At 52.4% G+C, this 115,343-nt stretch carries 109 protein-coding genes, 1 tRNA gene, 1 other RNA gene and 1 pseudogene (2 of these 112 cut by a window edge); 47 read left to right on the forward strand and 65 right to left on the reverse strand.

The annotated features are described in order from the left end of the window. The 9 genes from infB to mtr all read left to right on the forward strand — a co-directional run. Positions 1 to 1,807, forward strand: the 3' portion of a protein-coding gene (infB, locus tag OGY13_RS07120) for a translation initiation factor IF-2 (RefSeq protein WP_003828710.1). 884 nt of this gene lie to the left of the window's left edge; only the last 1,807 of its 2,691 coding nucleotides appear in the window; its start codon lies off the left edge, out of view; its stop codon occupies positions 1,805 to 1,807. Between the two features lie 149 nt (positions 1,808 to 1,956). Continuing rightward, positions 1,957 to 2,361 carry a 30S ribosome-binding factor RbfA gene (gene rbfA / locus OGY13_RS07125; RefSeq protein ID WP_003024988.1) on the forward strand — a complete coding sequence of 135 codons (405 nt, stop codon included), beginning with the start codon at positions 1,957 to 1,959 and terminating at the stop codon, positions 2,359 to 2,361. Beyond that, on the forward strand, positions 2,361 to 3,305 hold the full coding sequence (truB, locus tag OGY13_RS07130) for a tRNA pseudouridine(55) synthase TruB (protein ID WP_003828704.1): 945 nt from the start codon (positions 2,361 to 2,363) through the stop codon (positions 3,303 to 3,305). Before rbfA ends, truB begins: the two co-directional genes overlap by 1 nt. Positions 3,306 to 3,578: 273 nt before the next feature. After that, positions 3,579 to 3,848, forward strand: coding sequence for a 30S ribosomal protein S15 (rpsO, locus tag OGY13_RS07135; RefSeq protein WP_000059465.1), 270 nt, complete (start codon positions 3,579 to 3,581; stop codon positions 3,846 to 3,848). A gap of 246 nt (positions 3,849 to 4,094) precedes the next feature. Continuing rightward, positions 4,095 to 6,227 (forward strand): polyribonucleotide nucleotidyltransferase, encoded by a 2,133-nt coding sequence (gene pnp / locus OGY13_RS07140; RefSeq protein WP_008785911.1) that lies wholly within the window; start codon positions 4,095 to 4,097, stop codon positions 6,225 to 6,227. 109 nt (positions 6,228 to 6,336) lie between these two features. Then, positions 6,337 to 7,221, forward strand: coding sequence for a lipoprotein NlpI (gene nlpI / locus OGY13_RS07145; protein WP_003024982.1), 885 nt, complete (start codon positions 6,337 to 6,339; stop codon positions 7,219 to 7,221). A gap of 106 nt (positions 7,222 to 7,327) precedes the next feature. Next, positions 7,328 to 7,408 (forward strand): protein YrbN, encoded by an 81-nt coding sequence (gene yrbN / locus OGY13_RS07150; RefSeq protein ID WP_010723222.1) that lies wholly within the window; start codon positions 7,328 to 7,330, stop codon positions 7,406 to 7,408. After that, positions 7,401 to 9,329 (forward strand): DEAD/DEAH family ATP-dependent RNA helicase, encoded by a 1,929-nt coding sequence (locus OGY13_RS07155; RefSeq protein WP_003828643.1) that lies wholly within the window; start codon positions 7,401 to 7,403, stop codon positions 9,327 to 9,329. The genes yrbN and OGY13_RS07155 overlap by 8 nt, the downstream gene beginning before the upstream one ends. A gap of 146 nt (positions 9,330 to 9,475) precedes the next feature. After that, positions 9,476 to 10,720 carry a tryptophan permease gene (mtr, locus tag OGY13_RS07160; RefSeq protein WP_003828642.1) on the forward strand — a complete coding sequence of 415 codons (1,245 nt, stop codon included), beginning with the start codon at positions 9,476 to 9,478 and terminating at the stop codon, positions 10,718 to 10,720. A gap of 88 nt (positions 10,721 to 10,808) precedes the next feature. Here the strand turns inward: mtr and OGY13_RS07165 are convergent, their stop codons facing one another. The 3 genes from OGY13_RS07165 to ubiU form a co-directional block, all read right to left on the reverse strand. Then, on the reverse strand, positions 10,809 to 11,816 hold the full coding sequence (locus OGY13_RS07165) for a luciferase-like monooxygenase (RefSeq protein WP_213752427.1): 1,008 nt from the start codon (positions 11,814 to 11,816) through the stop codon (positions 10,809 to 10,811). A gap of 178 nt (positions 11,817 to 11,994) precedes the next feature. After that, positions 11,995 to 12,873 carry a U32 family peptidase gene (locus tag OGY13_RS07170; protein WP_431189211.1) on the reverse strand — a complete coding sequence of 293 codons (879 nt, stop codon included), beginning with the start codon at positions 12,871 to 12,873 and terminating at the stop codon, positions 11,995 to 11,997. A gap of 8 nt (positions 12,874 to 12,881) precedes the next feature. Continuing rightward, on the reverse strand, positions 12,882 to 13,877 hold the full coding sequence (gene ubiU, locus OGY13_RS07175; protein ID WP_286637573.1) for a ubiquinone anaerobic biosynthesis protein UbiU: 996 nt from the start codon (positions 13,875 to 13,877) through the stop codon (positions 12,882 to 12,884). Positions 13,878 to 14,097: 220 nt separating this feature from the next. Here ubiU and ubiT point away from each other — a divergent pair, with 220 nt between their 5' ends. Next, a complete protein-coding gene (gene ubiT, locus OGY13_RS07180; protein WP_003828637.1) occupies positions 14,098 to 14,622 on the forward strand; it encodes a ubiquinone anaerobic biosynthesis accessory factor UbiT in 525 nt (174 codons plus the stop codon). Beyond that, entirely contained in the window at positions 14,616 to 15,119 is a 504-nt protein-coding gene (locus OGY13_RS07185) for a GNAT family N-acetyltransferase (protein ID WP_008785907.1), read from the forward strand. The genes ubiT and OGY13_RS07185 overlap by 7 nt, the downstream gene beginning before the upstream one ends. On the opposite strand, the gene OGY13_RS07190 is transcribed toward OGY13_RS07185, so the two are convergent. Beyond that, positions 15,116 to 15,406, reverse strand: a complete 291-nt coding sequence (locus OGY13_RS07190) for a GIY-YIG nuclease family protein (protein WP_032945094.1) — start codon at positions 15,404 to 15,406, stop codon at positions 15,116 to 15,118. The genes OGY13_RS07185 and OGY13_RS07190 overlap by 4 nt on opposite strands. A gap of 52 nt (positions 15,407 to 15,458) precedes the next feature. Between OGY13_RS07190 and OGY13_RS07195 the strand changes: the two genes are divergently transcribed. Then, positions 15,459 to 15,887 (forward strand): YhbP family protein, encoded by a 429-nt coding sequence (locus OGY13_RS07195; RefSeq protein WP_032945092.1) that lies wholly within the window; start codon positions 15,459 to 15,461, stop codon positions 15,885 to 15,887. A gap of 36 nt (positions 15,888 to 15,923) precedes the next feature. Then, positions 15,924 to 16,559, forward strand: coding sequence for an NAD(P)H-binding protein (locus OGY13_RS07200; RefSeq protein ID WP_204192258.1), 636 nt, complete (start codon positions 15,924 to 15,926; stop codon positions 16,557 to 16,559). Positions 16,560 to 16,643: 84 nt separating this feature from the next. Here OGY13_RS07200 and dolP read toward each other — a convergent pair whose 3' ends face one another. From dolP to OGY13_RS07220, 4 genes are read right to left on the reverse strand one after another with little or no spacing between them, the layout of a single operon-like run. Further along, entirely contained in the window at positions 16,644 to 17,219 is a 576-nt protein-coding gene (dolP, locus tag OGY13_RS07205; RefSeq protein WP_008785904.1) for a division/outer membrane stress-associated lipid-binding lipoprotein, read from the reverse strand. 9 nt (positions 17,220 to 17,228) lie between these two features. Then, positions 17,229 to 17,819, reverse strand: coding sequence for a DnaA initiator-associating protein DiaA (diaA, locus tag OGY13_RS07210; protein ID WP_003024948.1), 591 nt, complete (start codon positions 17,817 to 17,819; stop codon positions 17,229 to 17,231). Between the two features lie 34 nt (positions 17,820 to 17,853). Next, positions 17,854 to 18,249 carry a YraN family protein gene (locus OGY13_RS07215; RefSeq protein WP_003828625.1) on the reverse strand — a complete coding sequence of 132 codons (396 nt, stop codon included), beginning with the start codon at positions 18,247 to 18,249 and terminating at the stop codon, positions 17,854 to 17,856. Beyond that, positions 18,207 to 20,258 (reverse strand): penicillin-binding protein activator, encoded by a 2,052-nt coding sequence (locus OGY13_RS07220; RefSeq protein ID WP_100271868.1) that lies wholly within the window; start codon positions 20,256 to 20,258, stop codon positions 18,207 to 18,209. The genes OGY13_RS07215 and OGY13_RS07220 overlap by 43 nt, the downstream gene beginning before the upstream one ends. Positions 20,259 to 20,321: 63 nt before the next feature. Between OGY13_RS07220 and rsmI the strand changes: the two genes are divergently transcribed. Beyond that, the gene (rsmI, locus tag OGY13_RS07225) at positions 20,322 to 21,185 is read left to right on the forward strand and encodes a 16S rRNA (cytidine(1402)-2'-O)-methyltransferase (protein WP_003024942.1); all 864 of its coding nucleotides are present in this window, start codon (positions 20,322 to 20,324) and stop codon (positions 21,183 to 21,185) included. Between the two features lie 55 nt (positions 21,186 to 21,240). On the opposite strand, the gene kbaY is transcribed toward rsmI, so the two are convergent. From kbaY to kbaZ, 8 genes are all read right to left on the reverse strand, one after another. After that, positions 21,241 to 22,122, reverse strand: a complete 882-nt coding sequence (kbaY, locus tag OGY13_RS07230; protein WP_016151042.1) for a tagatose-bisphosphate aldolase subunit KbaY — start codon at positions 22,120 to 22,122, stop codon at positions 21,241 to 21,243. Between the two features lie 12 nt (positions 22,123 to 22,134). Further along, positions 22,135 to 23,289, reverse strand: a complete 1,155-nt coding sequence (locus tag OGY13_RS07235) for an AgaS family sugar isomerase (protein WP_008785901.1) — start codon at positions 23,287 to 23,289, stop codon at positions 22,135 to 22,137. A 301-nt stretch (positions 23,290 to 23,590) separates the two neighbouring features. Continuing rightward, positions 23,591 to 24,724, reverse strand: a complete 1,134-nt coding sequence (gene nagA / locus OGY13_RS07240) for an N-acetylglucosamine-6-phosphate deacetylase (protein ID WP_213752429.1) — start codon at positions 24,722 to 24,724, stop codon at positions 23,591 to 23,593. Then, positions 24,721 to 25,155 carry a PTS galactosamine/N-acetylgalactosamine transporter subunit IIA gene (agaF, locus tag OGY13_RS07245; RefSeq protein WP_008785899.1) on the reverse strand — a complete coding sequence of 145 codons (435 nt, stop codon included), beginning with the start codon at positions 25,153 to 25,155 and terminating at the stop codon, positions 24,721 to 24,723. Before agaF ends, nagA begins: the two co-directional genes overlap by 4 nt. A gap of 16 nt (positions 25,156 to 25,171) precedes the next feature. Continuing rightward, entirely contained in the window at positions 25,172 to 26,050 is an 879-nt protein-coding gene (agaE, locus tag OGY13_RS07250) for a PTS N-acetylgalactosamine transporter subunit IID (protein ID WP_213752430.1), read from the reverse strand. Then, positions 26,040 to 26,819 (reverse strand): PTS N-acetylgalactosamine transporter subunit IIC, encoded by a 780-nt coding sequence (gene agaW / locus OGY13_RS07255; RefSeq protein WP_213752431.1) that lies wholly within the window; start codon positions 26,817 to 26,819, stop codon positions 26,040 to 26,042. The genes agaE and agaW overlap by 11 nt, the downstream gene beginning before the upstream one ends. A 10-nt stretch (positions 26,820 to 26,829) precedes the next feature. Next, positions 26,830 to 27,303 (reverse strand): PTS N-acetylgalactosamine transporter subunit IIB, encoded by a 474-nt coding sequence (gene agaV, locus OGY13_RS07260; RefSeq protein WP_003024925.1) that lies wholly within the window; start codon positions 27,301 to 27,303, stop codon positions 26,830 to 26,832. 19 nt (positions 27,304 to 27,322) lie between these two features. After that, on the reverse strand, positions 27,323 to 28,618 hold the full coding sequence (gene kbaZ, locus OGY13_RS07265) for a tagatose-bisphosphate aldolase subunit KbaZ (protein WP_020996349.1): 1,296 nt from the start codon (positions 28,616 to 28,618) through the stop codon (positions 27,323 to 27,325). 249 nt (positions 28,619 to 28,867) lie between these two features. Between kbaZ and OGY13_RS07270 the strand changes: the two genes are divergently transcribed. Then, entirely contained in the window at positions 28,868 to 29,674 is an 807-nt protein-coding gene (locus OGY13_RS07270; RefSeq protein ID WP_003024922.1) for a DeoR family transcriptional regulator, read from the forward strand. 323 nt (positions 29,675 to 29,997) lie between these two features. Next, positions 29,998 to 30,768 carry a transcriptional repressor AgaR gene (gene agaR / locus OGY13_RS07275; protein WP_003024920.1) on the forward strand — a complete coding sequence of 257 codons (771 nt, stop codon included), beginning with the start codon at positions 29,998 to 30,000 and terminating at the stop codon, positions 30,766 to 30,768. Positions 30,769 to 30,805: 37 nt separating this feature from the next. Here the strand turns inward: agaR and OGY13_RS07280 are convergent, their stop codons facing one another. The 7 genes from OGY13_RS07280 to garD all read right to left on the reverse strand — a co-directional run bounded on the left by OGY13_RS07280 (position 30,806) and on the right by garD (position 39,199). Next, the gene (locus tag OGY13_RS07280; protein WP_008785896.1) at positions 30,806 to 31,726 is read right to left on the reverse strand and encodes an ROK family protein; all 921 of its coding nucleotides are present in this window, start codon (positions 31,724 to 31,726) and stop codon (positions 30,806 to 30,808) included. A gap of 18 nt (positions 31,727 to 31,744) precedes the next feature. Continuing rightward, a complete protein-coding gene (locus tag OGY13_RS07285; RefSeq protein WP_048236827.1) occupies positions 31,745 to 33,001 on the reverse strand; it encodes a Gfo/Idh/MocA family protein in 1,257 nt (418 codons plus the stop codon). Positions 33,002 to 33,037: 36 nt separating this feature from the next. Beyond that, positions 33,038 to 34,144 carry an ABC transporter ATP-binding protein gene (locus OGY13_RS07290; protein ID WP_060683146.1) on the reverse strand — a complete coding sequence of 369 codons (1,107 nt, stop codon included), beginning with the start codon at positions 34,142 to 34,144 and terminating at the stop codon, positions 33,038 to 33,040. An 11-nt stretch (positions 34,145 to 34,155) separates the two neighbouring features. Further along, positions 34,156 to 34,980 carry a carbohydrate ABC transporter permease gene (locus tag OGY13_RS07295; RefSeq protein ID WP_003024907.1) on the reverse strand — a complete coding sequence of 275 codons (825 nt, stop codon included), beginning with the start codon at positions 34,978 to 34,980 and terminating at the stop codon, positions 34,156 to 34,158. A gap of 9 nt (positions 34,981 to 34,989) precedes the next feature. Beyond that, positions 34,990 to 35,934 carry a carbohydrate ABC transporter permease gene (locus OGY13_RS07300; RefSeq protein WP_048236826.1) on the reverse strand — a complete coding sequence of 315 codons (945 nt, stop codon included), beginning with the start codon at positions 35,932 to 35,934 and terminating at the stop codon, positions 34,990 to 34,992. A gap of 78 nt (positions 35,935 to 36,012) precedes the next feature. Then, the gene (locus OGY13_RS07305) at positions 36,013 to 37,272 is read right to left on the reverse strand and encodes an ABC transporter substrate-binding protein (protein WP_213752432.1); all 1,260 of its coding nucleotides are present in this window, start codon (positions 37,270 to 37,272) and stop codon (positions 36,013 to 36,015) included. A 355-nt stretch (positions 37,273 to 37,627) separates the two neighbouring features. Beyond that, a complete protein-coding gene (garD, locus tag OGY13_RS07310) occupies positions 37,628 to 39,199 on the reverse strand; it encodes a galactarate dehydratase (RefSeq protein ID WP_057067637.1) in 1,572 nt (523 codons plus the stop codon). A 405-nt stretch (positions 39,200 to 39,604) separates the two neighbouring features. Here garD and garP point away from each other — a divergent pair, with 405 nt between their 5' ends. The 14 genes from garP (at position 39,605) to OGY13_RS07380 (ending at position 57,557) form a co-directional block, all read left to right on the forward strand. Further along, positions 39,605 to 40,939 carry a galactarate/glucarate/glycerate transporter GarP gene (gene garP, locus OGY13_RS07315; RefSeq protein ID WP_008785890.1) on the forward strand — a complete coding sequence of 445 codons (1,335 nt, stop codon included), beginning with the start codon at positions 39,605 to 39,607 and terminating at the stop codon, positions 40,937 to 40,939. Between the two features lie 15 nt (positions 40,940 to 40,954). After that, positions 40,955 to 41,725 carry a 2-dehydro-3-deoxyglucarate aldolase gene (gene garL / locus OGY13_RS07320; RefSeq protein ID WP_008785889.1) on the forward strand — a complete coding sequence of 257 codons (771 nt, stop codon included), beginning with the start codon at positions 40,955 to 40,957 and terminating at the stop codon, positions 41,723 to 41,725. Positions 41,726 to 41,755: 30 nt separating this feature from the next. After that, complete coding sequence (gene garR, locus OGY13_RS07325; RefSeq protein ID WP_003828600.1) at positions 41,756 to 42,646, forward strand: 2-hydroxy-3-oxopropionate reductase; 891 nt, start codon at positions 41,756 to 41,758, stop codon at positions 42,644 to 42,646. A gap of 65 nt (positions 42,647 to 42,711) precedes the next feature. Continuing rightward, a complete protein-coding gene (gene garK / locus OGY13_RS07330; protein ID WP_032934186.1) occupies positions 42,712 to 43,857 on the forward strand; it encodes a glycerate 2-kinase in 1,146 nt (381 codons plus the stop codon). A gap of 32 nt (positions 43,858 to 43,889) precedes the next feature. Then, positions 43,890 to 44,266: RNase P RNA component class A (gene rnpB, locus OGY13_RS07335), an RNA gene on the forward strand. 1,075 nt (positions 44,267 to 45,341) lie between these two features. Further along, positions 45,342 to 46,280 carry a transcriptional regulator TdcA gene (gene tdcA, locus OGY13_RS07340; protein WP_003828596.1) on the forward strand — a complete coding sequence of 313 codons (939 nt, stop codon included), beginning with the start codon at positions 45,342 to 45,344 and terminating at the stop codon, positions 46,278 to 46,280. A 98-nt stretch (positions 46,281 to 46,378) separates the two neighbouring features. Further along, on the forward strand, positions 46,379 to 47,368 hold the full coding sequence (tdcB, locus tag OGY13_RS07345; protein WP_003828594.1) for a bifunctional threonine ammonia-lyase/L-serine ammonia-lyase TdcB: 990 nt from the start codon (positions 46,379 to 46,381) through the stop codon (positions 47,366 to 47,368). Positions 47,369 to 47,390: 22 nt separating this feature from the next. Further along, a complete protein-coding gene (gene tdcC, locus OGY13_RS07350; protein ID WP_008785886.1) occupies positions 47,391 to 48,722 on the forward strand; it encodes a threonine/serine transporter TdcC in 1,332 nt (443 codons plus the stop codon). A 31-nt stretch (positions 48,723 to 48,753) separates the two neighbouring features. After that, positions 48,754 to 49,962 carry a propionate kinase gene (gene tdcD, locus OGY13_RS07355; protein ID WP_100271876.1) on the forward strand — a complete coding sequence of 403 codons (1,209 nt, stop codon included), beginning with the start codon at positions 48,754 to 48,756 and terminating at the stop codon, positions 49,960 to 49,962. A 28-nt stretch (positions 49,963 to 49,990) separates the two neighbouring features. Then, positions 49,991 to 52,285: a 2-ketobutyrate formate-lyase/pyruvate formate-lyase gene (tdcE, locus tag OGY13_RS07360; protein WP_003828587.1), complete on the forward strand. Its 2,295-nt coding sequence runs from the start codon at positions 49,991 to 49,993 to the stop codon at positions 52,283 to 52,285. Between the two features lie 13 nt (positions 52,286 to 52,298). Next, on the forward strand, positions 52,299 to 52,694 hold the full coding sequence (locus tag OGY13_RS07365; RefSeq protein WP_003024870.1) for an enamine/imine deaminase: 396 nt from the start codon (positions 52,299 to 52,301) through the stop codon (positions 52,692 to 52,694). 87 nt (positions 52,695 to 52,781) lie between these two features. Further along, a complete protein-coding gene (gene tdcG, locus OGY13_RS07370) occupies positions 52,782 to 54,146 on the forward strand; it encodes an L-serine ammonia-lyase (RefSeq protein WP_008785882.1) in 1,365 nt (454 codons plus the stop codon). Between the two features lie 744 nt (positions 54,147 to 54,890). Continuing rightward, the gene (locus OGY13_RS07375) at positions 54,891 to 56,222 is read left to right on the forward strand and encodes an SLC5/6 family protein (RefSeq protein WP_020996346.1); all 1,332 of its coding nucleotides are present in this window, start codon (positions 54,891 to 54,893) and stop codon (positions 56,220 to 56,222) included. A 24-nt stretch (positions 56,223 to 56,246) separates the two neighbouring features. Next, complete coding sequence (locus OGY13_RS07380) at positions 56,247 to 57,557, forward strand: L-cysteine desulfidase family protein (protein ID WP_213752898.1); 1,311 nt, start codon at positions 56,247 to 56,249, stop codon at positions 57,555 to 57,557. Between the two features lie 54 nt (positions 57,558 to 57,611). On the opposite strand, the gene OGY13_RS07385 is transcribed toward OGY13_RS07380, so the two are convergent. Both OGY13_RS07385 and OGY13_RS07390 read right to left on the reverse strand, forming a co-directional pair. Further along, complete coding sequence (locus OGY13_RS07385; RefSeq protein WP_003828578.1) at positions 57,612 to 57,761, reverse strand: protein YhaL; 150 nt, start codon at positions 57,759 to 57,761, stop codon at positions 57,612 to 57,614. Positions 57,762 to 57,787: 26 nt separating this feature from the next. Next, positions 57,788 to 58,489: a pirin family protein gene (locus tag OGY13_RS07390; RefSeq protein ID WP_057067547.1), complete on the reverse strand. Its 702-nt coding sequence runs from the start codon at positions 58,487 to 58,489 to the stop codon at positions 57,788 to 57,790. A 104-nt stretch (positions 58,490 to 58,593) separates the two neighbouring features. Here OGY13_RS07390 and yhaJ point away from each other — a divergent pair, with 104 nt between their 5' ends. Then, positions 58,594 to 59,490: a DNA-binding transcriptional regulator YhaJ gene (gene yhaJ / locus OGY13_RS07395; protein ID WP_003024855.1), complete on the forward strand. Its 897-nt coding sequence runs from the start codon at positions 58,594 to 58,596 to the stop codon at positions 59,488 to 59,490. 108 nt (positions 59,491 to 59,598) lie between these two features. On the opposite strand, the gene OGY13_RS07400 is transcribed toward yhaJ, so the two are convergent. The 11 genes from OGY13_RS07400 to OGY13_RS07450 form a co-directional block, all read right to left on the reverse strand. Further along, positions 59,599 to 59,964 carry a DUF805 domain-containing protein gene (locus tag OGY13_RS07400; protein ID WP_008785879.1) on the reverse strand — a complete coding sequence of 122 codons (366 nt, stop codon included), beginning with the start codon at positions 59,962 to 59,964 and terminating at the stop codon, positions 59,599 to 59,601. A 125-nt stretch (positions 59,965 to 60,089) separates the two neighbouring features. Next, positions 60,090 to 61,076: a glutathionyl-hydroquinone reductase YqjG gene (gene yqjG / locus OGY13_RS07405; RefSeq protein ID WP_008785878.1), complete on the reverse strand. Its 987-nt coding sequence runs from the start codon at positions 61,074 to 61,076 to the stop codon at positions 60,090 to 60,092. Between the two features lie 72 nt (positions 61,077 to 61,148). After that, positions 61,149 to 61,541 carry a DoxX family protein gene (locus OGY13_RS07410; protein ID WP_003024847.1) on the reverse strand — a complete coding sequence of 131 codons (393 nt, stop codon included), beginning with the start codon at positions 61,539 to 61,541 and terminating at the stop codon, positions 61,149 to 61,151. Between the two features lie 173 nt (positions 61,542 to 61,714). After that, a complete protein-coding gene (locus OGY13_RS07415; protein ID WP_003828569.1) occupies positions 61,715 to 62,014 on the reverse strand; it encodes a YqjK-like family protein in 300 nt (99 codons plus the stop codon). Then, entirely contained in the window at positions 62,014 to 62,409 is a 396-nt protein-coding gene (locus OGY13_RS07420) for a phage holin family protein (RefSeq protein WP_003828567.1), read from the reverse strand. Before OGY13_RS07420 ends, OGY13_RS07415 begins: the two co-directional genes overlap by 1 nt. 2 nt (positions 62,410 to 62,411) lie before the next feature. Next, complete coding sequence (locus tag OGY13_RS07425) at positions 62,412 to 62,717, reverse strand: ElaB/YgaM/YqjD family protein (RefSeq protein ID WP_003024832.1); 306 nt, start codon at positions 62,715 to 62,717, stop codon at positions 62,412 to 62,414. A gap of 33 nt (positions 62,718 to 62,750) precedes the next feature. Next, positions 62,751 to 63,119, reverse strand: coding sequence for a DUF1090 domain-containing protein (locus OGY13_RS07430; RefSeq protein WP_103284684.1), 369 nt, complete (start codon positions 63,117 to 63,119; stop codon positions 62,751 to 62,753). Positions 63,120 to 63,267: 148 nt separating this feature from the next. Then, entirely contained in the window at positions 63,268 to 63,636 is a 369-nt protein-coding gene (gene mzrA, locus OGY13_RS07435) for an EnvZ/OmpR regulon moderator MzrA (protein ID WP_162623447.1), read from the reverse strand. Positions 63,637 to 63,654: 18 nt separating this feature from the next. Then, positions 63,655 to 64,317: a DedA family general envelope maintenance protein YqjA gene (gene yqjA, locus OGY13_RS07440; protein ID WP_003828561.1), complete on the reverse strand. Its 663-nt coding sequence runs from the start codon at positions 64,315 to 64,317 to the stop codon at positions 63,655 to 63,657. A 348-nt stretch (positions 64,318 to 64,665) separates the two neighbouring features. Beyond that, positions 64,666 to 65,442 carry a transcriptional regulator ExuR gene (exuR, locus tag OGY13_RS07445; protein WP_003828559.1) on the reverse strand — a complete coding sequence of 259 codons (777 nt, stop codon included), beginning with the start codon at positions 65,440 to 65,442 and terminating at the stop codon, positions 64,666 to 64,668. Between the two features lie 134 nt (positions 65,443 to 65,576). Next, the gene (locus OGY13_RS07450; protein WP_048215487.1) at positions 65,577 to 66,878 is read right to left on the reverse strand and encodes an MFS transporter; all 1,302 of its coding nucleotides are present in this window, start codon (positions 66,876 to 66,878) and stop codon (positions 65,577 to 65,579) included. A 471-nt stretch (positions 66,879 to 67,349) separates the two neighbouring features. On the opposite strand from OGY13_RS07450, the gene uxaC reads away from it, so the two are divergent. The 3 genes from uxaC to OGY13_RS07465 all read left to right on the forward strand — a co-directional run bounded on the left by uxaC (position 67,350) and on the right by OGY13_RS07465 (position 70,958). Beyond that, on the forward strand, positions 67,350 to 68,762 hold the full coding sequence (uxaC, locus tag OGY13_RS07455) for a glucuronate isomerase (RefSeq protein ID WP_003024811.1): 1,413 nt from the start codon (positions 67,350 to 67,352) through the stop codon (positions 68,760 to 68,762). Positions 68,763 to 68,777: 15 nt separating this feature from the next. After that, positions 68,778 to 70,265, forward strand: coding sequence for a UxaA family hydrolase (locus OGY13_RS07460; protein WP_032945078.1), 1,488 nt, complete (start codon positions 68,778 to 68,780; stop codon positions 70,263 to 70,265). A 138-nt stretch (positions 70,266 to 70,403) separates the two neighbouring features. Then, the gene (locus tag OGY13_RS07465; protein ID WP_060683770.1) at positions 70,404 to 70,958 is read left to right on the forward strand and encodes a YgjV family protein; all 555 of its coding nucleotides are present in this window, start codon (positions 70,404 to 70,406) and stop codon (positions 70,956 to 70,958) included. Positions 70,959 to 70,974: 16 nt separating this feature from the next. Here OGY13_RS07465 and sstT read toward each other — a convergent pair whose 3' ends face one another. The 4 genes from sstT to OGY13_RS07485 form a co-directional block, all read right to left on the reverse strand. Further along, the gene (sstT, locus tag OGY13_RS07470) at positions 70,975 to 72,219 is read right to left on the reverse strand and encodes a serine/threonine transporter SstT (protein WP_032945076.1); all 1,245 of its coding nucleotides are present in this window, start codon (positions 72,217 to 72,219) and stop codon (positions 70,975 to 70,977) included. 242 nt (positions 72,220 to 72,461) lie between these two features. Further along, the gene (locus OGY13_RS07475; RefSeq protein WP_003828551.1) at positions 72,462 to 73,430 is read right to left on the reverse strand and encodes a TerC family protein; all 969 of its coding nucleotides are present in this window, start codon (positions 73,428 to 73,430) and stop codon (positions 72,462 to 72,464) included. Positions 73,431 to 73,701: 271 nt separating this feature from the next. Next, a complete protein-coding gene (locus OGY13_RS07480; protein WP_103014960.1) occupies positions 73,702 to 74,700 on the reverse strand; it encodes a Gfo/Idh/MocA family protein in 999 nt (332 codons plus the stop codon). A 72-nt stretch (positions 74,701 to 74,772) separates the two neighbouring features. Continuing rightward, positions 74,773 to 75,273, reverse strand: coding sequence for a M48 metallopeptidase family protein (locus tag OGY13_RS07485; protein WP_008785867.1), 501 nt, complete (start codon positions 75,271 to 75,273; stop codon positions 74,773 to 74,775). 82 nt (positions 75,274 to 75,355) lie between these two features. Here OGY13_RS07485 and rlmG point away from each other — a divergent pair, with 82 nt between their 5' ends. Then, positions 75,356 to 76,492, forward strand: coding sequence for a 23S rRNA (guanine(1835)-N(2))-methyltransferase RlmG (gene rlmG / locus OGY13_RS07490; protein ID WP_008785866.1), 1,137 nt, complete (start codon positions 75,356 to 75,358; stop codon positions 76,490 to 76,492). A gap of 53 nt (positions 76,493 to 76,545) precedes the next feature. Here rlmG and OGY13_RS07495 read toward each other — a convergent pair whose 3' ends face one another. Together OGY13_RS07495 and ygjG are read right to left on the reverse strand one after the other, a co-directional pair. Beyond that, positions 76,546 to 78,564: an NADPH-dependent 2,4-dienoyl-CoA reductase gene (locus OGY13_RS07495; RefSeq protein ID WP_103284688.1), complete on the reverse strand. Its 2,019-nt coding sequence runs from the start codon at positions 78,562 to 78,564 to the stop codon at positions 76,546 to 76,548. A gap of 202 nt (positions 78,565 to 78,766) precedes the next feature. Then, positions 78,767 to 80,146 (reverse strand): putrescine aminotransferase, encoded by a 1,380-nt coding sequence (gene ygjG / locus OGY13_RS07500; RefSeq protein WP_167371260.1) that lies wholly within the window; start codon positions 80,144 to 80,146, stop codon positions 78,767 to 78,769. A 430-nt stretch (positions 80,147 to 80,576) separates the two neighbouring features. Between ygjG and OGY13_RS07505 the strand changes: the two genes are divergently transcribed. Further along, a complete protein-coding gene (locus tag OGY13_RS07505) occupies positions 80,577 to 82,097 on the forward strand; it encodes a methyl-accepting chemotaxis protein (RefSeq protein ID WP_048236810.1) in 1,521 nt (506 codons plus the stop codon). A gap of 53 nt (positions 82,098 to 82,150) precedes the next feature. Here OGY13_RS07505 and OGY13_RS07510 read toward each other — a convergent pair whose 3' ends face one another. Next, positions 82,151 to 82,834, reverse strand: coding sequence for a PadR family transcriptional regulator (locus OGY13_RS07510; RefSeq protein WP_164091703.1), 684 nt, complete (start codon positions 82,832 to 82,834; stop codon positions 82,151 to 82,153). 235 nt (positions 82,835 to 83,069) lie between these two features. Between OGY13_RS07510 and OGY13_RS07515 the strand changes: the two genes are divergently transcribed. Next, positions 83,070 to 83,843, forward strand: coding sequence for a siderophore-interacting protein (locus OGY13_RS07515; protein ID WP_048236806.1), 774 nt, complete (start codon positions 83,070 to 83,072; stop codon positions 83,841 to 83,843). Here the strand turns inward: OGY13_RS07515 and OGY13_RS07520 are convergent, their stop codons facing one another. Further along, positions 83,844 to 84,692 (reverse strand): helix-turn-helix domain-containing protein, encoded by an 849-nt coding sequence (locus tag OGY13_RS07520; RefSeq protein ID WP_020996343.1) that lies wholly within the window; start codon positions 84,690 to 84,692, stop codon positions 83,844 to 83,846. Positions 84,693 to 84,759: 67 nt separating this feature from the next. On the opposite strand from OGY13_RS07520, the gene cfa reads away from it, so the two are divergent. Beyond that, entirely contained in the window at positions 84,760 to 85,914 is a 1,155-nt protein-coding gene (gene cfa, locus OGY13_RS07525; RefSeq protein ID WP_048215499.1) for a cyclopropane fatty acyl phospholipid synthase, read from the forward strand. Between the two features lie 185 nt (positions 85,915 to 86,099). Here cfa and OGY13_RS07530 read toward each other — a convergent pair whose 3' ends face one another. Next, positions 86,100 to 87,758, reverse strand: coding sequence for a glycerone kinase (locus OGY13_RS07530; protein ID WP_213752899.1), 1,659 nt, complete (start codon positions 87,756 to 87,758; stop codon positions 86,100 to 86,102). A 561-nt stretch (positions 87,759 to 88,319) separates the two neighbouring features. Here OGY13_RS07530 and OGY13_RS07535 point away from each other — a divergent pair. Both OGY13_RS07535 and dhaR read left to right on the forward strand, forming a co-directional pair. Next, positions 88,320 to 89,417, forward strand: coding sequence for a glycerol dehydrogenase (locus OGY13_RS07535; RefSeq protein WP_003024745.1), 1,098 nt, complete (start codon positions 88,320 to 88,322; stop codon positions 89,415 to 89,417). Between the two features lie 91 nt (positions 89,418 to 89,508). Beyond that, entirely contained in the window at positions 89,509 to 91,434 is a 1,926-nt protein-coding gene (dhaR, locus tag OGY13_RS07540; RefSeq protein ID WP_043017717.1) for a dihydroxyacetone kinase operon transcriptional regulator DhaR, read from the forward strand. Here dhaR and OGY13_RS07545 read toward each other — a convergent pair. From OGY13_RS07545 to OGY13_RS07560, 4 genes are read right to left on the reverse strand one after another with little or no spacing between them, the layout of a single operon-like run. Further along, positions 91,412 to 91,942 (reverse strand): cob(I)yrinic acid a,c-diamide adenosyltransferase, encoded by a 531-nt coding sequence (locus tag OGY13_RS07545; RefSeq protein ID WP_213752900.1) that lies wholly within the window; start codon positions 91,940 to 91,942, stop codon positions 91,412 to 91,414. The genes dhaR and OGY13_RS07545 overlap by 23 nt on opposite strands. After that, complete coding sequence (locus tag OGY13_RS07550; protein WP_213752901.1) at positions 91,943 to 92,296, reverse strand: glycerol dehydratase reactivase beta/small subunit family protein; 354 nt, start codon at positions 92,294 to 92,296, stop codon at positions 91,943 to 91,945. A 16-nt stretch (positions 92,297 to 92,312) separates the two neighbouring features. Then, positions 92,313 to 93,476 carry a 1,3-propanediol dehydrogenase gene (gene dhaT, locus OGY13_RS07555; RefSeq protein ID WP_003024734.1) on the reverse strand — a complete coding sequence of 388 codons (1,164 nt, stop codon included), beginning with the start codon at positions 93,474 to 93,476 and terminating at the stop codon, positions 92,313 to 92,315. Positions 93,477 to 93,498: 22 nt separating this feature from the next. Continuing rightward, positions 93,499 to 93,927: a GlcG/HbpS family heme-binding protein gene (locus OGY13_RS07560; RefSeq protein WP_003828504.1), complete on the reverse strand. Its 429-nt coding sequence runs from the start codon at positions 93,925 to 93,927 to the stop codon at positions 93,499 to 93,501. Between the two features lie 392 nt (positions 93,928 to 94,319). On the opposite strand from OGY13_RS07560, the gene OGY13_RS07565 reads away from it, so the two are divergent. The 5 genes from OGY13_RS07565 (at position 94,320) to OGY13_RS07585 (ending at position 99,272) form a co-directional block, all read left to right on the forward strand. After that, positions 94,320 to 95,987 (forward strand): propanediol/glycerol family dehydratase large subunit, encoded by a 1,668-nt coding sequence (locus OGY13_RS07565; RefSeq protein WP_048215504.1) that lies wholly within the window; start codon positions 94,320 to 94,322, stop codon positions 95,985 to 95,987. Between the two features lie 11 nt (positions 95,988 to 95,998). Then, complete coding sequence (locus OGY13_RS07570; RefSeq protein WP_008785852.1) at positions 95,999 to 96,583, forward strand: propanediol/glycerol family dehydratase medium subunit; 585 nt, start codon at positions 95,999 to 96,001, stop codon at positions 96,581 to 96,583. Between the two features lie 2 nt (positions 96,584 to 96,585). Then, on the forward strand, positions 96,586 to 97,014 hold the full coding sequence (locus tag OGY13_RS07575) for a diol dehydratase small subunit (RefSeq protein ID WP_213752902.1): 429 nt from the start codon (positions 96,586 to 96,588) through the stop codon (positions 97,012 to 97,014). Between the two features lie 10 nt (positions 97,015 to 97,024). After that, complete coding sequence (locus OGY13_RS07580; protein WP_213752903.1) at positions 97,025 to 98,839, forward strand: diol dehydratase reactivase subunit alpha; 1,815 nt, start codon at positions 97,025 to 97,027, stop codon at positions 98,837 to 98,839. 109 nt (positions 98,840 to 98,948) lie between these two features. After that, on the forward strand, positions 98,949 to 99,272 hold the full coding sequence (locus OGY13_RS07585) for a DUF1889 family protein (RefSeq protein WP_001573898.1): 324 nt from the start codon (positions 98,949 to 98,951) through the stop codon (positions 99,270 to 99,272). Positions 99,273 to 99,546: 274 nt separating this feature from the next. Here the strand turns inward: OGY13_RS07585 and OGY13_RS07590 are convergent, their stop codons facing one another. The 4 genes and pseudogenes from OGY13_RS07590 to OGY13_RS07605 all read right to left on the reverse strand — a co-directional run bounded on the left by OGY13_RS07590 (position 99,547) and on the right by OGY13_RS07605 (position 102,390). Next, on the reverse strand, positions 99,547 to 101,289 hold the full coding sequence (locus OGY13_RS07590; protein WP_213752904.1) for an ATP-dependent nuclease: 1,743 nt from the start codon (positions 101,287 to 101,289) through the stop codon (positions 99,547 to 99,549). A 1-nt stretch (position 101,290) separates the two neighbouring features. Then, positions 101,291 to 101,613: pseudogene (locus OGY13_RS07595) on the reverse strand (tyrosine-type recombinase/integrase); the annotation flags it as partial. A 348-nt stretch (positions 101,614 to 101,961) separates the two neighbouring features. Continuing rightward, complete coding sequence (locus OGY13_RS07600) at positions 101,962 to 102,144, reverse strand: hypothetical protein (protein ID WP_213752905.1); 183 nt, start codon at positions 102,142 to 102,144, stop codon at positions 101,962 to 101,964. Between the two features lie 170 nt (positions 102,145 to 102,314). Then, positions 102,315 to 102,390: transfer RNA gene (locus OGY13_RS07605), tRNA-Ile, on the reverse strand. Positions 102,391 to 102,515: 125 nt separating this feature from the next. Between OGY13_RS07605 and mug the strand changes: the two genes are divergently transcribed. Further along, positions 102,516 to 103,022 (forward strand): G/U mismatch-specific DNA glycosylase, encoded by a 507-nt coding sequence (mug, locus tag OGY13_RS07610; protein ID WP_008785849.1) that lies wholly within the window; start codon positions 102,516 to 102,518, stop codon positions 103,020 to 103,022. 45 nt (positions 103,023 to 103,067) lie between these two features. Here mug and rpoD read toward each other — a convergent pair whose 3' ends face one another. The 3 genes from rpoD to rpsU form a co-directional block, all read right to left on the reverse strand. Then, complete coding sequence (gene rpoD, locus OGY13_RS07615) at positions 103,068 to 104,915, reverse strand: RNA polymerase sigma factor RpoD (protein ID WP_003024699.1); 1,848 nt, start codon at positions 104,913 to 104,915, stop codon at positions 103,068 to 103,070. Between the two features lie 164 nt (positions 104,916 to 105,079). Continuing rightward, a complete protein-coding gene (gene dnaG / locus OGY13_RS07620; protein WP_003828467.1) occupies positions 105,080 to 106,825 on the reverse strand; it encodes a DNA primase in 1,746 nt (581 codons plus the stop codon). A 237-nt stretch (positions 106,826 to 107,062) separates the two neighbouring features. Then, on the reverse strand, positions 107,063 to 107,278 hold the full coding sequence (gene rpsU / locus OGY13_RS07625) for a 30S ribosomal protein S21 (RefSeq protein ID WP_001144069.1): 216 nt from the start codon (positions 107,276 to 107,278) through the stop codon (positions 107,063 to 107,065). Between the two features lie 236 nt (positions 107,279 to 107,514). Between rpsU and tsaD the strand changes: the two genes are divergently transcribed. Beyond that, positions 107,515 to 108,528, forward strand: coding sequence for a tRNA (adenosine(37)-N6)-threonylcarbamoyltransferase complex transferase subunit TsaD (gene tsaD / locus OGY13_RS07630; RefSeq protein ID WP_003024694.1), 1,014 nt, complete (start codon positions 107,515 to 107,517; stop codon positions 108,526 to 108,528). A gap of 87 nt (positions 108,529 to 108,615) precedes the next feature. Here the strand turns inward: tsaD and ureG are convergent, their stop codons facing one another. The 9 genes from ureG to ttdB all read right to left on the reverse strand — a co-directional run. Next, positions 108,616 to 109,233, reverse strand: a complete 618-nt coding sequence (ureG, locus tag OGY13_RS07635) for an urease accessory protein UreG (RefSeq protein ID WP_003828463.1) — start codon at positions 109,231 to 109,233, stop codon at positions 108,616 to 108,618. Between the two features lie 9 nt (positions 109,234 to 109,242). Next, positions 109,243 to 109,914, reverse strand: a complete 672-nt coding sequence (locus OGY13_RS07640; protein WP_286637575.1) for an urease accessory protein UreF — start codon at positions 109,912 to 109,914, stop codon at positions 109,243 to 109,245. Next, positions 109,914 to 110,372, reverse strand: coding sequence for an urease accessory protein UreE (gene ureE / locus OGY13_RS07645; protein ID WP_020996339.1), 459 nt, complete (start codon positions 110,370 to 110,372; stop codon positions 109,914 to 109,916). Before ureE ends, OGY13_RS07640 begins: the two co-directional genes overlap by 1 nt. A 9-nt stretch (positions 110,373 to 110,381) precedes the next feature. Next, positions 110,382 to 112,085 (reverse strand): urease subunit alpha, encoded by a 1,704-nt coding sequence (ureC, locus tag OGY13_RS07650; RefSeq protein WP_213752724.1) that lies wholly within the window; start codon positions 112,083 to 112,085, stop codon positions 110,382 to 110,384. Next, entirely contained in the window at positions 112,078 to 112,398 is a 321-nt protein-coding gene (locus OGY13_RS07655; protein WP_213752723.1) for an urease subunit beta, read from the reverse strand. Before OGY13_RS07655 ends, ureC begins: the two co-directional genes overlap by 8 nt. 9 nt (positions 112,399 to 112,407) lie before the next feature. Then, entirely contained in the window at positions 112,408 to 112,710 is a 303-nt protein-coding gene (locus OGY13_RS07660; protein WP_003024678.1) for an urease subunit gamma, read from the reverse strand. Positions 112,711 to 112,720: 10 nt separating this feature from the next. Next, positions 112,721 to 113,545: an urease accessory protein UreD gene (locus OGY13_RS07665; RefSeq protein WP_213752727.1), complete on the reverse strand. Its 825-nt coding sequence runs from the start codon at positions 113,543 to 113,545 to the stop codon at positions 112,721 to 112,723. A 123-nt stretch (positions 113,546 to 113,668) separates the two neighbouring features. Next, complete coding sequence (locus OGY13_RS07670) at positions 113,669 to 115,132, reverse strand: anion permease (protein ID WP_213752722.1); 1,464 nt, start codon at positions 115,130 to 115,132, stop codon at positions 113,669 to 113,671. A 48-nt stretch (positions 115,133 to 115,180) separates the two neighbouring features. Then, positions 115,181 to 115,343, reverse strand: the end of a protein-coding gene (ttdB, locus tag OGY13_RS07675; RefSeq protein ID WP_213752721.1) for a L(+)-tartrate dehydratase subunit beta. The gene runs 443 nt beyond the window's last position; 163 of the gene's 606 nt are visible here — the last part of the coding sequence; the start codon falls outside the window, past its right edge; it ends in the stop codon at positions 115,181 to 115,183.

The following is a 115,343-nucleotide window of genomic DNA, read 5'->3' on the forward strand; positions in this document are numbered from 1 at the left end:
GCGTAAAGGTTCCGCTCTGCAGCAGGGCTTCCAGAAGCCAGCTCAGGCCGTTAACCGTGACGTTGTGATCGGCGAAACCATCACCGTTGGCGATCTGGCGAACAAGATGGCGGTCAAAGGCTCTCAGGTCATCAAAGCAATGATGAAACTGGGCGCAATGGCGACCATCAACCAGGTCATCGACCAGGAAACCGCACAGCTGGTTGCCGAAGAGATGGGCCACAAAGTTATCCTGCGTCGTGAAAACGAGCTGGAAGAAGCAGTAATGAGCGACCGTGACACCGGCGCTGCGGCTGAACCGCGCGCACCGGTAGTGACCATCATGGGTCACGTTGACCACGGTAAAACGTCTCTGCTGGACTACATTCGTTCAACGAAAGTGGCCTCTGGCGAAGCGGGCGGCATTACTCAGCACATCGGTGCGTACCACGTTGAAACTGACAACGGTATGATCACCTTCCTGGACACCCCGGGTCACGCCGCGTTTACCTCCATGCGTGCTCGTGGTGCTCAGGCAACGGATATCGTTGTTCTGGTTGTTGCAGCAGACGACGGCGTGATGCCGCAGACTATCGAAGCTATCCAGCACGCGAAAGCGGCAGGTGTGCCGGTAGTTGTTGCAGTCAACAAAATCGATAAACCGGAAGCGGATCCAGATCGCGTTAAAAACGAACTGTCCCAGTACGGCATCATGCCGGAAGAGTGGGGCGGCGAGAGCCAGTTCGTTCACGTTTCTGCGAAAGCGGGTACCGGTATCGACGAACTGCTGGATGCTATCCTGCTGCAAGCCGAAGTACTGGAACTGAAAGCTGTGCGTAAAGGTATGGCGAGCGGTGCGGTTATCGAATCCTTCCTGGATAAAGGTCGTGGCCCGGTTGCTACCGTCCTGGTTCGCGAAGGTACCCTGAACAAGGGCGATATCGTTCTGTGTGGTTTCGAATACGGCCGCGTTCGTGCGATGCGTAACGAACTGGGTCAGGAAGTACTGGAAGCAGGTCCGTCCATTCCGGTGGAAATCCTCGGTCTGTCCGGTGTTCCGGCTGCGGGTGACGAAGTTACTGTTGTTCGTGACGAGAAGAAAGCGCGTGAAGTTGCACTGTACCGTCAGGGCAAATTCCGTGAAGTTAAACTGGCTCGTCAGCAGAAATCTAAACTTGAGAACATGTTCGCCAACATGACCGAAGGCGAAGTTCACGAAGTGAACATCGTGCTGAAGGCTGACGTACAGGGTTCTGTAGAAGCGATTTCCGACTCTTTACTGAAACTGTCTACCGACGAAGTAAAAGTGAAGATCATCGGTTCTGGCGTAGGTGGTATCACCGAAACCGACGCGACCCTGGCTGCGGCATCCAACGCGATTCTGGTTGGCTTCAACGTACGTGCTGATGCCTCTGCACGTAAAGTTATCGAATCAGAAAGCCTGGATCTGCGTTACTACTCCGTCATCTATCATCTGATCGACGAAGTGAAAGCAGCGATGAGCGGCATGCTGTCTCCGGAACTGAAACAGCAGATCATTGGTCTGGCTGAAGTTCGTGATGTGTTCAAATCACCGAAATTCGGCGCTATCGCAGGCTGTATGGTTACCGAAGGCACGATTAAACGTCACAACCCAATCCGCGTACTGCGCGACAACGTGGTTATCTATGAAGGCGAGCTGGAATCCCTGCGCCGCTTCAAAGATGACGTCAACGAAGTCCGTAACGGTATGGAATGTGGTATCGGCGTTAAGAACTACAACGACGTTCGCGTTGGCGATATGATCGAAGTGTTCGAGATCATCGAGATCAAACGTACAATTGCTTAAGGTTGTTCGGGTGTAGGCCGGATAAGGCGTTTACGCCGACATCCGGCAATGTAATGCCTGATGGCGCTACGCTTATCAGGCCTACAGCCTAATCACCGAATTATTTTCAAAAGGGGCTGAATGCCCCTTTTTTGTCTGGAGAATTTATTATGGCGAAAGAATTTGGTCGCCCGCAGCGTGTCGCGCAGGAGATGCAGAAAGAAATCGCACTCATCCTGCAACGCGAAATCAAAGACCCGCGTGTTGGCATGATGACCACCGTATCGGGTGTTGAGATGTCCCGTGATCTGGCATATGCCAAAGTATTCGTGACTTTCCTCAACGATCAGGACGAAGCTGCCGTGAAAAACGGCATTAAGGCACTGCAGGAAGCCTCTGGTTTTATCCGCTCTCTGCTGGGTAAAGCAATGCGTCTGCGTATCGTGCCTGAGCTGACCTTCTTCTACGACAACTCGTTGGTTGAAGGGATGCGCATGTCCAACCTGGTGACCAGCGTGGTGAAACATGACGATGAGCGTCGTGTGAACCCAGCGGACGACAGCAAGGAGGACTGATGAGTCGTCCTCGTCGTCGTGGTCGCGATATTCACGGTGTCCTGCTGCTGGATAAGCCGCAGGGCATGTCCAGCAATGACGTGCTGCAAAAAGTAAAGCGCATCTACAATGCCAACCGCGCGGGACATACCGGCGCGTTGGATCCGCTGGCGACAGGCATGCTGCCTATCTGCCTTGGTGAAGCGACAAAGTTTTCACAGTATTTGCTGGATTCTGACAAACGCTATCGCGTGGTTGCCCGTCTGGGCCAGCGTACTGACACTTCCGATGCCGATGGGCAGATCGTGCAGGAGCGTCCGGTAACCTTCACCGCAGAACAACTGGCGAGCGCGCTGGAGACTTTCCGCGGCGATATCGAGCAGATTCCGTCGATGTATTCGGCGCTGAAGTATCAGGGTAAGAAGCTGTACGAATATGCGCGTCAGGGCATTGAAGTGCCGCGTGAAGCGCGCCCGATTACCGTCTATGAGCTGCTGTTTATTCGCCATGAAGGTAACGAACTGGAACTGGAAGTTCACTGTTCCAAAGGCACCTATATTCGCACCATTGTTGACGATCTCGGTGAGAAGTTGGGCTGCGGCGCGCACGTCACGTATCTGCGTCGTTTGACGGTCAGCAAGTATCCGGTGGATCGTATGGTCACGCTGGAACACCTGCGTGAGCTGGTCGAACAGGCAGAACAGCAGAACATTCCGGCGGCTCAGTTGCTTGATCCTTTGCTGATGCCAATGGACAGTCCGGCATCGGACTATCCTGTTGTTAATTTGCCTTTAACATCGTCGGTTTACTTTAAAAATGGTAATCCGGTACGGACGACAGGCGCCCCGCTGGAAGGGCTGGTACGCGTGACGGAAGGCGATGACGGCAAGTTTATTGGCATGGGGGAGATGGACGATGAAGGTCGTGTCGCCCCCCGCCGCCTGGTGGTTGAGTATCCTGCATAGCGCTCTCTGTCTTGCGATAAAAGGGCGCTGCGAGTAGAATACTGCCGCTTAACGTCGCGTGAATTGTTTAACAATCTGCGTGGCGTATACACAAAATCATTCGAGCTGCATCAAGGCGGCAAGTCTGAGGATCCTCAGGAGCTTACTTAGGTAAGTGACTGAGGTGAGCGGACGCAGCCAACGCAGAGTCAGTTTGAAGGATAAAGTGTATACACTGGGATAGCTGAATTAGAGATCGGCATCCTTTCATTCTTATCACTTTGGAGTTTTAAAATGTCTCTAAGTACTGAAGCTACCGCTAAAATCGTTTCTGAGTTTGGTCGTGATGCAAACGACACCGGTTCTACCGATGTTCAGGTTGCTCTGTTGACTGCACAGATTAACCACCTGCAGGGCCACTTTGCAGAGCACAAAAAAGATCACCACAGCCGTCGTGGTCTGCTGCGCATGGTTTCTCAGCGTCGTAAACTGCTCGACTACCTGAAACGTAAAGATGTTGCACGCTACACCGCGCTGATCGAGCGTCTGGGCCTGCGTCGCTAATTCTTTCGAGTTTCAGAAAGAGGGGGCCTTCATGGCCCCTTTTTTCCAGCAGATGGCAGCAATTCGCTGGAAACTAATGTATTGTTGCTATGAATGATCTTCCGTTGCAGAGGTTCGCGCGGCTAATGAGAGGCTTTACTCATGCTTATGGGTTAGGGTTGTCATTAGTCGCGAGGATGCGCAGAAGATCGGGTATTAACGATGGCGCAAAAATGTGCCGTCAAAAAATAGAGAAAGGATATTATTTTGCTTAATCCGATCGTTCGTAAATTCCAGTACGGTCAGCATACCGTTACGCTGGAAACCGGCATGATGGCGCGTCAGGCGACTGCCGCTGTTATGGTTAGCATGGATGACACCGCGGTATTCGTTACCGTTGTTGGTCAGAAAAAAGCGAAACCAGGCCAGGACTTTTTCCCGCTGACCGTTAACTATCAGGAGCGTACCTACGCTGCTGGCCGTATCCCGGGTAGCTTCTTCCGTCGTGAAGGCCGTCCGAGCGAAGGCGAAACCCTGATCGCGCGTCTGATTGACCGCCCGGTTCGCCCGCTGTTCCCGGAAGGCTTCGTTAACGAAGTTCAGGTTATCGCGACCGTTGTTTCCGTTAACCCGCAGGTTAACCCGGACATCGTGGCAATGATTGGTGCATCTGCTGCGCTGACTCTGTCTGGTATCCCATTCAACGGCCCGATCGGTGCTGCACGTGTTGGTTACATCAATGACCAGTACGTACTGAACCCGACTCAGGACGAACTGAAAGAAAGCAAGCTGGACCTGGTTGTTGCAGGTACTGAAGCAGCCGTACTGATGGTTGAATCCGAAGCTGAACTGCTGAGCGAAGATCAGATGCTGGGCGCTGTTGTGTTCGGTCACGAACAGCAGCAGGTTGTGATTCAGGCGATCAACGAGCTGGCGAAAGAAGCTGGCAAACCGCGTTGGGACTGGCAGCCAGAAGCCGTCAACGAAGCGCTGAACGCACGCGTTGCCGCACTGGCAGAAGCTCGCCTGAGCGATGCTTACCGTATCACCGACAAACAAGAGCGTTATGCTCAGGTTGACGTGATCAAATCTGAAACCATCGCGACTCTGGTGGCTGAAGACGAAACCCTGGACGCTAACGAACTGGGTGAAATCCTGCACGCTATCGAGAAAAACGTTGTTCGTAGCCGCGTACTGGCAGGCGAGCCGCGCATCGATGGCCGTGAAAAAGACATGATCCGTGGCCTGGACGTGCGTACTGGCGTTCTGCCTCGTACCCACGGTTCCGCACTGTTCACCCGTGGCGAAACTCAGGCGCTGGTTACTGCGACCCTGGGCACCACTCGTGATGCGCAGAACCTCGACGAACTGATGGGCGAGCGTACTGACAACTTCCTGTTCCACTACAACTTCCCTCCGTACTGCGTAGGTGAAACCGGTATGGTCGGTTCTCCGAAGCGTCGTGAGATTGGTCACGGCCGTCTGGCGAAGCGTGGCGTACTGGCAGTAATGCCGGAACTGGATAAATTCCCGTACACCGTGCGTGTGGTTTCTGAAATCACCGAATCTAACGGTTCTTCTTCCATGGCTTCCGTATGTGGTGCTTCCCTGGCGCTGATGGACGCAGGCGTACCGATCAAAGCAGCCGTTGCGGGTATCGCGATGGGTCTGGTGAAAGAAGGCGACAACTTTGTTGTTCTGTCTGACATTCTGGGCGACGAAGACCACCTGGGCGATATGGACTTCAAAGTGGCGGGTTCCCGCGACGGTATCTCTGCACTGCAGATGGATATCAAAATTGAAGGTATCACCAAAGAAATCATGCAGGTTGCTCTGAACCAGGCTAAAGGTGCGCGTCTGCACATCCTGGGTGTGATGGAACAAGCGATCAACGCTCCGCGTGGCGATATTTCTCAGTTCGCTCCGCGTATCCACACTATCAAGATCAGCCCGGACAAGATCAAAGACGTTATCGGTAAAGGCGGTTCTGTTATCCGTGCTCTGACCGAAGAAACCGGCACCACCATTGAAATCGAAGATGATGGCACCGTGAAGATTGCTGCGACCGACGGTGAGAAAGCGAAATATGCTATCCGTCGTATCGAAGAGATCACCGCAGAGATCGAAGTAGGCCGTATCTACAATGGTAAAGTGACCCGTATCGTTGACTTTGGCGCATTCGTTGCCATCGGTGGCGGTAAAGAAGGTCTGGTACACATCTCTCAGATCGCTGATAAGCGCGTTGAGAAAGTGACCGACTACCTGCAGATGGGCCAGGAAGTACCGGTCAAAGTTCTGGAAGTTGATCGCCAGGGCCGTGTACGTCTGAGCATTAAAGAAGCAACTGAGCAGTCTCAGCCTGCAGGCGAACCGGAAGCTCCGGCAAGCCAGGGCGAGTAAGGTTGCCATTGCCCTCCGTGAAAGCGGAGGGCCTTTAACCCGGCAGGATGCCTTGTTAGCAACCGGGGAACCTGGACGTTCATTCAATCGTTGTCTTCGGGAGTGGGAAATGAAGCCTTTTTTGCGCTGGTGTTTCGTTGCGACAGCACTCACGCTGGCTGGATGCAGTAATTCCGCCTGGCGAAAGAGTGAAGTCCTCGCAGTACCATTGCAACCGACTTTGCAGCAGGAAGTGATTCTGGCACGTATGGAACAAATTCTTGCCAGTCGGGCTTTAACCGATGACGAACGCGCACAGCTTTTATATGAGCGCGGAGTGTTGTATGATAGTCTCGGTCTGAGGGCATTGGCGCGAAATGATTTTTCACAAGCGCTGGCAATCCGACCAGATATGCCTGAAGTATTCAATTACTTAGGTATATATTTAACGCAGGCAGGCAATTTTGATGCTGCCTATGAAGCGTTTGATTCTGTACTTGAGCTTGATCCAACTTACAACTACGCGCACTTAAATCGCGGTATCGCATTGTATTACGGCGGTCGCGACAAGTTAGCGCAAGATGATCTGCTAGCGTTTTATCAAGACGATCCCAATGATCCTTTCCGTAGTCTGTGGCTTTATCTTGCCGAGCAGAAGCTCGATGAGAAGCAGGCTAAAGAAGCGTTGAAGCAACGCTTTGAGAAATCGGATAAAGAGCAATGGGGATGGAACATTGTCGAGTTCTACCTGGGCAACATTAGCGAAGCAACGCTGATGGAACGCCTGAAGGCGGACGCAACGGATAACACCTCGCTCGCTGAGCATCTCAGTGAAACCAACTTCTATTTAGGTAAGTACTACCTAAGTCTGGGGGATTTGGACAACGCTACGGCATTGTTCAAACTGGCGGTGGCTAACAACGTTCATAACTTTGTTGAGCACCGATACGCATTGTTGGAATTATCGCTCCTGGGCCAGGACCAAGATGACCTGGCAGAATCGGACCAGCAATAGCTGACGTACACATCAGCCCGTAATCTTTTTTGATTGCCATCACCTTCACGGGTGAGGGCGTTGTTGTTCGTTAATACACCTACTTTGAGCCGGTTCACACTTTTCAATGAAAATTGCAGATCAATTTCATGATGAGTTATGTAGACTGGCCGCCATTAATTTTGAGGCACACGTACTACATGGCTGAATTCGAAACCACTTTTGCAGATCTGGGCCTGAAGGCTCCTATCCTTGAAGCCCTTAACGATCTGGGTTACGAAAAACCATCTCCAATCCAGGCAGAGTGCATTCCGCATCTGCTGGGCGGCCGCGATGTTCTGGGTATGGCCCAGACAGGTAGCGGCAAAACTGCAGCGTTCTCTTTACCGCTGCTCAACAATCTTGATCCTGAGCTGAAGGCACCTCAGATTCTGGTGCTGGCACCGACCCGCGAACTGGCGGTTCAGGTAGCAGAAGCCATGACGGATTTCTCTAAACACATGCGCGGCGTGAACGTGGTTGCCCTGTACGGCGGCCAGCGTTATGACGTGCAATTACGTGCCCTGCGTCAGGGGCCACAGATCGTCGTCGGTACGCCGGGTCGTCTGCTGGATCACCTGAAGCGCGGTACTCTGGACCTCTCCAAACTAAGCGGTCTGGTACTGGACGAAGCTGACGAAATGCTGCGTATGGGCTTCATCGAAGACGTTGAAACCATCATGGCGCAGATCCCGGAAGGTCATCAGACCGCTCTGTTCTCTGCAACCATGCCGGAAGCGATTCGTCGTATTACCCGCCGCTTTATGAAAGAGCCGCAGGAAGTACGTATTCAGTCCAGCGTTACTACCCGTCCTGACATCAGCCAGAGCTACTGGACTGTGTGGGGCATGCGTAAAAATGAAGCGCTGGTGCGTTTCCTGGAAGCAGAAGACTTTGATGCGGCGATTATCTTCGTACGTACCAAAAATGCGACCCTGGAAGTAGCAGAAGCGCTGGAGCGTAGCGGTTATAGCAGCGCTGCACTGAACGGTGACATGAACCAGTCCCTGCGTGAGCAGACTCTCGAGCGTCTGAAAGATGGCCGCCTGGATATTCTGATTGCAACCGACGTTGCGGCCCGTGGCCTGGACGTTGAGCGTATCAGCCTGGTTGTTAACTACGACATCCCGATGGATTCCGAGTCTTACGTTCACCGTATCGGCCGTACCGGTCGTGCGGGTCGTGCGGGTCGTGCGCTGCTGTTCGTTGAGAACCGCGAGCGTCGTCTGCTGCGTAACATCGAACGCACCATGAAGCTGACTATTCCGGAAGTAGAACTGCCGAACGCAGATCTGCTGGGCAAACGCCGTCTGGAAAAATTCGCTGCTAAAGTTCAGCAGCAGCTGGAAAGCAGCGATCTGGATCAGTACCGTGCTCTGCTGGCGAAAATGCAGCCGGAAGAAGAGCTGGATATCGAAACGCTGGCAGCTGCACTGCTGAAAATGGCTCAGGGCGAACGTCCTCTGATCCTGCCGCCAGATGCGCCGATGCGTCCGAAACGCGAATTCCGCGACCGTGATGACCGTGGTCCGCGCGACCGCAACGATCGTGGCCCTCGTGACCGTAATGACCGTGGTGGTGAAGACCGTCCGCGTCGTGAACGTCGTGATGTTGGTGACATGCAGCTGTACCGCATTGAAGTGGGCCGTGATGACGGTGTTGAAGTTCGTCATATCGTTGGTGCGATTGCTAACGAAGGTGATATCAGCAGCCGTTACATCGGTAACATCAAGCTGTTTGCTTCCCACTCCACCATCGAACTGCCGAAAGGTATGCCGGGCGACGTGCTGCAGCACTTTACCCGTACTCGCATCCTGAACAAGCCGATGAACATGCAGCTGGTTGGCGATGCGGTTCCGCACACCGGTGGTGAGCGTCGTGGCGGTGGTCGTTTCAGCGGTGAGCGTCGTGAAGGTGGTCGCGGTGAAGGTCGTAACTTTAGCGGTGAACGTCGTGAAGGCGGTCGTGGCGATGGTCGTCGTTTCAGCGGCGAACGTCGTGAAGGCAACCGTGGTCCGCGTCGTGACGATTCTTCTGCTCCGCGTCGTGATGACTCTGCTGGTCGTCGTCGTTTCGGCGGTGATGCATAAGCTTTTTAGCTTTATAGCTGTAAAGTAAAATATACGGCCCCGATCTCAACAATCGGGGCTTTTTTTATTTCAATTGTACTCGTGTACTGGTACAGTGCGGCACATTGAGATGTAGTCACAATATAAATGACTGGAGAGATGGCTAAATGGCAACACTAACCACCACCCAAACGTCACCTTCGCTGCTCGGCGGCGTGGTGATCATCGGCGGCACCATTATTGGCGCGGGGATGTTTTCTCTGCCAGTGGTAATGTCCGGGGCGTGGTTCTTCTGGTCAATGGCAGCGCTGATCTTCACCTGGTTCTGCATGCTGCACTCCGGGCTGATGATCCTTGAAGCTAACCTCAATTACCGCATTGGCTCCAGTTTCGACACTATCACGAAAGATCTGCTGGGCAAAGGCTGGAACGTGGTGAACGGCATCTCGATTGCATTCGTTCTCTATATTCTAACCTACGCGTATATCTCAGCGAGCGGTTCGATCCTGCACCACACCTTCTCCGAGATGTCGTTGAACGTTCCGGCGCGTGCGGCAGGTCTTGGCTTTGCGTTGCTGGTGGCGTTTGTGGTGTGGTTAAGTACCAAAGCGGTGAGCCGCATGACGGCGATTGTGCTGGGCGCAAAGGTGATTACCTTTTTCCTGACCTTCGGCAGCTTATTGGGACACGTTCAGCCCACAACGTTGTTTAACGTGGCGGAAAGCAATGCTTCGTATACGCCGTACCTGCTGATGACGCTGCCGTTCTGTCTGGCCTCATTCGGCTATCACGGCAACGTCCCGAGCCTGATGAAGTACTACGGCAAAGATCCGAAGACCATCGTTAAGTGTCTGGTGTACGGCACGCTGCTGGCGCTGGTGCTGTATACCGTGTGGTTGCTGGGGACGATGGGTAACATTCCGCGTCCGGAGTTTATCGGTATTGCGCAGCAGGGCGGTAACATTGATGTGCTGGTACAGGCGCTGAGCGGTGTACTAAACAGCCGCAGTCTGGATCTGCTGCTGGTGGTGTTCTCCAACTTTGCGGTGGCGAGTTCATTCCTCGGCGTTACGCTCGGTCTGTTTGACTATCTGGCGGATCTGTTTGGCTTTGATGACTCGGCAATGGGACGTTTCAAAACGGCATTGCTGACGTTTGTCCCACCAATTATCGGTGGCTTGCTGTGGCCGAACGGTTTCCTGTACGCCATTGGCTATGCAGGACTCGCGGCAACCATCTGGGCCGCCATTGTTCCGGCGCTGCTGGCACGTAAATCCCGCGAGCGTTTCGGTAGCCCGAAATTCCGTGTCTGGGGCGGTAAGCCGATGATTGCGCTGATCCTGGTATTCGGTATCGGCAACGCGGTTATCCATATTCTCTCGAGCGTGAATCTGTTGCCTGTATACCAGTAAAACAATTGCCCGGTGGCGCTACGCTTACCGGGCCTACAGAGATTGAGTAGGCCGGATAAGGCGTAGCCGCCATCAGGCACAAACCGCGCTACCCCAACAATTCCTGCTTCACATCCATCGCCAAATCAAACGAATGTAGACGTGCCTGATGATCAAAAATCTGGCCGTTAACCATAATCTCATCAGCCTGGGTTTCACGCAAAATGGCGTCGAGACCATGCCGCACTTTTGCCTTATCACCGACCAGCGACATGCTCAGCGCCTGTTGTACGCCGTACTGCTCAGAAGCGGACCACAGCTGATGCATATTCTCTACCGGCGGCGGTAGCTGGCCGGTTTCGCCACGACACAGCTTCACAAAGGCCTGCTGCATGGAGGTGAAAAGAAACTCGGCGTCGCGATTGCTGTCGGCGGCAATAATGTTGATGCACACCATCGCATACGGTTTTGCCAGCCGCGCCGAGGGTTTGAACTGGGTACGATACAAATGCAGCGCCTGATGCAGCATATCCGGGGCAAAGTGCGAGGCGAAGGCAAACGGCAGACCAAGCTGGGCCGCCAGTTGTGCACTGTACAGGCTGGAGCCTAATAACCAGACCGGGATCTGCTCGCCGTAGCCGGGAACCGGGCGTACATGGGGATTAGGATCGCGGGCGTCGAACCAGTCCACCAGTTCAGCGACGTCGCGTGGGAAGTTATCGATATCACCGCTCATATGGCGGCGCAGTGCGCGCATGGTTGGTTGATCGCTGCCCGGTGCGCGACCAAGCCCGAGATCGATTCGTCCCGGATATAGCGTGTTCAGGGTACCGAACTGCTCGGCGATCACCAGCGGCGAATGGTTAGGCAGCATCACGCCGCCAGACCCGAGATGCAGCGTGGTGGTATTGGCAGCCAGATAACCAATCAGCACTGAGGTTGCTGCGCTGGCGATGCCGGTCATGTTGTGATGTTCCGCCAGCCAGTAGCGGTGGTAGCCGCGATTTTCGGCCAGTTGAGCGAGATCAAGCGAGTGTGTGAAGGCCTCTTTTGCCGAGGATCCTTCAGGGATCGGCGCCAGATCCAGCACCGAGAACGGAATAGTTTTGTCAGTCATAACGGCTCACTTTGTTACCGGTTAATCTTTTAATACTGCATTAAAGATTAGCGAATGTTGTTAACAAAGTGAGCTTTATACGGCGGGCACCGAATATAACATGCCCGATGGCGCTGCGCTTATCGGGCCTACGGGATCGCTATTTGTAGGCCCGATAAGGCATTTATGCCGTATCCGGCTAGGCCTGCAGCTCCAGTCCAGCCAGTCGCTTCCAGTAGCCGTTACAGTCACTGTGGGCGGCAAGCGGTAATGGGGCATTGCCATTTTCATTGGCGCGGAAGGCGTCGAGCATGGCGAATGTTTCAGTGCCTGAAGGGGACAGACGCACAATATCAACCAGCCCCTGCATCGATGTCAGTTCGTTGCCGAGGTTGTAAACATAACCGCTCATGGTCTGGATCCCGTTGAGGACAAAGACCTGCTGATTCTCCTGCGACAGCACATCGCGCCCGTTCGGATATTTGATGCAACAGGTTTCACACTCGTCTTTTGGACGGTCTTCAGAGCGCGCGGTAAAGCAGCGGGCAGAGTACGCCAGCGGCAGATGCCCGTAGCTCAGCACCTCAACTTCAAACTGATTGCGAATACCCAGCTCATCACACTGGTTGAGCAGGTTTGCCAACCAGTCGCGGGAAAGCTCTACCGGCATACACCAGCGCACCATGCCTTGTTTGAGCAGGATACGCAGGGTAACCGCGTTGTAGCAGTTGAGCGCATGCCCGGCGACAAACGGCAGCTTACGCTCGGCGCACATGTTTACTACGCCGAGATCGCTGGCTTCCAGCAGGAAGTCACCGTTTTCGACATAGCGCTTCAGCTCTCCCAGTTCAGAAGAGGCCTGTACCAGCGCCAGTGTTGACAGCACAACCTGTTTACCGCTGCCAGCGAGCGATTTCGCCATATCGAGCCAGTCGCCCACTTTGGTGGCGCGGCGTTTACTGCATACCGCTTCACCAAGATAGATAACGTCGGCCTGGCTTACGGCAGCCTGCTGATAAAAATCTTCCAGCGTTTCTTTCGGCCAGTACCACAGCACCGGCCCTAAGGAATATTTCATTGCTTCTCTCACTGCCATTTACGGTGATACGCGCCAAGCGTGGTCTGCGTGCCTTCGGACATAGAACCGAGCGTTTCCATCCACGCGGCCTGCGGGACGTAGTTTTGCGGGTCGGCCATACAGCGGTCGATCGCCTGACGCCACACTTTCGCCACCTGACTGACATAGGCCGGGCTGCGCTGACGACCTTCGATTTTCACCGAGGCAATATTGGCTACCAGTAGTTCCGGCAGCAGCTCCAGCGTGTTCAGGCTGGTGGGTTCTTCCAGCGCATGGTAACGCTCGCCGTCAACCAGATAGCGGCCTTTGCATAGCGTCGGATAACCGGCGTTTTCCCCGTCCTGATAGCGGTCGATCAGCACTTCATTAAGACGGGATTCCAGCCCTTGTTGGGTCTGTTGCCAGCGGACAAAACGGGCAGGCGAGCAGGCACCAACCGTATTAGGAGACTCACCCGTCAGATAGGACGAAAGATAGCAACGGCCTTCCGCCATAATGCACAGGCTACCGAAGGCGAACACTTCCAGGGGAACTGGCGTGACGCGAGCGAGCTGTTTCACCTGATGAATAGATAGCACGCGCGGCAGCACCACGCGGGCGACGTCAAAGTTGCGATGATAGAAATTAATTGCCTCTTCATTGGTTGCAGATGCCTGAACAGAGACATGGCGCTCAATATGCGGGTAGCGCTCTGCGGCATACTCCAGCATGGCGAGGTCGGCAAGGATCAGCGCGTCTGCACCCAGTTGCGCTGCCATATCAACGGCACGTTGCCAGCGCGCGTAACCATCCGGGTGCGCAAAGGTGTTAATCGCAATGTGCAGCTTACGGCGGTGCTGATGGACAAAACTCACCGCTTCCTGCAATTTTTTCTCGGTAAAATTAAGGCCGGCGAAATGACGGGCATTTGTATCATCTTTCAGCCCGATGTAGACAGCATCAGCGCCGTTCTCGATGGCCGCCTTAAGCGCCGGTAGGTTTCCGGCAGGGCAGAGCAGCTCCATAATTTATCCTGAACGTTGCGCCGTGATGGGCGCAGAAATGTTAACGAATGGGGATTTTAGTTAACCTTGCTGAGACAATTTTTGATTTGAGGCAGTTAAAGTCGTATTGGTGACACCAATAAAGAGGTAACAATTTCGCATCGAATTGTTGATTTATGCCGCTATGTCGTTTATTTGATATGGCAAAATAGCAGGACTATTGAAACAGGGAGTAAAGCTCGTGTTGGATAAACTGCGTTCACGCTTAGTACAATTTGGTCCTTCTCTGATGAGTGTACCAGTTAAACTGACGCCCTTTGCGCTGAAGCGCCAGGTTCTGGAGCAGGTCCTGAGCTGGCAGTTTAGTCAGGCGCTGGCCGATGGGGAGCTGGAGTTTCTCGAAGGTCGCTGGCTGAGCATTCATGTGCGTGACATTGACCTCAAATGGTATACCTCTGTTGAGAACGATAAACTTATCGTCAGCCAGAATGCAGATGCGGATGTGAGTTTTAGCGCCGATGCCAGCGATCTGCTGATGATCGTGGCCCGCAAGCAGGATCCGGATACGCTTTTCTTCCAGCGTCGTCTGGTGATTGAAGGTGATACAGAATTAGGGCTATACGTAAAAAATCTGATGGATGCCATCGAACTGGAGCAGATGCCTAAAGCGTTGCGCGTCATGCTGATGCAGTTGGCGGATTTTGTTGAGGCGGGGATGAAAACGTCGCCAGAAACCAAACAGACCTCGGTAGGTGAGCCATGCTGATTCGAGTTGAAATTCCCATTGATGCCCCTGGTATTGATGCGTTGCTGCGCCGTTCATTTGAGAGCGATGCGGAAGCGAAATTAGTGCACGACCTGCGTGAAGATGGGTTCTTAACGCTGGGTCTGGTTGCTACCGATGACGAAGGTCAGGTAGTGGGTTACGTCGCGTTCAGCCCAGTCGATGTTCAGGGTGAAGATCTGCAATGGGTCGGCATGGCGCCGCTCGCGGTGGATGAAAACTACCGGGGGCAGGGCCTGGCGCGTCAGCTGGTCTATGAAGGACTCGATTCGCTGAACGAGTTTGGCTACGCAGCGGTGGTTACGCTGGGGGATCCGGCCCTGTACAGCCGCTTTGGCTTTGAGCTGGCGGCCCATCATGACCTGCGTTGCCGCTGGCCGGGCACCGAAAGCGCGTTCCAGGTTCATCGCCTGGCGGACGATGCGCTGGATGGCGTGACGGGACTTGTGGAATACCACGACCACTTCAATCGCTTTTAAGCTTCCGGGGTTTGCAGGCTGCTTAGTAGCGCCTCAAACCCTTCGCCTTCGACAAGGCGCTCTTTCTGCCGCTTGGTGAGCTGTTTAACGCGATACTCTATGCGCAGGGCCAGCGAACGGTCGCCGACCTGCGCCGCAAATGCCAACGTGAGTTCCCCCTTTCCGCGTAGCGCCTTCGCGCCTTTCCCACTTTGATGCTGCTTATAGCGGCGCTGCACATCGGTGGTTATTCCGGTGTATAAGGCGTTGTCTGCGGTACGGATCAGGTACAGATACCAGGGTGTCATTGTTACCATCGACGTGATAATTTTCAGGCCTACAGTATAAAAGAGAACAGAAATGGAAACACTGACTGCGGTGTCTCGCTGGCTGGCAAAACAGCACGTCGTGACCTGGTGCGTACACCATGAAGGTGAATTGTGGTGCGCCAATGCGTTTTACCTGTTTGATGCGCAGAAGATGGTGTTCTATGTGCTGACCGAAGAGAAAACGCGGCATGCGCAGATGTCCGGACCACGCGCACCGATTGCCGGTACAGTAAACGGTCAGCCTAAAACCGTCGCTCTGATTCGGGGCGTACAGTTTAAAGGGGAAATCCGGCGTCTTGAAGGACAGGAGAGCGAAGCTGCGCGTAAAGCCTACAACCGCCGTTTCCCCGTCGCCAGAATGCTGCCAGCACCCGTATGGGAAATTCGACTGGATGAAGTCAAATTTACGGACAACACGCTGGGCTTCGGTAAAAAGATGCACTGGCTGCGTGATCTATAGTTAGAACAGTGATTGAAGACCTGGGGAAGATAAGCGATGAGTCAGGTGTTAATAACGGGAGCCACGGGGCTGGTGGGCGGACATTTGCTGCGTATGCTGCTCAATGAACCCCGGGTCAATGCCATCACGGCACCAACGCGTCGACCGCTGGCAGATACGGTTGGTATCTATAACCCCCATGATCCGCAGCTAACCGATGCTCTGGCGCAGGTCACCGATCCAGTCGATATTGTCTTTTGTTGTTTGGGGACTACCCGGCGTGAAGCGGGCAGCAAAGAGGCGTTTATCCATGCTGACTATACGCTGGTGGTAGATACGGCCCTGACGGGACGTAGGTTAGGCGCCCAGCATATGCTGGTGGTGAGTTCGATGGGCGCCAATGCGAATTCACCGTTTTTTTATAATCGGGTGAAAGGTGAAATGGAGCAGGCGCTGATCGCGCAGAATTGGCCACGGCTGACGATTGTCCGGCCTTCAATGCTACTGGGTGATAGGGACAAACAGCGGACGAATGAGATGTTTTTAGCGCCGTTGTTCAGGCTGCTGCCGGGTAACTGGAAGTCGATTGAAGCGCGCGATGTTGCTCGGGCAATGCTGGCAGAAGCGCTGGTGCCTGGGCATGAAGGGGTTTCGATCCTGACCTCATCCGAGCTACGCGAAAGGGCTAAATAAAAAAATGCCGAATGGCGCTGACGCTTATCCGGCCTACAAACGATTACGTTCTGTAGGACGGATAAGATGCCATCTACAGGCGTGTTACTTAATAAACGTAAAGGCTGTCGTGACGCGTTTCACGCCGCTTACCCGGCTGGCGATATCCGCCGCCGCCTTCGCTTCACGCTCGGTCACCAGGCCTAACAGGAACACTTCTCCGTTCTCAGTCGTTACTTTCACGTTAGAGGATTTCACCTGATCGCTGGTCAGTAACTGGGAACGTACTTTGGTGGTTATCCAGGTATCGTTGGACGCATCGCCCAGACCGATTGGCTGGCCCTGACGGATCTCATTAAAGACCTCAGTCGTACCTTCTACGCCCATCGCAATCTGTTTTGCACGTGCAGACAGTTCGCTATTCGGCGACTGGCCGACCAGCAGCACTTTACCCTGATATGCGCTCACGTTGATTCGCGCTTCTTTCTTGATCTGGGCATCTTTCGACAACGCCGTATTGACGCGTAATTCCAGGGTACTGTCATCAACCTGGGTGCCGACACTACGAGGATCCGTCGCGGCTTTAGTCCCGACAGCTGCAGTTCCAACAACGGCGGCAGCGACACAGCCTTGCAGCAGCAGTGCAGCGATAATCACAGCAAGCGGCGAAAATGCCTTCATGTGTACTCCTTAATCATCCTGGTGAGGGAAAAGCGTGTTATCGATAAGATCGCAAAGGCAGTTGACCGTCAGCATGTGCATTTCCTGAACGCGGGCGCTGTGGTGTGAGGGTATACGGATTTCAACATCCTGTGGCCCCAGTAATCCGGCCAGTTCCCCTCCGTCATACCCGGTCAGCGCGACGATTGTCATGTCGCGTGTCACGGCGGCTTCAACGGCTTTTACGATATCGCGGCTATTACCACGCGTAGAGATTGCCAGCAGAACATCACCTGCATGTCCCAGCGCACGGACTTGTTTTGCATAAACTTCGTCGTGCAGGCGATCGTTGGCAATCGCAGTTAAGACCACATTATCAGTGTTTAGTGCAATCGCAGGTAAACTTGGGCGTTCTGTTTCAAAACGATTGATCATGCTGGCAGCAAAATGCTGTGCGTTGGCAGCGGACGTCCCATTACCACAACAGAGAATTTTGTTGCCATTGAGCAGGGACTGAACCAGCGTCATGGCGGCACGGGAGATTGCATCCGGAAGTGCTTCAGCCGCAGCTATCTGAGTTTGAATGCTTTCTGTAAAGCAGACTTTAATTCTATCTAACACGCTAATCCTTAAGAACCAGGCTCTGAATCTTCAACTATGAGCGGTCGTTGAACGCGTCCTTAAACCACTCAACATCATTTCCGGTGAAGGCTAACACATCGAACCGGCAATCCACAGTATCAAAACTCCCATTGTGGCGCGCAAGCCACAAGCGGGCGGTCTGTAATAATTTGTGTTGTTTGCTCCGGGTCACACTCGCCGCCGCACCGCCGAACTGTGCTGAGCGTCGGTAGCGAACCTCAACAAATACGGTGGTGTTGCCTTCACGCATTATCAGGTCGATTTCGCCACCACGTTCACGCACGTTGGCGGCGATAAAATGCAGTCCCTTGCTCAGCAGCCAGTCACGCGCGGTGGATTCCCACGCGTCACCGGTCTGTTTACTCGTTAACTGGCGGGGACGACTTGTCCTTGCTGGTATTTGAGCCATGATAACTTCCTGTTAATCACACAATCCTGCGTTGCGGTTAAGGCCCCGGTATTACCGTTAATTTCGAAACCCTGCACCTGACGCATTTGCGAGAAGTGGTTGGCAAGCGACCAGGCATCGACACCCATGGCATACATACGCGCCAGCGAGTAGTCGTTACGAACTGCGCCAAGCGCCTGCTGCATGAGAGGTGCGTTAGCGCCTGCCAGCATTGGAATTTCGCTGTACTGCAAGCCTTCCATCTCCAGACGGAAATCCGGGCCGGCAGTGCCCTGCGCACTACGAGAACTGGCGTACAGCGTGGCGCCGCTCTGGCTGCCGTTGCGCATGGCGATCATCGGCTTAATAAATGCAATTTCTTCCGGCGTCGCCAGAATATACACGGCATCAACACGACCGCTGCCGCCGGTTATTTGCGCATCGGTAGGTGCTGCCGGGATGGTCAGACCGCCAATCGTCACGCCGGGTTGGGCTGGCACAGAGGAGGCCACCGGGCTGCCTGTCAGGGAAATCCCTGAGCCGCCGTTGACGCCCATTTTAAGTTCAGCGGTGGAGCCGAACTTCTGCTGCAATACCACGCCGCCACCCAGTTTTTGCCATTCCTGTGCAAAGGCGTTGGCAACGCGATCGCCTAATGAACTCCGTGGAATCAACAACAGCGGCGTCTGTTTTCCCTGATCGCGGATGTGGCGTGCGGCGTCGCGCGCTTCATCTTCTGGCGACAGGGCGAAGTAGCAGACGTTCGGCAGATTTTTCACCGACTCCGGCTGGTTAAGCGCCAGGACGTTCAATGGCGTGTTGCTTTTCATCAGCTCTTCAACATTGTTCTTCAAAAGTGGGCCAACCACGATGCTGGCGCCATCCTGCTGAACCTGAGTCAGGATCTGGTTCAGCGGCTGTGATGAAGTGTCGTAGATTTTCAGCTCAGCGGATGGATTCGCCGGTGCGCTGGCGGTTGTTGGCTGAGCGGGTGCTGCGGGCTGCACAGCAGGTGTTTCTGGCTGAGCCGGCGTCTCGTTGGTCAGATCGCTTACTGACGCCTGAGACGGGCTGGCAACGCCGTCAGTCGTTTGCGGCTGTTCTGTGGTGGTCGCGGCAGCTGGAACTGCGGCAGGTGCGACAGCAACAGGGGCTGCGACAGGTTGAGTGCCCATGTTTTTCGCAGCTTCAAAGCCTTGCTGAATAGTACGGCCAAATACAGCGGCCTGACCGTTCAGTGGTAACAGCAGGGCGATTTTGCTGGTGGAGGCGGGCTTAAAGCTCTGCACGTTAACCAACTGTGTTGGTAACAGTTTTGCTCCTGGGTTTTGCGGATAACGTTTCTGCCAGTCCGCAATACCAGCTTTCATCATGTCCGGATCGTTACGGTTATCGAACCAGACGCGCTGGAGATCCAGCCAGCCTTGCAGCACGTTTTCATCAGCATTGATGACCAGCGCTTGCGCTTGCTCCTGGGTCATGGACGACAGCGCCTGCCAGGTGGCGTCCATATTTTTCTGCTTAGCATTCGCGGCCAGCAGCGGTTCCTGCGCGATCAGGGCGCGCAGCAGCGTCAGAGACGGGCGACCCTGGTTGACGTCGATTTGCGCTTGCCAGTAGCGTGCCTGTTGGTTTTGATCGAAATCGGCGGGAGTTAACTTATCCAGCAGGGCCTGTGCGCCAGCGACATCCTTCTGCGCGAGCTTAATCTCGACGGCCAACAGTGACTGCTCACGCTGCTGGGTATCGCTTAGCTTCTGCGGTAGCTGGTTAAACAGTTCGATAGCCTGCTGGCTCTTGCCTTCTTTCAGCAGTGCACGAATGGCGAGTAATTGCCAGTTGGTCTTGCTATCATCTGAGCTTTGCTGCATTTGTTGCAGATAAAAGCCGGAATCAGCCTGCGCAGTGCCCTGCATATGGGCTGCACTCTGGTCTGGCGCCTGGGTGCCACAGCCTGCGAAAATCAGTGCTGCCAGAATGACTGGTAGCGCGCGTGCGGCTTTCAAACGAGAAAATGTTGAGGGTACCATACTGTATCCAGTGATATTTTTTTACTCAATGCTCAATATTAAATCGGCAATACGGACGACACAATGAAACAACACGAATCGGCGGATAATTCTCAAGGCCAACTCTTTATTGTACCTACTCCTATAGGAAATTTGGCTGATATTACCCAACGAGCGCTCGAAGTTTTACAAGCCGTTGATTTGATTGCCGCTGAAGACACTCGTCATACAGGATTATTGTTACAACACTTCGCGATTAACGCGCGTCTGTTCGCGCTACATGACCACAACGAGCAGCAAAAGGCTGAAACGCTGGTCGCGAAGCTCAAAGAAGGACAAAACATTGCGCTGGTTTCCGATGCCGGAACGCCGCTGATTAACGATCCTGGCTACCATCTGGTGCGTACCTGTCGTGAAGCAGGGATCCGCGTTGTTCCCCTGCCTGGTCCTTGTGCGGCGATTGCTGCCCTGAGCGCTGCAGGCCTGCCTTCAGACCGTTTTTGCTATGAAGGATTTCTGCCTGCCAAATCGAAAGGGCGTCGTGATGCGATGAAAGCCATTGAGGCCGAGCCGCGTACGCTTATTTTTTATGAATCTACCCACCGCTTGCTGGATAGCCTGGAAGACATGGTTGCCGTGTGGGGCGAATCCCGTTACGTGGTGCTGGCGCGCGAGCTGACCAAAACCTGGGAAACTATTCACGGTGCACCGGTTGGTGAACTGCTGGCGTGGGTCAAGGAAGATGAAAACCGTCGTAAAGGTGAAATGGTGCTGATTGTCGAAGGGCATAAAGCGCAGGAAGACGATCTTCCTGCCGATGCGCTGCGTACGTTGGCCTTATTGCAGGCAGAACTGCCGCTGAAAAAGGCCGCCGCGCTGGCTGCTGAAATCCATGGCGTGAAAAAGAATGCGTTGTATAAGCACGCGCTGGAACAGCAGGGAGAGTAAGCCCGATTGCTGATGGCCAAACCGACAAGGGTATGGCCATTAGCTAACACAGTGCTTAAGACTGAGCGGCAGTTTCACTGATTAATAAGCGGTTTGCTGACCCGCATACAGTGATTTTGCTACGCACCACTTCTTTCATCGCATCCATACCGACCCGCATGTAATAGCGAGGATCGTTGCCCTGCGGATTCTCCGCAAACCACGCTTTGACCGCATCGGCAAAAGCGATTTTCAGTTCGGTCGCGACGTTAACTTTGCAAACGCCAAGCTCGATCGTGCGGCGGACGTATTCGTCAGGGACATCGCTTGCGCCATGCAGCACCAGCGGAACGTCGACTACCTCACGAATTTCACCCAGCCGCTGGAAATCGATTTTGGGTGTTTTGGTGTACAAACCGTGTGCTGTGCCGATGGCAACAGCAAGGCTATCTACGCCAGTACGCTCAACAAACCGTTTAGCTTCTTGTGGATCGGTGAGGAAGGCGCTTTCTGCATCCACACTCATATCATCTTCTACGCCACCGAGGCGACCCAGCTCAGCTTCCACGCTGCAATCTTTGGCATGGCAAAAATCCACAACGGATTTCACCAGCTTCACGTTTTCTTCAAACGGAAAGTGGCTGCCGTCAATCATTGCGCTGCGCACTCCTGCATTCACTTTACGACGAATGTCGTCCAGCGACTCATGGTGATCGAGGTGCAGCGCCAGCGGTATACCGTAGCTGGTGGAATAAGCGCTGCACAGCGCGTAGATCTCTTCCAGAGCGATATGCTTAAAGGTACCCGGCGTTCCTGCCAGGATCACCGGCGATTGCATTTCATAGCACACTTCAAGGATCGCCTGGATCGTCTCGGCGTTATGAATGTTAAAGGCGGGTACGGCATAGCCCTTTTTTTGGGCATCCAGCAGGAGGTATTTCGTGGAAATAATGCTCATAAAACGATCCTTTTAGGCGTTCCAGGGATGAATAACAACGCCCTGTACAACGCGGTTCACAGTGCCGCTGGCAGAAGGCGTATCCGGTGTATTGCCGATATTGATGGATTGCGTCAAAGCAAAAACCTGGGCGTAGATCAGGAAGCAGAACGCCAATTCCATATCGATGAAAGAGCGTGCTGGCGGCAGCAGAATATGTGGGCCTGCTTCAATCACCTCATGGGTTTGTGCGGCAATCGCGACAACCCGCAATGCCTGCCGATCGCGGCGTAACTCTGCCAGCAGATCGAGATCGTATTGACGTGTATACGGATGGCTGGAAACAAAGACCACTACCAGCGTTTCGTTATCAACCAGTGACTTTGGACCGTGACGAAAGCCTGTCGGGGAGTCATAGAATGCGGCCAGTTTGCCTGCAGTCAGCTCCAGGACTTTCAGTGCTGATTCCCGCGCTGCTCCCTGTAATCCACCGCTACCGAGGTAAACGATCCGTTTCCAGGGTTCATTGCCAAATACACCGTCGCTGAAATCGCCCAGCGAAGTCAGAATCGTCTGGCACCGATCGGCCACGTCACGGAAGGTCTGGCTGTTGATTTTCTCTGGGGCAAATACTGCCAGGCAGCTGGCCATCATGGTGGTAATGCTGCTGGTCATCGCGAAGCCACGATCATGTGTCTCTGCGGGCATTAACAGAGCAAAGGCATTGTCGCTTGCAACTGCGTTTTGATAGAGGCTACCTGCTTCGTTGCAGGTGATCGGCAGGTGATAACACTCAGGCACAAACTGATTAGCCAGTTCCACTGCTGCAACGCTTTCAGGGCTGTTACCTGAGCGAGCGAAAGAAATGAGCAGCAGCGGATGTGCGGGATTCAGGTAATCCATCGGATTGGTGACCAGATCGGTGGTCGGCACAGCGCTGATGTTTTTACCGGTATAGCTTGCCAGCCAGGGGGCGATGATGTCGCCAATGAATGCTGATGTTCCAGCCCCGGTCAGTATGATCCGCAGATCGTTTTTGCGCAGTAATGGTGCGAGAAAGCTGTCAATGGCAGATCGAATGTTGTCGATATTCGTAAGGGAACGGATCCAACTGGCAGGTTGTTGACGGATCTCTTCTTCGGTCCAGGTGCCCGTTACCGCGGTAACAGGGGTATAGGTTTCTGGCATAACTTAAGTCCTTAGTCTTGTAAATTCCACATAAGACGCTGGCGAGAATGTCGCTATCTTTCGTTTCGTTTCACTTGTTCATCTTGTCGATTGATTAAAATCTATAGGAAAGAAATCGAAAGAGCAATAATCCAAAAGGAAATAAAACGAAATTTGTGATCGTGAGAACGAAAGGTGTGGTTATCTTATTGATCTATAAGAAGTAGGCTTGTTGTAGGATGGTTAGGTATTTACTCAAGCGAAAGGAAAAGAAAGGCCTTGCGATCGAAGACCGCAGGCCAACACGAGACAAAATGAAAGGTCAAAGGGGGAGAGCCTGACCCTGAATCCAGATCTGTTGTAAATGTAGCCCGCTATTGAGCGCGATCGCGTCTGCACGTTTTCCCACTGCTAACGATCCCAGTTGGCGATCGATACCCAACAGACGTGCGGGGTGGAGAGAGGCCATATGAATTGCCTCTTCTGCCGTTATCCCGGTGAGCTTGACCATATTACGTACGGCGGCATCAACCGAGAGCGTGCTACCAGCCAGGCCACCGGAAGCGGTACGCACAATACCACTGTGCATTTCTACTTCCTCACCGCAGAGCGTATAGCGCCCGTCTGGCATTCCTGCAGCCTGCATGGCATCGGTGATCAGCACCAGCCTGTCTTTGGCGCAACAGCAGCAGAGCTTCATGGCCGCCGGGTGGACATGGTGTCCGTCAGCGATAAGTTCCAGCCAGGCGCGAGAGTCGGTTAATCCTGCGCCAACCATGCCTGGCTCCCGATGATGTAAGCCGGTCATACCGTTGTAGCAGTGAACCAGTCCGTCAGCGCCGGCGTCAAAGGCCGCGCGGGTTTGTTCCCAGGTCGCTGCGCTGTGTCCCAGCATCACCCGTACGTTGCGCTGCTTCAGATGTTCGATGGCCTGCAATGCACCGGTTTTTTCTGGTGCCAGCGCAACGATGCGCAATGTTTGCTGGGAAATCGCAATCAGTTCATCCAGTTCACTGAGTTCCAGTTCCCTGAAAAGCTCAGGCGGGTGCGCCCCTTTGTTCTGCGGCGTAAAGTACGGGCCTTCAAGATAACTGCCCAGCACCTGTGCGCCGGGCCCTCCGGAATGGTAGCGATGGGCGATACGCTCAAGCGCCTTGTGAATATCCGGTAATGGAGCGGTGACGGTAGTGGGTAGCCAGTTGGCTACCCCTTCACGCGCTTTGTGCATCGCCAGTTTGTCGAGCGTATCCGGTGCTTCATCCATCACATCGGCACCCGCGCCCCCGTGTACGTGGGTATCAATGTATGCCGGACAGAGCAGTTCAGCATCGCGGACCATAACGCCGGAAGGAATTGGCTCTATTGCCGCAATGATACCGTCTTCAATATGCAATTGATGATCGTCCAGCCAGCCCTGTTCGGTCAGTAGACGTCTGGCGCGCAGTAGCAGTGTCATATCCCTTCCTCAACGGGCTTTTCCTCACGGCAGCGTCCCAGCTCGTCCACCAGGCTGGTTAAACCCCGGTGCCCGCACTCCAGCGCCTGCAAACGAAACGCTTCGCTGCTCAGGTCGTCGCGCTCCAGCACCATCTCCAGTAGCAGTTGTAGATTGGTACCGGTGATCACTTCAGTACCTTGCCTTTGCATGGCTAGTGTGGAAGCTACGCGAAATGGTGTTCCGCCCAACAAATCAGTCAGAAACACGATGTCTTGCTGCGCATCCAGTTCACCCACCGCCTGTTCAAGTTGTGAGGTGAGCAAGGCAGTGGTTGAGGTTTCCGGAAAGTCGATGGCAATGAACTGAGTCTGCTCACCCAGAATCTGTTTCATCGCTTTTTCCATTCCGCTGGCAAACCCGCCATGACCCGTCAAAATAATACCTAACATCTACAACCCCTTATATTTACAGGAAATGACAGAACTTACCTACGACGCCGAGCAGCACGGTAATGGCGATAAGGCGCAGAGGACTCCAGCCACGGCGGACCAGCCAGAACATGGTTAATGTGTAGACCAGCGGTAAAAAAGCAGGCATCAGCTTGTCTATCACGTCTGTTTGCAGTTTCACTACCGCATCGCCAGCAGTGATTTCCAGCGTAGTGCTCAGGCGAACATAGGTCGCTACCAGCGCACCAATCACCGTCATCCCTACGATGGATGCCGCATGTCCAACCTTTTTGGTGTTAGCTTTAATCAGCGGAATGGCAGCAACGCCCATTCGATAAGCATAGTGTGCCAGCCCAAAGCGCAGACCAAGATGAACCACGTTGAACATAACAATAAAGACAACTGCGCCAAGAATAGAGCCTTGCAGCGCCAGGCTGGCCCCGATACCGCCGCAAATAGGCAGTAACGTTAACCAGAACATGGCATCGCCGATGCCGCCAAGCGGCGCACCCACGGCAATCTTGGTGCTTTGAATACTGTTCACATCCTGCTTGGAGCGTTCCATCGCCAGGATAATCCCGATAACAAACGTGACCAGGAACGGGTGCGTGTTGAAGAAGCCCATATGGCCTTTCATCGAACGCGCCAGATCGCGCTTATTGGTATGGATCTTTTTCAGAGCAGGTAACAGGCCGTACAGCCATCCTGATGCCTGCATACGTTCGTAGTTAAAAGAGGCCTGCAACAGCATTGAACGCCAGGCAACACGGTTGATATCTTTTTTCGTCAGCTCGGCACCGATATTCTGGTCTTCGTAGACGTTTTCATTGGTGCCGGACAGCAGCGTTTCTTCGGTATCGGAAACGTTCGGCAGAGCCGTTTGATTAGATGCCATCTTCGAATTCCTCTTTTTGTGCTGTGGGAGCTGTAGGTTCAGGTGATTTACGCAGAAAATCGATCAGCGCCATTGCCAGTGCTGCGGCGGCGATCGCCAGCACAGGGAGTTTGAGCCAGGCTGCTGCTACAAAACCCAGGATGAAGTAGGGGATATAGACGTTTTTCATCATGATTTTCAGCAGTACGGCGAAGCCGATAGCTGGCATGATGCCGCCTGCCACACCCAGGCCGTCAATCAGACGCGTCGGCAGAACATCTATCGCGGTTTTGGCATGTTCCGCGCCAAAGTAAATCGGCAGGAACGCGCATAAAAAGTAGAAGGTCCCCAACGCGAGCAACGCCAGATAGTTGACCCTCTCAATCCCGGCGGTATCGGCATTCGCTGCCATGCGATCGCAGCGAGCCATCACCCCGGACATCACAGAAAACAGGAAGGTAATCCCCATCTGTACTGCTACAGCGAACGGTACCGCCACACCTACGGCAACTTCAGGTTTCACTCCGGTCGTTATGGCAAACGTGGTTCCCACGATAGTGCCGATAATCACGTTTGGCGGTTGAGCTCCCGCTAGTGGGGCAAGACCCATCCACACCAGTTCCAGCGTACCACCTGTTAAAATACCGGTATGCAGATCGCCCAGAATCAGGCCGACCAGCGGCCCGAGAACAACCGGGCGGTGCATGTGCGTTAACCCGTTGAACATATCCAGGCCTGCAATAAAGGCGAGAATACCCAACGCAAAAGCCTGCAACAGACTGATTTCCATTGTGAATCCCTCAGAGAAGTTTATAGAGGTCCTGGGCGGGTTCTGTTGGAACGCCCTGAACGAAGCATTCCACTCCAGCGGCTTTGAGCCCGTTGAACGCCGTAATATCGGCAGCGTCTACAGAAACCGTTTTGGCGATTTGTTGCTTGCCGTTGGCGTAGTGCATATTGCCAACGTTGATACGGTTAACAGGAACACCGCCTTCGACCAGACGGAAGAAATCCGCAGGCGATTTGCAGACCAGCAGAATTTTCTGGCGATCGGCGGCACGGTGAATATTGTCGATCACTTTTTGTAGTGACCAGAAGCGTACGGCGATCCCTTCTGCCAGTACCATTTCCATCAGGTTTTGCTGCACTGGATCTTCAGCCACCTCATCATTAGCGACCAGCACCAGGTTTGCCCCCGCAAACCCGACCCATTGCACACCAACCTGACCGTGAATCAGACGTTCATCAATGCGACTTAATACAATGTTTGGCATGGTATTTTTCTCTTTTTTGTTATGCGTTACGATCTGGAGCACCCAGGCAGGCGCAGTGATATTGCTGCAGTATGTCCTGAATATGGTTAATGATGAGTTCTCGCGGCGTGGCGCTGAGATCTCCCTCGCGCACTTTTACGTACTGCAAAGGTAAATACTGGCTAATCAGCGGTAGTGGAATGGGGTCGTCCGCCAGGTTACGTACCAGACGTTCAAATGCTTCATCAATCTGGCTGTCCGGCCAGTAGTAACGAACCCGATCAGAGTAGCTGTATCCACGGGCTAGACGGCGTGCGTTGCCATCACCGTGATAATGGCTCTGCCAGTACTCTGGTCTATCAAGCATTACGCTTTCCAGCACATGTCGCAGGCCTGAGCTGGCTTTTGCAGGCAGCAATTCTTCTTCAATGGCAGCTAACGAAAACAGCGCTTCGCGCAGGGCGAAGGTAAGCGCGGGTCCCACTTTCAGAATAGCGAAGTGGTCTATCACCAGTTGGCGCAAGGACTGTGGCGTTTGGTAATCGGTAGAATGCGCTTCAAAAACCAGCGTGTCGTAGTCTTCCACCATTTTGCTGAGTGCCACGGCTTTCTGCGGTTGATAATCAATGATGTGCGTGTGGTCGAATTCAACGCCAGGTTGCACGACCAGGGCGATAATACGTGCCCATATACCTTCCAGCCCGCGCTTTTCAAAGGCGTGATAGTGGGCCTGCAGCGTTGCACGTGCGGCATCTGGCGTTGTTACCGCCAGTTCGGTTAACGCTTCGTGTGCGCCACCAGGAACCGGAACTTCTGTGCCAATCACATAGACCAGGTCAGACTCGCCAAAATGTGCCATACAGGTTTCTTCGGCGACTTTGGCCAGGCGTGCGGCGCGCTCAGCGACGATTTCATCCGTCAGTGGAACCGGGTCGTTGGCACAAGACATGCTGCAATCGAGGTGGATTTTTTTAAAGCCTGCGGCGACATAGCTCTTGATCAGATCGTCAGCATTGGCCATTGCCTGTTCCGCAGGCAGATTTTGCCAGCGGTTTGGCCCGAGATGGTCTCCGCCGAGAATCAGCATATCCTGAGAAAAATCAAGCGAGTCGGCTAATCGGCAGACAAAACTGCGAAAATCGGCTGGTGTCATACCTGTATAGCCACCAAACTGGTCAACCTGATTAGAGGTTGCTTCGATCAACAGCGGTGTATGGTTTGCATGGGCGTAGCGTATTGCGGCTTCCAGTACGATTGGATGCGCGGAACAAACGGCATAAATCCCGTTTGCCTTCCCCCGTTTATGCTGCTCGACCATTTTAGTTAGATGTTTCACTTTCCTCTCCAGGTCAGATTACTGCGACATCAATCTTTCGTTTTGTTTCATTTAATACTGCATCATGGTGTTATAAAAATAAAACGAAAGATAATAGTTTTCCGATCTGTTTCACAAAAGAAACACAATGAAAGGTTTCAGCGTAAGTTCGTCCGGCTCTTCCCTGCTTGCGGGGCTTGCATTCGCGCAAAAGAAAGGCGTTAATAGACAAAACGAAATAAAACGAAAGGTTCAACTAAAGGATTTCTTATGAGTAACACCGAGTCCTCTGCAGACAAGCGCGTTATTGGCACCAGCGAAAGACGTGAGCAGATCATCCAGCGGTTACGGCAGCAGGGAAGCGTTCAGGTTAACGATCTCTCCTTATTTTTTGGCGTCTCCACGGTCACTATTCGCAACGACCTCGCTTTTCTGGAAAAGCAGGGGATTGCGGTACGTGCCTATGGCGGAGCGCTGATTTGCGAAAGCAATGCACCTGTTGTGGAGCCTTCTGTTGAAGATAAGAGTTCACTTAATACGGCAGTAAAACGCAGTATTGCCAGAGCCGCCGCAGAGTTGATTCAACCGGGACACCGCGTGATCCTTGACTCCGGTACCACGACCTATGAAATTGCCCGCCTTATGCGCCAGCATACTAATGTCATTGCTATGACCAACGGTATGAATGTCGCCAATGCGCTACTGGAAGCCGAAGGGGTTGAGCTGCTGATGACCGGCGGTCATTTGCGTCGTCAGTCACAATCGTTTTATGGCGATCAGGCTGAGCAGTCGCTACAAAATTATCACTTCGACATGCTGTTTCTTGGCGTTGATGCTATTGATTTAGAGCGTGGTGTTAGCACGCACAACGAAGATGAAGCGCGTCTCAACCGTCGGATGTGTGAAGTGGCTGAACGTATTATTGTTGTTACCGACTCGACGAAGTTTAACCGCTCCAGCCTGCATAAGATCATTGATACCCAGAGGATCCATACCATCATTGTTGATGAAGGTATCCCAGAGGAAAGTTTGCAGGAACTACGCCGCAGCGGTGTTGAAGTGATCATTGTTGAGTAGTCCCGCTCTAAAATTCAAAAATGTGATCCCATTCAATTAAACAAAAACAAACCATAAGCGAGCTTTTTTAGTAGCTCGCTTTCGTTTTTTGCATGCTTCCCGTCTCTTTCTCGCATCTTACCCGTTTTGAGTCTTTTCATTTTTTCGGTTTTCTTCGTTTCGGTTTGCTAAAACGAAAGAAAATAGTCAGTTTTGGTTAAATTAAACGCTGAGTCTGTGCGCACAAATTCACCTTATTGCTTCTGATGTAATATATTCAAAAGAAAACGAAAGTGCTAAAGCGCTAAAACAAAACAACATGAATATTTGATGGAGCAATAGAAATGCTGGATAACTTAAGACGTCGCGAGCAAATAATTGATCTGCTGTGCGATCAGGGTAGCGTTCGTGTCGAGCCACTGAGCGTCCATTTTGGTGTGTCATCGGTCACGATCCGCAACGACTTACGTTATCTGGAGCAGAAAGGATGCGTCATGCGCTCCTACGGCGGGGCGGTTCTCAATCAGCACTTTGCCCTTGACCGGCCTTTGCAGGATAAGGACCGGCTGAATCGCGATGTGAAAACGCGTATTGCCGAAAAAGCAGCCAGCTTTGTGAAAGATGGTGACACGTTAATCCTCGATTCCGGTTCGACCACCACGCTCATTCCTCCAATGCTAAAGAATCGCCGCGATCTGGTGGTGATGACCAATGCGCTCAACATTGCGTGGGAGCTGGCGAATTTTGAGCGCGTAGACGTCATGATCCTGGGGGGGAACGTCAGGCAAAGCGTCTATTCATTGTATGGCCCTTCAGCAGAACACCAGCTCAGACAATACCGGTTTGATAAGCTTTTTTTGGGCGTTGATGGATTCTGCCTGGAAGCAGGGATAACCACGCCACATCCGGGAGAAGCGCATCTGAATCAGGTAATGTGTGAGGTTGCACAGGAGGTCACGGTAGTCGCTGACTCCAGCAAGTTTGGCCGCAAAAGTTTCTGTATGATTAGCGAAATCAGCGGGATTGACCGGGTGATTACCGACAGCGGTATCCCTGAAAATTATCACCGGACGTTAATCCAGCTTGGGGTGGATGTGGTGATTGCGGATGAATAACTGAAATTGCTGGCGAGATTTTCTCGCCAGCAGTGTTTTAGTGGGTCAGCGTACCCTGTTCAACCAGCAGCAATGCGGCACCGCGAACCCCGCTGGATGCACCATGGATGGCCGGGAATACGCGGGCAGGCTCTAATCCCGGGAACAAGTAACGTGACATGGCCTGCGGCAGCAACGTATAAATTTCCTCGATGTTGGAAACTCCACCGCCGAGAACAAAAGCATCGACATCCAGAATCAACTGCAATTGCGCCAGCGTACAACCCAACATATCAATCCATGCTTCTATGGTTGTAACGGCGCTGGCATTGCCATGACGATAATGCTCCAGCAGGGTCTCCATTTTGAGTTGTTCTCCACTGAAGTGTTTGTGGAGCCACAGTAAACCAGGACCGGATTGATAGCGTTCCAGACACCCTTGTAAGCCACAGCCGCACTTCAACTCCGGCAAGTGATAACGACGCATAAACGTTGCCGGAAGCGGTAAATGGCCGAACTCACTGGCCATTCGGTTGCGACCCCGATACAACTGACCGTCAATGACTAACCCTCCACCCATGCCGGTGCCAATAATGGCACCAAAAATTCGGGAGAACTGGCGAGCCTGCTGGGTATGGGCTTCCGAGAGTGCAAAACAGCAGCAGTCATTGTCCAGTTCAACCGAACGATTGAGGCGGTGGGCCAGATCGTTCATCACCTGGCGTCCTGTGAGGCAAGGCACGTTAGATGACAGTAATTTTCCGGTATGTCTGTCCATAAGACCGGGCATGCCGATGCCAATTTTTCCTTGCGTTCCAGTCGCCCAGTCGGCGGTATCAATAAGTGAAGTAAAGGTCGAAAGAAAGAGTTCATAATCCTGCACTGGCGTGGCGACGCGCTTACGCCAGCAAACCTGCATTTCCTTATCAAAAGCGACAATTTCAGTTTTGGTTCCACCAATATCAACACCGTAAAACATGCCTCATCTCCTCCGGCTTCACAGCGTAACCAGACAGTTTTCCTTGCGAGCGCGCTCTGCGGCAAAGACCATTAAGTGACTTTCCAGTGATTCATCCGGGCCAGAAAGGATCATATTTTGATCGTTGGCCATCACTGCGTGGATGAAGCGATCCATCAGGTAGTAATCGCCACCACCATGCCCCCCCATCTGGGTTTGTGTGCCAGCGGCGATCTCTTCGATCTGATGCACTGTTTCTTTGTCTGTCAGGAAATCAAACACCCGGATCTGCTCGCCATCGCCTTCCAGATAACCTCTGGTACCAAACAGGCGCGTTTTTCGATCTTCCATTTTGGTAAACGCGGTCATGGTAAAGGTCACTGTCTGCTGGTGGGCAAAACGTAAGTTAACAACCTGATGATCCACCACATCATTATCACAACGATAAACGCAACGACCATAAGGCCCATCGCGCAGCGCCTGGCGAACATTCTCTTCGCTAGGGTCTGCAGTCAGCACCCGACGGAAGTGTGGAGTGCATTTGTGGTTTTCACCCAGATAAATTTTGCAGGCAGACCAGGGACAGGTTGATTCAACCTGACAATCAAGGCAGCGGTCGGCGGCACCAGCAGGCTGATTCTCTTTCACAAAGTGACTCAGGCTACCAAATGATCCTACGTCCTGGCAGTTGTCGCTCATGATGTAGCGGATCCAGTCCAAATCATGACAGGATTTCTGTAACAACATAAATGACGATTCTGCTTCATTGCGCCAGTTACCACGTACAAACGAGTGCGCCTGATGCCAGTAACCTACGGGTTCGAGATGCTGCATGCTGACAATATCGCCAATTACGCCATCATCAAGCAGTGATTTCAGCTTTTGCGTATAGCGGGTGTAACGCAGGACGTGCGCGACGGCCAGTAATACGTTGTTGCGTTTGACCGCATCAATAATGATCCGGCAATCTTCTGGCGTAGGGGCGAGCGGTTTTTCCAGCAGAATGTGATAGCCGAGATTAGCAAACGCCACGGCAGGATCTTTGTGCATATTATCCTGCGTGCAAATAAGTACCACATCGGCCATTTTGGGTTGGGCCGCAGCTTCTTGCCAGTCGCAAAACACGTTATTTGGGTCAATCTTATGCTGTGCGACAAACTGCTGGCGGTATGCCTCTCTGGGCTCGGCAACGCCTACCACCTGCATTCTGTCTGGATGTTCAAGCGCATAGCGAGAATATATTTCTCCGCGCGCACCAGCCCCTACCACTAATACGGTCACTTTATTCGCACACATATAAACCTCTCATTTTTCACTTAGCCTGAATAACGGTCAGGCCAAATTTTCTTCATGTTTTTTATCAAACAAAAAGGCGGCTTCCAGATTAAATTTCACTTTGATAGATTCACCGGGAAGTGGGGTCCAGTCGGGTGAGGAGTTAATACGTAAGATCATATGTTGCTCACCAATATCAAAATGCAGAAGGTCTTCGTTGCCCATCCTTTCTACGTTGGTAATGTGCGCATCGAACGCAGAGGCATCATGCTGCGAGGCTAACTGAATGGCCTCTGAGCGGATGCCAAACCAGACGCTGGAGTGCGGATATTGCTCCAGTAGGTTACTCAAGCGCGTATTTAATGGCAGGATTAAATTATCAGCCAGGCGCAGGCCACGAGTGCTGGGGTCAATATCAAGCAGCATAATATTCATTGCCGGATTACCAATAAAACCAGCAACAAATTTATTCCTGGGGTGATGGTAAATATTCCCTGGGGTATCCACCTGCATAATACGACCGCCATTTAGAACGCAAATCCTGTCTCCCATCGTCATCGCTTCAATCTGATCGTGCGTGACGTACACCATGGTTGCGCTCACGCCTTCGTGACGCAGTTGTCGATGCAGTTCTGTCAGCCGCACGCGCATTGAAACACGCAGTTTTGCATCCAGGTTGGACAGCGGCTCATCAAACAAAAAAACGTCTGGCTTACGCACGATGGCCCTGCCAACGGCTACTCGCTGGCATTGACCGCCTGAAAGCTGACCGGGCTTTTTGTCGAGCAATGTTTCGATTTCCAGCTTGTGTGCAGCTTCCCGGACGCGGATATCAATCTCTTCTTTGCTCATTTTCCCTAACAGACTGAATGCCATATTTTTATAAATCGTCATGTGGGGATAGAGGGCATAATTCTGGAAGACCATGGCAACGCCTCGCTCCTTTGGTAGCAGGTCGTTGACGCACTTCTCTCCGATTGCGATATGGCCATGAGTGATATCTTCCAGACCTGCAATCATGCGTAGCAGCGTTGATTTGGCGCAGCCTGATGGCCCGACAAACACCATGAATTCGCCGTCGTGGATTTCAAGATCAACGCCATGGATCGCCTGAAAGCCATTGGGATAGACTTTGCTTACTGCCTGTAATTGAATACCTGACATAACACTGCCCCTTATCCTTTAATTCCGGCACCAGCGATGCCGCGAATAAAATAGCGCTGGAAGAAGATATAAAGTAACAACATCGGGATAATCGCCAGCAATGCGCCCGCCATTAACATCGGATATTCCACGCCTGAACGGCCAGAAAGTGAGGCTAATCCTACTGGTAATGTCATTTTATCCATGGAGGTGTTGACGATCAGCGGCCACATTAAATTATTCCAGCTCCACAGTCCGTTAATAATGACGCAGGCAATCAGTCCCGGTTTAATTAATGGCAGCATAATTTTGAAGAAAATAGTCAGATGGTTATACCCATCCATAATGGCTGCCTCTTCCAGTTCTTTAGGTACTGACAGAAAAAACTGACGTAATAAAAAGGCGCTATATATGCTGAATAAGCCCGGTAGCACCAGTCCAGGAATTGAGTTCAGCAAACCGATTTTTTCAACGGTTAAAAACTGTGGGATTAAAAAGATCTGACCGGGCACCATCAGAATTGAAATACACAGCATAAACAGGACATCTCGTCCTTTGAAACGCAGTCGGGAGAAACCGTACGCTGCCATTGCCGCAATCAGCGTCTGCAAAATGACGATGACCAGCGTGGAGACGATCGAGTTAAAGTAAAAGCTGCCAAAAGGCATTTCATGCAAGATTTTACCGTAAGCCTGAAACCCTGGGTTGGCGGGTAGCAGTATCGGCGGAAAGGCGATGCTTTCTGCCTGGGTTTTAAAAGAGGTGATGATCATCCAGATAAACGGAACCACCGTTACCAGCGTCGCGAGGATCATCAGGCCGTAAATTAGCCATTTTTCACGTTTTGTCATGAACATCGTGGTGCCTCACTGTGCTTTAAGTCGTTTACCAATCCATATTTGCAGCAGCGTCAGGACCATCGTGATAACGAAAATCACCACGGCGATTGCTGAGGCATACCCTTTTTCATGGTAGATAAAGGCGTATTTATAGAAGAGATAGGCGATGGTCATCGTCTGATCGTCCACCATGGATGAACTGCCAAACAGCAGATAAACCACATCGAAAATTTGCAGCGTTTCGATAAAAGAGATCACCAGTACGAAAAACAGCGTTGGGATCATTAGCGGTAAGGTAATAGACCAGAATCCACGCAATTTGCTGATGCCATCCAGCGACATCGCTTCATAAATTTGTTTGGGGATCCCCTGCAATCCAGCGAGCAGAATGATCATCTTCAACGCAATAGCCGACCAGATGATAACCAACGAGGCGCTCAGGCGGACGACATCGGGATCGGATAACCAACCGATGGCCGGAAGATCGAAAAAAGCTAGGATCTGATTAATTAAGCCGAAGTTTCGGTTCATCAACCACTGCCAGACCATAGCAATGGCCGCAGGCATAGTGACAGCGGGTAGAAATAACAGTGTGCGAAACAACCACTGACCGCGAATCGCCTGATTCAGGCCAATTGCGAGCAGTAATGACAAAACGGTGATTATCGGTACGCAAATAAAAACATAGGCCAGGGTGTTATATATTGCTGAACGAAACTCATCATCGCTGAATAAATTAATATAGTTATCTAAGCTGATCGTCGTCCAGATCTGAAACTCGCCCAGGTCGGTGAAACTATAAAAAACGTTCTGGAAGAATGGAGTAAAGTAAAAAACAATTAACCCCGCCAGTAACGGCATAATCATTATCCATCCCCAGAAGCGTTCTTCTTTTTCCAGCTTGGTCAGGGATTTTTTGTGCACTTCCCTGGCTGGTAATTGTGGGGATGCAGCTTCATCTGAATAGCTCATACAGACTCCGGGATGCTCACTGTGCAACCAAAATATATTGCGTGGGCGAAAGCGAGAGGGAGCATGGCTCCCTCAGGATTATTTCTGCATTTCTCGTTCAACGCGTTTTGCAACACCAGGCATGACTTTTTCTGGGTCAGTACCCGTCCAGACTTTTTTCAAGCCATCATTCAGGATGCTATTCCACTTGGCGGTATTGGAGCCTGCGGTTGGATATTTATGTGAGAAAGCCAATGAATCGATATAGGCTGAAACATCAATACCCTTAAAGCCTTCAGCCCACTCTTTGGCCACTTTTTGGTTAGCGGGGATCACGACTTTTCCCGTAGCCAGCGTCTGCTGCGCATGCTCAGAACTCATGAACTCAATGAACTTCCACGCCGCATCTTTATGCTGACTTTTTGCTGACATGGCAAATGCCAGGCTATGGGATACACCTGCCTGCTCTACCATTTTAGGCATTGGTACCACGCCGATGTGATCCTTAATCAGCTCATTTTGAGAGAAGGGTAATGCCCACCATGAGCCTGCGTAGACCATGGCCACTCGGTTGGACTGGAAGACATCTGAGGCTTCCATCTCGCCTGGCGGTTGGATTAGTCCCGCGTTCAGCATGCCTTGAACATCGCGATAGACGGCGATGGCTTTGTCATTGGCAACATCCGTTTTGCCCTCAGGCAGGACAATCTTATCGCCAGCCTGTAATAGCAGGTTAAAATAACTGTCCTGTCCGCTGCTGAATTCCATTGCCAGTGGATAAGACTGTTTATCCAGCCCTTTACGCAACTGCGCTGATTTTTGTTTTAAATCGTCCCATGTCCAGTTTTTATCGGGATAGCTCACGCCAGCCTGATCGAACATTTTTTTGTTGTACCAGACGGCAATTGCATCAATATCCCTTGGGATGGCATATTGCTGCGACTGGTATTGATAGGCATCGACTGAACTTTTAACAAAATCATCCAGTTTCGGCGCTGATTTCTCTTTCAGATAATTGCTCAGTGGTTCCAGCATGCCATTTTTAACATATTGCTGGAAATTAGGCATATTCATCCAGAATACATCCGGTGCTACATTTCCACCGACTGCTGAACTTAGCTTGATAAAATATTGGTCATAAGGTGTTAATTCAATTTCGACTTTGATGCCAGGGTTGTTTTTTTCGAATTCATTAACGAGCTGTTGTTCGCCAGGGAGTTGATTACGGTCCCATAACGTGTAGCGTAATTTAACAGGCTTTGCGTCCGATTGGCCTTCAGCACTCGCGACGACAGGAGTTGCCAGTAAACAGGAAATAAGACAGGCCAATGCGACATTATTTTTATTCAGGGTATACATAACTTCCCTCTTTATTCAGGTCAGAATGCTTATGAGGTAAATTACAGGAGCCTATGAATAATCTGTTTTACATCGGAGAAAGTCAAAGCGGTAAAAAATAGGGGATTATCGCATTAAAACAAGGTCGTCTTTCGGTAGGTTTCTCTTTTATCAAAACGAAAATATAACATAAAACAATGGCGATGTTATTTCGTTTAATTTCATGTTGTTAGGTTCATTTTGTGGGTTTGAATCGAAAAAAACAGATGTTTAAAAAAACCTCTTAAAATGCGAACGTTATCACTTTATTTGTTGTTACATAGACATAAAAAACGGGGATAAATCCCCGTTTTTTCGTTGGCTTTCGTTTCGATAATCAGGTCACTGGCGCCGGGTTAAACACCGCCAGCTGGTTATGCAGTCCCCACTGATCCGAGAAGGTTTTCTTACGCCCGCTGGCGACGTCGAGAATAAATTCGAACAGTTTCAGACCCACATCTTCAATGGTTTCTTCTCCGGTGGCGATGGTGCCCGCGTTAATGTCCATCAGGTCAAACCAACGGTTGGCCAGCTCGGTGCGTGTCGCCATTTTAATCACCGGCACGGCCATCAGGCCATATGGCGTACCGCGACCGGTAGTGAACACCTGCACGGTGATCCCGGAAGCGACCTGTTGTGTACCGCAAACAAAATCACTGGCGGGGGTTGCAGCGTAAATCAGGCCACGTTTGGTTGGACGCTGACCCGGCGACAATACTTCGACAATCGCGCTCTTGCCAGACTTGGCAATCGAACCCAGCGCCTTTTCCACCACGTTTGCCAGACCACCTTTCTTGTTGCCCGGAGAAGGGTTGGCGCTGCGATCCGTTTTGCCCATATCAAGGTAGTTATCGTACCAGGCCATCTCTTCGAGCAGGCGTTTACCTACTTCTTCGTTAATCGCACGTGGGGTCAGAAGGTGGATGGCATCGCGCACTTCGGTTACTTCAGAGAACATTACGGTCGCGCCGCAGCGTACTAACAGGTCGGAGGCATAACCCACCGCTGGGTTGGCCGTCACGCCGGAAAACGCATCGCTACCGCCGCACTGCATGCCGACCACCAGTTCTGAAGCCGGGCAGGTTTCACGTTGGCGCTGATTGAGCTTTGCCAGATGACGTTCGGCCACCTGCAGAATATCGGTGACCATCGATTGAAAGCCGACGTGCTTTTCATCCTGCAGGCTGACGATACTGGCGCTGTCGACCGGAATACTTTTCACATCGTGCGTGCCTTCCAGCAGCCGCTCAGGCTGCAGTTTTTCGCAACCGAGGCCGATGACCATCACTTCACCGCCAAAATTCGGGTTAAGCGCAATATTGTGAATGGTGCGAATCGGCACGATGGCGGCTGGAGCATTGATCGCCACGCCGCAGCCGTACAGATGATTGAGCCCCACCACACCGTCAACGTTCGGGTATTTAGGCAGCAGATCGCGCTCAATGATTTTCACCACATAGTCCACCACGCCCGCTACGCAGTGCACGCTGGTGGAGATACCGAGTAGATTTTTGGTACCAACGCTACCGTCAGCATTGCGGTAACCTTCAAAGGTATAACCCTCAAGAGGCGGCAGCGGCTCTGGCACTTTAGTTGCCAGCGGCAGCGTCTCCAGCGGCGGGGCTTTGGGCAGTTCAACCATTGATTCATCAATCCAGCTGCCGCGTGGGATATCGCGAACGGCATAGCCTATCACTTCGCCATAACGCACGATTTCGCCATGAACAGGAATATCCAATAGCGCCACTTTATGACCCTGGGGAATATGTTCAATGAGTTCCAGTCCGTCCGGAAAACGCGTTCCGGCTTTCAGACCATTGTCATTGACAATTATCGCCACATTATCTGTTTCGTGAACTTTAATATAAAACGCCGTTGGCGATTCTTGTCTGATTTCGATGTCGGCCATTGTCCAGTATTCTCCAACAAGGTGGTGATAATAGTGTGGATATTTATATTTTGAATCTAATTGTAAGTAATAAAGATTCGGTATCGTGAAATAAGAATGTCAGGAGTTTAACGTGAAGAATGTGACGATGATCACTTAAACTCAGCAAGGCCGCGTCACCAGGGGTAGCAATACGTAAATGTGTGCATTAGCGCCCATGCTTGTGTGCATATGCCCAAAAAAATAATTTAATAACGCGTATTTAATGAGCACTTGCACAATGATTAACGTTGTGCTGATGATTATACTAAATCACGGTTTCATAACGTCTGATAAATTATTATCTATTTTTATTATCGGTAATTTATCACGAGAAATACCCACAAAATAATAATAAAAACCTTTTATGTGCCCGAGGTAAATAGAATGATATTGGATACAGTTGTCGAGAAAAAGAAAGGTACGCACACCCGTTATTTAATATTGCTGATAATATTTATTGTTACAGCCGTTAACTATGCGGACCGTGCGACGCTGTCTATTGCCGGAACTGAAGTGGCGAAAGAGTTACATCTCAGCGCCATCTCAATGGGTTACATTTTCTCCGCCTTCGGCTGGGCTTACCTGTTGATGCAAATCCCCGGCGGCTGGCTGCTGGATAAATTCGGCTCGAAGAAAGTCTACACCTACAGTTTGTTCTTCTGGTCACTGTTTACCTTCCTGCAGGGCTTTGTGGACATGTTCCCGCTGGCCTGGGCGGGTATTTCAATGTTCATCATGCGCTTTATGCTGGGCTTCTCGGAAGCGCCATCCTTCCCGGCTAATGCCCGTATCGTGGCAGCCTGGTTCCCAACGAAAGAGCGCGGCACGGCATCCGCGATTTTTAACTCCGCACAGTATTTCTCCCTGGCGCTGTTTTCCCCGCTGCTCGGCTGGCTGACCTTCGCCTGGGGCTGGGAGCACGTCTTTACCGTGATGGGCGTGATTGGTTTTGTGCTTACCGGGCTGTGGGTAAAGTTTATTCATAACCCAACCGATCACCCGCGCATGTCGCAAGAAGAGTTGAAGTTTATCTCTGAAAACGGCGCGGTCGTGGATATGGACCATAAAAAACCGGGCGATGTGAAGTCAGGTGGTCCTAAACTGCATTATATCAAGCAGTTGCTCACGAATCGTATGATGCTTGGTGTGTTCTTTGGCCAGTATTTTATCAACACAATTACCTGGTTTTTTCTCACCTGGTTCCCGATTTACCTGGTTCAGGAAAAAGGTATGTCGATTCTGAAAGTGGGCCTGGTGGCTTCGATTCCGGCACTGTGCGGGTTTTTCGGTGGCGTGCTCGGCGGCGTGTTCTCTGATTATCTGATTAAACGTGGTTTCAGCATTACCCTGGCGCGTAAGCTGCCGATAGTGCTCGGCATGTTGCTCGCATCGACCATTATTCTGTGTAACTACACCGATAATACCGCTCTTGTGGTGGCGCTGATGGCGCTGGCGTTCTTCGGTAAAGGTTTCGGCGCGCTGGGTTGGCCGGTGATTTCCGATACCGCGCCGAAAGAGATTGTCGGTCTGTGCGGTGGGGTATTTAACGTATTTGGCAACGTGGCTTCCATCGTCACCCCGCTGGTGATTGGGTATCTGGTGAGCGAGCTGCACTCATTTAATGCTGCGCTGATGTTTGTAGGGTGCTCGGCGCTGATGGCAATGGTTTGCTACCTGTTTATTGTCGGTGACATTAAACGTATGGAATTGCAGAAATAAACAAAGGTATAGGCGATGAATAACACGATTTTCCCGAATAAGTTTAAAGCGGCCCTCGCGGCGCAACAAATTCAGATTGGCTGCTGGTCTGCATTGGCCAGCCCAATCAGTACCGAAGTTTTAGGCCTGGCAGGTTTTGACTGGCTGGTACTGGATGGCGAACATGCGCCGAATGATATCTCGACGTTTATTCCGCAATTGATGGCGCTGAAAGGCAGCGACAGCGCGGCGGTAGTGCGTGTACCAACCAACGAGCCGGTAATTATCAAGCGTCTGCTGGATATCGGGTTTTACAACTTCCTGATCCCGTTCGTTGAGACGGAAGAAGAAGCGGTTAACGCTGTGGCGTCGACCCGCTATCCGCCGGAAGGTATTCGCGGCGTGTCCGTATCCCATCGCGCCAATATGTTTGGCACCGTACCGGACTACTTTGCGCAGTCGAATAAGAACATCACCATCATCGTGCAGATCGAAAGTCAGCAGGGCGTTGATAACGTTGACGCAATCGCGGCGACAGAAGGCGTTGACGGTGTCTTCGTCGGACCAAGCGATCTGGCTGCGGCGCTAGGTCACCTCGGCAATGCGTCACATCCTGATGTGCAGAAAGCTATCCAGCACATTTTTGCCCGCGCGAAAGCACACGGCAAACCAAGCGGCATTCTGGCCCCGGTAGAGGCGGATGCGCGTCGTTATCTGGAGTGGGGCGCGACGTTTGTTGCCGTTGGCAGCGACCTTGGCGTGTTCCGTTCAGCCACGCAGAAACTGGCTGATTCTTTTAAGAAATAACCACCATCGACAGTAGAGAGAGATAAAGACATGACAATGAAAGTTGGTTTTATTGGCCTCGGTATTATGGGTAAACCAATGAGTAAAAACCTCCTCAAGGCAGGTTACTCGCTGGTGGTTGCTGACCGTAACCCGGAATCCATTGCGGAAGTAATTGCCGCAGGTGCTGAAACTGCCGCCACGGCGAAAGATATCGCTGAGCAGTGTGATGTGATCATCACCATGCTGCCGAACTCTCCGCATGTTAAGGAAGTGGCACTGGGTGAAGGCGGCATTATTGAAGGGGCGAAACCGGGCACAGTGCTTATCGACATGAGCTCCATTGCACCGTTGGCCAGCCGTGAAATTAGCGACGCGCTGAAAGCGAAAGGCGTGGATATGTTGGATGCGCCGGTCAGCGGCGGCGAGCCAAAAGCGATTGACGGCACGTTGTCGGTGATGGTCGGCGGCGATAAAGCGATTTTCGACAAGTACTACGATCTGCTGAAAGCGATGGCAGGCTCCGTGGTGCATACCGGTGAAATTGGTGCGGGTAACGTTACCAAGCTGGCGAATCAGGTGATTGTGGCGCTGAACATTGCGGCGATGTCTGAAGCGCTGACGCTGGCGACCAAAGCGGGTGTGAATCCGGATCTGGTGTATCAGGCGATCCGTGGCGGGCTGGCAGGCAGCACCGTGCTGGATGCGAAAGCGCCGATGGTGATGGATCGCAACTTTAAACCAGGTTTCCGTATTGACCTGCATATCAAAGACCTGGCGAACGCGCTGGATACCTCTCATGGCGTTGGCGCTCAGTTGCCGCTGACTGCAGCAGTCATGGAGATGATGCAGGCGCTACGCGCAGATGGATTGGGTACTGCCGATCACAGTGCGCTCGCATGCTACTACGAAAAACTGGCGAAAGTGGAAGTCACTCGCTAACAAGAAGGGCGCGGATGTGCGCCCTGTATTTCTTGCCTTGCGCGGCACAGTCAGGCTACATAACTATGAAAATCGTAATTGCCCCAGACTCTTATAAAGAAAGCCTTTCTGCCACCGAGGTAGCTCAGGCAATAGAAAAAGGATTTCGGGAAATTTTCCCCGATGCGCAATATGTTTCTGTTCCGGTTGCCGATGGCGGCGAAGGAACGGTTGAAGCCATGATTGCCGCGACGCAAGGGAGTGAACATTCAGCGCAAGTAACGGGGCCGCTGGGCGAAAAAGTGAATGCCTGCTGGGGCATGTCTGGAGATGGTAAAACTGCGTTTATCGAAATGGCGGCAGCCAGCGGTCTGGCGTTGGTGCCTCCTGAAAAGCGCAACCCTTTAGTCACTACGTCACGCGGTACCGGAGAGCTGATTTTGCAGGCGCTGGATAGCGGTGCGCAGAGCATCATTATTGGCATCGGCGGCAGTGCCACCAACGACGGTGGCGCGGGTATGGTGCAGGCGCTGGGGGCAAAACTTTGCGACGCCAACGGGACAGAAATTGGCTATGGTGGTGGAAGCCTGATGAGTCTGAACTCCATCGATATCTCGGGTCTGGATCCGCGCTTAAAAACCTGTTCCATTCGCGTGGCCTGTGATGTGACTAATCCACTCATCGGCGATTCTGGCGCTTCGCGCATTTTTGGCCCGCAGAAAGGGGCGACGGAAGAACGCATTCTCGAACTGGACCGTAATCTGTCTCACTATGCCGACATCATTAAAAAATCGCTGCGGGTCGATGTGAAAGATGTGCCAGGCTCCGGTGCGGCAGGCGGAATGGGCGCGGCATTAATGGCTTTTTTAGGCGCCGAGCTGCGCAGCGGTATCGAGATTGTGACCCAGGCGCTCAATCTGGAAGAGCATATTCACGACTGTACGCTGGTGGTGACCGGCGAAGGGCGGATCGACAGCCAGAGCATTCACGGCAAAGTGCCGGTAGGCGTGGCGAATGTCGCGAAGAAGTACCACAAGCCGGTTATTGGTATTGGCGGCAGCCTGACGCGCGATGTGGAGGTAGTGCATCAATATGGTATCGATGCGGTGTTTAGCGTATTGACCAGCATCAGCACGCTGGAAGAGGCCTTCCGTGGGGCATTTGATAATATTTATCGCGCCTCAAGAAACATCGCTGCCACGTTAGCGATAGGAATGCGCAGTGCGGGGTGACATTGCCCCGCAAACCCTCTATACTGCGCGCCGAAGCTGACCAGACAGTCGCCGCTTCGTCGTCGTCCTCTTCGGGGGAGACGGGCGGAGGGGAGGAAAGTCCGGGCTCCATAGGGCAGGGTGCCAGGTAACGCCTGGGGGGGAAACCCACGACCAGTGCAACAGAGAGCAAACCGCCGATGGCCCACGCAAGTGGGATCAGGTAAGGGTGAAAGGGTGCGGTAAGAGCGCACCGCGCGGCTGGTAACAGTCCGTGGCACGGTAAACTCCACCCGGAGCAAGGCCAAATAGGGGTTCACAAGGTACGGCCCGTACTGAACCCGGGTAGGCTGCTTGAGCCAGTGAGCGATTGCTGGCCTAGATGAATGACTGTCCACGACAGAACCCGGCTTATCGGTCAGCTTCACTCTTTATAAAACCCCGCTTCGGCGGGGTTTTTGCTTTCAGGGTAAGCCAGATGAATGACTGTCCACGACGCTATGCTCAAAAGAACGCGGCTTATCGGTCAGCTTCACTCTTTATAAAGCCTCGCTTCGGCGGGGTTTTTGCTTTCAGGGTAAGCCAGATGAATGACTGTCCACGACGCTATGCTCAAAAGAACCCGGCTTATCGGTCAGCTTCACTCTTTAATAAAACCCCGCTTCGGCGGGGTTTTTGCTTTCTGGGCAGGTTGCCATGCCTGATGGCGCTGCGCTTATCAGGCCTACTGGGGGAGAGACTGGTTTTGTAGGCCGGATAAGGTGTTTACACCGCCATCCGGCAGAGGTTTTACAGCGAGCATTGAGATTGGTTTTCGAGGATGCAGGCGCTTATTTCCTTCTTATCTAATTTTTATATCCCTATTATTTATGCACCGAATTTCTTTTATCTGAGGGGAATGTGTCGGTGGATATTTCTAATTTTGTGACGACCAACACAAAACGCTGCGCGATACGTTTTTATCGAGAACAATCGAACGCAATCGATCGCCATCACAAAATTACTTGCTAATAAATTGCACAAAATCAGTGTTAATATAATGTTGCATATGATAATTGTTTGTGTTTTTTAGATTGAATTTTAATAAATGTAATGTTTCTTTACAAACAAATATGGCGAAAAAATGTGATGCATAACGTTATTTAATCACCATAATCATTAAAATATAATTAAATTTGATAAGTTGTTTATTAAATTTAAGCGCCATCTTGCCTGATAATTGTTCTGTAATTGATTGAAATATAGCCTTTCATGGTTTTAATAAATAGTGGAAAAAATGGGGGTGTTATAGCCATAAAAAATCGTTATCCCCCCATCTTTTTTTGACTAAAGTCAGGATAAAGTGAAATCGATAATTCGTATCTATATGATTATTAAGTGATTTAAATTTTAACGATAGTCTTACAAAATGTAAGTCAAGGGGATTTGTGAGGGGTAGCACATATCCTTGTTCGCTTAATTTGGTACACTTCCTGCCGTCAACAAAGTAATTAACGCAGGTCGATATGAATACTATTACACTCCCTAAAACACAGCACTTAGTGGTCTTTCAGGAAGTCATTAGAAGCGGTTCTATCGGCTCAGCTGCAAAAGAATTAGGTTTAACTCAACCGGCTGTCAGCAAAATCATTAATGATGTAGAGGCTTATTTCGGTATTGAGTTAGTTGTACGTAAAAATACTGGTGTGACATTGACTCAGGCAGGGCAGGTGATGCTCTCATGGTCTGAATCTATTACCCGTGAAATGAAAAACATGGTTGATGAGATGAACAGCATGACGAGCAACGCGGTCGTTGATGTGTCGTTTGGCTTTCCTTCACTGATTGCCTTCACCATCATGTCCGGCATGATTAAAAAATTCAAAGAAGTGTTCCCGAAGGCGCAGGTTTCTATGTATGAAGCTCAGCTCTCCTCCTTCTTACCGGCAATCCGTGACGGACGTCTGGATTTCGCCATCGGTACGCTGAGTGATGAGATGAAACTGCACGATCTGCATGTTGAACCGCTCTTTGAGTCAGACTTTATCCTGGTTGCCAGCAAGTCCCGAACATGCACCGGCATCACCTCGCTGAGCGCGTTGAAAAACGAACAGTGGGTGTTGCCACAAACGAATATGGGGTACTACAGCGAACTTCTTACCACGTTACAGAATAATGGCATCAGCAGTGAAAACATCGTTAAAACAGACTCTGTCGTTACGATTTATAATCTTGTTCTCAATGCTGATTTCTTAACAGTAATTCCCTGCGATATGACCACACCGTTTGGCTCAAACCAGTTTATTACTATCCCGGTAGAAGAAACCTTACCCGTCGCGCGCTATGCCGCCGTGTGGTCGAAAAATTATCGAATTAAAAAAGCAGCATCTATTTTGGTGGAATTAGCCAAAGAATATTCATCATATAATTGTCGGAGACGAAGGCAATTAATTGAAATTGATTAAAGATTGAATTTGTTTTAACACGAAATAAACGCCATTTGTCTATATCTGACAATGCTCACGGCTATCTATTTACTTTAATACCCAGGTAAGAGGTTCTAATGCACATTACATACGATCTCCCAGTTGCAATTGAAGATATCCTCGAAGCGAAAAAAAGACTTGCGGGGAAAATTTATAAAACGGGAATGCCTCGCTCTAACTATTTTAGTGAACGTTGCAAAGGGGAAATTTTCCTCAAGTTTGAAAACATGCAGCGTACCGGTTCATTTAAAATCCGTGGTGCTTTTAACAAGCTCAGTTCATTAACCGAAGCTGAAAGATGTAAGGGCGTGGTGGCTTGCTCTGCAGGTAACCATGCGCAAGGTGTTTCTCTCTCCTGCGCTATGCTCGGAATCGACGGCAAAGTGGTGATGCCGAAAGGCGCACCGAAGTCTAAAGTAGCGGCAACCTGCGATTATTCCGCAGAAGTTGTGCTGCACGGCGACAACTTCAACGACACCATCGCTAAGGTTAGTGAGATTGTGGAAACTGAAGGCCGCATCTTTATTCCACCCTATGATGACCCAAAAGTTATTGCTGGTCAGGGCACTATTGGTCTGGAAATTCTGGAAGATCTGTACGATGTCGATAACGTGATTGTGCCAATTGGCGGTGGTGGACTGATTGCTGGTATTGCGGTGGCAATTAAATCTATTAACCCGACCATTAAAATTATTGGCGTACAGTCTGAAAACGTTCACGGCATGGCGGCTTCTTTCCACGCTGGAGAAATAACCACGCACCGAACGACCGGCACCCTGGCGGATGGTTGTGACGTTTCCCGCCCGGGTACTTTAACGTATGAAATTGTTCGTGAGTTGGTGGATGACATTGTCCTGGTCAGCGAAGATGAAATTCGCAACAGCATGGTGGCATTAATTCAGCGAAATAAAGTTGTGACTGAAGGTGCCGGCGCGCTGGCATGCGCAGCATTATTAAGCGGGAAATTAGATAGCTATATCCAGAACAGAAAAACAGTCAGCATTATTTCTGGCGGTAATATCGACCTTTCTCGTGTATCTCAAATTACTGGTTTAGTTGACGCTTAATATACTTCGTTGAGGATAGGATATGAGTACTACTGATAGCATTGTATCCAGCCAGACAAAACAGTCGTCCTGGCGCAAATCGGACACCACCTGGACACTGGGTTTATTTGGTACAGCCATCGGCGCTGGGGTGCTGTTCTTCCCTATCCGCGCAGGTTTTGGCGGACTGATCCCCATTCTGATCATGCTGGTGTTAGCATACCCCATCGCCTTCTATTGCCACCGTGCGCTGGCACGCCTGTGTCTTTCCGGTTCTAACCCTTCCGGTAACATCACAGAAACGGTTGAAGAGCACTTTGGTAAAACGGGCGGCGTGGTTATCACGTTCCTCTACTTCTTTGCGATTTGTCCGCTGCTGTGGATTTATGGCGTCACCATTACCAACACCTTTATGACCTTCTGGGAAAACCAGCTGCAGATGCCAGCGTTAAACCGTGGCTTCGTGGCGCTGTTCCTGCTGCTGCTGATGGCATTCGTCATCTGGTTTGGTAAAGATCTGATGGTTAAAGTGATGAGCTACCTGGTATGGCCGTTCATTGCCAGCCTGGTGCTTATCTCTCTGTCACTGATTCCTTACTGGAACTCTGCGGTTATCGATCAGGTTGATATCAGCAATATCGCCCTGACTGGCCATGACGGCATCCTGGTTACCGTATGGCTGGGTATTTCCATCATGGTGTTCTCTTTCAACTTCTCGCCAATCGTTTCTTCCTTCGTCGTCTCTAAACGCGAAGAGTATGAGAAAGATTACGGTCGCGAATTCACCGAGCAGAAATGTTCTAAAATCATCTCCCGCGCCAGTATGCTGATGGTTGCGGTAGTAATGTTCTTCGCCTTTAGCTGCCTGTTCACGCTCTCTCCGGCAAACATGGCGGATGCGAAAGCGCAAAACATTCCTGTGCTGTCTTACCTGGCAAACCACTTCGCTTCACTGTCCGGTACGAAGTCCACCTTCGCAACTGTTCTGGAGTACGGTGCTTCAATCATCGCCCTGGTTGCTATCTTCAAATCTTTCTTCGGCCACTATCTGGGGACGCTGGAAGGTCTGAACGGTCTGGTGCTGAAGTTTGGTTACAAAGGCGATAAAACGAAAGTTTCTGCCGGCAAACTTAATACCATCAGCATGATCTTCATCATGGGATCCACCTGGGTTGTGGCTTACGCCAACCCGAACATCCTGGACCTGATTGAAGCAATGGGCGCGCCGATTATTGCCTCTCTGCTCTGCCTGCTGCCGATGTATGCCATCCGTAAAGCGCCATCACTGGCGAAATACCGTGGCCGTCTGGATAACGTGTTTGTTACCGTGATTGGTCTGCTGACCATCCTGAATATCGTCTACAAACTGTTTTAATCCTTAAGCTCAGGATGAGCGGAGTAGTGAAATGAATGAGTTTCCGGTAGTACTGGTTATTAACTGTGGTTCGTCTTCCATTAAATTCTCAGTGCTGGATGCAGCAAACTGTGAAGTTTTAATGGCGGGGATCGCAGACGGTATTAACTCTGAAAATGCGTTCATAGCAATTAATGGGGGAGAGCCAGCTAAGCTGGCTCACCACAGCTACGAAGACGCATTAAAAGCAATTGCCGTTGAACTAGAGAAACGTAATTTAATGGACAGTGTGGCCTTAATTGGCCACCGCATTGCCCACGGCGGAAATATCTTTACCGAATCAGCAATTATTACTGACGAAGTTATCGATAATATTCGTCGGGTATCGCCGCTAGCTCCGTTACATAATTATGCGAACCTGAGTGGGATCGAATCTGCTCAGCACCTTTTCCCAGGCGTGCAGCAGGTGGCGGTATTTGATACCAGCTTCCACCAGACGATGGCTCCTGAAGCCTATCTGTACGGTTTACCGTGGAAATATTTTGAGGAGTTGGGCGTTCGTCGTTATGGCTTCCACGGCACGTCGCACCGCTATGTTTCTCAACGGGCGCATGAGCTTCTTGACCTGCAGAGTGATGACTCCGGTCTGGTTGTGGCGCACCTTGGGAACGGCGCGTCAATCTGTGCGGTACGTAATGGACAGAGCGTTGATACCTCAATGGGCATGACGCCGCTGGAAGGGCTGATGATGGGCACACGCAGCGGCGACGTCGATTTCGGCGCGATGGCGTGGATTGCCAGCGAAACCAACCAGACGCTGAGCGACCTTGAGCGCGTAGTGAATAAAGAGTCCGGTTTACTAGGTATTTCCGGTCTGTCCTCTGACTTACGTACGTTAGAAAAAGCCTGGCACGAAGGACATGAGCGTGCGCAGCTGGCGATTAAAACGTTTGTGCATCGTATTGCACGCCATATCGCCGGACATGCCGCATCGCTGCATCGTCTTGATGGGATTATTTTCACCGGCGGAATTGGTGAGAACTCGGTATTAATTCGTCGTCTGGTTATTGAACATCTCGCCGTTTTAGGGGTGAATATCGACAGCGAAATGAATAGCCTGCCAAATTCCCATGGCGAAAGAATTATCTCTAATAAAGATGCTCGTGTTATTTGTGCGGTTATTCCCACAAATGAAGAGAAAATGATTGCGCGTGATGCCATTGCCTTAGGCAAAATTAATACACCAGTAGAATTTGCATAATTAAATTTCAGCAGAGAGATTATTTTTCATGAAGGTAAATATCGATACCAGCGATATGCTGTATGCCGAAGCCTGGAATGGCTTTAAAGGTACGGACTGGAAAGAAGAAATTAATGTCCGTGATTTTATTCAGCACAACTATACGCCTTATGAAGGGGATGAATCTTTCCTCGCCGAAGCAACGCCTGCGACCACTGCATTGTGGGAAAAAGTTATGGCGGGCATCCGTATTGAAAACTCGACGCATGCGCCGGTTGATTTCGATACCAATATTGCGACCACGATAACCGCGCATGACGCCGGTTATATTGAACAAGAACTGGAAAAAATCGTCGGTCTGCAAACGGATAAGCCGCTCAAGCGTGCTCTGCATCCGTTTGGCGGCATCAACATGATCAAAAGCTCTTTTGATGCTTATGGTCGTGAGATGGATGCTGATTTTGAATACCAGTTTACTGAACTGCGTAAAACCCATAACCAGGGCGTATTCGATGCCTACTCTCCGGATATGCTGCGCTGCCGTAAATCCGGCGTGCTGACCGGTCTGCCGGATGGTTACGGTCGTGGTCGTATCATCGGTGATTACCGCCGCGTCGCGCTGTATGGTATCCGCTATCTGGTGCGTGAGCGTGAACTGCAGTTTGCCGATCTCCAGTCGAACCTGGAGTGGGGCCAGAATCTTGAAGCCACGATTCGTCTTCGCGAAGAGCTGTCTGAACACCGTCGCGCCCTGCTGCAAATGCAGGAAATGGCGGCGAAATACGGCTGCGATATTTCCCGTCCGGCGCGTAATGCGCAGGAAGCGGTGCAGTGGGTGTACTTTGCTTACCTGGCTGCGGTGAAATCTCAGAACGGTGGTGCTATGTCGCTGGGCCGTACCGCATCGTTCCTCGATATCTATATTGAGCGCGATTTCAAAGCGGGCGTGTTAAATGAGCAGCAGGCGCAGGAACTGATCGACCACTTCATTATGAAGATCCGTATGGTGCGCTTCCTGCGTACGCCGGAATTCGACACTTTGTTCTCAGGCGACCCTATCTGGGCGACCGAAGTTATCGGCGGTATGGGGCTGGATGGCCGCACGCTGGTGACGAAAAACTCGTTCCGCTACCTGCATACGCTGCACACCATGGGCCCGGCACCTGAGCCGAACCTGACGGTGCTGTGGTCTGAGCAGCTACCGATAGCCTTCAAAAAGTACGCCGCCCAGGTGTCTATCATCACTTCGTCTTTGCAGTATGAAAACGACGATTTGATGCGTGCCGACTTTGACAGCGATGACTATGCCATTGCCTGCTGCGTCAGCCCGATGGTTATCGGCAAGCAAATGCAGTTCTTCGGGGCGCGTGCCAACCTCGCCAAAACGTTGCTGTATGCAATCAACGGCGGCGTGGATGAGAAACTGAAAATCCAGGTCGGGCCGAAAACGGCACCGCTGATGGATGACGTGTTGGACTACGACACGGTGATGGAGAGCCTGGACCACTTTATGGACTGGCTGGCCGTGCAGTACATCAGCGCGTTGAACATCATCCACTACATGCACGACAAGTACAGCTACGAAGCTTCGCTGATGGCGCTGCACGATCGTGATGTCTATCGCACGATGGCCTGTGGTATGGCGGGTCTGTCCGTGGCGGCGGATTCTCTGTCGGCTATCAAATACGCTCGCGTGAAACCGATTCGTGATGAAAATGGTCTGGCAGTTGATTTCGAAATCGAAGGCGACTATCCGCAATACGGTAACAACGACGAGCGCGTAGACAGCATTGCCTGCGACCTGGTTGAACGCTTTATGAAGAAAATTAAGGTGTTACCAACCTACCGTAACGCGGTGCCGACGCAGTCTATTCTGACCATTACCTCCAACGTGGTGTACGGACAGAAAACCGGTAACACGCCGGACGGACGTCGCGCAGGTACGCCGTTTGCGCCAGGGGCGAACCCGATGCACGGCCGCGATCGTAAAGGTGCGGTGGCGTCGTTAACCTCGGTTGCCAAACTGCCGTTCACCTATGCCAAAGACGGTATCTCGTACACCTTCTCCATTGTGCCGGCAGCGCTGGGCAAAGAGGATGGAGTGCGTAAAACCAACCTGGTCGGTCTGCTGGACGGTTACTTCCACCATGAAGCACATGTGGAAGGTGGTCAGCATCTGAACGTTAACGTTATGAACCGTGAAATGTTGATGGATGCCATTGAGCACCCGGAAAACTATCCGAACCTGACGATCCGCGTGTCTGGTTATGCGGTGCGCTTCAACGCGCTGACCCGCGAACAGCAGCAGGATGTTATTTCACGTACTTTCACCCAGGCGCTCTGACGCCGGAGGGACTATGAGAAAAGTAATTGCTACCGAATGTGCGCCAGGGGCGATTGGGCCTTACGTACAGGGTGTGGATCTGGGCAGCATGGTGTTGACGTCAGGTCAAATCCCGGTGTGTCCACAGACCGGTGAAGTGGCTGAAAACGTGTCCGATCAGGCGCGTCAAAGCCTGGAAAACGTGAAAGCGATCGTCGAGTCCGCAGGTTTGAAAGTGAGCGATATCGTGAAGACGACCGTTTTCGTTTCTGACCTGAACGACTTCGCCACCATTAATCAGGTGTACCAGCAGTTCTTTGATGAGCATAAGGCAATCTACCCCACGCGCAGTTGCGTGCAGGTCGCCCGCTTACCAAAGGATGTGAAGCTGGAGATTGAAGCCATCGCCGTACGTGGCGACACGCTGTAATCCCTTGCGGGGCGATCTCAGGATCGCCCCGATCCTTAATGAGTGTGAAACCTGGTCTTCACTGAACGGCAATCCGAGGGTGTGGATATGATTAGCGCATTCGATATTTTTAAGATTGGCATTGGACCTTCCAGCTCCCATACCGTGGGGCCAATGAACGCAGGTAAAAGCTTTATCGATCTGTTGGTCAGCAGCGGGGAACTCCCCAAGGCTACGCATATTGTGGTCGATCTTTATGGATCACTTTCCCTGACCGGAAAAGGTCATGCGACAGATGTCGCCATCATGATGGGACTGGCCGGTAACAGTCCGCAAAACGTTAATATAGATTCTATCGCTGGTTTTACTCAGGAAGTGGCCCGTACCGGACGTTTACCGGTTGCAGAGGGCACGCATATTGTCGATTTCTCCCCAGACAAAAATATCCTCTTTCACGCCGAAACGCTGCCGCGCCATGAAAATGGCATGCGTATCACCGCATGGAACGGCACCGAGACGCTATTAAGCAAAACCTATTACTCCGTCGGCGGTGGTTTTATCGTTGAAGAGGAGCAATTTGGTCAGGCGCATGATGTTGAAGCACACGTGCCCTACAATTTTCATTCCGCCAGCGAACTGCTGAAACTGTGCGAGCGCAACGGGCTTTCCGTTTCCGGTCTGATGATGCAGAACGAACTGGCGATGCGTAGCAAAGAAGAAATCGATGCTGGTTTTGCCGCCATCTGGGACGTCATGCACGCCGGCATTGAGCGTGGCATGAACACCGAAGGCGTCCTGCCGGGTCCATTGAACGTCCCGCGCCGCGCCGTGGCATTACGCCGGTTGCTGGTTTCCAGCGATAACCTGTCCAGCGACCCGATGAACGTTATTGACTGGATCAACATGTTCGCGCTGGCCGTGAGCGAAGAAAACGCCGCCGGATGCCGGGTTGTGACGGCACCGACCAACGGCGCATGTGGAATTATCCCTGCCGTATTGGCCTATTACGACAAGTTCCGCCGTCCGGTGAATGCAAACTCCATTGCCCGTTACTTGCTGGCCGCGGGGGCGATAGGGGCGCTGTATAAGATGAACGCCTCTATTTCTGGTGCCGAAGTCGGCTGTCAGGGTGAAATTGGCGTAGCCTGTTCAATGGCGGCAGCCGGGCTGACCGAGTTGCTCGGCGGTAGCCCGTCGCAGGTTTGTATTGCGGCAGAAATCGCCATGGAGCATAACCTGGGGCTGACCTGCGATCCGGTTGCTGGACAGGTGCAAATACCTTGCATTGAGCGTAATGCGATCAACGCGGTAAAAGCCGTCAACGCCGCACGCATGGCGCTACGTCGCACATCTGAGCCACGCGTTTCGCTCGATAAAGTGATCGAGACCATGTATGAAACGGGCAAAGATATGAACGACAAATACCGCGAAACGTCACGCGGTGGTCTGGCGATTAAAGTGGTCTGTACCTGAGATGAAAGGGTGCGTTTGTAGGCCGGATAAGGCGTAAGCGCCGCCATCCGGCAATGAATTCATCAATACGGCATGATAAAAAAGTGCACTTTGGTGTAATACCTCTCAGCTAAGTATGTATGGTGAGTATGTGATTCTTGCTCAGGGTTCCGTTCACCTCAGCGGTGTCATTTCTCTGAAACGCCGTTACCCGTGAACGTGCAAGGGAGGCTCACCGCCGCCTCCCTTGCATCCCGGGCTCCCAGCGGGAAAATCGTCGCTGCGCGAGCTATTCGTCTTATGTCGTCTGCCTGTCGGGTCGGGGCCGAGCCTGCATCCATGCAGGCCGTCCCCTCTGCCCGCATCCCTGCGGGCAGTCCCGGTCAGCCGTCAACGCCTCATCGATTTTCAGCCGGACCGGGGTCATCGCTTCAACCCTCTGACTTCCAGTTAAATCTGTTTTGCTGTTTTAACAAAAAACGCAGAAGGTGAGGTGTTAACTGATCAGCATTAGCACTTTGGTGTACATTTTTTGTTGTGATCTGCTTCAAAAATAGAATTTAAATCCTACATATGCATATAAAAGAGAAAATATTTCTTAACTTTTAGAAATTACAGGGGTTTGTTTGTGAAGTTTTTCTCTGATCCTGCGCGTATGATTTCTTCATTACTCCAATAGCTCACCTGCACCTAAGTACTGCGTATCGCATTGATGCAGTACGAAAAAAATATAAAAACCTCTACCTACACATTGAGCGGGAAATTATGGAAACGGCAACGAATAGTAGCGTAATACTCGACGCATCTGCTCCGGCACGTCGGGCGGGAATGACCGAAAGCGAATGGCGTGAAGCCATTAAGTTCGACAGCACGGACACCGGCTGGGTCATTATGAGTATCGGTATGGCAATTGGCGCGGGGATTGTTTTTCTTCCTGTCCAGGTTGGATTGATGGGGCTGTGGGTGTTCTTGCTCTCCTCTATCATCGGCTACCCAGCCATGTATTTGTTCCAGCGTCTGTTTATCAACACGCTGGCTGAGTCCCCAGAGTGTAAAGACTACCCGAGCGTGATCAGCGGCTATCTGGGTAAGAACTGGGGCATCCTGTTAGGTGCGTTGTATTTTGTGATGCTGGTTATCTGGATGTTCGTTTATTCCACCGCCATCACCAATGACAGCGCCTCCTATCTGCACACGTTTGGTGTGACGGAAGGTTTACTGTCCGACAGCCCGTTCTATGGCCTGGTACTGATTTGCATCCTGGTGGCTATCTCGTCACGCGGGGAACAAATGCTGTTTAAAATCTCCACCGGCATGGTAATGACCAAGCTGCTGGTTGTGGCAGCGCTTGGCGTGTCGATGGTAGGGATGTGGCATCTGCATAACGCGGGTTCACTGCCGCCGATGGCGCTGCTGATCAAAAATGCGATCATCACTCTGCCGTTTACGCTGACCTCGATTCTGTTTATTCAGACCTTAAGCCCGATGGTTATCTCATACCGTTCACGCAACAAATCCATCGAAGTGGCGCGCCATAAAGCCCTGCGTGCCATGAACATCGCGTTCGGTATTCTGTTTGTTACCGTCTTTTTCTACGCCGTTTCCTTCACGTTGGCGATGGGCCACGACGAAGCGGTTAAAGCTTATGAGCAGAACATTTCCGCTCTGGCGATTGCCGCGCAATTTATCAATGGTGCGGGTGCTGGCTGGGTGAAAATCGTCAGCGTTATTCTGAACATTTTCGCCGTTATGACCGCTTTCTTCGGTGTCTACTTAGGTTTCCGTGAAGCGACTCAAGGGATCGTGATGAACATTCTGCGCCGCTATATGCCGGCTGAGAAAATCAACGAAACCTTTGTTCAGCGCGGCATTATGATTTTTGCCATCCTGCTGGCCTGGAGCGCAATTGTGCTCAACGCGCCGGTGCTGAGCTTCACCTCTATTTGTAGCCCTATCTTCGGCATGGTGGGTTGTCTGATCCCGGCCTGGCTGGTCTACAAAGTTCCTGCACTGCACAAATACAAAGGCGCTTCCCTGTATCTGATTATTTTCACGGGCCTGCTGTTGTGCGTTTCTCCGTTCCTGGCATTTTCCTGAGATATTTGAGCAAAGGTTGTTGTTATGTTTGAGACTACATTGAATCCATTATGGGATAGTTTTATCCGCGCGGTGCAGGAAGAAGTTAAGCCTGCGTTGGGCTGTACAGAACCTATCTCTCTGGCTCTGGCGGCGGCGGTTGCCTCCTCTGAGCTGGACGGCGCGGTTGAACGCATTGACGCGTGGGTCTCACCGAACCTGATGAAAAACGGCATGGGCGTTACCGTGCCGGGTACCGGAATGGTCGGGTTACCTGTCGCGGCGGCGCTGGGTGCGCTGGGGGGAAATGCCCGTGCCGGTTTAGAGGTACTGAAAGATGCGTCGCCACAAGCGATCGCCGATGCGAAAGCGATGCTGAGCGCTGGCAAGGTTGCGGTGATGCTGCAGGAGCCTTGCGAGGACATCCTCTTTTCCCGCGCGAAGGTTTACAGCGCTGAAGGATGGGCGTGCGTGACGATTGTGGGCGGTCATACCAACATTGTGCACATCGAGACCAATAAGGGCGTAGTGTTCACCACAGAACAGAATGCTCAGGAAGAGGAACAGGAGTCGCCGCTGGCGGTACTGTCTCACACCTCGCTGGAAGAGATTCTGGCGTTCGTGAATGCGGTACCGTTTGAGTCAATCCGCTTCATTCTCGATGCGGCAAAACTGAACGGTGCGCTGTCTCAGGAAGGGCTGCGCGGTAACTGGGGTTTGCACATCGGAACCACGCTTGAGAAGCAGTGTGCGCGTGGCCTGCTGGCGAATGATCTTTCCACCTCTATTCTGATCCGCACCAGTGCGGCATCGGATGCGCGAATGGGCGGGGCGACGCTGCCGGCCATGAGCAACTCCGGCTCCGGTAATCAGGGCATTACCGCGACTGTTCCGGTGATGGTGGTGGCCGAGCACTTTGGCGTGGATGAGGAGAAACTGGCACGTGCGCTAATGTTGTCTCATCTGAGCGCTATCTACATCCATCATCAGCTTCCGCGTTTGTCTGCACTGTGTGCGGCAACTACGGCGGCGATGGGGGCAGCAGCGGGGATGGCATGGATCGTAGATGGTCGCTACAACACCATCGCGATGGCGATCAGCAGCATGATTGGCGACGTGAGCGGAATGATATGCGATGGCGCTTCAAACAGCTGCGCGATGAAAGTCTCAACCAGTGCTTCCGCGGCGTGGAAAGCGGTACTGATGGCGCTGGATGATACTGCTGTAACCGGCAACGAAGGGATTGTGGCGCATAACGTGGAACAATCTATCGCTAACCTGTGTGCGCTGGCGTGTCGTTCAATGCAGGAAACCGACAAGCAGATTATTGAGATCATGGCCAGTAAGGCACATTAATCTGTAGGCCGGGTAAGCCGTTGGCGCCACCCGGCATAAGTCTAAGCCGCCTGTTCAGGCGGCTTCTTCGTCTTCCAGCCGTAGTTCGGCATCGGCCACAATCGCTTCCAGCTCTGTCAGCATTTCTTCATAGCCGAAGGTAACTGTTTCCTGTTTTTTCGGCTCAACCTGAGGCTGGCGTTTTTTTGATGATTTCTTGCTCAATAGTCGTACTCCATTGTTTTCCCTGACTATACGGGCAAATCTATCAGCAAAGCGCGCAGCGGGGTATCGGCGACTAACGTTATGTTAGTTTCGTCACGAATAAATGCCCCATCGCCACAGGTGAGCGCTTCTTTTTCGGCGCCAGACGTCACCGCATGGAATCTGCCGTGAATCGACTGTAAATAAGCACGTGGCCCATGTAACTGAAAACTCAACGATTCACCTTGCTGTAGCTCAACGTGGTGCACCCATACCTGTTGGCGCAGATGCAGGCTGCCTTGTTCACCGTCCGGCGAGGCCAGCAACTGATGCTTACCGGTGCTCAGCATGGCTTTCTGTACACAGGCGTTTTCACGCTGCGGGCAGGCGTCCAGCCAGAGCTGCATCCGGGTTAACGGTTTGTCTTTGCTGATATTGTGTTCGCTATAGCTAATCCCGGGCTGTGTCGCGAGCAGCAAAACTTCACCTGCTTTGGCCTTGATATGGTTGCCTTCGCTGTCTCGGTACTCCGCTTCCCCTTCGAGGATCAGATTGACGATATCCACCTTCGGATAGGTCCGTGGCTGGAAAGAGGCCCCCGGTGCCAGAACTTCCTGGTTCAGAACACGCAGCGAGGCATAACCCAGCAGTTTAGGATCAAAATAGTGTCCAAAGGAGAAGGTATAACGGGCCTGCAGCCAGCCGTAGTCTGCTTGCCCGCATTGTTTGGCTGTACGGGTAGTAATCATAGTTCTTGACCTCTCTTTACTTCCTTTTATGTTAAATGGCTAGACGCTGCATTGTTAGCCAGATATTCTGCCCGGTATGTTCAAATTTCCTGAATGAGAACGAGATGGCCAAAGAAAGGGCTTTAACGCTTGAAGCGTTACGCGTCATGGACGCAATAGACAGACGCGGTAGTTTTGCTGCTGCGGCAGACGAACTGGGACGCGTTCCTTCCGCACTTAGCTATACCATGCAGAAGCTGGAGGAAGAGCTGGACGTGGTGCTGTTTGACCGCTCAGGCCACCGCACAAAATTCACTAACGTTGGGCGTATGTTGCTGGAGCGCGGGCGCGTACTGCTGGAAGCTGCGGATAAACTGACTACCGATGCCGAAGCATTGGCTCGCGGTTGGGAAACGCATCTGACTATCGTTACCGAAGCGCTGGTGCCGACGGCGGCGTTTTTCCCGCTGATCGACAGGCTTGCCGGGAAGGCCAATACCCAGCTTTCCGTTATTACCGAAGTTCTGGCCGGGGCGTGGGAGCGTCTTGAGCAGGGGCGGGCGGATATCGTGATTGCGCCGGATATGCATTTTCGCTCATCCTCAGAAATCAACTCGCGCAAGCTGTACTCGCTGATGAACGTCTATGTAGCGGCCCCGGATCATCCTATCCATCAGGAGCCGGAACCGTTATCGGAAGTCACCCGCGTTAAATACCGTGGGATCGCGGTGGCGGATACCGCCCGTGAACGTCCGGTGCTGACGGTTCAACTGCTGGATAAGCAGCCGCGTCTGACGGTGAGTACGATAGAAGATAAACGTCAGGCGCTGTTGGCAGGACTTGGCGTGGCGACGATGCCGTACCCGCTGGTGGAAGAGGATATTGCGGCTGGTCGGCTGCGGGTCGTTAGTCCGGAATCGACAAGCGAGATAGATATTATTATGGCCTGGCGTCGTGACAGCATGGGCGAGGCGAAATCCTGGTGTCTGCGGGAAATCCCCAAGCTGTTTGCGGGTAAATAGCCTGACTGTTACGCCGGATGCGGTGCGAAGCACCTTATCCGGCCTGGAAGACGGAGTATGTTGTAGGCCTGATAAGCGCAGCGCCATCAGGCATCTACATATGCTACGTCAGGATAACTGTTTGGGATCGGGCCCGAAGCGGTTGCTCCCCTGAGTCCCGTTTTGACAGTTGAAAATGATGATCACCAGCCAGCCTACGATCGGGATCAGCAGCACCAGTAGCCACCAGGCTGAACGATCGGTGTCATGTAAACGCCGGAACTGTACCGCCCACCACGGAATAAAGACCAGAACCCCGTAAATCGTCGTTAATATGCCTTCTCCACCGGCGCGCTCCCAGCCAAACATTCTGTCCAGAATACCCAGCACGAATGTGAAGATGATGTTGACCAGCACAAACATCCAGTATTCTTTACGACGCGCGCGGCCACCAAAACCAAAGTAATTCTTTAATACGTTTAAATACCAATCCATTTTTGCCTCGTTCTGCATTCAATTACTTGTTTTTAAAGTAATCAAATTAAGAATAGCTGTGAATGAAATGATGGTAAATATTTACGGTGTTAATTATTTAGCCCCCAAATGGGGGCCTGTGTAAATCATGCGAAACGCTCGTCACGCCCATGAGGTTCGTTGAGGTCCTGCCACGGCCCAACAGAAATAATGCCGGTCGGGTTAATGGTTTTGTGGCTACGGAAGTAGTGATTGCGGATATGATCGAAATTGACGGTTTCCGCAATACCCGGCATCTGGTAGATATCACGCAGGAAACCGTACAGGTTCAGATAGTCGCTAATCCGGTGTTTGTCGCACTTGAAGTGGGTGACATACACGGGATCAAAGCGTACCAGCGTGGTCCACAGGCGAATGTCGGCCTCGGTTAGCTGGTCGCCGGTCAGGTAGCGATGTTGCCCAAGGATCTGCTCCAGTCGTGCCAGAGATTGAAAGACGTTATCCACGGCGTCGTCGTAGGCTTCCTGACTGGTGGCAAATCCGGCTTTATACACGCCGTTATTAACGTTGTCATAAATCCAGCCGTTCAGCTCGTCGATTTTGCTTTGCAGGGCAGGGGGATAGTAATCTCCGGCTTTCGCGCCCAGCGCATCAAACGCGGTGTTAAACATGCGGATGATTTCTGCAGATTCGTTGCTGACAATGGTGTGGTTCTTTTTATCCCACAGCACCGGAACGGTGACCCGACCGCTGTAGTGCGGATCGGCGTGTAAATAGAGCTGATAAAGAAATTCGTGTTGATACAGGGTATCGCCGGTTGCCGCCGGGAAGTTATCGTCAAAGGTCCAGCCGTTTTCCAGCATCAGCGGATGCACAACAGAAACGGAAATAAACGGTTCCAGCCCTTTGAGTTTGCGCAAAATCAGCGTGCGATGCGCCCACGGGCAGGCCAGAGAAACGTACAGATGATAGCGGTCTTTTTCGGCAGCAAAGCCACCTTCACCGGTCGGGCCAGGCGCGCCATCCGCGGTGAGCCAGTTACGGAAAGCCGATGCAGAACGTTGAAATTTTCCACCGGTTGATTTGGTATCGTACCAGGTGTCATGCCAGACGCCGTCAATCAGTTGTCCCATGATTTTCGCCTCCTCAGATAGCAAAAGCGAGGAGATATCTCCTCGCTTTTTGATGTGTTCAGTATAGTTTGATTACCACTTTTTATTCAGCACGCGGTCAATACTAAATGCGCCTGGACCGGTGATAGCCAGCAGCAGGAAACCGCCTGCGATGGTCAGGTTTTTCATGAACATCAGAGAGTTCACACCTTCCGCAAAGTTGCTGTGGAAGAGGAACGCCGTCAGCAATGTGAAGCCTGCGGTGAACAGCGCGGTTGTACGAGTCAGGAAACCGAACAGAATTGCCAGACCGCCGCCAAACTCAAGCAGAATCACCAGCGGCAGCATAAATCCTGGGACGCCCATGGCTTCCATGTACTGTTGGGTACCCGCATATCCGGTGATTTTTCCCCAACCTGCGGTAATAAACAGGATTGGCATCAGAATGCGCGCTACCAGTACACCAACATCTTCTAATTTCTTCATCATACTCTCCAGGAAACCACTCAGGCGGCTTATTGTGTTTTTTTGTGCATCGACGCTGCAGAGCGCGTCGTTGCTGTCGATGGAGAGAATCATAAACGTGCTTAATGAGAATTGTTAGCAAGGAAAACTGTCAGTATTTTTCAAAAATTTTGAGGTTGGGGGCAAGGAAAGGATTAGCCGCGCAGTTGCTGCTGTCTGATGGTCGATTTCACCAGACGCCAGATACTCCAGACGCTAAAGCCGCGCTTAGCCCAGCGTACCAGCAGATTCGGGTTGCGGATGGTGCGAACCGCCATAATACTGCTCCCGACCAACACCCAGCCACGCAGGTTCAGTAGCGTCTTCCAGCCACGATCGTAGACCTCGGTGGCTTCCAGCCAGTCGCGGCGAGTCGCAGACAGATCCAGCCGTTGCTGCTGGATCTGTCCAAGCAGTTGCGCCTTACGCTTTTGACGTTCGACTTTGCTGCTCATTATGCATCATCCTCCAGGGCTTGCCTGTCATTAGCGAGTTCCTGGCGTGTATGGCGTAGCAGCGTTGTTTTACGTGCTTTACGCAGCGTCCATATCCCGCCAATCAGCGCTAACAGCAACAGCACAACGGTGGTGGCAATCATGGCGTTCAGGCGGTATTGAGGGTCAATGGCCCAGATGATAAGCACCATCAGGCTCATCAGGCCAAACGCCGCGAACAGCATAGTCAGCCCAAGCATCAGCAGGATCTGGATGAGATTGGCTTTTTCCTCTTCCAGCTCAACGACGGCCAGCCGCAGCCGTGTTTCTACGATCTCAACGAGAATCGTCAGGATCCGCTGTCCAATACCCAGTACGCCTTTGCCTGGACCTTGTGCGTGTTGAGAATCAGCCATTGTTAACGGCGCGACAGCAGTACACCAAGCACCACACCGACTGCAGCGCCAATGCCGACGCCTGTCCATGGGTTTTCGCGCACGTAGTTATCGGCTTTAGCCGCGGCCTCACGGGTCTGTTTGGCAATTACATCGCTGGTTTCACTCAGACGATGGCGGCTCTCGCGCAGCGCATGTTCGGCTTTGCTGCGAATTTTACTCATCTCTTCCTTCGACTTATCGCCAGAGGAGCTAAGTACTTCTTCAAGCGTATCCGCAAGAGATTTCAGCTCAGCGCGCAGGTTTTCCGTAGCATTATCTTTCGACATAGTTTTCTCCAGTTGAGTGGCTAGTTACCGTACTTAGTAATCGCGGGTCTCGAGTTCTTTTAGCTCTTGCTGAGCTTCAGCAAGCTTGTGTTCGCGCTTTGCGATTTTTTCCGCATCGCCTTTTTGCTTAGCTTCGGCTAAGTCACGTTGACGCTCGGCAATCTCATTTTTCTGTTCGGCGATTTTTTTCTGATGGTTAGCGCGCAGTTTGCTGTCAGTACAGTTTGCTCTGACTTCGCTCAGCGCTTTGTTCAGCCCATTGATACGGCTCTGATTGTTGTGTTTTTCGGCATAGCTAATCTCCCGCTGAATGTCTTGTTCTTTTTCCTGACAGAGGGTGGTGGCGTAGCTGCCGGCACTGAGAGCGAAAAGGCTAATTGCCAAAGCGATGCGGTATTTCATTCTTGAACCTTCCATTGTGATTCGACCTCGTCGTTTAGGGTCGATGCTCCAGAATAATAAAGCGTTGGGTCATAAACCCAGTTTATTAATCATAGGCGCTAAACGGTGAAATCACCAAAGTGAGTGATCTAATTCAGATTCCTGGAAATTAACCAAAACGGTGTGGGGTCTCACGTAAGCGGGATAACCACTGAACCGCCTGATTATTATCATCCTGCTGAGCGATAACGAAACCGTGCGGTAACGTTCGATCCAGTACGACCTTCGCCGCTGCGCTCTGTGCACTGGAATCAAAGGTAATCAGCAGGGCGTCATTTTGCGGAGTGATGCTTTTAAAACGAATGCCGTTGGCATCCAGGTGATGCCAGATAGAGAAGCCATCAGGCATGCTGGCTCCCTGGTTAACGGCACGAATGGCAAGCGTTGACTCCTGCTGGCGAATGACCGACCAGGTCAGGAGCAACGCGCCGATGAACAACATAAAAGTGGTGGACCAGGCAAGTCGTCGGAGCGTTATGCATGATTTCAGCATAATTTACCCTCGGTTCCCGTATTTCTTTTTCCAAAGAACAACCAGTGAACCTGCCAGACCAAACACCAGTAACACCACAGGAAGCAGCATCAGGCAAGACATCAGCTGATCTTCATATTTGAGAAACACCGGTGTTTTGCCAAGCAGATAGCCCAGCGATGTGAGAATAAGGACCCAAAGCAGTCCGCTCATCCAGTTGAAGAACTGAAAGCGCGCATTGTTCAGGCCGGACAATCCTGCGATGGTCGGCAGTAATGTTCTGACAAACGCGATAAAGCGGCCGACCAGCAGCGCAGACAAGCCATGCTTATGGAACAGATGATGCGCACGCTGATGATAATGTGCAGGAAGATGAGATAACCAGTTTTGCACGGTGCGGGTATTACCCAACCATCGACCTTGTATATAGCTGAGCCAGCAACCAAGGCTGGCTGCGGTGGTGAGCAGCAGTACCGTTTGCGGAAAACCCATTGCGCCTTTGGCAATAAGTACGCCGACCAGTACCAGCAAGCTGTCGCCAGGTAAAAAGGCTGCTGGCAGCAGTCCGTTTTCCAGAAACAAAATAGTAAAGAGTACAAAATAGAGCATGCCAATCATGGAAGGATTGGCCAGCGTTTCAAAATCCTGAGCCCATAAAGCATTTAGTAATTGAGTCAGTAGTTCCATTCAATATTCCTGGAGAATCGGTTGTCGTCATGCCGGTTTTCTGGGTTTTGTAACACCACGATTTTATTAATATTTTTTACATGACTCGCGGTTTGATACAAATTCACGGCCTGAACTATTCCCTGTAAAGTTGTGAAGTTAGCAAGCTCTTAAACACAAAAATTCAAACAGCATCTAATTGTAACAAAGGTCAACGTAGTCCGTTATAGAAATTACGGTTGTTGAACTGTGATTTTGCTTATCGCAATGGAGGGAGGCGAGAGGATTTACACAGGCTGACATTTTATACCTAATGCTTACCAAGTGTCAGAAACAGGCGCGTGGTCGCGCCTGCATTGATAAGATTGTTTATTTTGCGCTGTTAGCCGCTGTATCGAGATGAACGACCGGATTTTCGGTAAATAGATAACGGTCCGCATTGAACTCAAAATCATCGCTGGTTTCGTTAAACAGCATCTGCTTCGTGTTCTCAAGATGCTGCCACATCGCCAGTTTGGCGGCGTGAGGATCTTTGCGAATCAGCGCCCGAAGGATCTGGTCATGGTCATCACACCAGTTATCAACCGTGCGCAGGTCGATGTGGTCGTGCAGTTTCTTCCAGTAGGGGTTATGAATGCGCTGAGTCCACATTTTTTCAACAATCGCGGCCAGAGCCGAGTTCTGCGTTGCCAGGGCGACCTGCACATGGAACTGGAGATCCCACTCGGAGTCACGAAAGCTTTTTTCGTTTCGTGATTTCTCCTGAATCTCCATCAGCTTCATGATGTCCTGTTTGGTCACCTGGGTGGCAGCAAACTCGGCAATGTTACTCTCAATGAGCTGACGCGCCTGGAGCAGCTCGAAAGGACCGTAGCTGGCAAATTCCAGGTTTTCATCTGGCGCAACATAATGTCTGGGTTGGTTGGAAATGACGTGGATCCCCGATCCTTTGCGCACCTCAACGTAACCCTCTACCTCGAGCATGATAATTGCTTCACGAACCACGGTACGGCTGACATTTTTTTCATCGGCGATAAAGCGCTCGGCAGGGAGTTTGTCACCCACCAGATAGACGCCTTGCTCAATGCGTTCTTTCAGATCAGCTGCAAGTTGTTGGTACAAACGTCGTGGTTCGGTGATTTCCATATGCGCTCCAGGCATGATACGGCAGACTATATTTGTTATACCACTTTTGCGATTACTGCTCCACTCGCGGCGATAAAAAAGCCGCCAGATGACTGGCGGCTTCGCATTATATACCCTTGATGAAAAACAGCGGGTTAATTTTGCGGAGCGGGATCGCCAGTCTGTGATCCCGAGTCGACCTCGCTGGCCGATTTGTTTTGCAAGACCGTCCAGATAACGAGTGCGCCGAGCAGGTCGAATACCGCCAGTACGGCGAACAGCGGGCTAAAGCCGATAGTGTCAGCCAGTGCGCCAACAACCAGTGCAAACAGCGTACTTGCAAGCCAGGCGGACATACCGGTCAGGCCGTTTGCCGTTGCCACTTCATTACGACCAAATACGTCAGAAGAAAGCGTAATCAGCGCACCGGACAGCGCCTGGTGAGCAAAGCCGCCAACGCACAGCAGGGCGATAGCAATGTACGGGCTGGTGAACAGACCAATCATCCCTGGGCCAATCATCAGCAATGCGCCCATGGTGACGACCATTTTACGTGAAACGATCAGGTTAACGCCGAACCAGCGCTGGAACAGCGGCGGTAAGTAGCCCCCAACGATACAGCCCAGGTCAGCAAACAGCATCGGCATCCAGGCAAACATCGCAATCTCTTTCAGGTTAAAGCCGTAGACTTTAAACATGAACAGCGGGATCCAGGCGTTGAAGGTACCCCAGGCCGGCTCTGCCAGGAAACGCGGCAGTGCGATGCCCCAGAACTGGCGGTTACGCAGGATCTGACCGAGCGACATTTTTTTCGAGGTGTTGTTTTTATGCTGTGATTCCTGACCATTCAGAATGTAATCACGTTCTTCATCAGACAGCTTTTTCTGGTCGCGCGGGTGTTTGTAGAACACAAGCCAGCACATCGCCCAGATGAAGCTCAGCGCACCGGAAATAATGAATGCCATCTGCCAGCTGTGCATGACGATTGCCCAGACGACCAGCGGCGGAGCAATCATCGCACCGATAGAAGAGCCGACGTTAAAGTACCCAACGGCAATTGAACGTTCTTTTGCCGGGAACCACTCAGAACTGGCTTTCAAACCCGCAGGGATCATTGCGGCTTCAGCGGCACCTACCGCTCCACGCGCCAGCGCCAGTCCACCCCAACTGCCAGCCAGTGCGGTCGCGCCACAGAAGACGGCCCACAGAACGGCGAACATCGCGTAACCAACTTTTGTGCCGAGCACATCGAGCACGTAGCCGGCAACGGGTTGCATTACGGTGTAAGCAGCAGAATACGCTGCGATGATATAGGAATACTGTTGAGTGGAGATGTGTAACTCTTCCATCAGAGTTGGCGCAGCTGCCGCCACAGTGTTACGTGTCAGGTAACCCAGCACGGTGCCAAGCGTCACCAGTGCAATCATGTACCAACGTAACCCTTTAATTTTACGCATGTAAAACCTCATCGTTTTGTTATGTCCGCGAACGAGCGGTCATCTTCCAGTTCAGGGCGGAGGATGTTCTTTTACGAGGGGGGACCGAAAAAAAGCCGGTACTCCCCGAACTTTGCCATGTCAATAATTGTGCTAATTCGGTTTCCGTACCGGTCAATCCGATGGTTATACATCGGTAATTTGCATTCCGTCGGCTTATGTATCGCGACGGCCAAAAGATAACTTGTCATACAGCTTTAAAAGGTGAGTGCCATCACAAAAGTGTGAATCTTCGTGTGGTCATTATTTCGATTCAGCAAAGCCAGCGCTGGCGCGGCTTGACGCGTGATTTACCTCTTTGAGAGTAATTTTTTTGTCACCATTTGTTGATCTAACTCACGAAAATATCTTCAGTGTATGGAAATTGGTGTGATAACTTTGTCAACATCAAAACATAAGCAATCTGACGCACTCGTTGAGAGGAAGACGATAATGACCCCGTTTATGACTGAAGATTTCCTGCTGGACACCGAATTTGCCCGCCGTCTGTACCATGATTACGCCAAAGACCAGCCGATCTTCGATTACCACTGCCATTTACCACCGCAACAAATCGCTGAAAACTACCGTTTTAATAACCTGTATGACATCTGGCTGAAGGGTGATCACTACAAATGGCGTGCGATGCGTACCAATGGCGTCGCTGAGCGCTTGTGTACCGGCGATGCGTCCGATCGCGAGAAGTTTGACGCATGGGCCGCCACGGTTCCGCACACTATCGGTAACCCGCTGTACCACTGGACCCACCTCGAATTACGCCGCCCGTTTGGTATTACAGGTAAGCTGCTTTCTCCTGCGACTGCTGATGAAATCTGGAACCAGTGCAACGAGCTGCTGGCGCAGGATAAATTCTCCGCGCGCGGCATCATGCAGCAGATGAATGTGAAAATGGTCGGCACTACCGATGACCCGATCGACTCTCTGGAGCATCATGCGGCCGTTGCTAAAGACGGAAGCTTCGATGTGAAAGTGCTGCCGAGCTGGCGTCCGGATAAAGCCTTTAACATTGAGCTGGCGACCTTTAATGACTACATGGCGAAGCTCGGTGAAGTGTCTGACACGGATATCCGCCGCTTCAGCGATCTGCAAGCTGCACTGACCAAACGTCTGGATCACTTCGCGGCTCACGGCTGTAAAGTTTCTGACCACGCGCTGGACGTGGTGCTGTTTGCCGAATCTAACGAATCTGAACTGGATAGCATTCTGGCGCGTCGCCTGGCGGGTGAAACCCTGAGTGAGCATGAAGTTGCCCAGTTTAAAACTGCCGTGCTGGTGTTCCTTGGTGCGGAATATGCTCGTCGCGAATGGGTACAGCAGTACCACATCGGCGCGCTGCGTAATAACAACCTGCGCCAGTTCAAACTGTTGGGCGCGGATGTTGGCTTCGACTCCATCAATGACCGTCCGATGGCTGAAGAACTGTCCAAACTGCTGAGCAAGCAGAACGAACAGAACCTGCTGCCGAAAACCATTCTCTACTGCCTGAACCCGCGTGATAACGAAGTGCTGGGCACCATGATCGGCAACTTCCAGGGCGAAGGTATGCCGGGCAAGATGCAGTTCGGTTCCGGTTGGTGGTTCAACGATCAGAAAGACGGGATGGAACGTCAGATGACGCAACTGGCCCAGCTCGGCCTGCTGAGCCGTTTCGTCGGCATGCTGACCGATAGCCGTAGCTTCCTGTCATACACGCGCCATGAATACTTCCGTCGCATTCTGTGCCAGATGATTGGCCGTTGGGTTGCTGCAGGTGAAGCACCGGCAGATATCCAGTTGCTGGGTGAAATGGTCAGAAATATTTGCTTTAACAATGCGCGTGATTACTTCGCCATTGAACTGAACTAAGGCCCGGGTGAAGGTATGCAATACATCAAGATCCATGCGCTGGATAACGTCGCGGTAGCGCTCGCTGATTTGGCTGAAGGAACCGAAGTCACCGTTGATGGGCAGGCGGTAACCCTGCGTCAGGCGGTCTCTCGTGGCCACAAATTCGCTTTACGTGATATTGCGAAAGGCGAAAACGTCATTAAATACGGTTTGCCGATTGGTCATACGCTGGTGGACGTTGCGGCGGGTGAGCATATTCATGCTCACAACACGCGCACTAATCTGAGCGACCTGGACACGTATAGCTACCACCCTGATTTTCAGGCGGAAGTTGCACAACCGGCGGATCGCGATGTGCAGATCTACCGTCGTGCCAACGGCGATGTTGGCGTGCGCAACGAACTGTGGATCCTACCGACGGTAGGCTGTGTTAACGCCATGGCGCGCCAGATGCAGAACCGTTTTCTGAAAGAGACTAACGACGCCGAAGGAATCGACGGCGTGCATCTCTTCAGCCACACCTACGGCTGTTCACAGCTCGGCGACGACCACATTAACACCCGCACTATGCTGCAAAACATGGTGCGTCACCCGAATGCGGGTGCGGTGCTGGTGGTTGGCCTTGGTTGTGAAAACAACCAGGTTGATGCCTTCCGCGAAACCTTAGGCGAGTACGATCCTGAGCGCGTTCACTTCATGGTCTGCCAACATCAGGAAGACGAAGTGGAAGCGGGGATTGAACATCTTCACCAGTTGTACAACGTGATGCGTAACGATAAGCGTGAGCCGGGTAAGCTGGGCGAGCTGAAGTTTGGTCTGGAATGCGGCGGCTCTGACGGCCTGTCTGGTATTACCGCCAACCCGATGCTGGGTCGTTTTTCTGACTACGTGATTGCCAACGGCGGCACCACCGTACTGACCGAAGTACCGGAAATGTTCGGCGCCGAGCAACTGCTGATGGACCACTGCCGCGATGAAGAAACCTTTGGCAAGCTGGTCACCATGGTCAATGACTTCAAGCAGTACTTCATTGCTCACGACCAGCCGATCTACGAGAACCCATCGCCGGGCAACAAAGCGGGCGGTATCACCACGCTGGAAGATAAATCTCTCGGCTGCACGCAAAAAGCAGGCTCCAGCCAGGTGGTGGACGTACTGCGCTACGGCGAACGTCTGAAGACGCATGGTCTGAACCTGCTGAGCGCACCGGGTAACGATGCGGTGGCGACCAGTGCCCTGGCGGGCGCGGGCTGTCATATGGTGCTGTTCAGTACCGGTCGCGGTACGCCGTACGGTGGTTTTGTGCCGACGGTGAAAATTGCTACCAACAGCGAGCTGGCGGCGAAGAAAAAGCACTGGATCGACTTTGACGCTGGACAGTTGATCCACGGCAAAGCGATGCCGCAGTTACTGGAAGAATTTGTCGATACCATCGTCGAGTTCGCTAACGGCAAGCAAACCTGCAACGAGCGGAATGATTTTAGAGAGTTAGCGATATTTAAAAGCGGCGTAACGTTGTAGTAAATACCTGATGGTACCTGCATGCCGGTCTGCGCAAACCGTAGGCCTGATAAGCGCAGCGCCATCAGGCACAAACCGTTGCCGGATGGCGGCGAACTCGCCTAATCCGGCCTACGAGATAGAATTGGGGTTGCTTGCATGACCGCGTATTGGCTGGCCCAGGGCGTAGGTGTCATCGCCTTTCTGATCGGTATTACCACCTTTTTCAATCGCGATGAGCGCCGGTTCCGGCTGCAACTCGCCGTCTATAGCGCCACCATCGGCGTGCATTTTTTCCTGATGGGGGCCTGGCCTGCGGGAATGAGCGCAGAACTCAACACCATCCGCACACTTGTCTCAATGCATACCCGCAAACTGTGGGTAATGACCGTTTTTATTGTCCTCACCCTGGTTCTCGGGCTGGCGAAATTACAGCATGCGATGGAACTGTTGCCGATAATTGGCACGCTGGCCAGCACCTGGGCGCTGTTTCGCTGCAAAGGGTTAACCGTGCGCTGCGTCATGTGGTGCGCAACCGCCTGTTGGGTTACCCATAATTTCTGGCTGGGGTCGATTGGTGGGACGATGATCGAAGGGAGTTTTCTGGTAATGAACGGTCTGAACATTATTCGTTTCCGGCGAATGCAAAAACGCGGAATTGATCCGTTCAAAATTGAAAAAAGCGTACAAGAAGAGAACCCCTCCGCCCGATGACGGAGGGGCGTAGGGATTAGCCGCGCAGGGCGTTATTTGCCAGACGCTCGTCTTCTGCCTGGCAGGCTGCAGCGGTAAACAGGACGTCTGTAGAAGAGTTCAGCGCCGTTTCACAGGAATCCTGCAATACGCCGATGATAAAGCCAACGGCAACAACCTGCATGGCGATGTCATTCGGGATACCGAACATGTTGCACGCCAGCGGGATCAGCAGCAGAGAACCGCCCGCCACGCCCGATGCACCACAGGCACACAGCGAAGCCACCACGCTCAGTAACAGCGCAGTCGGTAAATCAACCGGAACACCCAGCGTATTCACCGCCGCCAGCGTCAGTACGGTAATGGTGATCGCCGCGCCAGCCATATTGATGGTGGCGCCCAGCGGAATAGACACCGAATAGGTATCACGATCCAGATTCAGTTTCTCACACAGTGCCATGTTCACCGGAATATTTGCCGCCGAACTGCGGGTAAAGAAGGCATACACGCCGCTTTCACGCAGACAGGCCAGCACCAGAGGGTACGGGTTACGGCGAATTTTCCAGAAGACCAGCAGTGGGTTAACCACAAATGCCACCAGCAGCATACAGCCTACCAGTACGGTCAGCAGTTGGGCGTAGCCCCAAAGCGTTGCGAAACCGGTGGTTGCCAGCGTAGAGGAGACCAGACCAAAGATACCGATTGGCGCGAAACGAATCACCAGTTTCACCATAAAGGTGACGGCGTTGGACATATCATTGACCAGATTTTTGGTCGTTTCATTACCGTGGCGCAGTGCAAAGCCCAGACCAACGGCCCATACCAGAATACCGATATAGTTAGCGTTAAGCAGGGCATCAACTGGGTTAGAAACCATGCTCATCAGCAGGCTGCGCATCACTTCAACAATCCCGGACGGCGGTACGATATCCCCCGCGCTGCTGGAAAGATGCAGTGTTGATGGGAAAGCAAAGCTGAAGACAACGGCGGTTAATGCCGCTGAAAATGTTCCGAGCAGGTAGAGGAACAGAATGGGGCGGATATTGGTTTTTTGCCCGTGCTGGTGGTTGGCGATAGAAGCCATCACCAGCATCAGAACCAGAATTGGCGCGACGGCTTTTAATGCGCCGACGAACAGCGTACCCAGCAAACCAACGGCTTCAGCCGCAGGTTTTGACACCAGTGCCAGTAAAATCCCCAGTACCAAACCGATCAAAATTTGTTTAACCAGGCTCCCTTGCGCCAAACGCGAGAGTAGCCCCGATGAACGTTGCGTAGTCATGTAGTGATCCTTTCATTGTGTTGTTGCCTTACCTTTGTGCGTTCTGTTGACGCATCTTTCAGGATCGGGCAAATGTTTGCATGGCTGAGTATAAGGAAAGAACAGGGTTCTGGAAGCGAAATATCCTGGATTCCGCGTTGAGATCATATTTTATAACTTTGACTTAACATTATTTTGACATGATAAACAAAAAGCCCGACGCACGCAGTGTGCTGTCGGGCTTTTCAGCTAGCAGATGAAACTTACTGTATTTGCTGCTTTTTATCGTGTTGGTGGTTGACCCAAGCGTTCACAATCAGCGTCACAAACAGAATGCCAAATACCACGCCTAACGAGATAGCGATCGGGATATGGTAGAAATCGACGATCAGCATCTTAATACCGATAAACACCAGAATGACCGACAAGCCGTACTTCAGCATGGAGAAACGCTCCGCCACGCCCGCCAGCAGGAAGTACATCGCACGCAGACCCAAAATAGCAAACAGGTTCGAGGTCAGCACGATGAACGGGTCGGTGGTCACGGCAAAGATAGCCGGAATACTGTCGACGGCAAAAATCACATCGCTCAGCTCAACCAGAATCAACACCAGCATCAGCGGCGTAACAAACAGCAGGCCGTTTTTACGCACGAAGAATTTTTCATCTTCGATGGTATCGGTCATGCGCAAATGACCGCGCAGCCAGCGTACTAACGGTCTGTCGCCAATACCGGAGGCATCTTCTTTCGCCAGCGCCATCTTCACGCCGGTAAACAACAGGAACGCGCCGAACACGTACAACAGCCACTCAAACTGGGTGATAAGCCAGCTGCCCGCGAAGATCATGATCGTACGCAGCACAATCGCACCCAGCACGCCATACACCAGTACCCGACGCTGCAACGCAGGCGGTACGGAGAAGTAGCTGAACAGCATCAACCAGACAAAGACGTTATCTACCGCCAGCGATTTTTCGATCAAATAGCCGGTCAGGAACGCCAGCGCCTGTGGGTCGGCAACGGCGCGCCCCTGGGTTTCCGCCAGGTACCACCAGAAGGCGGCGTTAAACAGTAACGACAGCGTTACCCAGACGATAGACCAGGCTGCAGCCTGCTTCATTGACATCGTATGCGCGCCACGACGACCCTGCAACAGCAGGTCGATGGCCAGCATAATTACCACTACGACAGCGAAGCCACCCCATAACAACGGTGTGCCGACAGTATTCATTGTATTTCCCCATGCATAAAAAAAACGGCCAACGCCGAATGACGTTAGCCGCTGCTTTTTATGCATAGACCTTGCCATTCGGCAAGGTCTCACTTACAACAACAAAGGAATACGGTGGCGTATTCCTTTGTTATCGCCCGGTGACCGGATGTGGTTTTTCACACATCGTAATGACGATCAACCGACAACGAAGTTACTCCCCTTTGCGGGTTACAAAATATTACAGGCCATGCTTTCAGTCAATGGCCTGCAACATTCGTTTTACACACCTTTACGCAGTCAGCGATGTTTCCGCTTCGTCTGCCGGGAAAACCACGCCGGTCTGGCGGCGAATCTCCGTTTGCAGTTTGGCGGTAATACGGCTGACGGCCAGTGCCGGGTGATCCACTTCGCCGGATTCAACCAAATGGGCAAAAGCCTCTGCCTCATACAGCATAGTATTGATGTGCTGAGGCGTCGTCAGATCCTGCGTTTTCCCCCCACGTGGCACGAAGCACACCTTTTGGCATTCGGAGATATGCTCGATGACCAGCGATCCCGACTCGCCCTGAATTTCACTGGCTAATACCGAGTCGCTTACTTTTGAGTGCTGGAGCGTAACGCTGAAATCACCGTAATTCAGCACTACCACGCCGTGGGCATCCACGCCACTTTCCAGCAGGCTGGCGCTGGCCTGAACGCTCTGCGGTTCGCCCCACAGCGCAACCGCCGAGGCCAGGCAGTAAAAACCGATATCCATAATCGAGCCATTGGAGAACGCCGGATTAAACGTGTTCGGATTTTCACCGTCCAGATAGCGCTGGTAACGCGAGGAGTACTGGCAGTAATTGATAAACGCTTTCCTGATTTTTCCTACTCTGGGTAGTGATTGCTGTAACAGCAGGAAATTAGGCAGGTAGGCGGTTTTAAACGCTTCAAACAGCACGACCTGATTCTCACGCGCGCAGGCGATAGCGGCTTCGGCTTGCGCCAGATTGGAGGCCAGCGGCTTTTCGCAAATAACATGCTTTTTGTGCCGCAAAAACAGCTCGGTCTGCGGGAAATGCAAAGAGTTTGGACTGGCTATGTAGACGGCGTCGATCGCCTCGCTTTGCGCCATCGCTTCCAGCGAGGTAAACAGATGTTCGACAGGGTAATCGTTGGCGAAGGTCTGCGCCTGCTCAAGGCTACGAGAATAGACTGCGGTTAACTTATATTTGCCGGTTTCATGGGCGGCATCGACAAACTGGCGGGTGATCCAGTTTGTGCCAATTACTGCGAAACGTATCATAAAGGCCTTCAGGCTGCGAAAAGGGATTCTTTCGTCAATTTAGCATGCCCTGAAGACAAAGCCAGTGCGCGACTACGCAGTTTGCTTTAACGATTGTTGCGTTAACCACAGGCGGGTATCGAACTCCAGTTGATGATACTGAGGCTCCATATGACAGCACAGCTGGTAAAACGCTTTGTCGTGCTCTTTTTCTTTCAGATGCGCCAGTTCATGAACGACGATCATGCGTAAAAAGGGTTCCGGGGCGCTGCGAAACACGGTGGCGACGCGGATCTCCGCTTTGGCTTTGAGCTTACCGCCCTGCACGCGAGAAACGGCGGTATGCAGCCCCAACGCATTCTTCAGAACGTGGATCTTGCTGTCATACATGACTTTATTCAGCGGCGGGGCGTTACGCAGAAACTGATTTTTCAGATCCTGAGTATATTGCCAGAGCGCTTTGTCGGTCGCGAAGTCATGCGTACCCGGATAGCGCTTCTCCAGCACTGCGCCCAGGCGTTGCTCAGCAATCAGCGTTCTCACTTGAGAAAGCAAATGTTCCGGGTAGCCCTGGAGGTAAGTTAGTTGGTTCATTCATGTCCACGCAAATCATAAAAGTGTATACTCACGCACCCTTTTCAGGGATACGCCGAAATTTTACCATTCAGGAGGGCCGATGAGCCACATAGACAACGGTTTCCGTTCGCTGTCACTTAAACGTTTCCCGGAAACGGATGACGTTAACCCGCTGCTGGCGTGGGAAGCTGCAGATGAATATCTGCTGCAACAGCTGGACGATACCGAGATTAGCGGCCCGGTGCTGATCCTGAATGATACCTTCGGCGCGCTGGGCTGTGCGCTGGCGGAACATACGCCGTACAGCATCGGCGATTCCTATCTCAGCGAGCTTGCCACGCGCGAGAACCTGCGTCACAACGATATTGCCGAGTCGAGCGTCAAGTTCCTCGACAGTACCGCTGACTATCCGCAGGCGCCGGGCGTGGTGCTGATTAAGCTGCCAAAAACCATGGCGCTGCTGGAGCAGCAACTGCGTGCGCTGCGCGAAGTGGTAACACCAGAAACGCGCATCATCGCCGGGGCAAAAGCGCGTGATGTACATACCTCGACGCTGGAACTGTTTGAAAAAGTGTTGGGCCCAACCACCACGACGCTGGCGTGGAAAAAAGCCCGATTGATCAACTGTACGTTCAGCAAACCGGAGCTGGCCGCTGCCTCGCAAACGTTAAGCTGGAAGCTGGAAGGCACCGACTGGACTATCCATAACCACGCCAATGTCTTCTCCCGTACCGGGCTGGATATCGGCGCGCGCTTTTTTATCGAGCATCTGCCGGAAAACCTCGAAGGGGAGATTGTTGATCTCGGCTGCGGCAACGGCGTCATCGGTATGACGCTGCTGGCGAAAAACCCAGAAGCCAGTGTGGTATTTGTTGATGAATCGCCAATGGCGGTGGCTTCAAGCCGCCTGAACGTGGAAAGTAACATGCCTGAAGCGCTGGATCGCTGTGAGTTTATGATTAACAACGCGCTGTCTGGCGTTGAACCGTTCCGCTTTAACGCTGTGCTGTGCAACCCACCGTTCCACCAGAAGCACGCGCTGACGGATAACATTGCCTGGGAAATGTTCCACCACGCCCGCCGCTGCCTGAAAATCAACGGTGAGCTGTACATCGTGGCTAACCGTCACCTCGACTACTTCCACAAGCTGAAGAAGATTTTCGGCAACTGCGTGACCATCGCCACCAATAATAAATTCGTGGTGCTGAAAGCGGTCAAAACCGGTCGCCGTCGGTAATAGCGAGTGCCGGATGCGGCTAACGCCTTATCCGGCCTACGAAATACATCCTGTTAAATTTCCAGTGCCAGCCTGGTGCCTTGCGCAATAGCGCGTCGGGCATCCAGTTCCATCGCCACATCGCAGCCGCCGATCAGATGCACCGTTTTACCTGCCGCGTGCAGCGGATCGACCAGTTCACGGCGCGGCTCTTGTCCGGCGCAAATCACCACGTTATCCACGTTAAAGATCACCGGTTCACCGTTCAACACAACGTGTAACCCATCATCATCAATCTTCTGATAGCTGACTGCCGGGATCATTTTCACGCCGCGTGAGAGCAGGGTGGCGCGATGGATCCAGCCCGTCGTTTTACCTAAACCTTGCCCCGGTTTGCTGGCTTTTCGCTGTAACATCACTATCTGGCGAGGGCTGCGGGATAGGTGCGGACCTTCCGGGCGTAAGCCGCCAGGCTGTTGCAGGCTGGTGTCGATCCCCCATTCCACGCAGAACTCCGCTATGTTCTGGCTGGTGGGTTCACCCGGCTGACTCAGATACATTGCGGTATCGAAACCGATCCCGCCGCAGCCCACGATCGCCACGCGTTTACCCACCGGCGTTTTATCGCGCAGCACGTCGAGATAGCTCAGCACTTTAGGATGATCGATCCCCTCGATCGGCGGCATGCGTGGCTCGATCCCACTGGCAAGGATCACTTCGTCGAAGGTGTGCAGATCGTGTGCGCTGACAAAGTGATTCAGCTTCAGCGTCACGCCAGTCACGTCAATCATCCGACGGTAGTAGCGCAGGGTTTCATAGAATTCTTCTTTGCCGGGGATCTGTTTGGCGATATTAAACTGCCCGCCAATCTCGCCATGTGCGTCAAACAGCGTCACGTGATGCCCGCGCGCTGCGGCATTAATGGCGAAGGCGAGGCCCGCAGGACCCGCACCGACAACCGCCAGATTTTTCGGCACAGCTGCCGCAACGATCGGCATTTTGGTCTCATGGCAGGCGCGCGGATTGACCAGGCAAGAGGTGACTTTGCCGACGAAGATCTGATCCAGACAGGCCTGGTTACAGCCGATACAGGTGTTGATCTCATCCGCTCGTCCGGTTTGCGCTTTTGACAGCAGTTCGGCATCGGCGAGGAACGGACGGGCCATCGACACCATATCGGCATCGCCACGGGCCAGAATGTCATCGGCGACCTGGGGATCGTTAATGCGGTTGGTGGTGACCAGTGGGATTGTCACATGCCCTTTCAGCTTACGCGTCACCCAACTAAACGCACCGCGCGGTACCGGGGTAGCGATAGTGGGAATACGTGCCTCATGCCAGCCAATACCGGTGTTAATAATGGTGGCCCCCGCGGCTTCTATAGCCTGCGCCAGCTGAACGGTTTCGTCGAAGGTTCCGCCGTTTTCCACCAGATCGAGCATCGACAGGCGGAAGATAATAATAAAGTCATTCCCGGCACGCTGACGTACCGCTCGTACCACCTCAACGGCAAACCGCATGCGGTTGGCATACTCACCGCCCCATTGGTCATCGCGCTGGTTGGTACGCAGTGTCAGGAATTCGTTGATGAGATACCCTTCCGACCCCATCACTTCCACGCCATCGTAGCCCGCTTCCCGCGCCAGCTGTGCGCAGTGGGCAAAATCTTCAATCAACTGCAGCACTTCATCGTGCGTTAATTCATGTGGCGTAAAGCGGTTAATGGGGGCCTGAATAGCAGAAGGCGCCACCAGATGCGGCTGGTAGCTGTAACGTCCGGTATGCAGGATTTGCAGGGCGATTTTGCCGCCTTCATCATGCACAGCATCGGTAATGACGCGATGGTGAGCAAGCTGGCTGGTGTCGTTCAGCATCGCACCGCCTTCCATCCCCACGCCGGAAAGCGCAGGCGCAATACCTCCGCTCACAATTAACGCTACGCCGTGACGGGCGCGCTCGGCGTAGAACGCGGCCAGCCGTTCTGCACCATCGGGATACTCTTCCAGCCCGGTATGCATTGAACCCATCAGCACGCGGTTTTTAAGCGTGGTGAAGCCTAAATCGAGCGGAGCGAACAGCGACGGATAGCTCATAAAGGTGTCCAGTATGTAAAATTATTGTTATGTGGTCGGATGAGTTAATAATTTAGCCGTCGCCGCGTAAAAGGGAAAAGGGGAATGCCGTGATTGTGATGGGATTCAAAAAAGGAGTGGAGCCAGAGGACGAATATGCCGGATATCGGCTACGCCTTATCCGGCCTACAAAAGAGTGTCTTCTATAGGCCGGGTAAGGTTGTTACATTTGCTCCACGCTCACCCGTAATGCTGCCAGGGCTTTGCGCGTCGATCGCAATACCAGATCGCATTGCTCGATCGTTAACGTCAACGGTGGTTCGATGCGGATCGTCTTTGCATTATTAAGCGTGCCGGCAACCAGCACCCGCTGGCGGAACATCTCACTGGCAAAGTTGTAGCCGATTTCATTATCGACAAACTCAATCGCCATCAGCATTCCCTTACCGCGTACATCATGCACCAGGTCCGGATATTCCCGCGCAAGCTGGCGGAAACCATCCAGCAACATATCGCCTTTCTGCTCCGCCTGAGCCGGTAAATTTTGCTCCAGCAGGACGTTAATGGTGGCCAGCGCAGCTGCACAAGCGAGCGGGTTGCCGCCAAACGTGGTGGTATGCAGGAAAGGATTGTCGAACAGGACGGAGAACACCTCTTCGGTGGCAATGGTCGCGCCAATTGGCATCACACCGCCGCCCAACGCTTTGGCCAGGCACATAATGTCGGGTTGCACGTTTTCGTGTTCGCAGGCGAACATCTTGCCGGTACGCCCCATGCCGGTTTGCACTTCGTCAAGGATCATCAGCGCGCCAAACTCATCGCAAAGTTTACGAACGGCGGTCAAATAACCTTGCGGCGGCAGGATCACCCCTCCTTCACCCTGGATCGGCTCGAGGATCACAGCTGCGACATCGTCACCGGTCTTTTTACACTCGCTGAGCATGGTGCGCATTGCGTTAATATCGCCAAACGGCACATGACGGAAGCCCGGCAGCAGCGGCATAAAAGGTTTACGGAAGGTGGATTTAGCCGTAGCGGACAGCGCGCCCAGTGATTTACCGTGGAATGCGCCGCTGGTGGCAATAAACGTAAATTTACCGCGCGGCGATTGATATGCTTTCGCCAGCTTCAGGGCGGCTTCAACCGACTCGGTCCCGCTGTTACAGAAAAAACTGTATTTCAGTTTACCGGGCGCCAGTGCGGCGAGGGTTTTTGCCAGCATGGCCCGCAGAGGGTCAAGTAACTCCTGGCTGTGCAGAGGTTGTTTCGCGAGTTGATTCTGTACGGCGGAAACCACGACTGGATTACGGTGCCCCACGTTGAAAATTCCAAAACCACCCAGGCAATCGACGAACTCCTGCCCCTGGGTGTCGACAAGCGTATTCAGGCTTCCCGCTTGCCACTCTACGGCTCCGTAATCCCCGCCTGCAGTTACAGATTTTCGATACTCTAAGAACCCCGGATTGACATGCTCCTTGAAGTACTCAATCACCTCTCGGTTTAACGATTTCATTTCCTCATGATCAAGCGTGCGCTTTTCGATGAGATTCAGTGCGTGTGCGCTGCAGGCCAGGGCCGATGCGCTGGAAGGTAACCTGTTCAAAATATGCTCCCGGAGCTCGCGTATCACATGATACTGATTTAAGTATTGCAGGGATTGCGCCATTCCGGCGCGCTTAGCAAAAATCGGGATAAACACCAGGAAACATCTCATTTACGCAACATTTAATGCCGAGATTTAACATTTGCTGGCATTTTGCCCAAGTAAGGAGCCTGAAAACAGATCGAATAAACGCAAATTTGCGCTAAAAATGGGCAATATTTGCACTGTGACGGTGCACTGGTAGAAGTGACGTTGAATAGTTACTAGATGAAAGTATTTTAAATCAATGGATTAGAATGCGTACAGATTTTGAGGTTTAATCGCAAATTGCGATCTAAATCAAATTTAACAACTAAAGATAAAAAAATTATCGCCGAAATAACATAAGCCGAAAGAGTTAACAACCAGATAACCTGCACAGGACGCAATCATGTCTTCTCATCCCTACGTTAGTCAGCAAAATACACCGCTGGATGATGATATCACCCTCATGTCTACCACCGATTTACAAAGCTATATCACCCATGCGAACGATACATTTGTCCAGGTCAGTGGCTATCAGCTGAATGAATTGCTCGATAAGCCGCACAATCAGGTTCGTCATCCGGACATGCCAAAAGCGGCGTTTGCGGATATGTGGTACACCCTGAAGCAGGGCGAGCCATGGAGCGGGATTGTGAAAAACCGGCGTAAGAATGGCGATCACTACTGGGTGAGGGCCAATGCGGTGCCGATGGTGCGGGAAGGACGCGTGACCGGGTATATGTCGATTCGTACCCGGGCTACTGACGAGGAAATTGCGGCGGTAGAGCCTTTGTATAAAGCGCTGAACGAAGGACGTTGCAACCGACGTATTCATAAAGGGCTGGTGGTACGCAAAGGCTGGCTGGGTAAACTGCCGGCGATGCCGATTCGCTGGCGGGTACGCAGCGTGATGGCATTCATGTTTGTCCTGCTAGCGGCCACATTGCAGCAGATGGGCGCCGAATGGCCGTTACTGCTGATGAGCGCGTTGGTGATGCTTTTTGGAACGGCTATTTTCGAATGGCAGATTGTGCGTCCTATTGAGAATGTCACCCGTCAGGCGCTGAAAGTGGCGACCGGTGAGCGGAACAGCGTGTCGCATCTTAACCGTAGTGATGAACTGGGCCTGATGCTACGAGCAGTGGGCCAACTTGGATTAATGTGTCGCTGGCTCATTCACGACGTCTCCAGCCAGGTGAGTTGCGTGCGCAGCGACAGCGAAACGCTGGCGAAAGGCAGCGATGATTTAAACAAGCATACGCAGCAGACTGTCGAGAACGTGCAGGAAACGGTGACCACCATGAATCAGATGGCAGCATCGGTGAAACAAAACTCAGAGACCGCCGCCGCGGCCGATAAGCTCTCTATTGCCGCCAGTAGCGCGGCAACGCACGGCGGTGAGGCGATGGATACCGTCATCAAAACCATGGACGATATCGCCAACAGCACCCAGCGGATCGGCACCATTACGACGCTGATTAACGATATTGCCTTCCAGACCAACATTCTGGCTTTGAATGCCGCTGTTGAAGCCGCGCGGGCGGGCGAGCAAGGGAAAGGGTTCGCCGTGGTGGCGGGAGAAGTACGTCATCTTGCTAGCCGTAGCGCCAGTGCAGCCAATGATATCCGCAAGTTGATTGATGCCAGCGCTGACAAGGTGCAGTCCGGATCTGACCAGGTTCACGCCGCAGGACGCACGATGGACGATATTGTGGCGCAGGTACAAAACGTCACTCAGCTGATCGCCCAAATCAGCCACTCCACGCTGGAACAGTCAGATGGTCTTTCCAGCCTGACCCGTGCGGTGAATGAGCTGAGCAACATTACACAGAAAAACGCCGAACTGGTTGAAGAGAGTGCGCAGATTTCCGCGATGGTGAAACATCGCGCGGGTCGTCTGGAAGATGCGGTTACGGTGCTGCATTAATACTAAAAATACAGGCGGAACGTCAGGCATACGGGTTCCGCCTGCTGTGCAGATTAATCCAGCTGAGTAATATCCAGTGCAGCGCGATCGATAATACCGATGATTTTTTTGATCTGCGCATCGCTGGTATCACCATGATTGACGCGTAGATCCAGCACGGCTTTGAAGTTTTCCAGCGCGCGTTTCATCTGTGGATTTTTGCGTAATTCAAAACCCACGCAGCGGGCTTTAATCCGTTCGTGGATATGTTCCAGATGTTCACGGTTCTCATCCAGCCACTGCTGGCCCTGAGTCGTGATCGCAATCTGTTTACGCCCACCTTCCTCGTCGCTGACGGTGATCAGTGCCTGATCCTGCAAGAAATCCAGCGTTGGATAGATAACGCCCGGGCTTGGGGTGTAATTACCCTGGGTCAGGGTTTCAATCGCTTTAATCAGCTCATAGCCGTGGCTGGCGTCGCGGGTCAAGATATCCAGAATCACCAGGCGTAATTCGCCGTGGCCGAAGAACCGCTGACGACGACCCCCTCCGCCGCCACCACGACCGTGGCGATGTCCGCAACCCTGCTCGTGGTGATGTTCTTTGTTACAGCCTTCATGGCGATGTTCTTCACCTTTGCAGCAACCTGCATGGTGCTCGTTGTGGCGGCCTTCATGGTGATGTCCTTCACCCTTGCAGCAGCCTTCGTGTTGGTGCTCTGTGTGCTTACAGCAACCTTCATGATGGTTTTGCATCATCGTCTCCTGATGTTATTTAGATATATCTAATTTATATCTAAAGATTATCAGTTTGCAAGTCTACAAATTATATCCTGTATAACGTGATGATTATTAACTGTTTTTAAATGCGTGTGATAGCCGGATAATCATAATTTAACTATATCAAAAAATGCTTGCAATATTTTTGATTAGCAATCATTATCATTTAAAAAATAAATTTAGATATATCGTATTATCTTCACAAGGCGAAAAAATGACAAAAAACACCTCACGCTACCCACAGCGCGTTCGCAATGAACTGCGTTTTCGAGAACTTACTGTCCTGCGCGTAGAGCGTATTAGCGCGGGTTTTCAGCGTATTGTACTGGGCGGTGACGCTCTGGACGGTTTTAGCTCACGCGGCTTTGACGACCATACCAAGGTCTTTTTCCCTGAACCGGGCAGCAACTTTGTACCACCTGTCGTCACCGATGAAGGCATTGTCTGGGCTGACGGTGTACGTCCGTTATCCCGTGACTACACGCCGTTGTATGACGAAGCGCGCCATGAGCTGGCACTGGATTTCTATATTCATGACGGCGGCGTGGCAAGTACATGGGCGATGAATGCCCGTGAGGGTGACAAGCTGACGATCGGCGGACCGCGCGGTTCTTTGGTGGTGCCAGAGGATTATGCGTATCAGGTTTACGTGTGTGATGAGTCGGGAATGCCCGCGTTGCGCCGACGCCTGGAGTCGCTCAGCCGTTTGGCGGTACGTCCGCACGTCACGGCGCTGGTTAGCGTGCAGGATGCAGCCTACCAGGACTATTTTGCCCATCTCGACGGATTTACTCTTCAGTGGTTTATCGGCCATGACGAGCAGGCGGTGAATGAACACTTATCGCGGCTAAGCGTGCCCGCAGACGATTATTTCATCTGGATCACCGGCGAAGGCAAGGTGGTCAAAAACCTGAGTGCTCGTTTTGAAACCGAGGCGTTCGATCAGCAACGGGTTCGTGCAGCGGCTTACTGGCATCAACGCCGTTAATCAGTAATTAGAGGGCGGAACGCCAAACGCCTGGCGGAATGCGTAGCTAAATGCCGCGGTGCTTGAATACCCAACGTCGAGTGCCACGGCGGTTACGCTTTTATTTTTCTTCAGCATTAATACCGATTCAAGTATTCGCATTTTTTGCTTCCAGACGCTGAAAGGCAATCCGGTTTCTTTTTTGAAATGGCGTGAAAAGGTACGGGCAGACATACCCAAATGCTGCGCCCAGTATTCAACCGAATGCTCCAGTGCGGGGGATTCTTGTATTGTTCGGCAGACTTTGGTTAATTCGCGATCCTGCGGCCAGGGTAATACAAAGGCGACTTCCGGGAGTTGCAGAATAATATCGACCAGCACACTAACCAGCTTGCCCTCTTTTGACTGACTATCATAATGGCCTGAAATTGAATTCGTGGCGTAATGAATAAACTCTCTGGCGAAATCACTGATAGCCACGACTTTGCATTCATTGATGCTCTCTTCAAGAAAACCCGGTTTAATATCCAGATTTTCTAAATACACATCATCTAATGCCCAAACCGCATGCTCCGTATTATTTGGGATCCAAATGCCATAATGCGCCGGGATTATCCAGCACTTACCGGCAACATCAATGCGCATGCTGCCTTTGCGGGCGAAATGAAACTGCATAAAAGAGTGTGAATGCTGCGGTACATGGTGGTTGGCTTCCAGGACATAAGAGCGAAAGAATACGTCCTGCGGCAGTTCGGTCATGGAGTTATCCGGGAAGGAGTTCCACTGTTTTTGCGCGAGAGTTTCCATAAATGAATCGTCAATGCTCCCGATGGTGTGTCCGCTGTTCGATAGATCTTGTCCGCGGATCATAATACATACACTCTTTTTTCCATAATAATCTTGCGTAATAATTTTTAGTCCACTTTTGGTAAATACCATGAACTCGCTTTGTTCAGATGCTGTCATCGTCAATGAAACAAATGATAACTGGACCCGAATGGGAAAAGAGCTGCTTTCGCAAGCGGATATCAGAATTAATGGCTCGCGCGCCTGGGACATTCAACTTCATCATACCGGTTTCTTTAAACGGGTATTGCAACAAGGCTCGTTAGGGCTTGGCGAAAGCTATATGGAAGGCTGGTGGGACTGCGAACGGCTCGATATTCTGTTCTGCAAAATCCTGAAAGCAAAACTCGACCAGCAGATGCCAGGTAATCTGAAAGATATTTTACGCATTGCCAGCGCACGCCTGTTTAATTTGCAGTCACGGAGCCGCGCATGGATCGTCGGTAAAGAACATTATGATATTGGTAACGATCTCTTTGCGCTGATGCTTGATCCGCATATGCAATATTCCTGCGGTTACTGGAAAGACGCGACCACATTAGACGAAGCGCAAAATGCCAAATTAAAAATGATCTGCGAGAAGCTGCAGCTTAAGCCGGGTATGCGTTTACTCGATATCGGTTGTGGATGGGGCGGGTTGGCAGAATATGCGGCGCGTCATTATGGCGTGGCGGTAGAAGGCGTTACCATTTCCAAAGAGCAGCAGAAAATGGCGCAGCAGCGCTGTGAAGGGCTGGACGTTAACATTCTGCTGCAGGATTATCGCGATCTTGATAAACACTACGATCGCATTGTGTCCGTGGGGATGTTTGAACATGTCGGGCCGAAAAACTACGACACCTATTTCAGCATCGCCGACCGTTGTTTAAAACCGGACGGGCTGTTCCTGCTGCATACTATTGGCAGCAATAAAAAAGGGATGAGCGTCGATCCGTGGATCAATAAATACATTTTCCCGAACGGTTGCTTACCGGCAATTTCCCATATTGCCGAGGCCAGCGAATCACGGTTTGTGATGGAGGACTGGCATAACTTCGGCAGCGATTATGATAAAACGCTGATGGCCTGGCATGAGCGCTTTAATCAGGCCTGGCCGGAGCTGTCATCACGTTATTCCGCCACCTTCAGAAGAATGTTTAATTATTATTTATGTGCCTGCGCCGGGGCTTTCCGCGCCAGAGATATTGAGCTTTGGCAGGTGCTGTTTAGCCGCGGCGTAGAGGGCGGGATCCGCGTTTATCGTTAACGCACTGCCGGATGGCGGCGCAAGCGCCTTATCCGGCCTACATAGGTTTGCACTCGCAGGCTTGATAAGCGTAGAAAAGCCTTATCCGGCCTACATAGGTTTGTACTCGTAGGCCTGATAAGCGCAGCGCATCAGGCGTATCTTCGCCGGATGGCGGCGCAAGTGCCTTATCAGGCATTTATGGCTTAACCCAATTCACTCTCTGCCAGCGCTTTAAATACCATCGCGACGGCGTGCGCGCCGGGGTCCATATTTCCGAGCAGGCTTTCACTGCTCAGATACGATGCGCGACCCGCATTGGCTTTGCTCGACAAACAGGTTCGTTCGGCTCCCGCTTGCGCGGCGTCGAAGGCGGCCTGCAGATTTTGCGGCTGCGTGAGCAGCGAAGTCAGAGCCGGTTGCAGCGCATCAATCATGGTGCGATCGCCTTCGTCTGCGCCGCCGTAAAACTTCATCTGCGCCAGTCCCGTATTCAGGGCTTCGGCAACGTTAGCTCCCTGTTCCAGTTTCTGCCCGGCGGCGGTAAAGAAAATAGACATCAGCACACCGCTGGAACCGCCCATCACCACGGTCAGACGTTCGCCAATCAGCGCAAACAGCGTGGCAAGGTTATCCAGCGGCAACTGCTGACGATGCAACAGACCGGCAATTTCCCGCGCGCCTGCGGCAAAGGTTGAACCGGTATCGCCATCGCCGACTTTGGCATCCAGCGCATTAAGATGGGTCTCCAGATCGGAAAGGGTTGTGGTGACAAGCTCCACAATCCCGGCCACCAGGGCATTTGCCGAAGGCTGGAATTCCACGCGTGCGCTACGCTGAGATGACGGTACACAGCTGATTTCACGCGGTGGGACCGGCGTCGGCCAGTTACTGGTTTCCACCTCTGTGAGCAGCGCTTTTTCGATGCTCTCTTCCAGCACGATGGCCGTCAGCGAAAAGCCTTTCATATCCAGTGCGGTAACCAGCGAGGCCGGGCCAATCAGCCAGTCGATACGCGGATGCAGCAGGCTGCTGGCCAGTTCGCGGGTAATGATGGCCATTTCGGCAACAGAAACGCCGCCAAGATTGTTAATCATCACCGCCAGACGGCCGGTTTCAGGCAGGGCGGCCAGCAGTTTATCCACCATCAGGTTCACCACCTGTGCACTGTTCTGGGTGTCGATGACCGAGGCGCCTGGTTCGCCGTGAATGCCCATACCCAGCTCCGCGTGGCCCGGATGATGACGCGGGGCGGCGTCGGTTTCTTGCGGCAGATGACAGCTGGAAAGCGCAACGCCCAGACTGAAGGTGTTATTGGCCGCGTATTGCGCTTCACGCAGGACGGTGGCGAGGTTGTAGCCGCGTTCGGCAAAATAGCCCGCGATTTTATGCACCAGGATGGTTCCCGCAATGCCGCGCGGGTGTTTGTTATCCGGCAGGGAGATGTCATCGCCGACAATCAGCATTTCAACGTTGTAACCAAGACGACGGGCTTTCTCGGCGGCAAGACCGAAATTAAGACGGTCACCGGTGTAATTTTTCACGATCAACAAACAGCCCGCCTCACCGGTTACCGCCTGAATGGCGGTCAGTACCGCATCTACGCTCGGGGAAGCGAACACGTCGCCACAGACCGCGGCCGTTAGCATACCTTTACCGATAAACCCAACGTGCGCGGGTTCGTGCCCTGAACCGCCGCCGGAAATGACCGCCACGTTTTTTTTGTTAAGGTCACGGCGGACCACGATGCGAATAGCCGGATCGCTTTCCAGACGCGCCAGATTATTCCACGGGCTGGCGATAATCGTACCGTCGATGACGTCGCTCACGAGATGGGTGCGTTGATTAAAAAAGAATTGAGACATAACGGCTCCTTGAGGTTGAGTGTAAGACAAACCCCCGGAAGCATGGTCATGGTGCGGAGGCGATAGAGAGATTCTGGCGAAGTCAGCGTGGAAAAAAACAACGTTAAAATGAGTTTCATTACGGAACGTTGTTATTGTTTTTTGTTCCGAAATGAAACCTAAAAGAACGGTGAACGACCACAATGCGAGCTCGCTCGACTTTTTCCTCTCGCGATGAATGCAGGTCACACTGCACTGTCAGCTTTTTTTTACCGGTATTTTGGCAAGTGAGTGGGTAAAAGAGAAAGTGAGATTCGTCTGTGCCGGAGATTTGGTGGTAAATGAACGGATCGGGATCGCAAACCTTATATTTTTTATGGTTAAGCGTTCCAATATGAAACATTTGTCGTTTTTATCTGTTTCATATCAGAACAAAAAGACGAAAGATTTTTTTGTGCACGCCTCGCCATACAGTTATTGCATCGCTCCGGTACCTCCCGTTTTCGCCATCAGCATCAGGCCAAACAGGTTAACGCCAGGGCTCACCATGTAAAAACATGTACTTATTTGAGGATGAAAGGAATGCTAAAAGTTATTCAATCTCCAGCCAAATATCTCCAGGGCCCTGACGCTTCCACCTTGTTTGGTCAATACGCTAAAAATCTGGCGGACAGCTTTTTCGTGATTGCGGATGACTTCGTGATGAAGCTGGCGGGAGAGAAAGTACTCAACGGCCTGCACAGCCACGACATTAGCTGCCATGCGGAACGCTTTAACGGTGAATGTAGCCATGTTGAAATTAATCGCCTGATTGCCATTCTGAAACAGCACGGTTGCCGCGGTGTGGTTGGGATTGGCGGTGGGAAAACGCTGGATACCGCCAAAGCGATTGGCTACTACCAGAAGTTGCCGGTGGTGGTGATCCCGACTATCGCGTCTACCGATGCGCCAACCAGCGCGCTGTCCGTTATCTATACCGAAGCCGGTGAGTTTGAAGAGTATCTGATCTACCCGAAAAACCCGGATATGGTGGTGATGGACACTGCAATCATTGCCAAAGCGCCGGTACGTCTGCTGGTGGCCGGGATGGGCGATGCGCTCTCGACCTGGTTTGAAGCGAAAGCCTGTTATGACGCCAGAGCGACCAGCATGGCGGGCGGACAGTCCACCGTGGCGGCGCTGAGCCTGGCGCGCCTGTGCTATGATACCCTGCTGGCGGAAGGCGAGAAGGCACGCTTTGCCGCGCAGGCCGGCGTGGTGACCGATGCGCTGGAGCGTATTGTCGAAGCTAATACTTACCTCAGCGGCATCGGCTTTGAAAGCAGCGGTCTGGCAGGGGCGCATGCGATCCACAACGGCTTTACGATTCTGGAAGAGTGCCACCATTTGTACCACGGTGAAAAAGTTGCCTTTGGTACGCTGGCGCAACTGGTACTGCAAAACAGCCCGATGGAAGAGATCGAAACCGTGCTGAATTTCTGTCAGAAAGTAGGCCTGCCGGTAACGTTAGCGGAAATGGGCGTGAAAGAAGACGTTGACGGCAAGATCATGGCGGTGGCAAAAGCGACCTGCGCAGAAGGTGAAACCATCCACAATATGCCGTTCCCGGTAACGCCTGAAAGCGTACATGCCGCTATTCTGACGGCAGATCTGCTGGGACAGCAGTGGCTGGCGCGTTAATCAGTCGTCGGTAGGTTTTTATCCGGCATCTTCTCCCCCTCTGACAGTCTCTGCCGGAGGGGTTGTCTATGGTTAAACAGCGGAAAGGGATATGACGGCGCACACGCATAGCATCGGGAAGGAAGTATCTTCAGTCATTGCCCAGTCATGGCATCGTTGCAGCAAGTTTATGCAGCGGGAAACCTGGCAGGCGCCACATCAGGCGCAAGGGCTGACCTTTGAGTCGATTTGTCGTCGCAAGACGGCGTTGCTGACGATTGCTCAGGCTGCGCTGGAAGATGCCTGGGAGTTTATGGACGGCCGCCCGTGCGCGCTGCTGATTCTGGATGAATCAGCCTGTATCCTCAGCCGTTGCGGTGATCCGCAGACGGTGGAACAGCTGGCGGAGCTTGGGTTTCGCGACGGCAGCTACTGTGCGGAAAGCATCATTGGCAGTTGTGCCCTGTCGCTGGCGACGATGCCGGGCCAGCCGACAAAAACCTCTGGCGATCAGCATTTTAAACAGGCTCTGCATCCGTGGTCGTTCTGCTCGACGCCGGTCTTCGATAACCATGGTCGACTGTTCGGCTCCATCTCGCTGTGTTGTCTGGTGGAGCATGAGTGCGTTTCTGATTTATCCCTGACGCTGGCGATTGCCAGAGAAGTCGGCAACTCTTTGCTGACCGACAGCCTGCTGGCTGAATCCAACCGCCATCTGAACCAGATGTACGGGCTGCTGGAGAGTATGGATGATGGTGTGATGGCCTGGAACGAACAGGGCGTATTGCAGTTCCTCAATGCGCGTGCGGCGCTGCTTTTGCATCTCGATGCGCAGGCCAGCCAGGGAAAAAATATTCACGATCTGCTCAATCTCCCCATGCTGCTGCGCCGGGCGATCAAACATGCCCGCGGCCTGAATCACGTCGAAGTTACCTTTGAAAGCCAGCATCAGTTTGTTGATGCCGTCATCACCCTGAAACCGATTGTTGAGGAGCAGGGCAACAGCTTTATCCTGCTACTGCATCCGGTAGAGCAAATGCGCCAGCTGATGACCAGCCAGCTCGGCAAGGTGAGCCACACCTTTGAGCAGATGTCGACTGACGATCCGGAAACCCGCCGTTTGATCCACTTTGGACGCCAGGCGGCGAGGGGGAGTTTCCCGATCCTGCTGTGCGGAGAAGAGGGCGTTGGTAAGGAACTGCTGAGTCAGGCCATTCACAATGAAAGCGAGCGCGCCAGCGGGCCGTATATCGCCGTGAACTGTCAGCTGTATGCCAACAGTGTGCTGGGGCAGGATTTTATGGGCAGTGCGCCCACCGACGATGAAAATGGCCGGTTGAGCCGTCTTGAACTGGCGAACGGCGGCACGCTGTTTCTGGAAAAAATTGAATATCTGGCGCCGGAGCTGCAATCCGCGCTGTTACAGGTGATCAAGCAGGGGGTACTAACCCGCCTGGATGCCCGTCGGTTGATTCCGGTGGATGTCAAAGTGATCGCCACCACCACGGTTGATCTCGCCAATCTGGTGGAGCAAAACCGCTTTAGCCGTCAGCTATATTACGCGCTGCACTCTTTTGAGATAGTGATCCCCCCGCTGCGGGCGCGGCGTAACAGTATTCCCTCGCTGATTTATACGCGGCTGAATAGCCTGAAAAAACGCTTTTCATCCAGTTTGAAGATCGACGACGACGCGCTGGCACAACTGGTGGCCTATTCGTGGCCGGGCAATGACTTTGAGCTGAACAGCATTATCGAAAACATCGCCATCAGCAGTGATAACGGCCATATTCGGCTGAGCAATCTACCGGATTATCTGTTTGCCGAACGTCCTGGTCTGGAGACGGCGTCTTCACTGCTGCCAGCCAGTCTGACCTTTACCGCTATCGAAAAAGAGGCGATTATCCATGCTGCTCGCGTCACCAGCGGACGCGTACAGGAGATGTCGCAACTGCTGAACATTGGTCGCACTACCTTGTGGCGCAAGATGAAGCAATACGACATTGATGCCAGCCAGTTTAAGCGCAAACATCTGGAGTAGTTTCTTCAATTCTCGCCATCGAGAACAGCGCGTCTGACAGTCGGTTGATATAGCGTCTGGGTTCATCGCGTAACGTCAGCGTTCTGCTCATCGCGATAAGGACCCGCTCCAGTCGGCGCGTCAGAGTTCGCGCAACGTGTAGCTGTGCCGATGGCAGATTTTTCCCCGGAATAACAAACTCTTTGAGCGGGCCGCTTTGCGCCATATTGCGGTCAATAAGCTGCTCCAGCGCCTGAATATCCTCATCGCCAATACGCTGTTGTAAGCGCGCGAGTCCTTTCTCATCGCTGGCGAGTTCCGCACCCAGTACAAACAGCATCTTCTGTATGGCGTGCAGGTCCTGGCGTAGCCCGGTCTGGTGCGTGCTGGCATAGCAGACGCCAAGCTGGGAAATCAGTTCATCCACCGTGCCATAGGCCTCAACGCGGATGTCATCTTTGTCGATACGGCTGCCGCCAAACAGCGCGGTCGTGCCTTTATCGCCGGTTCGGGTGTAGATGCGGTACATTTATTTTATCTCGCTGAAGGGAAGTACTTTAACCAGTTGACCGGCATTGGCGCCAAGCGTTCGGATATGCGCAATTCCGGCGCGGATATGCCCACGGATCAGCGCCCGATCTTCGGGCAACTGGGCGTGGGTTAACGCAATATCACCCGTGGCGTTAAGACCCAGACCGACACGTAGCGTTGAGCTTTTGGCCGCAAGTTTGCTCAATGCCAGCGCGCAGTCATGCTCGTCGCAACAGATTGCCCGGCAAGGGACGCCTTGCTCTTCCAGTCCCCAGCACAGCTCATCAAGCACGCGAGTATCCTGCCAGCGTGAGTGATAAAACAGATGTACGCCCGGTGATGAAAGTGACATTGCGCCCCCTGCGTTATCAGAATGCCTGACGGAAGATCTCGGCAATTTCTTTCTCGTTCCCTTTGCGTGGGTTAGAGAAGGCGTTGCCGTCCTTCAGCGCCATTTCCGCCATGTACGGGAAATCGGCTTCTTTGACGCCCAGATCGCGCAAATGCTGCGGAATGCCGATGTCAGCGGAGAGACGGGCAATGGCGTGAATGGCCAGTTCGGCGGCATCCATGGTGGAGAGTCCGTCAGTGTTTTCACCCATAAATTCTGCGATATCGGCAAATTTCTCCGGGTTAGCGATCAGGTTATAGCGCGCCACGTGCGGGAGCAGTACGGCATTCGCCACGCCGTGTGGCATGTCGTACAGACCGCCAAGCTGATGCGCCATTGCGTGAACGTAGCCGAGGTTGGCGTTGTTGAAGGCCATGCCCGCCAACAGAGAGGCGTAGGCCATGTTCTCGCGAGCTTTCAGGTTGCTGCCCAGCGCTACGGCCTGACGCAAGTTGCGTGCGATCAGGCGAATAGCCTGAATAGCGGCGGCGTCGGTGACCGGGTTGGCATCTTTGGAAATATAGGCTTCTACGGCGTGGGTCAGGGCGTCCATGCCGGTCGCGGCGGTCAGCGGAGCGGGTTTGCCGAGCATCAGCAGCGGATCGTTAATGGAGACCGACGGCAGGTTACGCCAGCTGACAATCACAAACTTCACTTTGGTTTTGGTATTGGTCAGCACGCAGTGGCGGGTGACTTCGCTGGCGGTACCGGCAGTGGTATTCACTGCAACGATAGGCGGCAGCGGGTTGGTCAGGGTTTCAATCCCGGCATAGCTGTAGAGATCGCCTTCGTGAGTTGCCGCGATACCGATGCCTTTACCGCAGTCATGCGGGCTACCGCCGCCAACGGTAACGATGATATCGCAATGCTCTTTGCGAAAGACCTCCAGACCATCGCGCACGTTGGTGTCTTTGGGATTTGGCTCAACGCCGTCAAAAACCACCACGTCAATGCCCGCTTCACGTAAATGGGCGAGGGTTTTATCTACCGCACCGTCTTTAATAGCCCGCAGACCTTTATCAGTCACCAGCAGCGCTTTTTTACCGCCTAACAGTTTGCAGCGTTCGCCGACAACGGAAATAGCATTGGGGCCAAAGAAGTTCACATTTGGCACCAGGTAATCAAACATACGATAGCTCATAATATACCTTCTTAGATTTAAATTATAATTCAGAGAAACAATTCAGTGCGGTTTCTGCTAATAATCTGTCTTGTTCGACAGTGCCGCCGCTAACGCCAACGGCACCAATTAATTTACCGTTTAATATGACAGGTAAGCCGCCGCCGAAAATAACAATGCGCTGTTGGTTAGTAAGCTGCAAACCATATAGCGAAGCGCCAGGTTGTACCGCGTCGGTAATTTCATGGGTACCCTGACGCAGGCAGCAGGCGGTATACGCTTTATTAAGAGAAATATCACAGCTGGTGACAAACGCATCGTCCATGCGTTGCATTAGCAGCGTATTCCCGCCGTGATCCACCACGGAAAAGACCACCGGAACGTTGATCTCTAGCGCTTTAGCCTCAACGGCCTGCGCCATTTTTTTTGCAGCCGCCAGCGTAATGGTGGCAATTTGTTGGCTCTTATTCACAGTCTCTCCTGAAAATGTTGTAGGGCTGAGGTCACGAAACATATCGCGCAACAGCTATTTTTATCATTGGCTTTACCTTATTTTCTCGCCGCACGTTATTAAGTCAATAGGGTGGGGTTTTCATAAAAATTAAATTCATTTCCCTGATTTTGCGTTTATTGATAATGATCATTTAACCTCGTCACAATTCACGATGGATATTCCTGAATTGCGTTTCAATATGGAACGATGCGTTTTTATTAGGTGCCAAATTGGAACGAAATTAATTTTATTTTTTTATTGCTTGGCTCATTTAGAGTTCGGCCATTGCTGATGAAAGGCGAATACCGGGTGTGGTGTCCCCGGCAATATGGCCCGGCGTCCCTATTTTTTACCTTTTGAGTCAATAAATCATGAGAAGATCAAAACGATTCGAAGTGCTTGCGAAGCGGCCTGTAAATCAGGATGGGCTGATTGGCGAATGGCCTGAAGAGGGGCTGATCGCCATGGAAAGCCCCTACGATCCGACGTCGTCGGTGAAGGTGGAAAATGGTCGTATTGTTGAGCTGGACGGTAAGAGCCGAGCCGAGTTCGACATGATCGACCGTTTCATTGCCGACTATGCGATTAACGTGGCCGAAGCTGAGCGCGCCATGCAGCTCGACGCGCTGGAGATCGCCAGAATGCTGGTGGATATCCACGTCAGTCGGGAAGAGATTATTGCCATTACCACCGCCATCACCCCGGCGAAAGCGGTGGAAGTGATGGCGCAAATGAACGTGGTGGAGATGATGATGGCGCTACAAAAAATGCGCGCCAGACGCACTCCCTCCAACCAGTGCCACGTGACTAACCTGAAAGATAACCCGGTACAGATTGCCGCCGACGCTGCTGAAGCGGGGATCCGCGGCTTTTCCGAGCAGGAAACGACGGTCGGGATCGCCCGCTACGCGCCGTTTAACGCCCTGGCACTGCTGGTGGGTTCCCAGTGCGGTCGTCCCGGTGTGCTGACCCAATGTTCCGTTGAAGAGGCCACCGAGCTGGAGCTGGGCATGCGAGGGCTAACCAGTTATGCCGAAACGGTGTCGGTCTATGGCACAGAATCGGTGTTTACCGACGGTGATGACACGCCGTGGTCCAAAGCGTTTCTCGCCTCGGCTTATGCGTCGCGTGGTCTGAAGATGCGCTACACCTCCGGCACCGGCTCGGAAGCGCTGATGGGCTATTCCGAAAGTAAATCGATGCTTTATCTGGAGTCGCGCTGCATTTTTATCACCAAAGGCGCGGGCGTACAGGGGCTGCAAAATGGTGCGGTCAGCTGTATCGGCATGACCGGCGCAGTGCCGTCAGGGATCCGCGCGGTGCTGGCGGAAAACCTGATTGCCTCAATGCTCGACCTTGAAGTGGCCTCCGCCAATGACCAGACCTTTTCCCACTCCGATATTCGCCGTACTGCCCGCACCCTGATGCAGATGCTGCCGGGTACCGACTTTATTTTCTCCGGTTATAGCGCGGTACCCAACTACGACAACATGTTTGCCGGGTCGAACTTCGACGCTGAAGATTTCGATGATTACAACATTCTGCAACGCGATCTGATGGTTGACGGCGGTCTGCGTCCGGTCACGGAAGAGGAAACCATCGCCATTCGCAATAAGGCCGCACGCGCCATTCAGGCAGTGTTCCGCGAACTGGGCCTGCCGCTGATTAGCGATGAAGAAGTCGAAGCTGCTACTTATGCTCACGGCAGCAAAGATATGCCTGCGCGTAATGTAGTTGAGGATTTGGCTGCCGTGGAAGAGATGATGAAGCGCAATATCACCGGGCTGGATATCGTCGGCGCGTTGAGTTGCAGCGGCTTCGAAGATATCGCCAGCAATATCCTCAACATGCTGAGACAGCGTGTTACCGGTGATTACCTGCAAACGTCGGCCATTCTGGATCGCCAGTTCGACGTCGTCAGCGCCGTCAACGACATCAATGATTATCAGGGACCTGGTACCGGCTATCGCATCAGTGCCGAACGCTGGGCGGAAATTAAAAATATTGCGGGCGTGGTTCAGCCCGGCTCGATCGAATAAGGCGGTACACAGTGGAATGCACAACTGAACGTAAGCCGGTTTTCACCTTACAGGTGAGCGAAGGCGAGGCGGCTAACGCGGATGAGCGCGTGGATGAGGTGGTGATTGGCGTCGGCCCGGCCTTTGATAAGTATCAGCATAAAACCTTGATTGATATGCCGCACAACGCGATTTTGAAAGAGCTGGTTGCTGGCATCGAAGAAGAGGGACTGCATGCGCGAGTAGTGAGGATCTTGCGCACCTCGGATGTTTCTTTTATGGCATGGGATGCGGCAAATCTCAGCGGCTCAGGCATTGGGATTGGTATCCAGTCGAAAGGAACCACGGTGATTCATCAGCGCGATCTGCTGCCGCTAAGTAACCTGGAACTGTTTTCTCAGGCTCCGCTGCTGACGCTGGAAACCTATCGTCAGATTGGTAAAAACGCCGCGCGCTATGCACGCAAAGAGTCGCCTTCACCGGTGCCAGTGGTCAATGACCAGATGGTGCGCCCTAAATTTATGGCCAAGGCCGCGCTGTTTCATATCAAAGAAACCAAACACGTGGTGCAGGATGCTGCGCCTGTCACGTTGCATATTGCACTGGTAAGGGAATGACCATGAACGACAACATCATGACCGCGCAGGATTACCCATTAGCCACCCGCTGCCCGGAGAAAATCCGGACGCCTGGCGGCAAGCCGCTAACCGACATTACCCTTGAGAATGTGCTGGCAGGCCGCGTAGGGCCGCAGGATGTGCGTATTTCTCAGCAAACGCTGGAGTACCAGGCGCAGATTGCCGAGCAGATGCAGCGTCATGCCGTGGCGCGCAATTTTCGTCGTGCGGCAGAACTGATTGCGATCCCGGATGCCCGCATTCTGGAGATCTACAACGCACTGAGGCCATTTCGTTCTTCGTTCGCCGAGTTGCAGGCCATTGCCGATGAACTGGAACACACCTGGCACGCCAGGGTGAACGCCGGGTTTGTCCGCGAATCGGCAGAGGTATACCTGCAGAGAAATAAGCTGCGTAAAGGCAGTCAGTGACGGAGGCAGCATGCCGTTAATTGCAGGGATCGATATCGGCAACGCCACCACCGAAGTGGCGTTGGCGCAGGATGGCCGGTTTATCGGCAGCGGGATTGTCGCCACGACCGGGATGAAAGGCACGCGGGAAAATATCGCCGGAGTAGTCGCGTCCCTGCAGCAGGCGCTGGATAAAACGCCGTGGTCGCTGCAGGATGTGGCAAAAATCTGCATCAACGAGGCCGCGCCGGTGATTGGCGATGTGGCGATGGAAACCATCACTGAAACCATCATTACCGAATCAACGATGATTGGCCATAACCCGCAAACGCCCGGCGGCGTTGGCGTGGGCATGGGAACCACCATCGCCGTGGAGAAGTTGGCGGCGTTGAGCGAGGATCGATTTGCCCAGGGCTGGATACCGTTGGTGGGTGAGGAGATGGATTTCCTTGAGGCGGTTTGGTTTATCAATGAAGCGCTGGAACGCGGCGTCAACGTGGTGGCGGCCATCCTGAAAAAAGATGATGGCGTGCTGGTGAATAATCGCCTGCATCGGCCAATACCGGTGGTTGATGAAGTCACTCTGCTGGAGAAGGTGCCGGAAGGCGTGCTGGCGGCGGTGGAAGTGGCGGCCCCGGGACAGGTGGTGCGGGTGCTGTCGAATCCTTACGGTATCGCGACCTTCTTTGCCCTGACCCCTGAGGAAACGCAAACTATTGTCCCCATCGCCAGATCGCTGATTGGCAACCGTTCCGCCGTGGTGCTGAAAACCCCGCAGGGAGATGTGCGATCAAGAGTGATCCCGGCGGGTAAGATCTTTATCCGTGGTGAAAAGCGTGGCGGTGAAGCCGACGTAGCGCAAGGCGCGCAGGCCATTATGCAGGCGATGAGCGCCTGCGCGCCCGTGTGTGATATTCGTGGTGAAGCAGGCACGCACGCAGGCGGCATGCTGGAGCGGGTGCGAAAGGTGATGGCCTCGCTGACCGGCCATGACATGAACACGGTGCATATTCAGGATCTATTGGCGGTCGATACATTTATTCCGCGCAAGGTGCAGGGCGGCATTGCCGGAGAGTGTTCAATGGAGAACGCCGTGGGCATTGCGGCGATGGTGAAAGCCGATCGCTTACAGATGCAGGCCATCGCCAGTGAGCTGAGCGCCCGGTTAAATACCCCAGTTGAAGTCGGTGGTGTGGAGGCCAACATGGCCGTAGCAGGGGCGTTAACAACGCCCGGATGCGCCGCACCGCTGGCGATCCTCGACTTAGGCGCAGGATCTACCGATGCCGCCGTCATCAATAGCGACGGCGTAGTGAAAGCGGTACATCTGGCCGGCGCGGGGAATATGGTCAGCCTGTTGATTCAAACTGAGCTGGGCTTAAGTGATGCATTTCTGGCGGAGGAAATAAAAAAATACCCGCTGGCAAAAGTGGAGAGCCTGTTCAGCATTCGCCATGAGAACGGCGCGGTGGAGTTTTTCCGCGAACCGCTCAGTCCGTCAGTATTCGCCAAAGTGGTGTACTTGAAAGAGGGCGAGCTGATCCCGGTAGATAACCAGACTTCGCTGGAAAAAATCCGTCTGGTGCGCCGACAGGCTAAAGAGAAGGTTTTTGTGACCAACTGCCTTCGCGCGTTACGCCAGGTGTCACCCGGTGGCTCTATTCGCGATATGACGTTCGTGGTGCTGGTAGGCGGTTCTTCGCTGGATTTTGAAATCCCGCAGATGATCACCGATGCGCTGGCGCATTACGGCGTTGTCGCCGGGCAGGGTAATATTCGAGGTACCGAAGGGCCGCGTAATGCGGTGGCAACTGGGCTGGTTTTAGCCGGAGAAGCAAAAAAATAGCGCAGAAAACAGCCGCGCAAGCGTTTAGCTGCGGGGTAAGTCAAATAAAGGCGATGTTCTCTTTGATATCCCGGCGGAGTTGGGTACATAGTATAAATGTGTCTCTCACGTGGTTAATTTTAAGGATAAGAGCATGCCAACAGCAATTGAGAAAGCATTGGATTTTATTGGTGGTATGAACACTTCGGCGTCAGTACCACATTCAATGGATGAAAGTACCGCTAAGGGAATCTTAAAGTATTTGCATGACTTAGGTGTGCCAGCGAGTCCGGAAGTTGTAATGGCACGGGGTGAGCAAGAGGGATGGAATCCCGAGTTCACGAAAAAAGTGGCCGGATGGGCAGAAAAAGTCGCCTCCGGTAACCGCATCCTTATCAAGAACCCAGAGTATTTTTCAACCTATATGCAGGAGCAGCTCAAAGAGCTAGTGTGAGCTGACTATCGAATTAAACTCTAACGGACGTTTCCATCCCAGGATGGCGGCGTCCAGATGGGGTTGCCATTAACATGCTGTTTATTGGGCTGTCGTATCTAAACGGAAGATTAATAAAAAAGGACCTGTGATTTCTCGCAAGTCCTTGATATTGACTGGCCCCTGCTGGACTTGAACCAGCGACCAAGCGATTATGTAGTTCCTACAAGAACAACTGATAATCAATGGTTTGCGTTATTTATCATTGACATAGATTGCCACTGTTGGCCAATGATTACTTATTCTCCGCCATTTCTACCGCTACTTTATCGCTATTAATTGGAGTAGTATCTAAAATTGAATGTGGTCCTTTGTGGACTTTTTCAACAAACATTTTTAAGTCATCGAACTCCTTTTCATCAAGTGAATGTTCTGAAAGGACTTTTGACACAAATTTTGGACCGTGCCCCCCAATTTTTTTATTAAAACGCTCAATTTCACCAACAGGAACAATATAGATACCAGTTTCTTCTAGCATGCAAATTAGATTTTCATATGCAATAGTAGCATCACCGCTAGGTAGTATCGCCGCACCTGCTTGTTTTAGAATGCTCCATGCTTGTCCTTGTTTCATGGCATCCTGAATATCACTTTTCTTTAATTCATTAGGTTTTGATTTGCTAATAATTTCAACGATTTCTTTTTTAATTTCTTCAATGGTTTTGGGCTTAATTCCATTTCGAACAAATGAATCTACTTTCCCCCACTCTTTTAGAATGTTGGTAGGATCAGAACCAAAAGCTTTTACTGTATCCTCTATCAATTTTTTATCAGAAAGGAAATCAATATCAAAAATAGCTTTTGTAGGAACGCCAACTTTTCTTAAAACAGATGCAATTCCATGTATTGCTGCTTTACCCCCTGCAGGGACGTATGATGTATCCAGTAGTTGATGGTTATTATTGTTTTTTAACCATTCTGCGGTGTAATTATAAAGCCTACAATCACTATCATCTTCACAAATTATAATTTGCTCGTGGAAAATACCATCAAGAGCATTCGAGAAACGGAGGTTAGGTTTACTCCATAATTCCTTTATAGCCTCGGAGTTTGCTTCGTGAATCAAATTTCCGTTATCATTTTTTTGAATTCTGATAATTCTGACATTTCCTTTTGTACCCTCTAGGAACCCACGCATAATATCGCTGCTATGAGTGGCAACAATCATTTGCCCCTTAACTTCTGAAGCTAATGTTTCACCAAGTTTTCTCATCTGTGGTGGGTGCAAGAAAGCCTCTGGTTCATCCAGTAGAATCATATCGTGTTTACTTGTTAGCGTTTCAAAAAGGATGCCTGCATAACTTTTAACACCATCCCCCTGCATATTAAGTAGTGGGTTCTTTCTGACTGCATCTCTATAAAGATTCGTTTGCCTATCAATAAATTTATCGCCTTTAGGTATTTCTCCAATATGGATAGGGAGTTTGCTGCCACCTTTAAAATCAAACATAAGCTCTTGATTGAATGCTTTATAAAATAGCTTGCTTATTTTTTGCATCAACTGGTCGTCATCATATAAGATGTGCTGAGGTTTGGTTTTCGGTTCATTTGGGGATACGCTTTTCTGTTGCTCACAAATCTCAAGTCTTTCTTTTGCACTAATGTTCTTTATAAAGCCATCAACAAGGTGACCGTTTAAATATTTCCCATCCCATTGGTTGATATATCCTTCATATAATCGCCATGACCCATAGTGATAATTTGGGTGGATGTATTCTGCGTGTTCTTTTAAAAAATTTTCAAGTTGAATTCGGGGAATGTTTTTACTAATTAAAACATCCTCAACAACTATTTTTTCAAACCCGCTTGTTTGTGCAGCAATTGCAAATATATCGCGGAGCGTCTGTGACTTTCCACTATTATTAGGCCCGACAATGATTATTTTATCACTCTCACCAAGATGTATGGTTTTACCACATTTAAATGTTATTTTCTTGAAATTGATTGTTGGTAGAGGGAGTGTATTTGTATTATTCATATTATTTATCCTTTGCATATAATGGATTAAAAGTTACAGCACCTTCCAGATGGTCAGGTGCAAAATGTGCATATCGCATCGTCATTTTGATGTCGGTATGTCCGAGCACTCGTTGCAAGACCAGAATATTTCCTCCATTCATCATAAAGTGACTGGCGAAGGTGTGACGCAATACGTGGGTAAGTTGCCCTGCCGGCAATTCGATTCCTGTTCTTTCCAGATCTGACCGGAACGCGCCATAACAATCACTAAACAACCGACTTTTTTATCATCAGGTAGATTAACGTAGATCTCTTTGCTGATTCGAGCGGTGCGGTCTTTTCTCTGACTCTCTTTCTCAGGCTTCATGGCGACAGTCATGAAATGTAAACCCTCGTGGTGCTTGTTTTCAATGGGGCTGTTTATCCCGTTATTCTTCATGCAAAAATTAGCCGGTTCAACATCCATAACGAGATAAAAAACCTCTTCTGTCATGATTCTTAAGGTTTATGCTCTTTGAATGCCAGAAGTGGGTGTTGCCATCTATTGATGAATATATTGCTTTATAATTGATTTTTATAATCTTTTCAATGAAGTGAAGCTTAGAACCATTTATTAGATAGCTCATTGTTAACTTATTGCATCCGAATTTGAGCGGGTATCAACAAGCGCCACCGTATGGCGCTTGACACCTTACTTACGTTTACTATTTGGTGTTCTTTTTGCCAGCTTCCAGTGGCTCTTTGGGTTTTGCGTAGGCGGTGCGGTTTTGTTATCCGCTATTGTGGTGAAGTTATCTTTTACCCCACCACGTGGGCCAACTTCCACATAGATGCCTCCGTTTTTACCGGAGTTCTCACCGGGTTTAAGAGTCATTATTTTTACCTCCTGATTTTTGGGTGACGATTATCGGAGGTTGAGAATTCTATTGGTATCGGTTGGATGGCATGGGCTGAAATGCCGAAGTATGTTATGTAGAGCGACGAACTGTGGAAGGAGGTTTTAGTAGCAAAAAGGACCTGCGATTCTCGCAAGTCCTTGAAATTTGGTGGCCCCTGCTGGACTTGAACCAGCGACCAAGCGATTATGAGTCGCCTGCTCTAACCACTGAGCTAAGGGGCCGTGGCGGTGGATTATAAAGTAACTCCGCGTTGCAATCCAGACATAAGCGTACGGATGCTGTTTTTATAAACAATGTATTTTCAGTCCGTTATACTGGTTCCCCTGATGTATTGTTCGGAGTAATTATGGTTAAGGACATACTGGCACCGGAGCTGCGGGTGGTGTTTTGCGGCATCAATCCGGGGCTTTCTTCCGCAGGTACAGGATTCCCCTTTGCGCACCCCGCTAATCGCTTCTGGAAGGTTATCCATCAGGCGGGATTTACCGATCGCCAGCTTAAACCTGAAGAGGCACAGCACCTGCTGGACTTTCGCTGCGGCGTGACTAAGTTTGTCGACAGACCAACGGTACAAGCCAATGAAGTGAAGCTACAAGAGATGCGTAGCGGCGGTCGTCTGCTTATAGAGAAAATAGAAGAGTATCAGCCAGCCGCGCTCGCTATCCTTGGGAAGCAGGCATTTGAGCAGGGGCTTAGCCAGCGTGGGGCACAGTGGGGAAAACAGACGCTGACCATTGGCGCGACGCAGATTTGGGTATTGCCGAATCCCAGCGGATTGAGCCGGATTACACTGGATAAGCTGGTGGAGGCGTATCGCGAGTTGGATGATGCGCTGGTCATGCGCGGGATGTAAAGAAAAACGCCACCTTGCGGTGGCGTTTGAACTTATACGGCGAGATTAATCGTCGAGGAAGCTACGCAGTACTTCAGAGCGGCTCGGGTGGCGCAGTTTACGCAGCGCCTTCGCTTCGATCTGACGGATACGTTCGCGGGTAACGTCGAACTGTTTACCCACTTCTTCCAGCGTGTGGTCGGTGTTCATATCGATACCGAAACGCATACGCAGAACTTTCGCTTCACGGGCGGTCAGACCAGCCAGAACGTCGTGCGTTGCGGCACGCAGGCTCTCGGTGGTCGCAGAGTCCAGCGGCAGCTCGAGGGTGGTATCCTCGATGAAATCACCCAGATGCGAATCTTCATCGTCGCCGATCGGCGTTTCCATGGAGATAGGCTCTTTAGCGATCTTCAGCACTTTACGGATCTTGTCTTCCGGCATCAGCATGCGCTCAGCCAGTTCTTCTGGCGTCGGCTCGCGGCCCATCTCTTGCAGCATCTGACGGGAGATACGGTTGAGCTTGTTGATAGTCTCAATCATATGTACCGGGATACGGATGGTACGCGCCTGATCCGCGATCGAACGGGTGATCGCCTGACGGATCCACCAGGTTGCATAGGTGGAGAACTTGTAACCACGACGGTATTCAAACTTATCAACCGCTTTCATCAGACCGATGTTACCTTCCTGAATCAGATCCAGGAACTGCAAGCCACGGTTGGTGTATTTTTTAGCGATAGAGATAACCAGACGTAAGTTCGCTTCAACCATCTCTTTTTTCGCACGGCGGGCTTTCGCTTCACCGATGGACATGCGACGGTTGATATCTTTAACCTGCTCGATGGTCAGGCCGGTTTCTTCTTCAATCTGCTGCAGTTTCTGCAGGCCGCGGTGAACATCATCTGCAACGTCGTGCAGTTTTTCAGACCACGGTTTGTTCATCGCGATTGCCGCGTTGAACCAGGTTTCACTGGTTTCGTTGCCAGTGAACAGGGTGATGAAGTTTTTCTTCGGCATTTTGCACTGCTCAACGCAGAGCTTCATGATCAGACGTTCCTGAGTACGCACGCGGTCCATCATGACGCGCATGCTGTTTACCAGGTAGTCGAACTGCTTCGGCACCAGGCGGAACTGTTTGAACACTTCGGACAGCTTCTGAATTTCTTCCTGCGCGGCAGCATGGCTGCGGCCTTTCGCTTTGATGGTGTCGCGAGTGATTTCGTACTGAGTACGCAGTTCACCGAATTTTTCACGCGCTAACTCAGGGTCGATGCTGTTGTCATCATCGCTGCTGTCGTCGTCGCCATCTTCTTCATCTTCATCTTCATCGTCATCCATCTCTTCCTGAGAGAGTTCAGAACCGACGTGGGTCGCCGTTGGCGCCATGTCTTCTTCCGCATTTGGATCGACAAAGCCAGTGATCAGATCGGAAAGACGTGCTTCTTCAGCTTCTACGCGATCGTACTGCTCAAGCAGGTAGGTGATAGCTTCCGGGTATTCGGCAACGGAGCATTGAACCTGGTTAATCCCGTCTTCGATGCGTTTAGCGATGTCGATTTCGCCTTCGCGGGTTAACAGTTCAACGGTACCCATTTCACGCATGTACATGCGGACCGGGTCAGTCGTACGACCGATTTCGGACTCAACGCTGGACAGAACCTGGGCAGCCGCTTCTTCCGCGTCTTCATCGGTGCTGTTGGAGGTTTCAGCAAGCAGCAGATCATCGGCATCAGGTGCTTCTTCCATCACCTGAATACCCATGTCATTGATCATTTGGATGATGTCTTCGATTTGATCTGAATCGACGATATCTTCCGGCAGATGGTCATTGACCTCGGCATAGGTCAGATAGCCTTGCTCCTTACCACGTTGGACAAGAAGCTTCAGCTGTGACTGCGGGTTTTGCTCCATAAGACGGTATCCACACTTAATTCGTTTGATTGGTGTTGGGCGGTAAAACCGCCAACGGCAAAACGAGGGCATACTTATATTTTGCCGCTGCCTCTCCGTGCGGCTGTCGGGGGCTTCCCGATCGATATTCGGCAGTTAAGCCGTTAAATACTTTTGTCTTTCTGTTATTTCTTGGCCAGTTCCTGGTTCAGTGTCCAGAGTTCCCGGCGTTCTTCGCTGCTTAAACCGTGTGTGCGCTCACGAGCTATCAACTCTTCCTGGCGCAGTTCAAGCATCGAATCAAACATATGGTTGAGTGAGTCGGTGAAGGTTTTTTCCGCGATATCTTTATCTGCTATATCGTCCCACATCGACAGTTTTTCAAGGGTCGCAGCATCATTTGTGCCACGGTAGTGTTCTAAAAGTTGCCCGGTGGTCAGACCTGGCTGAGCCAGACAAGTGTTGACCAGTTCTCTGAATAAGCCAAGTCCAGGCAGCTTATTACTATCCAGTGCGCCTAACGGTGGAACCAGCGGGGCGAGGCCCGGGTTCTGTACCAGCAGCCCTATAAGTATACGCATGGTCGTACGTTTTAGCTGTGGAACAGGGCGGGAAGCCCCATTTTCTGCCAGTTTAGGCATTAAACGTTCAAGCTGGCTGTCATCCAGAATGCCGAGCTTGTTCCCCAACTCCTGTCGCAGGTAAATGCGCAACGTTTCGCCTGGTACCTGAGTAATCAGCGGTAATGCCAGCGTACTGAGCTGTGCGCGTCCGTCCGGGGTACTCAAATCCACCTGCGGCAGCAGGCTGTTAAATAAAAACGCGGAGAGCGGCAGCGCCTGCTCCATCCGGGCTTCAAAGGCCTCTTTCCCTTCTTTACGCACCAGCGTATCGGGGTCTTCGCCGTCAGGTAAAAACATGAAGCGTAGCTGGCGTCCGTCTGTCATATAGGGCAGTGCGGTTTCCAGTGCGCGCCATGCTGCGTCGCGTCCGGCACGGTCGCCGTCGTAACAGCAAATTACGTTGTTCGTCGCGCGGAACAACAGTTGGATGTGATCGGCAGTAGTTGACGTCCCTAGGGATGCCACGGCGTAGTTAATGCCGTATTGCGCCAGCGCCACCACATCCATATAGCCTTCTACCACTAACAGGCGCTGTGGATCGGCGTTATCCTGCTGGGCTTCATAAAGGCCATACAGCTGGCGGCCTTTATGGAAAATATCGGTTTCCGGGGAGTTCAGATATTTCGGCAGGGCATCGCCCAGCACGCGTCCACCAAAACCAATGACTCGACCACGTTTGTCGCGAATGGGGAACATCACCCGTTCGCGGAAGCGATCGTAACTGCGTCCCTGATCGTTGGTGACCAACATCCCCGCATCGACCAGCGATTTGCGATTCTCAGCATTGCCGCCAAACCGTTTCAGGACGTTGTCCCAGCCGGGGGGCGCAAAACCAATAGCAAAACGGGTGATAACGTCGCTACTTAATCCTCGCTTTTCCAGGTACTGGCGCGCAGGGGTAGCGGCGGGCTGCATCAAAGACTGTTGATAAAAAGTGTTCAGGCCGTCCATCAATTGATAAAGGCTTTGCCGTTGATGGCGCTCTATCTGACTGGGGCCACTGCCTGCTTCATAGGGCACTTCGAGGTTGTGCATTGCGGCCAGTTCTTCGACGGTTTCCACAAACTCGAGCTTGTCGTAGTTCATGAGAAAGTCGACGGCGTTGCCATGCGCGCCACACCCAAAGCAGTGATAAAACTGTTTTTCACCGTTTACGGTGAAAGAGGGGGTTTTTTCGTTATGGAACGGACAGCACGCGTGATAATTTTTGCCCTGCTTTTTCAGCTTTACCCGCGCGTCGATGAGATCGACGATGTCGGTTCTTGCCAGCAGGTCATTGATAAAAACGCGAGGAATTCGTCCAGCCATAAGCCCCTGTTTTTTGATGACTCATATACACAAAATCATTCAGGATGCATCAAGGCGGCAAGGAAGCGAATCCTCAGGAGCGTACAGCAGTACGTGACTGGGGTGAGCGACTGCAGCCAACACTGAGGCAGCTTGAATGATGACGTGTATAAACGAAAATAAGCCGCGCATTCCTTCCGGAAGCACGGCCTTACAACTACAACTCAGTCTGAATTGAGAGCTTTGGCTCTCAATGGATTAGTACAGACGAGTACGGCGTGCGTTTTCGCGAGCCAGTTTCTTCGCGTGACGTTTCACAGCAGAAGCTTTAGCGCGCTTACGTTCGGTAGTCGGTTTTTCATAGAACTCACGACGACGAACTTCCGCCAGAACACCTGCTTTTTCGCATGAACGCTTGAAGCGACGCAGTGCTACGTCGAACGGCTCGTTTTCACGTACTTTAATTACCGGCATGTAACTCTCACCTTTAATAAATTCGGTTTGCCGCTGGCATCAACGCCAGCTTATTTCAAAATGGTGCGGAATTTTACTGCAATTGCTGCTGCTTTGTAAAGCACCGACGCGATTTTGAAAGGGACTTTTATAAGGACAAGGAGTATACACGAGCGAAACTCCTGGGGCGAACAAAGTTTTACATCAACCCGCATTGGTCCTACACTGCGCGGTAATAGAGCGAGGTAAAACAAGTCATGCGTGTACTGGGTATTGAAACATCCTGCGATGAAACCGGCATCGCCATTTACGACGATGAAAAAGGTCTTTTAGCCAACCAATTGTATAGTCAGGTGAAATTACATGCTGACTACGGCGGCGTAGTGCCTGAACTGGCCTCGCGCGATCACGTACGTAAAACCGTACCGTTGATCCAGGCCGCGCTGAAAGAAGCGGGACTGACGGCAAAAGAGATCGATGCGGTGGCGTATACCGCAGGTCCTGGTCTGGTTGGTGCGCTGCTGGTTGGTGCAACCGTAGGACGTTCGCTGGCGTTCGCCTGGGGTGTACCGGCAATTCCTGTGCACCACATGGAAGGGCATCTGCTGGCGCCAATGCTGGAAGATAATCCCCCTGCGTTCCCGTTCGTCGCGCTGCTGGTTTCCGGCGGTCACACGCAGCTGATCAGCGTCACCGGTATCGGTCAGTATGAATTGCTGGGCGAATCGATTGATGATGCTGCTGGTGAAGCGTTCGACAAAACCGCCAAGCTGCTGGGATTGGATTATCCTGGTGGCCCAATGCTGTCAAAGCTTGCATCACAAGGCGTTGAAAAACGTTTTGTCTTCCCGCGTCCGATGACTGACCGTCCGGGGCTGGATTTCAGCTTCTCAGGTTTGAAAACCTTCGCTGCGAATACCATTCGTAATAACGAAAATGACGATCAGACCCGCGCTGATATCGCCCGTGCGTTTGAAGACGCGGTAGTTGATACGCTGATGATCAAGTGCAAACGCGCGCTGGATCAAACCGGTTTTAAACGTCTGGTGATGGCGGGAGGCGTGAGTGCGAACCGTACGCTGCGCGCAAAGCTGGCTGAGATGATGCAAAAACGTCGTGGCGAAGTGTTTTACGCGCGTCCGGAATTTTGTACCGATAACGGGGCGATGATCGCCTACGCGGGCATGGTGCGCTTTAAAGCGGGTGCAACGGCGGATCTTGGCGTGACCGTGCGTCCACGCTGGCCGCTGGCGGAATTACCGGCAGCATAAGTTTTTTTGCCCGGTGGCGCTGCGTTTACCGGGCTTACAAAACCGTAGGCCGGGTCAGGCGAATCCGCCGCCCGGCGATAGCTCTCACTACATCCGCAACATTCCTTTCTCTTCCAGAAACGCGATAATTTTTTCCAGGCCTTCTCCAGATTTTAAATTACTAAACGTCCATGGACGCTCGCCGCGCATGCGCAAAGTATCGCGCTCCATCACCTCCAGCGATGCGCCGACGTAAGGGGCAAGATCGGTTTTATTGATCACCAGAAAATCGGATTTGGTGATCCCCGGACCACCTTTACGCGGGATCTTCTCGCCTTCAGCAACATCGATCACATAGATCGTCAGATCTGCGAGTTCCGGGCTGAAGGTGGCGCTCAGGTTATCGCCGCCGCTTTCCACAAAAATCAGATCCAGATTGCCGAATTTCTCGCTCAGCGCTTCTACGGCGGCCAGATTCATCGACGCATCTTCGCGGATGGCGGTATGCGGGCAGCCACCGGTTTCCACGCCGACGATCCTCTCTGGCTCCAGTGCGCCCGCCTCGGTGAGAATGCGCTGATCTTCTTTGGTGTAGATATCGTTGGTCACCACCGCCAACTGATAGCTGCTGCGCATGGCTTTGCATAACGCTTCCAGCAGCGCCGTTTTGCCCGAGCCAACCGGGCCGCCAACGCCCACACGCAGGGGATGCTTGTAGTTACTCATTTTTTCTCCTCAGGAGCGGAATAATCGGGAATATTGGGTTTCATGCCGGGCAGACGCGATAGCGGCCAACGGCGTTGCGGAGCCGAGGCTGGTGTCGGGACACGTCAGCGCCTGTGCCAAACCCTGCGCATAGCGATCGCAGAGCGCAATAATCAAACGCTGGGTCGCCTGTTGTCCAAAAGGAACCAGCTTGACGCCAGCCATGACAGCGCTCTCAATCCAGCTGTAGCCGAGGCTTAACGCCAGCTCCGTCAGCGGAATTTTCCAGCGCACGCCCAGCCAGGCCATGCCGCAGAGTTGGCTGTCGACAAAGAGGGTGCGCCATTCTCGCGAGCAATCCGACTCCCAGTCGGTGACCAGCCGCGTAAACGCCGCACCCCGACTGCGTTCTTCATCCCGCAGTTCGCGGGTTTCGCGACAGGCTAGCAGGTAAGCGCTCCAGCGGCGTGCTGTGTCGAGATCGTCCAGCTCGCAGGCGCGATACAGTCTCGCCAGCAGCGGTAGGTCAACGGTAAAAAAGTTCTGCTCCATCTGCTGGATTTGCCAGGCAGAGAAGTCATCGACGCTTTTCACCCAGCCGATTTCCACCGCCCACTCCAGACCCTGGGACCAGGTAAATGACCCTACCGGGAGCGCGCTGCTGGCGAGCTGCATCAGACGTAGCTGTTGGCTGTTATGCATCAGTGCGCATGACCATGGTGATGCCCGTGTGATTCACTGGCATAAGCGCCTGCTTCAGGTTCAAACGGCAACTGGGCGAACGTCACCTCAAGGTTGAACTGGCGCAGCATGTCGTCCAGCACATGATCGTGGTGGTAGCGCAGTTCGTCCGGCAGAATTTGCAGTGGAACGTGACGATTGCCGAGGTGATAACAGGCTTTGGCGAGCAGGAAAGGATCGGCGCAGCGCACCACGGAAACCGACTCCGGCGCGGCGATCACTTCGATCACTTCGCTGCCATCTTCGGTGCTCAGCAGATCGCCACCGCGTAACAGCAAACCACGTGGTAGCATCAGCCCGGCTTCGCGACCGTCATTCAGCGCCACTCTGGCGCGACTTTTTACCCGGACATCAATGGGCAGCGTGACGCTTGCAGTAACGCGGTGAGCGTGGTCAAGGCGTTGGGTCAGATAGATCATCGTCACTCCTCAAAACAGAAAATAGCGTTGCGCCATCGGCAAAACATCTGCCGGTTCGCTGGTGATAAGTTCGCCATCAATACGCACCTCGTAAGTCTGAGCATCGACGGTGATATTGGGTTGCAGGCCGTTGTGGATCATGTCGACCTTTTTCACTGTCCGACAGCCTTTGACGACGGCGATAGCGCTTTGCAGATTGAGCTGCTGCGGGATGTTTTGCGCGTCAGCGGCCTGCGAAATAAAGGTCAGCCGGGTGTGGTGCCGCGCCGCGCCAAGCGCGCCGAACATCATGCGGTAATGCACCGGCTGCGGGGTGGGGATCGAGGCGTTGATATCGCCCATTGGCGCGCAGGCGATCATCCCGCCCTTGACGACCGTCGCCGGTTTTACGCCAAAAAAGGCGGGCGACCACAGCACCAGATCGGCCAGTTTGCCAGGCTCAACGGAGCCGACTTCATGGGCGATACCGTGGGTTAATGCCGGGTTGATGGTGTATTTGGCGACGTAGCGTTTAACGCGCAGGTTGTCGTTGTCACCGGTTTCTTCTGTCAACGGGCCACGCTGAACCTTCATGCGGTGCGCCACCTGCCAGGTACGCAGGATCACTTCGCCAACGCGCCCCATCGCCTGTGAATCGGACGAGGTCAGGGAAAACGCGCCAATGTCATGCAGCACATCTTCGGCAGCGATTGTTTCCCGGCGAATGCGGGATTCGGCAAAGGCCACGTCTTCGGCGATATCCGGATCGAGGTGGTGGCAAACCATCAGCATGTCGAGATGCTCGTCGATAGTGTTGACGGTATAGGGCAGCGTCGGGTTAGTGGAGGAGGGCAGAATATTTGGATGCGCGCAGGCGGTGATGATATCCGGCGCATGGCCGCCGCCCGCGCCTTCAGTGTGAAAAGTATGAATGGTGCGATCGCCAATCGCCGCCAGCGTATCTTCAACGAAACCGGACTCGTTGAGCGTATCGCTATGCAGCGCGACCTGGATGTCCATCTCGTCGGCTACGGTCAGCGCGCAGTCGATAGCGGCAGGCGTGGCGCCCCAGTCTTCATGGATTTTCAGGCCAATTGCGCCCGCGCTGATTTGCTCGCGTAGGGCGTCTGGATTTGAGCCATTGCCTTTGCCCAGCAAACCAATGTTAACCGGCAACGCATCTGCCGCCTGCAGCATGCGCGCGATATACCACGGGCCCGGTGTGCAGGTGGTGGCGTGAGTGCCTGCGGCCGGACCGGTGCCGCCGCCGATCATCGTCGTCACGCCGGAAACCAGCGCCTCCTGCGCCTGCTGTGGGCAGATCCAGTGAATATGCGTATCCACGCCGCCCGCGGTGACGATCTTGCCTTCCCCGGCGATGACTTCAGTTCCCACGCCTATCGGGATCGTGACGTTGGGTTGAATATCGGGATTACCTGCTTTGCCGATGGCGAAGATCCTGCCGTTTTTGATGCCGATATCCGCTTTCACGATCCCCCAGTGATCGACGATCAGCGCGTTGGTTATCACCAGATCCACGCATGCATCGGCGCGCATTTGTCCCTGGCCCATGCCGTCGCGGATCACTTTTCCGCCGCCGAATTTGACCTCTTCGCCGTAGGTGGTGAAGTCTTGTTCCACCTCGATCCACAGGTCGGTATCCGCCAGGCGCACTTTATCGCCGGTGGTTGGGCCAAACATGTCGGCGTACGCCTGCCGGGAAATGTCACTCATTATCTGCCTCCAGTGCGCCCATCACTTCGCTGCGAAAACCCACGATCCTTTGTGCACCGGCAACGCGCACCAGTTCGACTTCGCGTTTTTGTCCTGGTTCAAAACGCACCGCTGTGCCCGCAGCAATGTTCAGACGAAAGCCGCGTGCGGCCAGCCTGTCAAAGCGCAGCGCCGGGTTTGCTTCGTAAAAGTGATAGTGCGAGCCCACCTGGATGGGTCTGTCGCCATGATTTTCCACCACGATCGTGCAGATCTCCCGCCCCTGATTAAGCGCGATATTGCCTTTTGCGATCTGATATTCACCTGGGATCATTGCTGCTCCTTAGACGATCGGATTGTGGACGGTGACCAGCTTCGATCCGTCCGGAAATGTGGCTTCAACCTGAATATCCGGGATCATCTCCGGTACGCCTTCCATCACCTGATCGCGGCGCAGGACGTGACGCCCGTCTTCCATCAGCGCGGCCACGGTTTGCCCGTCGCGCGCCCCTTCCATGATGAAAGCGCTAATCAGCGCCACCGATTCCGGGTAGTTCAGCTTCAGCCCGCGGGCCAGGCGACGTTCCGCCACCAGCGCGGCGGTAAATAGCAACAGCTTGTCTTTTTCTCTGGGAGTCAGTTCCATAAGGGTTCTCTTAGGTTTGCCAGATTCGCGGGAGTACGGGCGTTTTGTGTGTCAGCAGCGGGCGCAGAAATTGCCAGATGTCGCGCATAACGCGCTGGACAACCAGGTTGTCGCTAGCAAGAAAACGGATTGTCAGCAGCGAATCGTTAAGCGTTGCCCCGGCGTAATCGCCAAGCGCCGTAAGCCGCTCCCGCGTGCCCTCGAGCATATGTTCGCTGGCCGGATAACACAGCAACGTGCCGACCCAGGGATGATGTGCGACGCCGCTCAGATTCCCCTCCTGCAACTGCAAGCGTTCTATCAGCAGTGGCTGCCCATCTCGCCATACTTCCAGGCGGTTTTGCAGCGTGCCGTAACTGAAGGTCTCCTGCATAACCGGTCGGCCAAGACACAGCAGATCCCAGGCCAGCAGGCGGCTTGCGGATGTCAGATGAAAGACGGTCTGAATAGCGGCGTTGGCGCCGGGAAAGAGGATCGTATCCTGCGGCAACCACTCCAGCGTCGCGTGAGGAGTGAGGGTAAAATGCTGGCGCAGTAATGCCTGCGGTCCACGGCTGCGGTAAAACTTTCCCGCACCAGGCTGGGTGATTAACGCGTGGCTGTTTTCGTCGAGCGTTACGGCGATATGGAGCTCATCCCCGCCGACGATCCCCGCCGGTGGATGAAGCAAATAGAGATGGCAAACGTCCTCTTCCGGGTAAAACGGGCGTTGAACCGTCAATGGACCATGATGACGCGCCGAGGCGAGCACCGTTTTGTGCCCGGTGCAGGTAAAATGCAGATCCAGTTCGGCCTGCCAGCCCCGTGTGAGTGTCTCGTACGCAACCGTGTCCAGAGCGTTTCCCCTATCAGCATGAGGGTGTTTGCATACAAAAAAGTATGCCTCAGCGCGTCGGGAAATCGATCATATGAGAAGCTTATGGATAAAGGGGCGACAATACGCCGCCCCACCAGGGTTTTACAGTATAACGAGGGGCATCCAGACCAGACCGGTAATCACCAGCAGCACGAGGAAAATCAGGCCAAAAATAGCACCGAGTCGCCAGTAATCCACCGTTGGTAAATAGCCGCTGCCGTAGTAGATAGGGCTAGGGCCGGTAGCGTACGGGGTCAGAATGCTGCCCAGACCAATGGCGGCGCCGACCATCAGGCAGAAGACCGGTAGCGGGATTTCCGGCATTGCCAGCGCGGCGGCAATCATCATCGGTGCGAGGGCGGAGGTATAGGCTGTGGCGCTGGCAAAGAAGTAACGCAGCAGATAGAACACCACGATCAGTGCTACCATCACCATCATCGGCGAATAGCCACTCAGCCCGTTTGCCAGCAGCTTGCCGAACCAGGTAATAAAACCGGTGTTATTGAGCCCGGTGGCCAGCGTGATCAGCGAGGCCAGCCAGAAAAAGACGTTCCATGCGGCTTTATTGCTGACGATGTCATCCCAGCTAATGATGCGCAGTACCAGCATCAACGCCACCACGCTGTATCCGACCATCGCGGCGTCAATATAATCGCCGCCGAAGATCCACAGCACCAGCGCGCCGACCATCAGCACCAGCATCTTTTTCTCGCGGGCGCAGAGCGGTCCCATCGCTTTTAGTTCGGTATCCGCCCAGCGTGGAACCTGATCGCCGGATTTCAGCACCGGTGGATATAACACGTACGCCAGCCAAGGCACGATCAGCACCAGTAAAATGCTCAGCGGCAGCATGCCTAAGAACCAGTCACCCCAGCTCAGCGCGGTGTGGGACGCGCCTTTCATCAGACCGATCAACAGCAGGTTCGGCGCCATTGCCGTTAAGAAAATGGCGCTGGTAACGCAGTCAGCGACAATACCCATCCACATGATGTACGAGCCAATAGAGCGTGAACTGGTGCTATTGGGTTGTGAGTTATACAGCGGCGGCAGGTTGCGGATAATCGGGTAGATTATTCCGGCCCCACGGGCGGAGTTGGAAGGTGTGACGGGAGCGAGGATAAGTTCGGAGAACATCACTGCATAGCCGAGAAACAGCGTCCTATGACCCATCTTTTTCACCAGCATCAGCGCGATTCGCCGACCGAGTCCGGTTTTCTCATAGCCAGTGCCAAACATAAAGGCCGCGAAGATCAGCCAGATGACCGAGTTTGAAAAGCCAGATACCGCCCACGACAGCGATTTGGCGGTAAATTTAAAACCGTCCTGCGCGAGTTGCTCCGGGCTGAACAGCAGCCACGGTGAAAGGACGGCGATGATCGAAATGCCAATCATCGCCACTACCGCGCCCGGTACAGGTTCCAGAATAAGCCCGACAATCACACCGGTAAAGACGGCAAAATAGAGCCAGGTGTGGCTCTCAAGACCGGTGGGGACGGGTAGAACAGCAATAATGGCGATGACCACCAGCGGAGCCAGGTATCGCCACCAACCAGCTAAAGGTGCCATTGTTGAATCCCTACGAAAGGGGAGAGGCGTAGCGCCTCTCCGGGAGGGTTATTTGATGTAATGCACGTGCTCGCAGATTTCATCGACGATAGGGTCGCGACGTTCAGCGAACAGCTTTTTGTTTTCAGCGATCAGGTTATTGCCGTGGGTATCGATGGAAACGATCAGCGGGCCGAACTCTTTTACCCGACACACCCACAGGGACTCCGGC

The organism is Citrobacter sp. Cpo045 (genome assembly GCF_030332875.1).
GTDB classification, from domain to species: Bacteria; Pseudomonadota; Gammaproteobacteria; order Enterobacterales; family Enterobacteriaceae; genus Citrobacter; species Citrobacter portucalensis.

Coding starts and splice junctions, on each gene's coding strand:
- rbfA (WP_003024988.1), top strand. CDS start 1,957: ATGGCGAAAGAATTTGGTCGCCCGCAGCGTGTCGCGCAGGAGATGCAG.
- truB (WP_003828704.1), top strand. CDS start 2,361: ATGAGTCGTCCTCGTCGTCGTGGTCGCGATATTCACGGTGTCCTGCTG.
- rpsO (WP_000059465.1), top strand. CDS start 3,579: ATGTCTCTAAGTACTGAAGCTACCGCTAAAATCGTTTCTGAGTTTGGT.
- nlpI (WP_003024982.1), top strand. CDS start 6,337: ATGAAGCCTTTTTTGCGCTGGTGTTTCGTTGCGACAGCACTCACGCTG.
- yrbN (WP_010723222.1), top strand. CDS start 7,328: ATGAAAATTGCAGATCAATTTCATGATGAGTTATGTAGACTGGCCGCC.
- OGY13_RS07155 (WP_003828643.1), top strand. CDS start 7,401: ATGGCTGAATTCGAAACCACTTTTGCAGATCTGGGCCTGAAGGCTCCT.
- mtr (WP_003828642.1), top strand. CDS start 9,476: ATGGCAACACTAACCACCACCCAAACGTCACCTTCGCTGCTCGGCGGC.
- OGY13_RS07165 (WP_213752427.1), bottom strand. CDS start 11,816: ATGACTGACAAAACTATTCCGTTCTCGGTGCTGGATCTGGCGCCGATC.
- OGY13_RS07170 (WP_431189211.1), bottom strand. CDS start 12,873: ATGAAATATTCCTTAGGGCCGGTGCTGTGGTACTGGCCGAAAGAAACG.
- ubiU (WP_286637573.1), bottom strand. CDS start 13,877: ATGGAGCTGCTCTGCCCTGCCGGAAACCTACCGGCGCTTAAGGCGGCC.
- OGY13_RS07185 (WP_008785907.1), top strand. CDS start 14,616: ATGCTGATTCGAGTTGAAATTCCCATTGATGCCCCTGGTATTGATGCG.
- OGY13_RS07190 (WP_032945094.1), bottom strand. CDS start 15,406: ATGACACCCTGGTATCTGTACCTGATCCGTACCGCAGACAACGCCTTA.
- OGY13_RS07195 (WP_032945092.1), top strand. CDS start 15,459: ATGGAAACACTGACTGCGGTGTCTCGCTGGCTGGCAAAACAGCACGTC.
- OGY13_RS07200 (WP_204192258.1), top strand. CDS start 15,924: ATGAGTCAGGTGTTAATAACGGGAGCCACGGGGCTGGTGGGCGGACAT.
- dolP (WP_008785904.1), bottom strand. CDS start 17,219: ATGAAGGCATTTTCGCCGCTTGCTGTGATTATCGCTGCACTGCTGCTG.
- OGY13_RS07215 (WP_003828625.1), bottom strand. CDS start 18,249: ATGGCTCAAATACCAGCAAGGACAAGTCGTCCCCGCCAGTTAACGAGT.
- OGY13_RS07220 (WP_100271868.1), bottom strand. CDS start 20,258: ATGGTACCCTCAACATTTTCTCGTTTGAAAGCCGCACGCGCGCTACCA.
- rsmI (WP_003024942.1), top strand. CDS start 20,322: ATGAAACAACACGAATCGGCGGATAATTCTCAAGGCCAACTCTTTATT.
- kbaY (WP_016151042.1), bottom strand. CDS start 22,122: ATGAGCATTATTTCCACGAAATACCTCCTGCTGGATGCCCAAAAAAAG.
- OGY13_RS07235 (WP_008785901.1), bottom strand. CDS start 23,289: ATGCCAGAAACCTATACCCCTGTTACCGCGGTAACGGGCACCTGGACC.
- nagA (WP_213752429.1), bottom strand. CDS start 24,724: ATGACACTGCTACTGCGCGCCAGACGTCTACTGACCGAACAGGGCTGG.
- agaF (WP_008785899.1), bottom strand. CDS start 25,155: ATGTTAGGTATTATTTTGACGGGTCATGGCGGGTTTGCCAGCGGAATG.
- agaE (WP_213752430.1), bottom strand. CDS start 26,050: ATGGCATCTAATCAAACGGCTCTGCCGAACGTTTCCGATACCGAAGAA.
- agaW (WP_213752431.1), bottom strand. CDS start 26,819: ATGGAAATCAGTCTGTTGCAGGCTTTTGCGTTGGGTATTCTCGCCTTT.
- agaV (WP_003024925.1), bottom strand. CDS start 27,303: ATGCCAAACATTGTATTAAGTCGCATTGATGAACGTCTGATTCACGGT.
- OGY13_RS07270 (WP_003024922.1), top strand. CDS start 28,868: ATGAGTAACACCGAGTCCTCTGCAGACAAGCGCGTTATTGGCACCAGC.
- agaR (WP_003024920.1), top strand. CDS start 29,998: ATGCTGGATAACTTAAGACGTCGCGAGCAAATAATTGATCTGCTGTGC.
- OGY13_RS07280 (WP_008785896.1), bottom strand. CDS start 31,726: ATGTTTTACGGTGTTGATATTGGTGGAACCAAAACTGAAATTGTCGCT.
- OGY13_RS07285 (WP_048236827.1), bottom strand. CDS start 33,001: ATGTGTGCGAATAAAGTGACCGTATTAGTGGTAGGGGCTGGTGCGCGC.
- OGY13_RS07290 (WP_060683146.1), bottom strand. CDS start 34,144: ATGTCAGGTATTCAATTACAGGCAGTAAGCAAAGTCTATCCCAATGGC.
- OGY13_RS07295 (WP_003024907.1), bottom strand. CDS start 34,980: ATGTTCATGACAAAACGTGAAAAATGGCTAATTTACGGCCTGATGATC.
- OGY13_RS07300 (WP_048236826.1), bottom strand. CDS start 35,934: ATGAGCTATTCAGATGAAGCTGCATCCCCACAATTACCAGCCAGGGAA.
- OGY13_RS07305 (WP_213752432.1), bottom strand. CDS start 37,272: ATGTATACCCTGAATAAAAATAATGTCGCATTGGCCTGTCTTATTTCC.
- garD (WP_057067637.1), bottom strand. CDS start 39,199: ATGGCCGACATCGAAATCAGACAAGAATCGCCAACGGCGTTTTATATT.
- garP (WP_008785890.1), top strand. CDS start 39,605: ATGATATTGGATACAGTTGTCGAGAAAAAGAAAGGTACGCACACCCGT.
- garL (WP_008785889.1), top strand. CDS start 40,955: ATGAATAACACGATTTTCCCGAATAAGTTTAAAGCGGCCCTCGCGGCG.
- garR (WP_003828600.1), top strand. CDS start 41,756: ATGACAATGAAAGTTGGTTTTATTGGCCTCGGTATTATGGGTAAACCA.
- garK (WP_032934186.1), top strand. CDS start 42,712: ATGAAAATCGTAATTGCCCCAGACTCTTATAAAGAAAGCCTTTCTGCC.
- tdcA (WP_003828596.1), top strand. CDS start 45,342: ATGAATACTATTACACTCCCTAAAACACAGCACTTAGTGGTCTTTCAG.
- tdcB (WP_003828594.1), top strand. CDS start 46,379: ATGCACATTACATACGATCTCCCAGTTGCAATTGAAGATATCCTCGAA.
- tdcC (WP_008785886.1), top strand. CDS start 47,391: ATGAGTACTACTGATAGCATTGTATCCAGCCAGACAAAACAGTCGTCC.
- tdcD (WP_100271876.1), top strand. CDS start 48,754: ATGAATGAGTTTCCGGTAGTACTGGTTATTAACTGTGGTTCGTCTTCC.
- tdcE (WP_003828587.1), top strand. CDS start 49,991: ATGAAGGTAAATATCGATACCAGCGATATGCTGTATGCCGAAGCCTGG.
- OGY13_RS07365 (WP_003024870.1), top strand. CDS start 52,299: ATGAGAAAAGTAATTGCTACCGAATGTGCGCCAGGGGCGATTGGGCCT.
- tdcG (WP_008785882.1), top strand. CDS start 52,782: ATGATTAGCGCATTCGATATTTTTAAGATTGGCATTGGACCTTCCAGC.
- OGY13_RS07375 (WP_020996346.1), top strand. CDS start 54,891: ATGGAAACGGCAACGAATAGTAGCGTAATACTCGACGCATCTGCTCCG.
- OGY13_RS07380 (WP_213752898.1), top strand. CDS start 56,247: ATGTTTGAGACTACATTGAATCCATTATGGGATAGTTTTATCCGCGCG.
- OGY13_RS07390 (WP_057067547.1), bottom strand. CDS start 58,489: ATGATTACTACCCGTACAGCCAAACAATGCGGGCAAGCAGACTACGGC.
- yhaJ (WP_003024855.1), top strand. CDS start 58,594: ATGGCCAAAGAAAGGGCTTTAACGCTTGAAGCGTTACGCGTCATGGAC.
- OGY13_RS07400 (WP_008785879.1), bottom strand. CDS start 59,964: ATGGATTGGTATTTAAACGTATTAAAGAATTACTTTGGTTTTGGTGGC.
- yqjG (WP_008785878.1), bottom strand. CDS start 61,076: ATGGGACAACTGATTGACGGCGTCTGGCATGACACCTGGTACGATACC.
- OGY13_RS07410 (WP_003024847.1), bottom strand. CDS start 61,541: ATGAAGAAATTAGAAGATGTTGGTGTACTGGTAGCGCGCATTCTGATG.
- OGY13_RS07415 (WP_003828569.1), bottom strand. CDS start 62,014: ATGAGCAGCAAAGTCGAACGTCAAAAGCGTAAGGCGCAACTGCTTGGA.
- OGY13_RS07420 (WP_003828567.1), bottom strand. CDS start 62,409: ATGGCTGATTCTCAACACGCACAAGGTCCAGGCAAAGGCGTACTGGGT.
- OGY13_RS07425 (WP_003024832.1), bottom strand. CDS start 62,717: ATGTCGAAAGATAATGCTACGGAAAACCTGCGCGCTGAGCTGAAATCT.
- OGY13_RS07430 (WP_103284684.1), bottom strand. CDS start 63,119: ATGAAATACCGCATCGCTTTGGCAATTAGCCTTTTCGCTCTCAGTGCC.
- yqjA (WP_003828561.1), bottom strand. CDS start 64,317: ATGGAACTACTGACTCAATTACTAAATGCTTTATGGGCTCAGGATTTT.
- exuR (WP_003828559.1), bottom strand. CDS start 65,442: ATGGAAATCACCGAACCACGACGTTTGTACCAACAACTTGCAGCTGAT.
- OGY13_RS07450 (WP_048215487.1), bottom strand. CDS start 66,878: ATGCGTAAAATTAAAGGGTTACGTTGGTACATGATTGCACTGGTGACG.
- uxaC (WP_003024811.1), top strand. CDS start 67,350: ATGACCCCGTTTATGACTGAAGATTTCCTGCTGGACACCGAATTTGCC.
- OGY13_RS07460 (WP_032945078.1), top strand. CDS start 68,778: ATGCAATACATCAAGATCCATGCGCTGGATAACGTCGCGGTAGCGCTC.
- OGY13_RS07465 (WP_060683770.1), top strand. CDS start 70,404: ATGACCGCGTATTGGCTGGCCCAGGGCGTAGGTGTCATCGCCTTTCTG.
- sstT (WP_032945076.1), bottom strand. CDS start 72,219: ATGACTACGCAACGTTCATCGGGGCTACTCTCGCGTTTGGCGCAAGGG.
- OGY13_RS07475 (WP_003828551.1), bottom strand. CDS start 73,430: ATGAATACTGTCGGCACACCGTTGTTATGGGGTGGCTTCGCTGTCGTA.
- OGY13_RS07480 (WP_103014960.1), bottom strand. CDS start 74,700: ATGATACGTTTCGCAGTAATTGGCACAAACTGGATCACCCGCCAGTTT.
- OGY13_RS07485 (WP_008785867.1), bottom strand. CDS start 75,273: ATGAACCAACTAACTTACCTCCAGGGCTACCCGGAACATTTGCTTTCT.
- rlmG (WP_008785866.1), top strand. CDS start 75,356: ATGAGCCACATAGACAACGGTTTCCGTTCGCTGTCACTTAAACGTTTC.
- OGY13_RS07495 (WP_103284688.1), bottom strand. CDS start 78,564: ATGAGCTATCCGTCGCTGTTCGCTCCGCTCGATTTAGGCTTCACCACG.
- OGY13_RS07505 (WP_048236810.1), top strand. CDS start 80,577: ATGTCTTCTCATCCCTACGTTAGTCAGCAAAATACACCGCTGGATGAT.
- OGY13_RS07510 (WP_164091703.1), bottom strand. CDS start 82,834: ATGATGCAAAACCATCATGAAGGTTGCTGTAAGCACACAGAGCACCAA.
- OGY13_RS07515 (WP_048236806.1), top strand. CDS start 83,070: ATGACAAAAAACACCTCACGCTACCCACAGCGCGTTCGCAATGAACTG.
- OGY13_RS07520 (WP_020996343.1), bottom strand. CDS start 84,692: ATGATCCGCGGACAAGATCTATCGAACAGCGGACACACCATCGGGAGC.
- cfa (WP_048215499.1), top strand. CDS start 84,760: ATGAACTCGCTTTGTTCAGATGCTGTCATCGTCAATGAAACAAATGAT.
- OGY13_RS07530 (WP_213752899.1), bottom strand. CDS start 87,758: ATGTCTCAATTCTTTTTTAATCAACGCACCCATCTCGTGAGCGACGTC.
- OGY13_RS07535 (WP_003024745.1), top strand. CDS start 88,320: ATGCTAAAAGTTATTCAATCTCCAGCCAAATATCTCCAGGGCCCTGAC.
- dhaR (WP_043017717.1), top strand. CDS start 89,509: ATGACGGCGCACACGCATAGCATCGGGAAGGAAGTATCTTCAGTCATT.
- OGY13_RS07545 (WP_213752900.1), bottom strand. CDS start 91,942: ATGTACCGCATCTACACCCGAACCGGCGATAAAGGCACGACCGCGCTG.
- OGY13_RS07550 (WP_213752901.1), bottom strand. CDS start 92,296: ATGTCACTTTCATCACCGGGCGTACATCTGTTTTATCACTCACGCTGG.
- dhaT (WP_003024734.1), bottom strand. CDS start 93,476: ATGAGCTATCGTATGTTTGATTACCTGGTGCCAAATGTGAACTTCTTT.
- OGY13_RS07565 (WP_048215504.1), top strand. CDS start 94,320: ATGAGAAGATCAAAACGATTCGAAGTGCTTGCGAAGCGGCCTGTAAAT.
- OGY13_RS07575 (WP_213752902.1), top strand. CDS start 96,586: ATGAACGACAACATCATGACCGCGCAGGATTACCCATTAGCCACCCGC.
- OGY13_RS07580 (WP_213752903.1), top strand. CDS start 97,025: ATGCCGTTAATTGCAGGGATCGATATCGGCAACGCCACCACCGAAGTG.
- OGY13_RS07590 (WP_213752904.1), bottom strand. CDS start 101,289: ATGAATAATACAAATACACTCCCTCTACCAACAATCAATTTCAAGAAA.
- OGY13_RS07600 (WP_213752905.1), bottom strand. CDS start 102,144: ATGACTCTTAAACCCGGTGAGAACTCCGGTAAAAACGGAGGCATCTAT.
- mug (WP_008785849.1), top strand. CDS start 102,516: ATGGTTAAGGACATACTGGCACCGGAGCTGCGGGTGGTGTTTTGCGGC.
- rpoD (WP_003024699.1), bottom strand. CDS start 104,915: ATGGAGCAAAACCCGCAGTCACAGCTGAAGCTTCTTGTCCAACGTGGT.
- dnaG (WP_003828467.1), bottom strand. CDS start 106,825: ATGGCTGGACGAATTCCTCGCGTTTTTATCAATGACCTGCTGGCAAGA.
- rpsU (WP_001144069.1), bottom strand. CDS start 107,278: ATGCCGGTAATTAAAGTACGTGAAAACGAGCCGTTCGACGTAGCACTG.
- tsaD (WP_003024694.1), top strand. CDS start 107,515: ATGCGTGTACTGGGTATTGAAACATCCTGCGATGAAACCGGCATCGCC.
- ureG (WP_003828463.1), bottom strand. CDS start 109,233: ATGAGTAACTACAAGCATCCCCTGCGTGTGGGCGTTGGCGGCCCGGTT.
- OGY13_RS07640 (WP_286637575.1), bottom strand. CDS start 109,914: ATGCATAACAGCCAACAGCTACGTCTGATGCAGCTCGCCAGCAGCGCG.
- ureE (WP_020996339.1), bottom strand. CDS start 110,372: ATGATCTATCTGACCCAACGCCTTGACCACGCTCACCGCGTTACTGCA.
- ureC (WP_213752724.1), bottom strand. CDS start 112,085: ATGAGTGACATTTCCCGGCAGGCGTACGCCGACATGTTTGGCCCAACC.
- OGY13_RS07655 (WP_213752723.1), bottom strand. CDS start 112,398: ATGATCCCAGGTGAATATCAGATCGCAAAAGGCAATATCGCGCTTAAT.
- OGY13_RS07660 (WP_003024678.1), bottom strand. CDS start 112,710: ATGGAACTGACTCCCAGAGAAAAAGACAAGCTGTTGCTATTTACCGCC.
- OGY13_RS07670 (WP_213752722.1), bottom strand. CDS start 115,132: ATGGCACCTTTAGCTGGTTGGTGGCGATACCTGGCTCCGCTGGTGGTC.